This window comes from Microvirga arsenatis, from assembly GCF_009910705.1.
Lineage (GTDB): Bacteria > Pseudomonadota > Alphaproteobacteria > Rhizobiales > Beijerinckiaceae > Microvirga > Microvirga arsenatis.
In genome coordinates this window covers 113,129-224,508 of record NZ_JAAAXJ010000001.1, presented here as the reverse complement: position 1 = coordinate 224,508, position 111,380 = coordinate 113,129, and the positions used below count along the sequence as shown (strand labels likewise).

The following is a 111,380-nucleotide window of genomic DNA, read 5'->3' as shown; positions in this document are numbered from 1 at the left end:
GGAGTGCCATGGGCGAGCAGCTGCGGCGGCTCGACGGCTTGGGCATCCCCTACACGATCACGCCCGGCGTCCCCGCTTTCGCAGCGGCGGCGGCGGCCCTCGGGCGCGAGCTGACGGTCCCCGAGATCGGGCAGTCGGTGGTTCTCACCCGCACGTCGGGACGCGCCTCCGCGATGCCCGAGACGGAGCGGCTGTCCACCTTCGCGCAGACGAAGGCGACGCTCGCGATCCATCTCTCGATTCACGTGATCGAGCAGGTGGTCGAGGAGCTGCTGCCGGCCTACGGCGCGGATTGCCCCACAGCCGTGGTCTGGCGTGCCTCCTGGCCGGACGAGCGGGTGATCAAGGGAACGCTCTCCACCATCGCCGCGATGGTGCGCGCGGAGAAGCTGGAGCGCACGGCGCTGATCCTGGTGGGGCGCACCCTCGACGCGCGGGGCTTCCGCGACAGCGCGCTCTACTCGACCGGCTACGACCGGCGCTTTCGCCCGGGCACCCGCGGGGAGAGCCCATGAGGCGCGCGCCTTCAGACAACCGGATGGAACGGCACGCGGCCCACGAGTTGGCCGTTGCGGTCGAACACCGCGACCTCGAGTGCGATGCTCGCGCCGCGCAGGGCCTTGGCGGCTGTGCCCCACGCGTGCTGCGCCACGACGTCGCCGAGCGGCAGGCCGAGGCTCCTGGCAGTCTCAAGCACCTCGAGCGCGGTATTGGCGCTGCGTGCCTGCATCACGACGGACGCATCCGCGCCGGTCTCTCCAAGACGCTCGGCGAGCCAGTCGAGATCGACCGCACCGGAGCGCGAATGCAGGTCGAGCAGCCCCTGCCCGAGCTTGGTCATCTTGGCGAAGCCGCCCGCGATGGTGACCTTCGGCACGGGATTGCGGCGCAGGTACTTCAGCATGCCGCCGACGAAGTCGCCCATGTCGATGAGAGCCTGCTCCGGCAGATCATGGAGCGCCTGCACGGCCTTCTCGGAGGTGGAGCCGGTGGCGCCCGCCACATGGTCGAGCCCACCGGCGCGCGCCACGTCGATGCCGCGGTAAATGCTGTGGATCCAGGCCGCGCAGGAATAGGGCACCACCACGCCGGTGGTGCCGAGGATCGACAGCCCGCCCAGGATGCCGAGGCGCGGGTTGAGCGTCCTCTGCGCGATGGCCTCGCCGCCCGGAATGGCGATCTCGACCTCGATGTCGGTAGCCCCGCCGAGGCTGCGCGCCGCCTCCTCCAGGTTGTCGCGGATCATCTGGCGCGGCACCGGATTGATGGCGGGTTCGCCCGGCGGCAAGGGAAGACCGGCCCGGGTGACCGTGCCGACGCCCTCCCCGGCACGGAACGTCACGCCCGAGCCCGGCGCTCCGGCACGGATGGTCGCGATCACCAGGGCGCCATGGGTCACATCGGGATCGTCGCCCGCATCCTTGACGACACCCGCCCGCGCCCCGCCTGCGATGATTTCCGCAAGCGCCAGGGAAAAGGCCGGCCGCGCCCCGCCCGGCAGCACGATCTCGACGGGATCCGGGCACTCGCCCGCCTGCCAGCCGATATAGGCCGCCTTGGCCGCCGCCGTGGCGCAGGCGCCCGTGGTCCAGCCACGGCGCAGCGATCCGGCGGGTTTGCTCTCGTCCATGCGCCCTCTTACAACGTCGCCATGAATTTCAACACCCACATCGCGGCTCCCAGGCACAGCCGGAGGGTCTCATGACCGCCCTCTCCCGCCTCACGCCGCCCTTCGCCCCCGGCACGGTCTGGCTCGTCGGCGCCGGCCCGGGCGATCCGGGCCTGCTCACGATCCACGCCCTGAACGCCCTCGAAAAGGCCGATGTCATCGTCTACGACGCGCTGGTCGACCCGGCCGTGCTCTCCTTCGCCCGCGAAGGCGCCGCCCTGGAATTTGCCGGCAAGCGCGGCGGGCGGCCCTCGGCGTCCCAGCGCGACATCTGCGAGCGTCTGATCCAGCTTGCGCGCGAGGGCAAGCGGGTGCTGCGGTTGAAAGGCGGCGATCCCTTCATCTTCGGGCGCGGCGGCGAGGAGGCCCTGGCCCTGTCGGAGGCGGGCATCCCGTTCCGCATCATTCCCGGCGTATCGAGCGGCCTCGCCGCGCTTGCCATTCATGGGGTGCCGGCGACCATGCGCAAGGCGAACCACGCGGTGATCCTCGCCACCGGCCACCCTGCGCCCGACGCGCAGCTCGAATGGACCTCGCTGGCCCGCACCGGCGCGCCCATCGTGCTCTACATGGCCGTGTCTAGCCTCCCCTCCATCGTGCAGGGCCTCATGGAGGGCGGGCTTCCCGGCGACACGCCCGCCATCGCCGTCCACGGCGCCACGACCTCCAAGGAGAGCGTGGTGGAGGCAACGCTCGAAAGCCTGCCGAAGCTTGCGGAGGACGGTCACATCCGCTCGCCGGCCATCGTCGCCGTCGGAGCGATCGCCGCCTTCCGCGCGGCCATCGCCAACCACCTTCTCGAGTTCGGCAGCGAGGCCGCCCAGTGAGCCTCGGCCCCGGCCTTCTCGTCGCCGCCCCGCGCTCCGGTTCGGGCAAGACCACCGTGGTGCTCGGCCTCCAGCGGGCGCTCGCCCGCCGGGGCCTACGTGTGCGCGGGGTGAAATGCGGGCCGGACTATATCGACCCGGCCTTCCACGCCGCCGCCACGGGCGCACCCAGCTTCAACCTCGACAGCTTCGCCATGAGCGGTGCTCTGCTCGGAGCCGTTGCGTCCCGGGCCGCCGGGAACGCCGACATCGTCATCGCCGAAGGCTCCATGGGCCTCTTCGACGGGATCCGCCAGGAAACCGGCCGCACAGGTGCGAGCGCCGATATCGCCGCCCTGTTCGGCTGGCCGGTGATCCTCGTGCTCGACGTCTCCGGCCATGCGCAATCGGCGGCCGCCGTCGCGCTCGGCTGCGCCCGCTTCGATCCGCGCATCGAAGTGGCCGGCGTGGTGCTGAACAAGGTCGCCAGCGAGCGCCACCGCCGGCTGGTGGAGGACGGCATGGCGCGCATCGGCCTGCCCGTGCTGGGCGCGCTCATGCGCAACCCCGACCTCGCCCTGCCCGAGCGCCATCTCGGCCTCGTCCAGGCCGGCGAGACTGAGGAACTCGACGCCCGGCTGGAACGCCTCGCCGATGCGGTGGAGTCCGCTCTCGACCTCGGCCGCCTGGTGGCCCTCGCCCGCCCGACGCGGCTCGAAACGGCGGGGCGCGCAATCCCCGTGCCGCCCCCCGGGCAGCGGATCGCGCTGGCCTCCGACAGGGCCTTCTCCTTCGTCTATCCGCACGTGCTTGCGGCCTGGCGCAGCGCAGGGGCGGAGGTCGTGACCTTCTCGCCGCTGGCGGACGAGACGCCCCCGTCGGACTGCGATGTCTGCTGGCTGCCCGGAGGGTACCCGGAGCTTCACGCCGGGCGCATCGCGGGTGCGCGGCGCTTCCTCGAAGGCCTGCGCCGCTTCGCCGAAAGCCGGCCCGTTCACGGCGAATGCGGCGGCTACATGGTGCTGGGCCGGTCCCTCGAGGACGGCGACGGGAACGTCCATGCCATGGCGGATCTGCTGCCCGTGGAGACGAGCTACGCCAAGCGGCGGATGCATCTCGGCTACCGGGTGGCGCATCTGCTGCATGACGGCGTGCTGGGAGCGGCGGGCCGACGCCTCGTCGGGCATGAGTTCCACTACGCCTCGGTGACGGGGAGCGACCCGTCGCGGGAGGCGGCCTTCGCCTCCATCGCCGATGCGGAGGGCAACGATCTCGGCACCGCCGGCCATCGCCGGGGCCTCGTGACCGGCAGCTTCTTTCACGCCATCGCGTGGGAATGATGGCCCAGGCTCAGGCGGCGCTCACGGCGCGGCGGGCACGCTGGATCTCGCCGACGATGCGCCCGGGCTGTACGGGCTTCTGAAGCACGACGATGTCGGGATGGCGCTCGCCCACGCCGGCCGGCAGCCCGCTGGCGCCCGTATAGACCACCACGCCCACGTGCCGCGCCCGCAGGGTTTCCAGCACCGGCGTGATGTCGCCATCCCCCAGGTTGACGTCGAGAACGGCGGCGTCGATCGCCTGATCGCTTTTGACCGTCTGCCGGGCCTCGCGCAGGGACCCGACGGGCCCGACCACCTCCCCTTCAGCGCGCTCGATGAGGTCGCTGATGTCCGTGGCGATGGCCGGATCGTCCTCGACGACGAGAACACGCATGCCGTTCAACATCCCAGCCTCCTGGATCGCAGGGCGAGGTTTCCAGTCCGAGTCAATTCGCCATCCCTTTGGCTGTTCCAGATGTCGAAGGGTCCGACCCATGCATGCTGGGAATGTCGCCTGAGGAACGGAGCGGCGGGCAGGGGCGTTTGGAATAGTCGCTATCCCCGTCTCCATCGCGTCGGGTCCGGTTCGTGAGCATCAGCCCATCGCATCCCAAGGGTCCCGAACTCCTGCCCCTGTCGCAGAGATCCGAGGAGCTGGCCTACAGGCTCCGCCAGCAGGAGGCTCTCGCCGGCTTCGCTCTCTTTGCGCTCCAGGCCACCGAGCTCGACCTTCTGCTGCAGGAGGCCTGTCGCGTCAGCGCGAACGGTCTCGGCAGCGAGCTGTCCAAGGTGCTCGAATACCGCCCCGAGGACGACAAGTTCCTCCTGCGTGCGGGCGTCGGGTGGCGGCCGGGCTTGGTCGGGCATGCGCTCGTCGGCTCGGACATCGCATCGGCAGCAGGCTATGCCTTTCGTACCGGCGAGGCCGTGATCTCCAGCCATCTCGGAGCCGCTGCCGCCGAGGGCGAGGACCGCTTCCGCGCCTCCCAGATCATGGTCGAGCATGGCGTCCGGCGTGCCATCAACGTGCCGATCCGCGGACGCGAGTGGTCGTACGGGGTGCTGGAGGTCGACAGCCCGCAGGAGAACAAGTTCACGCAGGCCGACATCACCTTCCTCGGAGGCGTGGCCAACATCCTGGGCGTGGCGATGGAGCGCATCAGGATGGAGAGAGCCGTGCAGGAAAGCGAGGAGGGCTTCCGCACCCTGGCCAATTCAATCCCGCAGCTCGCCTGGATGGCGGACCCTTCCGGGGCGGTCTATTGGTACAACGACCGCTGGTTCGAGTACACGGGATCCACCCTGGACGAGATGCGCGGCTGGGGCTGGCGCGCTGTGCACCACCCGGACCACGTGGAGGGCGTGGTCGAGCGGATCCGTCACGCCTTCGAAACCGGGGAAAACTGGGAGGACACCTTCCCCCTGCGCGGCCGCGACGGCGAGTACCGCTGGTTCCTCTCCCGCGCCCTTCCCGTCAGGGATGCGGACGGCAGGATCCTCCGCTGGTTCGGCACCGGCACGGACGTGACCCGGCAGCGCGAGGCCGAGGAGCGCAGCCAGCTCATGACCCAGGAGGTCAGCCACCGGGTGAAGAACTCCCTCGCCCTCGTGGCGAGCCTGCTCGGCCTCCAGTCCCGCTCGACCGCGAGCGCCGAAGCCCGGCAGGCGCTGGAGGATGCCTATGCCCGAGTCCAGACGATCGCGCAGATCCATGACAGGCTCTGGCGGCAATACGATGCGGAGAGCGTCGATCTCTGCGGCTTCCTGAACGACCTGTGCCGCAAGCTGCAGGAAACCGCAGTGGAGCACCGCCTGGAATTTCACGGCCACCCGGTCATGATCTCGATCGACCGGGCGATCTCCCTCGGCCTCCTGCTGAACGAGATCGTCACCAACGCTTTCAAGTACGCCTACCCGGAAGGCGGCGGCGGGCCGGTCCAGGTGCGCCTCTCGGCAAAAGGCGGGCAGCTCCGGCTCAAAGTGACGGATCTGGGCGTGGGACTTCCGGCGGATTTCGACCTCTCCAAGAACCGGCGAAGCCTCGGATCCCGCCTCATCGTGAACACGGCCCGTCAGCTCCAGGCCCAGGTGGAGGCCGGCCCCAACACCCCTTCCGGCGCCCGCTTCACGGTGACGATGCCGATCCAGCCCGCCTGAACCTCCCGGGCGGGCTGGAGTTGAACAGGTCCATGAGAGGAGACCAACATGAGCTTGAAGCTGATCCTGCCCTTGGCCGCCCTGCTCGCCCTCGCCGCCTGCGGCGAGGACGGACCGGACCAGACCGGCAGCACGGACAACGCGAACCAGCCCGCCAACAACTCGGCCCCCGCCAATCCGCGCGCCAACCCGGCCCCGCCGGCTCAGTAGCCGCCATTCCCCTCCCGTGCAGAGAGCCCCGGGCGCGATGGCGCCCGGGGTCCTTTTCGCGCATCGGGAGCGGCACGACATCATGCCCCTGGATGACCGGAAAGGACGCTCCGCCATCGTTTCGCCCCAGCCATCGTTCTTGATCCCGGCCGAAGCCCGAGAAGGCACATGAACGGCGCCGAAGCTTGACGGGAGGCTCGAGAAAGCGAGACCCGGCCTACCCGATCTTCCAAGCTCCGGCAGCGGGCCTCAGGAAATGGAGACGTCGATGAAAGAGGCATTTCACATCGGCCAGCTCGTTCGGGTCACGAGGCCCGCCTCGGGCGCCTCGGACCGCCGCACCTACTGCATCGTCTGCCTCGTCTCCCATCCCGGCGAAACGCCGGTCTACCGCATCAAGAACACGGTCGGCATCGAGCGCCTGGTGCGAGCCGACGAGATCGAGCCCGCCGCCATGACAGCCGTGCCGTGAGCGCTGCAGGCGGAGCCGGAACAAGCAGGCTCCCGCAACAGCCCGGCATTATCCCATGGTAGCGGTGGCTGGCACCTTGCCGTCCCTGCCCCGGCACGACAGAATGCCTCCCAACCAAGCCCGTAACGGGCACGGCCGGCGCCGACCGGTCAGGCGCAAGGGTTCAACCCTGCGCGAGAGGGAACGGAACCATCCCGCGCGATATCATTGCGCGGATGCCAGGGAGGTTGACGTCTTTGACGACGGCAGCAGATGCGCGCGCAGACACATTCCCGAAACTGCTTGTGCGCAACGCGGGCATACGCCCGAACCGCACCGCGTTCAGGCACAAGGACCTCGGGATATGGCAATCATGGACCTGGGGCGAGGTACACGAGATCGTGCGGGCCTATGCCAGCGGCTTGCAGGCGCTCGGCCTGAAGCGCGGCGGCAAGATCGCCATCATCGGCTATAACCGTCCCTATCTCTACTGGACCATCGCCGCCGCCCAGTGGCTCGGGGCGATCCCGATCCCGGTCTATGCGGATTCGGTCGCGGAGGAGATGGCCTATGTGCTCAGCCACGCCGAAGTGACCCATGCGGCCGTGCAGGACCAGGAGCAGGTCGACAAGATTCTCTCCGTGTCGGACCAGTTGCCGCAGCTTCAGCACGTGCTCTACGACGAGCAGAAGGGCCTGCGGGACTACGACCACAGCCGCCTGCATTCCATCGCATCCGTCGTCGAGGAGGGACGTGCGCGCCTGGCCGATCCGAAGGAGGCGGAGGGGATCGAGCGCGTCCTGCAGGAGGGCAAGGGCTCGGACCTCGCCATCATCCTCTACACCTCCGGCACGACGGGCCGCCCCAAGGGGGTGATGCTCACCTCCGACGCGGTGATTGCCGCCGCCCGGATCGGCTGCGAATTCGACAAGCTGGACGAGACCGACGAGATCATGGCCTATCTGCCGATCGCATGGGTCGGCGACCACATCTTCTCCTATGCGCAGGCGTTCCTGGCGGGCCTGTGCGTGAACTGTCCCGAGAGCCCGGAGACGGTGGCAGACGACCGGCGCGAGATCGGCGCCACTTACGTCTTCGCCCCGCCGCGCATCTTCGAGAGCATGCTCACGCTCACCATGGTGCGCATCGAGGATGCCAGCGCGCTCAAGCGGCGCATGTTCCACTTCTTCATCGACCACGCCAACAAGGTGGGCGAGAGGATCTTGAACCGGGAGCCCGGCGTCGGCCTGTGGGACCGCTTCCTCTGGAAGCTCGGCGACGTACTCGTCTATGCCCCCTTGCGCAACCGCTTCGGCATGACGCGGGTGAAGGTGGGCTACACGGCCGGCGAGGCCATCGGGCCGGAGATCTTCCGCTTCTACCGCTCCATCGGCGTGAACCTGAAGCAGCTCTACGGCCAGACCGAGGCATCCGTCTACATCACCATGCAGCCGGACGGAGAGATCCGCGCCGACACGGTGGGCCGCCCGGCCCCGCAGGTGGAGATCCGCATCGCCGACAACGGCGAGGTGCTCTACCGCTCGCCGGGCGTGTTCGTGGGTTACTACAAGGACGAGGAGAAGACGGCGGAGACGAAGACGCCCGACGGATTCGTGCATTCGGGCGATGCCGGCTTCTTCGACCAGAACGGCCATCTCAAGATCATCGACCGCGCCAAGGACGTGGGCAAGATGCGGGACGGTTCGCTCTTCCCGCCGAAATATGTCGAGAACAAGCTGAAGTTCTATCCCAACATCAAGGAGGCGGTCTGCTTCGGCGACGGCCGGGATTACGTGGCGGCCTTCATCAACATCGATCTCGTGGCGGTGAGCAACTGGGCCGAGCGCAACGGCGTCACCTATGCCTCCTACCAGGAGCTCGCAGGTCACCGCCTGGTCTACGACATGATCGAGAAGCATGTGGACGAGGTGAACCGCTCGCTCGCCGCCGAGCCGCGCATGGGCGGCGCCCAGATCAAGCGCTTCCTCATCCTGCACAAGGAACTCGACGCCGACGACGGCGAACTGACGCGTACCCAGAAGGTTCGCCGCGGCTTCATCGCCGACCGCTACGCTCCCCTCATCCATGCGCTCTACGACGGCTCGACCGAGGCCGACATCTCGACCGAGGTGACGTTCGAGGACGGCCGCAAGGGCGTCATCTCCGCACGGGTCAAGATCAGGGACATGAAGCTGTATCCGGCCGAACACACGACGCCCCTACCGGAGGCTGCAGAATGAGAGCGCCCGACAATCCCGTCTTCGCCAAGGGCGACGTGCTGCTCGCGGTCGAGAACGTGTCGCTAAGCTTCGGCGGCGTGAAGGCGCTCACCGATGTGTCCTTCGACATCCGCAAGAGCGAGATCCGCGCGATCATCGGCCCCAACGGCGCGGGCAAGACCTCGATGCTCAACTGCATCAACGGCTTCTACTACCCGACCGAGGGGCGCATCACCTTCAAGGGCGTGAAGCGCCCGAAGATGCGCCCCTACGAGGCGGCGCGCGGCGGCATCGCCCGCACCTTCCAGAACGTGGCCCTGTTCAAGAGCATGTCGACGCTCGACAACATCATGGCCGGGCGTTCCATCAAGATGAACTCCAACTTCTTCTGGCAGCTCTTCCGGCACGGTCCGGCCATGAGGGAGGAGGTCGAGCACCGCCGCGTCGTGGAGGAGATCATCGACTTCCTCGAGATCCAGCACATCCGGAAAACCCCGGTAGGACGCCTGCCCTACGGGCTGCAGAAGCGGGTCGAACTCGGGCGGGCGCTCGCCATGGAGCCGGAGCTGCTGCTCCTCGACGAGCCCATGGCCGGCATGAACCTGGAAGAGAAGGAGGACATGTCCCGCTTCATCCTCGAAGTGAACCAGCAATACGGCACCACCATCGCCCTCATCGAGCACGACATGGGCGTGGTGATGGATCTCTCCGACCGGGTCGTGGTGCTGGAATACGGGCGCAAGATCGCCGACGGCACGCCCGCCGAGGTCAAGGGCGACCAGCGGGTGATCGATGCCTATCTCGGCGTGGCGCATTGAGGGCGGGCGATGGACATTCTCTATAAGATTCTCATCGAGCCGTTCGTCTTCATGGGTGAGGCGCCGGATCTCCTGATCCAGACCCTCTGGGAGGGGCTCGTCTCCGGCGTGCTCTATGCGCTCATCGCGCTGGGCTTCGTGCTCATCTTCAAGGCCTCCGGCGTGTTCAACTTCGCCCAAGGCATCATGGTCGTGTTTGCGGCCCTGACCCTGGTGGGTCTCTACGAGAAGGGCGTGCCGGCCTTCCTGGCCCTGATCCTTGCGGCCGTGACGATGCTCGTGCTGGCCGTGCTGGTGGAGCGGATCGTGCTGCGACCGCTGGTCAACCAGCCCGACATCATCCTCTTCATGGCGACTTTCGGGCTCACCTACTTCCTCATCGGCTTCGGCGAACTCATCTTCGGCGGCAATCCGAAGGAGATGATCACCGACGCGCTGTTCCTGCCGCAGGGAACGACTGAACTGGACATGCTGGGTGGAAGGGTGCGCCTCCAGCACCTCGACATCGCCGCGGCGGTCATCGCCTCGATCATGATCGGCCTCTTGGCGGTGTTCTTCTCCAAGACCCGCATCGGCCGGGCCCTGCGCGCGGTCGCCGACAGCCACAAGGCGGCGCTATCGGTCGGCATCTCCCTCAACCAGATCTGGGTGATCGTCTGGTTTGCCGCCGGCATCGTGGCGCTGGTGGCCGGCATCATGTGGGGCGCGCGCTCCGGCGTCTCCTTCTCGCTCCAGATCATCGCCCTGAAGGCCCTGCCCGTGCTCATCCTCGGCGGCTTCACCTCCATTCCCGGCGCCATCATCGGCGGGCTCATCATCGGGGTCGGCGAGAAGATCGGGGAGTTCTACTGGGGGCCGCTGGTGGGCGGCGGGGTCGAGACATGGCTCGCCTACGTGATCGCCCTCATCTTCCTGCTCTACAGGCCGCAGGGCCTGTTCGGCGAAAAGATCATCGAACGCATTTAAAAGGGGTTTGCCAGTGCTCTACCGCGAGGCCGGCCAGTTCAAGACCAGCTACGTCGCCGACAGCGCGATCTTTCCCCTGCGCCAGGACCGGATCGGGATCGGGCTCATCATCCTCGCCGCCTATGCTCTTGCCTTCATCGGCAACAGCTTCCTGCTTCAGGCGGTGATGATCCCCTTCCTGGTGTTCTCCCTCGCCTCCATCGGGCTCAACATCCTCACGGGCTATACGGGCCTGCTGTCGCTGGGCACCGGTGCCTTCATGGGCGTGGGCGCCTATGCCTGCTACAAGCTGATGACCGCCTTTCCGGAGGTGAACGTCATCGTCTGGATCTTCGTCTCCGGCTTCTTCTCTGCCGCCATCGGCGCCCTGTTCGGCCTGCCTTCCCTGCGCATCAAGGGCTTCTATCTGGCCGTCGCGACTCTCGCGGCGCAGTTCTTCCTGCAATGGTGCTTCATCCGGATCCCGTGGCTGGTGAACTACAACGTCTCGGGCGCGCTCGATGCGCCGCTGCGCACCCTGTTCGGCATCCCGATCGTCGGCGCGACCGCCACTCCCCAGACGCGCTACCTCGTGGTGCTCACCATCGTGATCCTGCTCACCTGGCTCGCCTCGAATCTCGTCCACGGCCGCATCGGGCGCATGTGGATCGCCATCCGCGACATGGATCTGGCGGCTGAGCTCATGGGCATCCGCCCCCTGCAGACGAAGCTCCTGGCCTTTGCCGTCTCGTCCTATTACTGCGGCGTCGCCGGCGCGCTCCTCGTCTTTCTCTGGTATGGCGGCGCGGAATACGACGTCTTCAACATCAACCAGTCCTTCTTCATCCTCTTCATGGTGATCATCGGCGGACTGGGCAGCCTCATCGGCTCGTTCTTCGGCGCAGCGCTCATCTTCATCCTGCCCATCGTGCTGGGCATCGTGCTGCCGGCGATCCTGTCGCCCTTCGGCATCTCGGTGGGCGCCGACGTGATCGAGCACCTGCGCTTCATGATCGTGGGTGCGCTCATCATCTTTTTCCTGATCGTCGAACCGCACGGCCTCGCGCGGCTCTGGCAGATCGGCAAGCAGAAGCTCCTGGTCTGGCCGTTCCCCTACTGAACGGCGGATCGAAGGAGACGACGGAACAAGAATTCGGCCCTCCGGCCGATGCAACGGGAGGAAACGAAACATGTCGTTTCGCAAGTTTGGTCTAGGACTAGCCGTGGCGACCCTGCTCGCCGGCACTGCCCTGCCTGCCCTCGCGCAGGACTCGGTCTACGTTCCCCTCTTCACCTACCGCACCGGCCCCTTCGCCGGATCCGGAACGCCCATCGCCGACGGCATGCACGACTATCTTCGCATGCTGAACGAGCGCGACGGCGGCATCGGCGGCGTGAAGCTCGTGCTCGAGGAGTGCGAGACCGGCTACGACACCAAGAAGGGCGTCGAATGCTATGAGTCCGTGAAGGGCAAGAACCCGGTCATCGTGAACCCGTGGTCCACGGGCATCACCCTGCCGCTCATCCCGCGCGCCTCCGTGGACAAGATCCCGATCCTCTCCATGGCCTACGGCCTCTCGGCCTCGGCCCGCGGCGACATCTTCCCCTGGGTGTTCAACCCGCCGGCCACCTACTGGGACGGCATGTCGATGATCGTGAAGTACATCGGCGAGAAGGAAGGCGGCCTCGAGAAGCTGAAGGGCAAGAAGATCGGCTTCCTGCATCTGGACGCCGCCTTCGGCAAGGAGCCGATTCCGCTGCTCCAGGAAATGGCGAAGGATATCGGCTTCGAGGTGGCGCTCTACCCCGTGGCCGCCCAGGACATGCAGAACCAGTCCTCGCAATGGCTCAGCGTGCGCCGCGACCGGCCCGACTACATGATCATGTGGGGCTGGGGCTCCATGAACGGCGCCGCGGTGAAGGAAGCGGTGCGTTCGGGCTACCCGATGGACAAGTTCTACTCCATCTGGTGGCCGGGTGAGGACGACGCCCGCGCCGGCGGCGCCGGAGCCAAGGGCTTCAAGATGCTCAACTGGCATGCGGTGGGCGCCAACTTCCCCGCGATTCAGGACATCCAGAAGCATGTGGTCGACAAGGGCCTCTCCAAGGCTCCGAAGGACAAGGTCGGCGAGCTTCTCTACAACCGCGGCATCTACAACTCGCTGCTGATCGCCGAGGGCATCGCCACGGCGCAGAAGATCACCGGCAAGAAGGTGGTCACCGGCGAGGACGTGCGCCGCGGCATGGAGAACATCAAGCTCGATCCGGCCCGCCTGAAGGCGCTCGGCCTCGAGGGCTTCACCGACCAGCTCGTTCTCTCCTGCTCGGACCACAACGGCCACCGCGCCGCCTTCATGCAGGAATGGGACGGCACGAAGTGGGTGAAGATCTCCAACCCCATCGAGCCGATGACCGATCGCGTCCGCGGCCAGCTCGAGGCCGCCGCGAAGGACTATGCCGAGAAGAACGCCGGCTGGCCCAAGCGCACGGAAGCCTGCGACAAGGCGAGCTAGTGCAACCCTGCCCTCTCCCTTCGCGGGAGAGGGTGGCGAACGAAGTGAGCCGGGAGAGGGGCAGTTAATCACAAGCACAGCCCCTCTCCCACCCTGCTTCGCAGGGCACCCTCTCCCGCAAAGGGGAGAGGGCCTGGAGATTGAAATGACCGCCGCCGCACAACCTGTTTCAGCCGTCGAAACCGTCCTCACGGTCAACAACATCGAGGTCGTCTACGACCACGTGATCCTCGTCCTGAAAGGCGTCTCGCTCACCGTGCCGAAGGGCGGCATCGTGGCGCTGCTCGGGGCCAACGGCGCGGGCAAGACCACCACCCTCAAAGCCATCTCCAACCTGCTGCGCGCCGAGCGCGGCGAGGTGACCAAGGGCTCCATCGAGTTCAACGGCGAGCGCGTCGACAAGCTCTCCCCGAACGAGCTCGTGCGCCGCGGCTGCATTCAGGTTCTGGAGGGCCGGCACTGCTTCGGCCATCTCACCATCGAGGAGAACCTGCTCACCGGCGCCTTCACCCGGCGCGACGGCAATGCCGCCATCCGGCGCGACCTGGAGGCGATCTACGAATACTTCCCCCGCCTCAAGCAGCGGCGGACCTCCATGGCGGGCTACACCTCCGGCGGCGAGCAGCAGATGTGCGCCATCGGCCGGGCGATGATGTCCCGCCCCTCCATGATCCTGCTGGACGAGCCGTCCATGGGCCTTGCGCCGCAGATCGTGGAGGAGATCTTCGAGATCGTGCGCAAGCTCAACGCAACGGAGGGCGTCTCATTCCTCCTCGCGGAGCAGAACACCAACATGGCGCTGAAATACGCCACCTACGGCTACATCCTCGAGACCGGACGCGTCGTCATGGACGGCCCGGCGCAGATGCTGCGCGAGAACGAGGACGTGAAGGAGTTTTACCTCGGCGTGTCGGAGGGCGACCGCAAGTCGTTCCGCGCCGTGAAGAGCTACAAGCGGCGCAAGCGCTGGCTGGCTTGATATGGGGATGTGCCAAACCGCACTTGACGTTACGTCATAGCTTTTCTTACGGTCCGGTCTCGTGAGCGATGAGTTGCTCACGCGATACCTTGCTGGGGGCATTCAATGGATTTCGCACAAGCAGTCAAAACCTGTCTCAACAAGTACGCCGCCTTCTCGGGACGCGCCCAGCGTTCGGAGTACTGGTACTTCTTCCTGTTCATGGTGCTCGCGAACATCGTCGCCAGCGTTCTGGACTCCGCAATCTTCGGCGACATCCCGGTCCTCTACCTGATCGCCACGCTGGCTCTCTTGGTTCCAAGCATTGCTGCGGGCGTGCGCCGCCTGCACGATACGGACAAGTCAGGCTGGTGGCTGCTTCTCGGCTTCATTCCGGTGGTCGGCGCCATCGTGCTGATCGTGTTCTTCTGCCAGCGCGGCACCGTAGGGCCGAACCAGTTCGGGCCGGACCCCCTGCAGGCGTCCATCGCAAACGCGCATATGGCCCGTGCTTAACGCTCGGCCTGCGCCGGCACGCTACGGAGAGGTCATCGGGCAGCTCCGACGACCTCTCCGAAACAGCTTTCTGTTGAATGGGAGACACGCCCTTGGCTGATCACTACGACGCTCTCGAAACCCGTGATCCCGCCGAGCGTGAGACTTCGCTCTTCGCCCAGCTGCCTGAGATTCTGAGGCAGGCCATCCGTTCGCCAGCCTATGCCGAGCGGCTGAGGGGGATCGACCCTGCCGCTGTCACGAGCCGCGAGGCTCTGGCAACCTTACCCTTGCTGCGTAAGGCCGAACTGCCGATCCTGCAGAAGGCTGCCCTCCCCTTCGGCGGCTTTGTGGCCGAGGCGCCCGGCTCGTTCGGCCGTCTCTTCACCTCGCCGGGACCGATCTTCGAGCCGGAATCCGCCACCTCCAACCCCTGGCGTTCGGCACGCGGGCTCTTCGCCGCCGGATTCCGGAAGGGCGATGTGGTGCTCAACACCTTCAGTTATCATCTGACGCCGGGCGGCTTCATCCTGGATTCCGGAGCGAGGGCCTTGGGCTGCGCCGTCATTCCGGCCGGCCCCGGCAACACGGAGCAGCAATTCGAGCTGATCGAAGCCTACCGCCCGGCGGCCTATTGCGGCACGCCCGACTTCCTCAAGATCCTGCTCGACGGCGCGGCGGCCGCGGGACGGGACGTCTCATCGATCAGGCGGGCGCTCGTCTCCGGCGCGGCCTTCCCGAAATCCTTGCAGGAGGAGTTCTCCGCGAAGGGGATCGAAGCCTATCAGGCCTATGCCACGGCGGATCTTGGCTTCGTCGCCTACGAGACATCCGCCCGCGAAGGCCTCGTCGTCAACGAGGACATCATCGTCGAGATCGTGCGGCCCGGCACGGGAGACCCGGTGCCGGAGGGCGAAGTCGGGGAGATCGTGGTGACGACCCTCGATCCGCACCATCCCATCATTCGCCTGGCGCTGGGCGATCTCACCGCCGTGCTGCCGGGCCGGAGCCCCTGCGGACGCACCAACATGCGCATCAGGGGCTGGATGGGACGGGCGGATCAGGCGACCAAGGTCAAGGGCATGTTCGTGCGCCCCGAGCAGGTGGCGGAGATCGGCCGCCGCCACCCGGAACTGAGCCGCCTGCGCCTCGTGGTGACCCGCGAGGGCGAAACCGACGTCATGACCCTGAACGCGGAAACCGCGGCGCCGAGCGACGACCTTGCGGCTGCCGTTGCGGCAACGCTGCAGGGCGTCGCGAAGCTGAAGGGTGCCGTGGCCCTCGTCCCCCCGGGCACCATCCCCAATGACGGCAAGGTCATTGCGGACGAGCGGAAGTACGACTGAGATCGACCTTTCACTGCGGCAATCGGGCTTTGCGAGAACGCATAAAAGGCCAAGCTTGAACCGCTGACTCGCAGCCCATAATCTCAAGCTTGTGGGTGATTCGAAGCACCCGGGTTTTCCAACAGCAGAAAAAGAAAGAGCACCCAAAAGGGTGCTCTAAGGTGTCCGGCCGTAGGGGCAAAAATGACCGGAGATGCCTATTAACGTCAGTGCTCCGAGTTGGTTCCGAAAAAATCTTAAAAAATTTTCAGGTCTCACCAGCGCCTCATTCAGGTCACGTTTTCTGAGTCTAAGGCAGAGCTTCCCGTGGGGGCAATCACGGGCCGGGGGCCGCGACCACAGATCCTCTCGAGGGACGGTCGCGGCCTTTCTTGTGACCTGGCTGCCAGCCCAAGGGGCTGCACCCGATGACCCAAGCCGCTAGAGATCGCCGAGCATCAGCTGGGCCGGGTTGCCCGGCTTCGCGGCCGCCGGGCGCCTCTTGTCGGACACCGCGCCCCCAGCCTCCCTGCTCATCGCCCGCTTCCGAAGCCGCGTCTCGCCCATGCGGGCCTTCGCCTTGTCCCGCGCCACGGCTTCGGGCGCCGCGGGGTTGTCGTCGAGCCACTTGCCACGCTTGATGACCTCGTTGACCCGCCCCTGATTGACGCCCAGTTCGAAGGCGATCTCCTGCTGGGTCATCTCCGTGGTGGCGTGGAGTTCCAGGATGCGCCGGGCCAGATCCGGGGTCATCTTGCGCCCGGCAATCCGGCGGGCGGGAGCGATCGAGCGCTTGCTGCGATCGCGCTCGCGAAGTTTCTGCAGGATGGCGAGGGCCATGTGCATCCCCTGCTCCCGCAGCGCTTCCTCGAATTCCTTGAGCGTGGTCAAGCTGAGCGCACTCCTTTACGAAAACAGCCCCGGCCGGATAGCAGAGCCCCTGCTGCGGCTCCGCCCCTCCCTATCAACGGCCACGCTGAATCTTGGTTTCGACAGAGGCTCGGGCGCATCACTCCTCCTCCTTGCAGGGCCAGGATTTCGGCGCGACCAGACCCGGCGGCAGCTTGGTCTCGGGGGTGCCGCAGGCGACATCGACCTGGGCTTGGGTGAGGCCCGTGGCCCCGCTCAGGTCGGCACCACCAATCTGGGTCAGGAAGAGATAGGCGCCGGTCAGGTTGACGCCCTGCAGATTGAGCCCGTCGAGGCGGGAGCGCGACAGGTTCGCGTAGCTGAAATCGACCTTTGCGGCCTTTGCGCTCTGGAAGAGCACCCGGGCCAGCTCGGCCTTCGACAGGTTGGCGCCGGTGAGGTCCGCACCGCTGAAATCCGACCGGTTCAGCTCGGCCTTGTTGAAGTTCGCCCCCGCTGCCTTCGCTCCGGCAAAGTTCGACCGGTTCATGTCGGACGAGACGAACACCGCATCGGTGAGATTGGCCTGGCCGAAATTGGCGCGCCAGCCGAGGGCCTTGGTAAAATTCGCCCGCGACAGATCGGCCCCCTCGAACCGGGTGCGGCTGATCTCCGTCTCGCTCAGGTTCGCGCCGGCCATTTTCGAAGATGCGAAGTCGCTCAGGGTGAGGAGCGAGCGCGTGAAGATCGTGCCCGTCAGGTCCTCGCCCGCCAGCACCAGGCGTGCCTTCGAACAGCCCGACCAGTCGACGCCCGGTCCGGGCGCATCCTGGCACTTGGCGGCAGCAGGCCCGGCCCAGAGGAAGGCCGTCAGCAGAACTCCGGAAACCTGCGGGCCCATCCTTGTCCGAAGCTCGGGTCGACGCATCCGCACGCGAAAACGCTCCTCATCAAGCCTTCTTCGAAGCCATGCAGGATGAATTAGGCGGTCCGGTCCCTGGGAGGAGGCCCAGCGGCGCGATTTTGTGTGGATTTCCCCGACTCGACTTCCCCAACGTATGGTCTAGCTTCAGCCGCGATTCCCATGGAGCAAGACATGCGCTTCCTTGTCGCCCTTCCCGCCGCCCTGCTGGCCGGGTCCGCCTTGAGCGGCTGCGTCGCATCGACGACCCCCGTCGGCGTTCTGCCGCGCGATCCCGTCCCGCCTCCCCCGTCCATCGCCCGGGAAACAGGGCCGCGCGGGACGAGCCAAGGGGCCGCCGGCCCCGCACAGCGCCGGGGGCTCAGCGTTCCGGGCCAGGGCGCCGCTCCCCGCCCCTGAGCTGGGCCGGACACCCCTCGAAAGAGCATCCCATCATGCGCCAATGCGTAGCTGGCGCCGCTTCCTGTGCCGGTGGTATATGACCCTGCGGCAAACCAACAACAGCGGGATGGACTTCCATGACATGGGTTGAGGCAATCGGCTGGCTCGGAGCAGCCCTTGCCATCACGGGCAGCGCGATGAAGACCATCATCCCGCTGCGCTGCATCGGGATTGCAGCGAACATCTGCTCGCTGATCTTCTCGTCGTTCACGCACAACTATCCGAGCCTGGTGGTGAACCTGATTCTGCTGCCGCTCAACAGCGTGCGGCTCTACCAAATGCTGGGCCTGATCAAGCGGGTCAAGAAGGCCTCGAAGAGCGACCTGTCCATGGACTGGCTCAAGCCCTTCATGACCCGCCGCAAGACGAAGGCTGGCGAGGTGCTCTTCGCCAAGGGCGATGTCGCCACCTGCATGTTCTACACGCTCTCGGGGCGCTATCGCCTCAAGGAGATCGGCATCGAGCTGGTCCAGGGGCAGGTCGTCGGCGAAATGGGCTTCCTCTCGCCCGACAACACCCGCACACAGACTCTCGAATGCATCGAGGGGGGCGAGGTGCTCAGCATCTCCTATGACGAGGTGCGCCAGCTCTACTTCCAGAACCCGCAATTCGGCTTCTACTTCCTGCGCCTGTCCAGTGAGCGGCTGTTCCACAACATGCAGAGAATGGAGGAGGAGATCGCCCGCCTGCGCGCCGCGCTGCCCCAGGTCGAGACGGTGCAGAAAGCGGCCTCAGCTTAGAATTCCTACAAGGAGGCCGCAGTTTAGAATTTCTATAAGTTATTGATTTGATTTGTTTTTTGATTGACCGCAAAGATCGATCATGGTTCCTGCGGCATCAACGGGTCACGGCGCTACGCCGACCTGGATCGATTTTTTTCGAAGGAACCTATGATGGCGAACATCTCGTTTGCGCGCGGCCTGCTTTTCGGTGCGGCTGCCCTGGGCACCCTGGCGGGGACGGGCCTTCCGGCTTCGGCCGAGGAAGTGCTGAACATCTACACCACCCGTGAGCCCGGCCTGATCAAGCCCGTCCTCGACGAGTTCACGAAAGAGACCGGCATCAAGGTCAACACGATATTCATCAACAACGGCCTCGAGGAGCGCATCCGCACCGAGGGCGCGAACAGCCCGGCCGACGTGATCATCACGGTCGATATCGGCCGCCTCCAGGCCGCCAAGGATTACGGCGTGACGCAGCCCGTGAAGTCGGACGCCCTCGAGAAGGTCATTCCTGCCGCCTACCGCGATCCGGAAGGCCACTGGTTCGGCATCGCCCTGCGCGGCCGCGTCGTCTACGCCTCCAAGGAGCGCGTGAAGCAGGACAAGATCTCCTATGAGGAGCTCGCCGATCCCAAGTGGAAGGGCAAGGTCTGCATCCGCTCCGGCCAGCACCTCTACAATGTCAGCCTCATCGCCGCGATGATCGCCCACAAGGGCGAGGCCAAGGCCGAGGAATGGCTGAAGGGTGTGAAGGCCAACCTCGCCAGGAAGCCCTCGGGCGGCGACCGCGAGCAGGCCAAGGACATTCTGGCCGGCGTCTGCGACATCGCCGTCGGCAACACCTACTACGTCTCGCTCATGCTCAACGGCAAGGACGAGGAGCAGAAGAAGTGGGGCCAGGCGATCAACGTGATCCTCCCCACCTTCGAGGGCGGCGGCACCCACGTGAACGTCTCCGGCCTGGCGCTGGCGAAGAACGCTCCGAACAAGGCCAATGCCGTGAAGTTCATGGAGTACATGGTCTCCGACGCGTCGCAGCAGATCCATGCCGAGCTCAACTCGGAATACCCGATCAAGGCCGGCATCAAGATCCACCCGACCATCGCCTCCTTCGGCGAGCTCAAGGCCGACAACGTGCCGATCGCCGAGATCGCGAAGCTCCGCAAGAAGGCCAGCGAGCTGGTCGACAAGGTCGGCTTCGATCAATAAGACGGTGAGCGGCATCAGCCGCCCACTTCCACTTCAGAGAGGCGCTGCCGGCAACGGCGGCGCCGTTTGCGTTCAACCGTGATCGTCCAAGCCCCGACCGCATTCCGCTCCTCGCCCCGGCGAAAGGCAAAGCGCATCCCGTGGTGGCTCTCGGCCGCCGTGGCGGCTGTCGGCATGCTCGTTCTCCTGCCGCTCGCCTCCCTGATCGGCATCGCGGCCGAGGGCGATGCGGAAATCTGGCCGCACCTCCTCGCCAATGTGCTGCCGTCCAGCATCGTCGACACGCTCGCCCTCCTGGCGGGCGTTGCCGTCGTTGCAGGCTCCATGGGCATCACCACCGCCTGGCTCGTCACCGCGCACCGGTTCCCGGGCCGCGGCATGCTGGTCTGGCTCCTGCCGCTGCCGCTCGCGGTGCCCACCTACATCACCGCCTACATCTACGTGGAAATGTTCGACTCCGCCGGCCTCGTGCAGATGGCCCTGCGCGAGTTCATGGGCTGGAGGTCGCGAGCGGATTACTGGTTTCCCGAAATCAGGTCCCTGCCCGGCTGCATCCTCGTGATGTCCGTGGTGCTCTATCCCTACATCTACATTGCGGCGCGGGCGATGTTCCTGACGCAGAGCGCCAGCATGCTGGAGGTGGCGCGCACCCTGGGCGCGAGCAGGATCAAGCTCTTCCGCATCATCGCGCTCCCCCTCGCCCGGCCCGCTCTTGCCGTCGGCGTCTCGCTCGCCCTGCTCGAGGCGCTCAACGACATCGGCGCGAGCGAGTACCTTGGCGTGCGCACGCTGACGGTGTCCGTGTACAATACCTGGCTCAACCGCGGCAGCCTGGCGGGCGCGGCCCAGATCGCCTGCGTCATGCTCGCCTTCGTGGTCGGCCTGATCCTGATCGAGCGCTACGGCCGGCGGGACCGGCGCTACGCCCCTTCGCCCAAGCGTCATCGCACGGTGCATCCCGTTCCGCTCGTCGGCGGCCGCGCCTGGCTCGCTGCCGTGCTCTGCGCGGTGCCGGCCGTGCTGGGCTTCATCCTGCCGACGGGATTCCTGCTGCGCGAGACCCTGCGCGGCAGCCTGTTCACGCAGCTGGATGCGGATTTCCTGGCTCATTTCCTGACGACCATCGGCCTGTCGCTCGTTGCGACGGCGGCAACGCTGGTCGTGGCCGTCATGATGGTCTCGGCCGCCCGGCTGTCCAAGACCCCCCTGACGAAGGGAGCGCTCTTCGCGGCAGGCCTCGGCTACGCCCTTCCCGGGACGGTGCTCGCCTTGGGCCTCATGACGCCGCTCGTCGGCTTCGACAATCTCATCGGCATGATCTGGCGCACCTTGACCGGCGAGCGCCTCGGCCTCCTTCTCATGGGAGCTGCAGGCGGCATCGTCATCGCCTACGTGATCCGCTTCCTGTCGATCGCGACCGGCTCGCTGTCGGCGGGCCTCGACCGGGTTTCGCCGAGCCTCGAGGATGCGGCGCGCACGCTCGGCGCCTCGCGGCGGGAGATGGTCTGGACGATCCAGATCCCGCTCATGCGTCCGGCCCTGGCGAGCGCCGCCCTGCTGATCTTCGTGGACTGCATCAAGGAGCTGCCGGCAACCCTGTTGCTCCGGCCCCTCAACACCGAGACGCTTTCGACCCTCGTCTACACCTATGCCTCTCGCGGCCGGTTCGAGGACGGCTCGCTCGCCGCCCTCGTCATCGTGCTGGTGGGCCTGATCCCTGTCATCCAGCTCGTCCGCAGCGCCGAGGCCCATCCGAAGAGAGCCGAGGCGGAAGCTTCGTCGGGCAGCTCCAGCCCATAAGAAAAGCGGCCCTCCCGGGCCGCTCTCCCTTCATCTGCGCTTTGACCTACGCCGCGTTGGACCGACCCCCGTTCAAGGCTACCTTGAACTCGGCTTCCGTCTTTTGCTTGATTTCATCCACCGTCACCCCTTCGGCGAGCTCGATCAGGGTCATGCCGGAGCCGCCCTTCTTGTCGATGGTGAAGACGCCGAGATCGGTGATCACCATGTCGACCACGCCCGCTCCGGTGAGCGGCAGAGTGCAACTCTTGAGCAGCTTCGGCTCCACGGAACCGTCCTTGGCCTTGGCCACGTGCTCCATGACCACGACGACGCGCTTGACGCCCGCCACGAGGTCCATGGCGCCGCCCATGCCCTTCACCATCTTGCCCGGGATCATCCAGTTGGCGAGGTCGCCGTTCTCGGCCACCTGCATGGCGCCCAGGATCGACAGGTCGATATGGCCGCCGCGGATCATCGCGAAGGAATCGGCGGAGGAGAAATAGCTCGTGGTCGGCAGCTCCGTGATCGTCTGCTTGCCGGCATTGATGAGGTCCGCATCCTCCTCGCCCTCGAAGGGGAAGGGGCCCATGCCCAGCATGCCGTTCTCCGACTGGAGCTGCACGCGCATGCCCTTCGGGATGAAATTGGAGACCAGCGTCGGGATGCCGATGCCGAGGTTCACATAGTAGCCGTCGCGCAGCTCCTTGGCGGCGCGGGCGGCCATCTGCTCACGGGTCCAGGCCATCAGACTTCCTCCCCTGCTCCGGCAGGCGCCGCAGCCTCGGCGCGCTTGCGGGTTGTGCGTTGCTCGATGTGTTTGACCGGGTTCGGCACATGGACGATGCGCTTCACGAAGATGCCCGGCGTGTGGATGCAATCCGGATCGATCTCGCCGGCCGGCACCAGGTGCTCGACCTCGGCGATGGTGAGCCGCGAGGCGGTGGCCATCATCGGATTGAAGTTGCGGGCGGTCTTCCGGTAGACGAGATTGCCTTCCGTGTCGCCCTTCCAGGCATGGACGATGGAGATGTCGGCGAAGAGACCCGTCTCCATGACGTATTTCTCGCCGTTGAACTCGCGCACCTCCTTGCCCTCGGCGATGAGGGTGCCGACCCCGGTCTTGGTGTAGAAGGCCGGGATGCCGGCGCCGCCGGCGCGGATGCGCTCGGCGAGAGTGCCCTGAGGATTGAATTCCAGCTCCAGCTCCCCGGAGAGATACTGCTGCGCGAAGAGCTTGTTCTCTCCCACATACGACGAGATCATCTTGCGGATCTGCTGGGTCTCCAGCAGGCGGCCGAGACCGATGCCGTCCACGCCCGCATTGTTCGAGATGAAGGTCAGGTCCTTCGCCCCCGAATCACGGATCGCCTCGATCAGCGTCTCCGGAATGCCGCAGAGGCCGAAGCCTCCCGCCATGATGGTCATGCCATCCTTCACCAACCCAGCCAGCGCCGATCGCGCATCGCTGTAAACCTTGTCCATCAAATCCCCTCCTTATGGGCAGCGTTCATGCCCGTTCGAAGCGTTCCGAGGCGCCTTCGGGAGGCGCGGACCCGGTTCGCTTGCCCGACGCTGCGCCCGAGAAAGCCGGACGGGTCGCCCGCGGATGGATCCGCGGGGCGATCCGGCCCGAATGGCGGCCACCCTGCAACCTGGCCTCAATTTAGACAATCCCTTCGTATGGATATATGGAAACGAGTCGTGATTTCGGTCTTGCCTGCGAATACCGCCTTCCATTGCTTGCAGAGCAGGCCCCAAGGTTTACAACATTCATCTCATGTCCCGCCGCGTCGTCTTTCTCATCGCGCTGATATCGCTTGCCGTTCTCGGGACGGCCGCATCCCCCTGGACGCTGCCCGGGGGCGGCCTGTCGGCGGAGCTCAGGGAGCATGTGAGGGACCGGTACGGGCTCGACCTGGAGGTCAGGGGGCGGAGCACCTTCGCGGTCCTGCCCATCCCCCGCGTCAAGTTCGAGAACGTGACGCTCCAGGCCCCGGGTGACGCGCTCAGAGCCGAGGGCGGCACCCTGAGGGGCGAGCTTCGCCTCCTGCCCCTGCTCTTCGGCCGTATCGAGCTCTCCGATTTCGACCTGACCCAGACGCGCATCACGGCCTCCATCGAGAAGCTCCGGGCGATCGACTGGGCAGGCCTCTTCAGGGATCGGGCCGCCGAGCCCCACGCCCGCCGGCTCATCGTCAGCAAGTCCGCCCTGCGCTGGACGGACCTCAAGAACGCCGATCTGGACAGAATCGACGCCGTCATCCGCTGGACGGACCCGTCCGAGCCCCTGATGGTGGTGGGATCGGCCCTCTGGCGCGACGAGTTGGTCACCCTCGAGCGGGCTTCGGTGTTCCCGGACCTTCTCGCCTCGAACAAGATCAGCCCCTTCTCCCTTTCCCTGTCCTCCCGCTCCGCCCGCCTCGCGGCCGAGGGGGAAGCGCAGCTCGGCGACACGCCGCGGCTGACGGGCGAGAGCAGCATCGAGGCGACGTCCGTTCGCGACTTCACCCGCTGGAGCGGCGTCGAGCTGCCCTTCGGGCCTCTACTCCACTCGGTATCGATCAGCGGCGACTTCTCCATGGACCGCCGGCGCCTGTCCTGGCCCGCCGTCGCCTTCACCCTCGGAGCGGACAAGCTCGAAGGCACCTTGGGCGTGCGCTTCGATACGGAACGCCCCGTTGTCACGGGTACGCTCGCTGCGGATTCGCTCAACCTCTCCGATCTGTTCGCTCCCTTCGCCCAAGCCCAGACCTCCAACGGCTCCTGGAGCGAGGAAGCCATCGACCTCACCCGCACCACGGGCGCCGATCTCGATCTGCGCCTGTCGGCCGCCACGGCCAACCTCGGCCGCCTGAGCCTCGACGACATGGCGGCCAGCGTTCTCGTGCAGCCGGGCCGGATCGAGGCCTCCATCGGGCGGGCGGCGTTCTATGACGGCACCCTGAAGGGCCGTCTCTCCCTTGCAGCCCAGAACGGCCTTGTCGATTTCAGGAGCCAGGGCACCTTCTCGGGCGTGAAGATCGCCCCCTTCCTGGCCGCCATGGGCGAGCCGCGCTGGATCACGGGGCGGGCCCAGGGCCAGTTCAGCTTCGAAGGCCTCGGGCGGAACCCGGCGGATGTGATCCGCCAGGCGGAGGGGCGCTCCTCCATCGAACTGAAGGACGGCGAGCTCGTCGGCATCACCCTTCAGGACGCCCTGCGCCGGGTCGAGCAGAAGCCGCTCCTGGCCTCCCTCAACTGGAAGGGCGGCCGCACCCCGTTCGACAGGGCCGAGGCCCAGATCGCCGTGAAGAACGGAATCGGCGAGATCGTCGAGGGTCAGCTCCAGGGACCCGCCGTGCAGGCGGTGCTCCGCGGCCAGATCCTGCTGATCGAGCGGGAGCTTCGTGTCACCGCGAACGTTTCGCAGGCCAGCGCGCCGGCGAGCCAGTCCCCCGCCCTCGTGTTCGACGTCACGGGCGACTGGGACAACGTGGCGGTCGCGCCCCAGGTGCGGTCCCTGATCGAGCGGTCGGGCGCCGCCAAGCCCCTTTTCCCGCCGCAGCGGGTGCCCGCGAACGAGCAGCGCCCCCAGGCCACGGCTCAATGAGCGTTTCGACGTGAGCGCAGGACCGAGCGCTTGCTCAGCAGCGTCGCCGAGATCACGCCGAGGGTCACGATCCCGATCAGGATGGTCGAAGCCGCATTGACCTCCGGCGACAGCCCGAGCCGCACCGCGCTGTAGATCCGGATCGGCAGGGTCGTCGCTCCCGGACCGGCATTGAAGCTCGCGATCACCAGGTCGTCCATGGACAGGGTGAAGGCGAGCAGGAAGCCCGCCACGATGGAGGGCGCAATCAGCGGCAGCGTCACCGAGAAGAACGTGCGCAGCGGCGGCGCGCCGAGATCCATCGCCGCCTCCTCGAGCGACCGGTCGAAGGTCATCAGCCGCGACTGCACCACCACGGTCACGAAGCACATGGTGAGCGTGGTATGGGCCAGCGTGATCGTCCAGAAGCCGCGGTCGAGGTCGACGGCCACGAAGAAGAGCAGCAGCGACAGGCCGGTGATGACCTCGGGCATGACCATGGGCGCATAGACCATGCCGGTGAAGAGGGTGCGTCCCGGAAAGCGCCCGTAGCGGGTGAGCGCAAGGGCTGCCAGCGTGCCGAGAACGGTGGCGAGGGTCGCGGACAGGAGCGCGATGCGCAGCGTCACCCAGGCCGCCTCCATGAGCGCCTGGTTGCGGAAGAGAGCCCCGTACCACTGAGTCGAGAAGCCGCCCCACACCGTCACGAGGCGCGAAGCGTTGAAGGAATAGATCACCAGCAGCAGGATCGGCAGGTAGAGGAAGGCGAAGCCGAACACGAGCGAGGTGACGTTGAAGACGCTCAGGCGCCGGTTCATGGCCGCACCTCCACCCGCCGGGCCTCGACGTCGCGATAGATCACGATGGGCACCACAAGGATGACGAGCAGCAGGATCGCCACCGCCGAGGCCAGGGGCCAGTCGCGGTTGGAGAAGAACTCGCTCCAGAGCTGACGGCCGATCATCAGCGTTTCCGAGCCGCCGAGCAGGTCCGGGATCACGAACTCGCCGACTGCCGGGATGAAGCAGAGGAGCGAGCCGGCGATGATGCCGGGCATGGCGAGCGGCACGGTGATGGTCCAGAACGAGCGCCAGGGCGTGGAGCCGAGGTCGAGCGCCGCCTCGAGCAGCGTGTCGTCCATCTTCTCGAGGGTGGCGTAGAGCGGCAGCACCATGAAGGGCAGATAGGCATAGACGATGCCGATATAGACCGCCGTCTCGGTGTTCAGGATGTCGAGCGGCTCGGCGATGAGGCCCGCGCCCATGAGCGCCTGGTTGAGCAGGCCCTCGGGCTTGAGGATCGCCACCCACGCATAGATGCGGATCAGAAAGCTGGTCCAGAACGGCAGGATGATCGCCGCGACGAGGAGCCCCCGGTAGCGCTCCGGCGCGCGCGCCATGCCGTAGGCGATGGGAAAGCCCACGAGGAGCAGCAGCGCGGTCGAGATTGCCGCGATGCGCACGGAGGAGAGCGTCGCCCTGAAATAGAGGTCATCCTCGGTGAGCAGCGCAAAGTTCTCGAGGTCGAGATCGCCGAAGAAGGCGGCCATGTCGCCCCACTCGAAGACCGGCTTGTAGGGCGGCTGCGAGACCGCCGGATCCGAGAGGCTGATCTTGAGCACGATCAGGAACGGCACGAGGAAGAGCACGCCGAGCCAGAGATAAGGCACGGCGGGCACGAGGCCTGCGGCGAGGCGCCGCGTGAAGGAGCGCTCCATCATGGCTATTCCGCCAGGATCACCGCCGCATCCGGCGCGAAGGTAACGTAGACCTGCTCGTCCCAGTCGATGGGGTTCTCGACGAAGCGGGAGGCGTTGGCGCGGGTGACGCGCAGGATCTCGCCGGTGGCGAGCCGCACGCGGTACACGGTCCAGTCGCCGAGATAGCCGATGTCCCACACCTCGCCGGTGAGCACGTTGATGGCGTCCGGCCCCGGCGGGTCGCGCTGGATCACCATCTTCTCCGGCCTCACGGCGATCGCCACCGCCTGGCCGGAATGCAGCACCTCGTCCGGGTCGTCGATGGTGAGCGGCACTTCGGCAGAGGGCGTCTTCACCCGCCAGAGGCCGTTCTCCTGCCCCTGCACATGGCCTTCGATGATGTTCACGTCGCCGACGAACTCGGCGATGAAGCGGGTCTTGGGCTGTTCGTAGATCTCGCCCGGGGTGGCGACCTGCACGATGCGGCCGTGGTCCATCACCGCGATCCGGTCGGCCATGGTCATCGCCTCCTCCTGGTCGTGGGTGACGACCACGAAGGTCATGTGCAGATCGTGCTGGATGTCCATCAGCTCGAACTGGGTTTCCTCGCGCAGCTTCTTGTCGAGGGCGCCGAGGGGCTCGTCGAGGAGGAGCACCTTGGGCCTTTTCGCGAGCGCCCGGGCCAGGGCCACGCGCTGGCGCTGGCCGCCGGAGAGCTGGCTCGGATAGCGGCGGGCGAGCTTCTCGAGCTGGACGAGGCGCAGCATCTCGCCGACCCGATCCGCGATCTGGTCCTTGGGCAGGCCGTCCTGCTTGAGCCCGAAGGCGATGTTCTTCTCCACGCTCATGTGCGGGAAGAGCGCATAGGACTGGAACATCATGTTCACCGGGCGGCGGTAGGGCGGCACGCCGGCGAGGTTCTGATCGCCCAGGGTGATCGTGCCCTCGGTGGGAGCCTCGAAGCCGGCGAGCATGCGCATGAGAGTCGTCTTGCCGCAGCCGGAGGGGCCCAGCAGGCAGAAGAACTCGCCTTCGAAGATGTCCAGGGAGAGATGATCGACCGCGACGGCCTCGCCGAAACGTTTGGTGACGTTCTCGAAGCGGATGAGCGGCTTGGCGTCGGGATTCGCCCAGGGGGCGAAGGAGCGGCGCACGGCGCCGACGGAGGAGGACTGACGGGATGGAGGAGGCAAGATGCTTGAACTTCACCTGTCTGAGAAAAACCAGCGCGCAAACTAGGATGTTTGGGCTGCAAGAACAACAGCTTAAAAGTCCTCCTCCCCTGTCCTTTGCACGGTTCCATCGACCCCGGCCGCCCGAGCCCGTGCCGCTGGGGCAGCAGGCAATCCTCACGCAGGCCGCGGCACAAAGGGAACCCGAAGTGAGGCCGGGCACGAGATCATCGAAGGGCGCTTCAGTGGCCGCCGGCCCCGGCAGGGGCCGCCCGGGGCTTCTCGATGAACGGAAGGGCGAGAACCAGCGCCAGGAACAGGATCGTCAGCAGAAGGAACACGTCGGCGAAGGACATGACCGTCGCCTCGCGACGGACCATGTCGGAGAGGGTCCTGATCGCGGCCGCTCCCGCATCGGTGCCGAGCGCATGGAACTTCAGGGTCATGGCATCGAGCGTCTCGACCGCCGTCGAACGGCCCCAGTTGACGCTCTCCCGCAGCCGCTGGAGATGGAGGTCCAGGCGGTTGTTGAGGATGGTGTTGATGAGCGCCAGGCCCACGGCGCCCCCCAGGTTGCGGGTCAGGTTGTAGAGCCCCGAGGCGTTCTTGATCCGCTCCGGCGGAAGGGTGCCCAAAGCGATGTTGTTGATCGGCACCATGCAGATCATGAGGCCCACGCCGCGGAAGATCTGGGGCACGAAGAGTTCCCAGAAATCCCAGTCCTTGGTGAGGCCGGACATCATCCAGGTGCCGAAGGCGAAGGCGGCGAAGCCGATGCCCATCATGACCCGCGGATCCATCTTCCGCGACAGGATGCCTGCGACCGGCGCCGTCAGGAACATGGTCGCACCCGACACGAACATGGTCTCGCCGATCTGCAGGGACGAATAGCCCCGCACGCTCCCCAGATAGACCGGGTACAGGTAGGTGAGGCCGTAGAGGCCGATGCCCATGACGAAGCTGAAGGACGAGCCTGCGAGGAAGTTTCGGTCCGCAAAGGCGCGCAGGTCCACGATGGGCTGCTTCGCGGTGAAGGCGCGGTAGAAGAAGCCCAGGCCGCCGACCACGCAGACGATCGTCAGGATCAGCACGATCTCGTCCTGGAACCACTCGTTGAGGGGCCCCTCCTCCAGCACGTATTCGAGACTGCCGAGAAAGGCGGCCATGAAGCCGAGTCCCGCCCAGTCGAAGGACTTGAAGAGGCTGAAATCCGGCTCGTCGAAATCGACCAGGAGATAGGTGGAGATGGTCACGAGGATGCCGGGCACGATGTTGACCAGGAACAGCCAGTGCCAGGAGAACAGGTCGGTCAGGTATCCGCCGAGGGTCGGGCCGATGGTGGGCGCGAGCGTCGCCACGAGGCCGATGATCGGCGAGATCACCGGCCGCTTCTCGGGCGGGAAGACCGTGAAGGCCGAGGCGAAGACGGTCGGGATCATGCCGCCGCCGATGAAGCCCTGCAGCGCCCGGTAGACGATCATCTGCTCGATGTTGGTGGCCGTCGCGCACAGGAAGCTCATGAAGGTGAAGCCGCCCGCCGAGATCACGAACATCCAGCGCGTGGAGAGCACGCGCGACAGCGTTCCGGAGAGCGGGATCATGATCACTTCCGCGATCAGGTAACTCGTCTGCACCCAGGAGATCTCCTCCGAGGAGGCGGACAGGCCGGCCTGGATCTCGGCGAGGGAGGCCGAGACGATCTGGATGTCCAGGATCGCCATGAACATGCCGAAGACCATGCAGAAGAATGCGAAGGTCCTGCGCGCGCCGACGGGCGCAGGCCTTGCCGGCACGGCGCCCTGCGGCTTGCCCGCGATCGCGGCTGAAGCGGCCATGGCTCCTTACTTCCTGAGGCTCGCCGTCTTTTCAGACTCGGCCGAGACGCGCGTGTCCACGTCGACGACCACCGAGAGGCCCGGACGCAGGATGCCCTGCCGGACGACGGCTGGATCGACCGAGACGCGCACGGGAACGCGCTGAACGATCTTGGTGAAATTGCCGGTGGCATTTTCCGGCGGCAGCAGGCTGAACACCGCGCCCGAGGCCGGCGACACGCTCTCCACCGTGCCGACGACCTCGGCATCGGGGAAGGCGTCCACCTCGATATGCACCTTCTGGCCCACCTTCAGGGAGGCGAGCTGCGTCTCCTTGAAATTGGCATCTACGCGCACGCTCGCGAGCGGCACGAGGGCTGCAAGGCGAGCGCCGGGCTGCACGAAGGTGCCGACCTCCATGGCCTTGTTGCCGATCACGCCGTCGACCGGCGCGCGGATCTCGGTGAAGGAGAGGTCGCGCTCGGCCCTTTCGACAGCCGTCTGCAGTTCTGCGGCCACGCGCTGGGCCTCCGTCTGCTGGGCGGCGAGAACGTCGACATTCGCCCTGGCAGCGGAAAGGGCCGCCTGCGCGCTCTGCACATTGGCTACGGCGCGGTCGCGGGCCGCCTTGGCGTTCTCCAGCGCCGCACGGCTGGTGAAATCGGAGCGGGCGAGCTGCTGCTGGCGGGCGTAGTCGCTCTCGGCGCGCTCGGCATCCGCCTGCGCGGCGGCGATCTGCGCCTGCGCCTGGGCCACCGAGGCGCGGCCTGCCTCGATCTGGCGGCCGATGCGTGCAATGGCGCTCTGCTGCGTCGACAGCTTGTCCTGGGCCGAACGGAGCGCCAGGCGATAGTCGCCGTCGTCGATCTTAGCGATCAGGTCGCCCGCCTTGACGCTCTGGTTGTTCGTGACCGCAACCGACTGGACGTAGCCGGACACCTTGGCCGAGAGGATGGTGATGTCGGCCTGCACATAGGCGTCTTCAGTCGAAACCATGAAACGCCCATCGGTCCACCAGCCATAGCCTTCGTAGGCTCCGAAGCCGAGCGCAGCCGCCACGACGGCGAGGAGCAGCGGCTTCTTGCTGCGCGCCTTCTTCCGGGCCGGAGCCGTGTCATCGGACCTCTGCTCAGGCTGGACCATCGACGCCGGGTGCCCTTCCCCGGCGGACCCGGCACCGACCTTTGCCCCCTGATCGAACTCTTCCCGGTAAGCCATGTGAACCTCTGCAAAGCCGGCTCGAAGCCCGAAGGACCAAAAGGATCAGGCTTGCCGTTACAGCCTTGATCTGCCTTGATGGCCTGAACATATATGATTTGACCGAACCGTTCGGTCAATAGTCGAAACAGGAAATGATTGCAGTTATGAGTGCCGCGCATGACAGCCCTCAGGATCGGGAACTCCCCGATGCGATGGAGGATGGGACCGAGAGCGCCAAGCGCCGCCAGATCCTGGAGGGTGCCCGCAAGGTATTCCTGGCTCGAGGCTTCGACGGCGCCAGCATGGGCGAGATCGCCAAGGCGGCCGGCGTCTCCAAGGGGACGCTCTATGTCTATTTCGACAGCAAGGAGAGCCTGTTCGCGGCCCTGACGGCCGAGGAGAAGCAGGGGCTCGCCGAGGTTCTCTTCAAGCTGGATGCGGACGATCCGGACGTGCGCTCCGTCCTGACCCAGCTCGGCCATACCTATCTCAGCCGCATGGGCACGCCGGAGCACATCTCCTCGATCCGCATGGTGATCGGCGCGGCGGAGAAGTTCCCTGCCCTCGGCCGCGCCTTCTATGAAGCCGGCCCGCGCCAGGGCACCGCCCGCCTCGCCGCCTATTTCGACCGCCAAGTCCAGGCCGGGCGCCTCTCGATCGCGGATACCAGTGTGGCGGCCCAGCATTTCCTGGACCTCTGCGTCTCCGGCCTGATGCGCCGCCAACTCTTTGCCGTCGGCGATCCGCCGACTCCGGACGAGATCAGGGCCAATGTGGAGCATGCGGTGCGCGTGTTCTTCGCGGCCTACGGCCCTGGGGCTCCACGGCCCTAGGTGGAGCCGCTTTCCCGGCGCCCTGCCCTCCACTAGGGTTAGCCGCGAGCAATGGGAGGGTGGGCGAATGCGGCGGCAGGGCAGCGAGACGAGGAGGATTGCGGCCTTCGCCCTCATGGCCCTGATCTGGGGCCTCACCTGGCTGCCCATGAAGATCGCCTCCGAGGCCGTGCCGCCGATCTTTCTCGCGGCCATGCGGTTCCTGCTCGCCGGGCTCTGCTACCTCGCCTTCATCCTCGCGCGCGGCCTGCCGCTGAAGGTGAACCAGCCCGGCCGGGTGATCGTGGCCTCCCTTCTCATCACCACCGGCTGCTACAGCCTTCTCTTCTGGGGCGTGGCGAGGGCGCCGACGGGCCTGTCCTCCATCGTCAACCTTGCGCTCATGCCGATCTTCGTGATCCTCGTCGCCGCATTCTACCGGCAGGAGCGGATCACCCTGCGCCGGGTCGGTGCCATCGGGCTCGGCGTACTCGGCCTCGTGATGCTCTTTTCAGGCCGCACCGGCAGCGGGCAGGAGGGAGCCCTTCTCGGCCTCGCCGCCGTGGCGGGGGCCACCCTGAGCTATGCCTGGGGCGCCGTGGTCAGCCGGCCGCTGATGCAGACGATGCACCCGATCTCCCTTGCCTTCTGGGAGACGAGCATCGGCGCGCTCGGCCTCATTCCCGTGTCGCTCCTGGTGGAGGGCTACGATCCCGCCTATTTCGCCGGGCTCGCGGACCCGCGCGCGGCGTTCGGCCTCGCCATCCTCGTCCTCGGCGGTTCGCTCGGCGGATTCTCGATCTATCTCTGGCTGGTGCGCGACTGGGGCGCCTTCCGGGCCGGGCTCTACTCGTTCGTCAGCCCCGTTGTTGCGGTCGCCGTCGGCGTCGCCTTTGCGAACGAGGCCTTCGGCTGGCCCGAAGCCCTCGGCATGACGGCGATGCTCTCCGCCACCGCCCTGGCCATGACCGAAGGACGGCCTTTGTCCCGGCCGAGGGAAGCAGGCTAGCCGTCCGTCCTCATGGCTTCGGCGACGCGGGCCTTCAGCACGTCCGGCTGGCGCAGGATCAGGGCGCCCCTCGTGCGCTCGATCAGCCCCTCCTGGGTCAGCATGGTGAACTCGCGGGTGATCTGCTCCCGGCGGCAGCCGATGCGGGCGGCGACGATGTGATGGAAGGGCGGCGGCGTGATCACCCGCTCGCCCGACTTGTCCTGCCGCGGCGTCGACAGGCGCAGGAGCTCCGAGTAGAGCCGGTGCCGGAGGTCGAGCACCGTCTGCTCCATGAAGCGCGCGTTCAGCTCGCGGATGCGCGAGGCCATGAGGCAGAAGAGCCGCTCCGCCACCGCCTGATGGGAGAAGAGCAATTCCTTGAACACGGAAGCCGGCATCACGCAGGCTTCGCCCCGGGTGAGTGCCGTAACGTTCGCAGAGCGCGGCACGCCGTCGAGGGCGGCGAGCTCCCCGAACAGGTCGCCGGGCTTCATCTCGTAGAGGATCACCTCCTTGCCGGAGGCGGTGCGCATGAGCACCCGCACCTCGCCGGACAGGAGAAAGTAGACATCCGTGGAGGGCTCGTCGAAATCGACCAGAACCTCGTCGGGATCGAAGCGGCGCCAATTAGCCCGCGCCTCAAAGCGCTCGAGCTCGATCTCCAGCCCCTTGAACAGCTTGATCCCTGCAAGCCGTGCCATCGATCCTCTCCCCCTGTACGCGATCCTTGGCTATAGCATAGATTCTAGGAAGCCGGTAACGGCGCGCCAGCCCTGCCTCCAAACGGCTTGCCAGCACCCCCGTCTCGCGCCAAAAGGCGGCATGCTCCACGTCAACGACCTGACCTACCGCATCGGCGACCGGCTGATCCTCGACCGCGCCTCCTTCAACCTGCCGACAGGCGCCAAGGTGGGGCTCGTCGGCCGCAACGGCGCGGGCAAGACCACCCTGTTCAGGATCATCCAGGGGGAGCTTTCCACCGAGAGCGGCACCGTCACCCTGCCCCGCGGCATGAAGGTCGGGGCCGTGGCCCAGGAGGCGCCGGGCGGGCCGGAGAGGCTCATCGACGTGGTGCTCGCCGCCGACAAGGAGCGCGCCGCCCTGCTCGCCGAGGCGGAAACCGCCGACGGCCTGCGCCGCGCCGAGATCGAGACGCGGCTGACCGACATCGGCGCCCATTCGGCCCCCGCCCGCGCGGCTGCCATCCTCCACGGCCTCGGCTTCGATGCGCAGGCGCAGAACCGCCCCTGTTCGGACTTCTCCGGCGGCTGGCGCATGCGCGTGGCGCTCGCCGCCGTGCTCTTCACCGAGCCCGACCTGCTGCTCCTCGACGAGCCGACCAACTACCTCGATCTGGAAGGCACGCTCTGGCTCTACGACTATCTCGGACGCTACCCGCACACGGTGCTGATCATCAGCCACGACCGGGAGCTGCTCGACACCTGCGTCAACCACATCCTGCACCTCGACAGGGGCAAGCTCACGATCTATCGCGGCGGCTACACCTCCTTCGCCAGGCAATATGCGGAGAGGCGCGAACTGACCGCCAAGATGGCGGCCAAGCAGGAGGCCGAGCGCAAGCACCTGCAGGCCTTCGTGGATCGCTTCAAGGCCAAGGCCTCAAAAGCCCGGCAGGCGCAGTCGCGCGTCAAGCGGCTCGCAAAGCTCGAGCCCATCGCCACCATCGTGGAAGACGACGTGCTGCCCTTCAACCTGCCGGGGCCGGAGCGCCCGGCCGCGCCGCCGCTGATCACCATCGAAGGCGGCGCCGTGGGCTATGGCGAGCGCATCGTGCTCGACCGCCTCAACCTCACGATCTCGCCGGACGACCGCATCGCGCTCTTGGGCTCCAACGGCAACGGCAAGTCCACCTTCTGCAAGCTCATCGGCGGCAGGCTCGCGCCCATGAAGGGCGAGATGCGCACGCCCACGCGCATGGACGTGGCCTATTTCGCCCAGCATCAGCTCGACGAGCTGAACCCGAAGGCGACCGCCTACGACCATGTGGCCGAGCGCATGCCCGACGCGCCGGTCGCGAAAATCCGCGCCCGCACGGCGCAGATCGGCTTTCCGGGCGCCAAGGCCGACACGCCGGTCTCGGCCCTCTCCGGCGGCGAGAAGGCGCGCCTGCTCATGGGCCTTGCCGCCTTCAACGGCCCTCACCTGCTCATCCTCGACGAGCCGACCAACCACCTCGACATCGACAGCCGCACGGCCCTGATGGAGGCGATCAACGACTACACCGGCGCCGTGATCCTGGTCAGCCACGACCGCTTCCTGATCGAAGCCTGCGCCGACCGGCTCTGGATCGTCGGCAACGGCAGCGTGAGGCCCTTCGACGGCGACATGGACGATTACCGCCAGCTCGTGCTCTCCGGCGAGCTCGATCCGGGGAAGCGCTCCGACAGGCCGCAGGCACCCGCCGGCTCGAAGGTGGACGAGCGCCGCGCCGCCGCCGAACGGCGCGCGGCCCTCGCGCCCCTCAGGAAGAAGCTGGAGGGGCTCGAGGCCCGGATGGCGAAGCTCACCGAGGTTATCGGCAAGGTGGATGCGGCGCTCGCCGACGGCACCGCCTTCCAGAAGGACCCGGCGAAGGCCGCCGAACTCTCCCGCATGCGCGCCGAGGCGGCCGCGACCCTGGCCTCGGTCGAGGAGGAATGGCTGATGGTCAGCGGCGAGATCGAAGAGGCCGGCGCCTGAAGGATGCCGGCACCTGAATGCCGCGCAACCGCAGCGTTCCGGCGGCATTCATCCTGTGGTCCGTACAGTGAGGCCCTCATCTGGGAGAACGACCATGCTTCGTGCGATCTTGGCCACTGCGGTGCTCGCCACCGGTGCTTTCCTCGGGACCCTGCCGGAAGCCCAGGCGCAGGGGCTGGTGCCCTGCGCGCGGGAGCATGGGTTCTGCCGCGTCCCCTATCCGACCCGCGTGATCTACGGCGTGCCCGGCCGCAGCGTCGAGATGTTCGTGCGCGGCGGCGGAGTTCCCTGCTCGAACCGCGTCTTCGGCGACCCGGCGCCCGGCATCGTGAAGCGCTGCGCCTTCGTGGCCCGCGGCGGCTATGACCGCGGCTTCGACCGCGGCTATGGCGGATACGACGACGGTTATCGCAGGCCGCCTCGCGCCTACGGGCAGGATTACGGCGGCTATGAGCGGGAGTACCGCAGGGATGACCGGCGCTACCGCGAGGATGACGACGGCTACCGCCGCACCTACCGGGAGTTCGAGGTCTATTGACGCGGCCGCGAGGCAGCCACTGCGCCTACGGCTTCACGATCCGGTCGAGCCGGTTGTCGACGAAGAAGTACAGCTCGCGGCCGCCCGGCTCGGAATAGAGCACCTGCACCTCGCGCTGCCCCTTGCCGCTCTCGCCCACGAGCACGTCGGTGGCGGGCTTGCCCTTGAGGCGCACGAGGTCGCATTCGGAAATGCCGGGCTCGATGGCGGTGGCCGTCCCCGCCGGCGTCCCGGTGCAGCGTCCGTCCGGGCCGAGAAGCGGCCCGTCGATGACGGGGCCTGCCGCAGCGGGAGCAGCCGGAGCCGCTGCCATCGGCATGGCTGCGGCGGGGGCCTGGCTGCTGCGCGTGCTGTTGCACGCGGACACGGCCAGCGCCACGAGCGCCACGCTCACCAGAACCTTCGCCCCCATCATCGTCGATTCCCCTACTCGCCTGCCCTTGCCTGCAGGGCCTCCTCGAAGAGCCGCTGCGCATCGGCCTTGAAGGCCTGCCGCGACGCCTGCCGCGAATAGAACATGTGGCCGCCTTCGTAAACCGTGAGCGCCACACGCTTCTGCGGGCCGAGCTCGGGCAGCTGGTTCAGGAGAAGCTGCGAGGCGTAATAGGGCGTCACCAGATCGGTGAAGCCGTGGCTGACGAGCACGCGCATCCTGCCGTCGAGGGAGAGCGCCTGCCGCAATTCGTCGAGGTTCTCCGGGCCGTTTCGGCCTCCGCCCCAGCGCCACGCGCCGTTGACGGAGCCGTTGAGCAGGCTGTAGCGCCCCTCCGCCTTGTAGTTCAGGGTATGGGTCAGGTGATGGACGATCGCGCTCGACAGGGGCGCCGTCATGCCGTCGAGCACCGGGTCCTCGAAGCGGGAGACCTGGGCGTTCGGGTTCGGATCGGCGATGGCGACGTTGGTGTCGTAAGCGCTGACGATCTCGGACGAGCCGCGCCGCAGCTCCCTCTGAGCGGCCCTCATGTCGATGCGCCCGGCAAGCCGGCGCGACACCTCGGGGCTGAGCCCGCTGAGTTCCGCCACCCGGCGGCTCACCCGCTCGACCGCCTCCCTGTCCTGAAGCCCCCGCATGAGGTCGACGAGGTACTCGCCGGAAGCATAGGCCTCGGCCTCCCTCAGCGCCTCCCGCGACACGGGCCCCTGGCGGGAGAGATTGGCCGCGGCCAGGGATGGCAGGATCGCGGCGCTGGTCCAGGGAGCGCCCGAGCCCTGGTCGAGCCAGTCGAAGTCGAAGACGGGCGAGACGAGCACGAGCCCGCTGAAGCCCACCCCCTGGTCGCTCTGAAGCTTCTGCGCCAGCAGCGGCCCGCGGAAGCCGCCATAGCTCTCGCCCGCAAAGAATTTCGGGGACACGAGCCGGCCCTTCTCCTTCAGCCAGCGCGTGACGAAGGCCGCAAGCCCGTCGATGTCGCCCTGGACCGAGTAGAACCGCTCCCGCACCTGATCGCCGCCGGTCACCCGGCTGTAGCCGGTCCCCGGCGGGTCGATGAAGACAAGATCCGTGAAGTCGAGCCAGGTCTCCGCGTTCGGCACAAGCGCCGGCGGGGCCGAGGGGCTGATTGCGGGCCCGTCGAGGGGCAGCAGCCAGGGCCCGATGGCGAGAAGGTGCAGGTAGGCCGAGGAGGCCCCCGGCCCGCCGTTGACCACAAAGGTCACGGGCCGCGAAGCCGGATCGGAGCCGTCCTTCGCGTAAGCCACGAACCCGATCTCCGCCTGGGGGGCGCCCCCCTGGTCGGTCAGGGTCAGGTGCCCGGCGGTGGCGGTGAAGGACAGGGTGCGCCCGGGAAGCTGCAGGCTGTGCCGCGTCACCGATTCCGGCGGCAGCGCCTGCGAATCCCTCGCCTCCGGCCGCGGGCGCCGCTGCTCCTGCTGCTGCCCTTGAGGCTGCTGCTCCTGAGCGCCGGCGCCGAAGGGCATCGCAAGGGAGAGGGCAAGGGCAGCATGGAGGGCAAGGCGAAGGCTTCGGATCATCGATCTATCCTTGTGGCCTGCCTGAAACTGGAGGTCATGCCCTCTAGGGCAAGGATTTGGGCGATGAAGTCTTCGTGTTCCCATCTTGCAGATCAGCCTCAACCCTCATCCTGAGAGGCTGGCTCATAAAAGAGGCACTGCCTGTTTCCCTTCCCCTTGTGGGGAGGGATCAAGGTTGGGGGTGCCGGCGCCAGACCTTGATAGGCACTCGCTCACATCCCCACCTCCCACTCCTCCCCACAAGGGGGAGGAGAGTTCACGCGCCTTATGAACCGGTCTCTCAGGATGAGGGCTCCAGGGTTTGCACTGTCGGAACTTCACGCCTTTCTCTGCCAGCGCCCGCGTTCGTCCTGCTGCCAATAGGTGGCGTCGTGGCCGCCCTCCTTCACGGCGCGCCACTGGTCGCGGGTCAAGGCGAGGGCCTGGATGTCGTTGCCGTCGAAGAGGATCGCCAGGCGCTGGTAGGCGGCGATGTCCTCCGGCAGGTCGGCGCCTTCCACCAGGAAGCGGATCGACGCCCCGTTGGGATTGGCGCCCGAGAGCGTGATGAGGATCGGCTGGTCCGCCGCGTGGGCCTCGCGGTCCGTGCCGTGCGGCAGGAAGCTCTCGTCGGTGAAGGTCCACAGGTGATCGTCCAGGGCGGACATGCGCTCCTCGGTCGTCACCTGCACCACCGCGCGCCAGCCCCGCTCCAGCGTCTTCTGCAGGAGCGTCGGCAGCACGGCCTCGAGCGGCTGATGCTGGAGATGGTAGAAAAGGACCTCGGTCATAATACCCCTGTCATCCCGGACGGAGCGAAGCGAAGATCCGGGATCGTTGTCAGGATCAAGCGCCATTCTCGTCAAGCGATCCCGGGTTCTGCTGCGCAGCCCCGGAATGACGTTATGTAGGATTACCGGGCCTCGTAATGCTCGCGCACGAGCCGGTCGAGAAGGCGCACGCCCCAGCCCGAGCTCCAGCCCTTGTTGATCTCGTTATGCGGCGAGCCCATGGCGGTGCCGGCGATGTCGAGGTGGGCCCAGGGCACGTCGTTGACGAAGCGCTGGAGCAGGGCCGCCGCCGTGCTCGAGCCGCCGAAGCGGCCGGCCGAGTTCTTCATGTCGGCGAACTTCGACTCGATCATCTTGTCGAACTCGGGACCCAGCGGCATGCGCCACACGCGCTCGCCGGTGGCCTTGCCGACCGCGATCAGGCGCTCGGCGAGTTCGTCGTTGTTGGAGAACAGGCCGGCATATTCCTGCGCGAGCGCCACCATGATCGCGCCGGTCAGGGTCGCCAGATCGATCATGAACTTGGGCTTGAAGCGGTCCTGCACGTACCAGAGCACGTCGGCCAGAACCAGTCGGCCCTCGGCGTCCGTGTTGATGATCTCGATGGTCTGGCCGGACATGGTGGTGACGATGTCGCCGGGGCGCTGGGCGTTGCCGTCGGGCATGTTCTCCACGAGGCCGATGGCACCGACCACGTTGGCCTTGGCCTTGCGGCTCGCCAGGGCATGCATGAGGCCGACCACGCAGGCGGCGCCCGCCATGTCGCCCTTCATGTCCTCCATGCCGGCGCCCGGCTTGATCGAGATGCCGCCGGTGTCGAAAACGACGCCCTTGCCGACGAACGCGATGGGCTTGTCGTTCGCCCTGCCGCCGTTCCAGCGCATGATGGCCACCCGGCCGGGACGCACGGAACCCTGGGCCACGCCGAGCAACGCCCCCATGCCGAGCTTCTTCATGGCCTTGTCATCCAGAATCTCGACCTCGACGCCGAGCTTGGTCAGCGACTGGGCGCGGGCGGCGAATTCCTCCGGTCCGAGCACGTTCGGCGGCTCGTTCACGAGGTCGCGGGCGAGGATCACGCCCTGCTGGACGCCTTCGCGGGCCTTGTAGGCCTTCTTGGCCGCCGCAGGATCCGCCACCCTGAAGACCAGCCGTCCGCCGCTCTTGTCATCCTCGTCCTTCTTCTTGGTCTTGTAGCGGTCGAAGCTGTAGCGGCGCAGCTGGGCACCGAGGGCCATGTCGGCCACCGCATCCGGCGTGACCTCGACCCCAGGCAGATCGAGGATTGCCGTCGCGAGCTTGCCGTTCACCTTGCCGGCGATGAGACCGCCCAGCTGGACGAAGTCCATGTCCTTGCCGTCCTTCTCGCCGCCCGTTCCGACAACGATGAGCCTGTCCACGGGCAGGCCCTCGGGAACGACGATGGACATGGCCGACTTCGCCTTGCCCTTGAAGCTCTCGGCTGCCGCGGCCCTTGCGATCAGGTCGACCGCCTTCCGGCCGAGCTGCTTTCCGACGGCATCGGCGGGCTTGAGATTTTCGCCAACGAACACAATGAGATCGCCGGATTCGACTTTGCCGTGGGCCTGGAAGTCGATTTTGAAGCTGTCGGCCATGAAATCCTCTTTGTTGTGACGCACAGGTCCGGTCTTCGGGCCGGCTGCGGCGCTGACGGCTGGGGACATATAGCATATTGCACGCCCGGGAACGGGAAAGCTGCCGCGAAAACGACGCAATCTCGGGCTGTTGAAAACGGCTGTCTTGCTTGAGATCATGTGACAGGGTACCTGGGGAGCCGGCGCCCCAGGGGCGAAGGGCCTTATGACACTTCTCGAACGCTACATCCTCAAGAACACCTTCAATGCCTTCGCCGCGTGCCTGGTCGCCCTCACGGGCGTGATCTGGATCACGCAGGCCCTGCGGGAACTCGATCTCCTGACCGGCAAGGGCCAGACCCTGGTGATCTTCCTGACCGTGACGGGCCTGTCCCTTCCAGCCCTGATCAACGTCATCGCCCCGGTGGCCCTGTTCCTGGCCACCCTCTACACCCTGAACAAGCTGAACGGCGATTCCGAGCTGATCGTCATGAGCGCGGGCGGCATGGCGCCGCAACGGATGCTGCGGCCGTTCCTGGCGCTGTCCGCCTTCGTCTGCATCGTCGTGGGCATCATCTCGATCTACCTCATGCCGGCGAGCTTCCAGGAGATGCGCCAGCTCTTCACCAAGATCCGCGCCGATTTCGTGGGAACCATGGCCAAGGAGGGCCAGTTCGTCAGCCTGGACAACGGCATCACCTTCCACTACCGCGAGCGCCAGGGGGATGCTCTCCTCGGCATCTTCATGGAAGACCTGCGCGAAAAGGACAAGGCCGTCGTCTATCTCGCCGAGCGCGGCCAGACGGTCGAGCAGGACGGCACGGCCTATCTTGTCCTCCAGAAGGGCAGCGTCCAGCGCAAGGAGCCGAGCAGCCGGGACTCCTCCATCGTCGCCTTCGAGCGCTATGCAGTCGACCTCTCGGCCTTCAACAAGGAGGGGGGCGAGGTGGTCTACAAGCCGCGGGAGCGGAGCACCATGCAGCTCATGTTCCCCAATAAGAACGAGGTCATCTATCAGGAACAGCGCGGGCGCTTCCGGGCGGAGCTGCACGAGCGCCTCTCCTCCTGGCTCTACCCGCTCGCCATGATGATGATCGCCTTCGCCGCCCTCGGCGAGCCCCGCACGACCCGTCAGGGGCGCGGCTTGGCCATTGCCGGCGCCGTGGTGGCCATCGTGGTCCTGCGCATCCTCGGCTTTGCCGCCTCGAGCGCTGTCGCCCGAACCCCGGTGGCGGTCGTCATGATGTACGGCATCCCGCTCGCCGGCATCGTCGTCAGCCTTCTGCTCATCCTGAATGGCCCTGCCATGCGCTCCCTCTGGGCAAAGGTCGCGGCCTCGTTCCGCAATGCGGTCCCATCCCGGTCCCCGGCGGCCCAGAAGGCGTGAGCATGCTGATCGGCCGAACCCTGGGCTTCTATTTCTCGCGACAGTTCGTGAAAACCATTTTCCTGGTCTTCGCGACCGTCTTCGCCCTCGTCTATACCCTGGACTTCGTGGAGCTCATGCGCCGCGCGGGCGATGCGCCCAGCGCGACGACGGGGGTGATCGCCCGGCTTGCCCTGTTCCGGACCCCGGCCATCGCCGAGCAGGTGATGCCCTTTGCGGTGCTCTTCGGCAGCATGGCGGCCCTCCTGCAGCTCAGCCGCAAGCTCGAGCTGGTGGTGGCGCGGGCCGCCGGCATCTCCGCATGGCAGTTCCTGCAGCCGGGCCTCCTGATCGCTCTCCTGATCGGCATCCTGTCGGTGGCGGTCTACAATCCGGTTTCCGCCGTCCTGAAGCAGCGGGCCTCCGCCCTGGAGAGCAGCATCTTCTCCTCCCGGGCCGTCCAGACCCGGGAGAAGCCGATCTGGATCCGCCAGAAGAGCCTGGACGGGCAGGCGATTCTCCGGGGCACCGGCTCGGCCACGGATTCGCCGACCCTCTATGGCGTGACGGTCTATTCCTTCGACCTTTCGGGCACCTTCAGCCACCGGGTGGAGGCCAGGGAAGCGGTCCTGCACGAAGGCTTCTGGGAACTGAAGGACGCCAGGGTCCTCTCCGCCACCGAGGAGCCGCAATCCCACGACCGCTACCTGATCGCTTCGAGCCTCCAGCCCTCGCAGGTTCGACAGAGCTTCGTCGATCCCGATGCGGTTCCGTTCTGGGACCTCAAGGAAACCATCGAGCGCATGGAGCAGGCGGAGATCAACACGACCACCTATCGCCTTCACTACGACCTTCTGTTGGCCCGTCCCCTTCTCTTCATCGCCATGGTTTTCGTGGCTGCATCCGTATCGTTAAGATTCTTTCGATTTGGTGGTGTAGCCATGATGGTTCTGGGTGGCGTCGCGGCCGGGTTCGTGCTTTATGTCGCCACTGAGCTAATGGCGGAGCTTGGAGCCTCCGGAATCATCAGCTCCCTTGTTGCGGCCTGGTTCCCGGCTGTAGTAGGCAGCCTTCTGGGGACCTTGGCCTTATTGCACCAGGAGGACGGCTGACCGTCCTCGCCAGGATGTATTGCGAAGGAGTGCGAATGCGGCGTCTCAAGACAACGATCGCAACGTCTGCGGTCGCAGCGGCTATGCTTTCTGCCGCTGGGTCGATGCCTGCTCTCGCCCAGGCCACCCTGAACGACGCCATCAGCGCCCGCGCCCAGAGGGGCTCGGGCCAGGACCGGCTCCTGGTCGACGCCAAGGAGATCATCTACGACAACGACCGGAACACGATCTCGGCCGCCGGCGACGTCCAGATGAACTACCAGGGGCGCACCCTCCAGGCGGACCGGGTCACCTACGACCGCAACACCGGCCGCGTCTTCGCGGAGGGCAATGCGCGCCTGACCGAGGCGAACGGCACCGTCGCCACCGGCGACCGGTTCGAGCTCACCGACGACTTCCGCAACGGGTTCATCGATTCCCTGCGGGTGGTGCAGACGACCGTCGAGCAGGGCCGGCCGCTCACCACCCGGTTCACGGCACCCCGCGCCGAGCGGGCGGAAGGCGAGACCACCACCTTCGAGCGCGGCACCTACACCGCCTGCGAGCCCTGCAAGGACAATCCGGAGCGCCCGCCCCTCTGGCAGGTGAAGGCCGCCAAGATCATCCACAACAACAGCGAGCGGACGATCTACTACGAGGATGCCTCCCTTGAGCTCTTCGGCATCCCGGTGGCCTACCTCCCCTATTTCTGGACGCCGGACCCCACCGTGAAGCGCAAGACGGGCTTCCTGTCTCCGCGATACATCTATTCCAACACGCTGGGCTATGGCGGCTCGATCCCGTTCTTCTGGGCGATCGCTCCGAACTACGACCTGACGATCACGCCGACCTTCCTGAGCCGGCAGGGCCTGCTCGGGCAGGTGGAATGGCGCCACCGGCTCGAAACCGGCTCCTACAACATCCGCGCCGCCGGAATCGACCAGGCGGAACCCGAGGCGTTCCTGCCCTCGCCCTTCGGGCCGGGCGATCGCGATTTCCGCGGATCCCTGGAAACGGCCGGCGAGTTCCACATCAACAACCATTGGCGCTGGGGCTGGGACATCGCCCTTGTCTCCGACAAGTGGTTCCTCACCAACTATCGCATCCGCAGCGAGAGCCTGAGCAACTACTACGTCAAGGAATCAGTCTCGACGGTCTACCTCCAGGGTCAGGGGGACCGGTCCTTCTTCGACGCGCGCGGCTATTACTTCCAGACGCTCTCAACCTTCGACTGGCAGAAGCAGCAGCCGGTCGTGGCTCCGGTGGTCGATTACAACAAGCGTTTCACGCCCTCGACCATCGGCGGCGAGTTCGCCCTCGACGTGAACGTGACAAGCCTCTCCCGAGAGGCTGCCCAGTTCGATCCGCTGTCCCGGTTCAACACGACGTCCTTCGGCATTGCCAGGACCTGCATCGTTTTCGATCCGTCCGCCTGCCTCGTGCGCGGCATCAGCGGCTCGACCTCGCGAGCGTCGGTGACCGCCTCGTGGCGCCGGGAATTCATCGATCCCATCGGCCAGGTCTGGACGCCCTTCGCCTATCTGCGGGCCGACAGCTTCTGGATCGATCCCGATCGGAAGGGTTACCAGAACCCGAATCTCGCCAACTTCATCGATACGGATGACGATTACCTCTTCCGCGCCACACCGGCCATCGGCCTGGAGTACCGCTATCCCTTCATCGCCAGCCTCGGCACCTCGGGCCAGCAGATCCTCGAGCCCATTGCCCAGGTGATCGCCCGCCCGAACGAGACCCGCATCGGCAGCCTGCCGAACGAGGACGCCCAGAGCCTCGTCTTCGACGATACGTCGCTGTTCGACTGGGACAAGTTCTCCGGCTACGACCGGGCCGAGGGCGGCGTGCGCGCCAATCTTGGCCTGCAGTACACGGTCACGGGCGCCGACAACTTCTATGCCAACGTGCTGTTCGGACAATCCTATCAGCTCGCTGGCCGCAACTCGTTCCGCCAAGGCGATCTGGCCAATGTTGGCTTGGATTCGGGACTCGAGTCCCGCGCCTCGGATTATGTCGGCCGGTTCCAGATCTCGCCGAACGCCAACTTCGCCTTCGTGACTCGAGGCCGTTTCGATCAGGAGGATTTCAGCCTGAACCGGTTTGAGGCGGGAATCCGGGCGAACTTCAACCCCTACCTGCCGGTCTCGACCTCGCTGACCTATGCCCGCTACGAGGCTCAGCCCGCCATCGGCTTCCCGACCCGCCGCGAGGGCCTGCTCGGCACCGCCCGCTGGGACATCACGCCGAACTGGTACGTGTCGGGCTCTATCCTGCTCGATCTGGACCGCTACCTCGTCGCCCGCGAGACCTTCCTGGCAGCCTATGCGGCCAATCCGGCCACCGCGGTCTACGACCGTGAGAAGGTTGCTTATGTGGCCGGCATGTCCCTGGGCCTCGGCTACATGGACGAATGCACCACCTTCTCGGTCAGCTACAGCATCACGCCGCGCGATATCACCCTGACTTCGGGCGAGAAGGAGCAGAACCACACCGTCGCCTTCAGCCTCGAGCTGCGCTCGCTCGGCGAGGTCGGCTACAGCCAGAGGCTCAGCGGCTCCAGCGATGAGTGATGGTGAAGCGCTCCTGTGTCAGGCTTGAATCGGCGCCCTCTCCTGCTGACGCAAGGTGATCCCTCAGGGATCGGACCGGAACTGACCCTCAAAGCTTGGCTTCAACGAGAGCGGGCCTCTCTCCCGCCCTTTGCGGTCGTTGCGGACCCCGACCATCTCGGCCGGGTCGCAACGGCCCTCGGTTGGAATGTTCCGATCCAGGTTGCCCAGCCCTCGCAGGTCCACGCCATCTTCTCACGGGCGCTCCCCGTCCTTCCGTTGAGCGCCGCAGTCTCGGCCCGGGCGGGCCAGCCGGATCCAGCCTCCGCGCCGTCCGTGATCGAATCCATCGAGACTGCGGTGCGGCTGGTGCGAGCGGGTGAGGCCTCCGCCGTCGTCACCAATCCCATCGCCAAGCACGTGCTCTACGAGGCCGGGTTCCGGCACCCGGGCCATACGGAATTCCTGGCGGCGCTTGCCTCGGACGGGGGGTCGGAGAGCTGGCATCCGGTGATGATGCTCTGGAGCGAGCAGCTCGCCGTCGTGCCCGTCACGGTTCATATTCCGCTTTCGGATGTGCCCTCCGCGCTCACCACGGACCTGATCGTGACAACCGGGCGGATCGTGGCCCGGGAATTGAGGGAGCGCTTCGGCATCGCCGCGCCGCGGCTTGCCCTTGCCGGCCTCAACCCGCATGCGGGCGAGAGCGGGTCGATGGGAACGGAAGACATGCGCGTCATCGCCCCGGCCGTCGAGATCCTGCGCCAGGACGGCATCGACGCAGCCGGTCCCCTGCCCGCCGATACCATGTTCCATGCCCGCGCCCGCAGCCGCTACGATGCGGCGCTGGCCATGTATCACGATCAGGCTCTCATCCCGATCAAGACCATTGCCTTCGACGAGGCGGTCAACGTCACCCTCGGGCTTCCCTTCGTGCGCACCTCCCCGGATCACGGCACCGCCTTCGACATCGCAGGCAAGGGCATCGCGCGGCCCGACAGCCTCATCGCCGCCATCAGGCTCGCCGCCCGTCTGGGGGCCCCATGAGCCAGATCGACGACCTTCCCCCCTTGCGCGAGGTGGTCCGCACCCATGGCCTCATGGCCAAGAAGTCGCTCGGCCAGAACTTCCTGTTCGACCTCAACCTCACCAGCCGCATCGCCCGCTCGGCGGGGCCGCTGGAGGAGGCCACAATCATCGAGGTCGGCCCCGGCCCCGGCGGCCTGACCCGGGCGATCCTGGCGGCAGGCGCCCGGAAGGTGATCGCCATCGAGCGCGACACCCGCTGCATGCCGGCGCTCGCCGAGATCGCCGAGCGCTATCCGGGCCGCCTGGAGGTGGTCGAGGCGGACGCCCTGGAGTTCGATCCGCGCCCTATGGTCGGCGGCGGTCTCGTCCGGATCATTGCCAACCTCCCCTACAATGTCGGCACGGCCCTGCTCACCGGCTGGCTCACGGTCGAGGCATGGCCGCCGTGGTGGGCTTCGCTGACCCTGATGTTCCAGCGCGAGGTCGCCGAGCGCATCGTCGCCGACGAGAGCGAACCTAAGAACTACGGGCGCCTGGGCGTTCTCTGCGGCTGGCGGACGCAATCGCGCATCCTCTTCGACGTGCCGCCCTCCGCCTTCGTTCCGCCGCCGAAAATCACCTCCAGCGTCGTCCACCTGACCCCACGGGCGAACCCTCTGCCCTGTCGCCTCGAAGCGCTGGAGGCGGTCACCCGGGCAGCCTTCGGCCAGCGCCGCAAGATGCTGCGCCAGAGCCTGAAATCCCTCGCGCCGGATCCAGCGGCGATCATTCGGGCGGCCGGGCTCGAAGAGACGATCCGGGCCGAGAACATTCCGGTGGAAGGGTATGTGGCCCTCGCCAATGCCTTGGATGCCGCCCGCGGATCGCGGACCTGAAGCGATCCGAAACTCGCCTCTTCCCCGATACGGCCTATATGCAGCCGCTCGACGGGATTGGCGGAGACCCTTCATGGGACCTTAACCGCGCCTCCCCCATGATCGGGTTCGTATGACCGGCCCTGGGCGGCCACGAGAGGAGAAGCGGGCATGATGCAGCCGCGCAAGACGATCGGGCTCCTGTTCGGGGGCCGTTCCGCGGAGCACGAGGTCTCCAAGCTCTCGGCCGCCAACGTGCTGCGCGCCCTCGATCCTGATCGGTACGACATCGTCCCCATCGGCATCGGGCGGGACGGGCGCTGGCTCCTCTGCGACAGCGGCAATGGCGGCGGCCGGGGCGCCAAGTCCCTGGAAATCCCCGAGGGGGCGCCCCAGGTGGCCCTGCTCCCGGGCGGCGCCGGCGAGATGATCGTGCTTGGCGATGAATCCGGCCCGAGAACGCTTCGCCTCGACGCGGTGGTGCCGGTGCTCCATGGCCCCAACGGCGAGGACGGGACGATCCAGGGCTGCCTCGAGCTCGCCAACGTGCCCTATGTCGGCTCCGGGGTCCTGGGCTCGGCTGCCGGCATGGACAAGGATGTGGCCAAGCGCCTCCTGCGCGACAGCGGCCTTCCCGTCGTTCCCTTCCTCACCCTAACGCCCCGAACCGGCGTCGATTACCGGATGGCGGTTCAGGCCCTCGGCACGCCCGACCTGTTCGTGAAGCCGGCCAATATGGGCTCCTCCGTGGGCGTCTCCCGCGCCAGATCCGCGCAAGAGTTCGGCGACGCGTGCGAGCGTGCCTTCCGCTACGACAGCAAGGTGCTGGTGGAGCGCAGCGTTGCGGGCGCGCGGGAGATCGAGTGCTCCGTGCTGGAGGACGCCGCCGGCGAGATCAAGGCCTCTCCGCTCGGCGAGATCGTTCCCGCGGACAGCCACGGCTTCTACAGCTACGACGCCAAGTACATCGATACCGACGGAGCCCTCCTGCGCGTTCCGGCCGAACTCCCCGCCGAGCGGGCGCGGCGCATCCAGGAGCTTGCCGTCGAGACCTTCAAGGTTCTGGCCTGCGAAGGGCTGGCCCGCGTCGACTTCTTCCTCGATCCGAAGGATGAGGGCAGCCTCTTCGTCAACGAGGTGAACACCCTGCCGGGCTTCACGGCCATCAGCATGTATCCGAAGCTCTGGGAGGCCGGCGGTCTGCCCCAGGGCGAGCTGATGGAGGTGCTGATCGGGCATGCCATCGCCCGGCACGAGCGCCGGAACCGGCTGGCGCTCGTCTGAGCGGGCTGTCTAATCGATCTTTTCCGCGAGCAGGCCTTCCACGAAGTCCGAGAGGCCGACGAGGCGGTCGCGCTTGAGCCGCTCGGCGGCCTGGATCGCCTTGAGGCTCTCGAAAGACCTGCCGAGATCCTCGTTGACGATCACATAATCGTACTCGACCCAGCGCTCCATTTCGACGCGGGCATTGGCAAGGCGCTTGGCGATGACCTCGGGCGCATCCTCCGCCCGCCGCTCCAGGCGCGCCTTCAGCTCCTTGAAGCTCGGGGGCAGCACGAAGACGGTCACCACATCGTCGGGCAGCTTCTGCCGCACCTGACGGGTGCCCTGATAGTCGATGTCGAAGATCATGTCCTGGCCGGCCGCGAGCGTCTTCTCCACGGGCTTGCGCGGCGTGCCGTAGAAGTTGCCGTGCACCTCGGCCCATTCCAGGAGTTCATCGCGATCGCGCATCGCCTTGAACTCCTCCACGTCGATGAAGTGGTAGTGCTTGCCTTCGATCTCCGACGGCCGCTTGGGGCGCGTGGTGACGGACACGGAGAGAACGCCCGCCCGCTCCTCCACGAGGCTGCGCGTGAGCGTCGTTTTGCCTGCGCCGGAGGGCGAGGACAGGATGAGGATGAGGCCGCGCCGGCCGACCAGGGGCTTGGAATCTTGGCTCACCGCATCACTCCACGTTCTGAACCTGCTCGCGGAATTGCTCGATGACGGCTTTCAGTTCAAGGCCGATCCGCGACAGGGACACGTCGTTGGCTTTCGCGCACAGGGTATTCGCCTCGCGACCGAATTCCTGCGCCAGGAAATCGAGCCTCCGGCCGACCGGGCCGCCCTCCTGCAGCAGGCCCCGCGCGGCCTCCACATGGGCGCGAAGACGGTCGAGCTCCTCGCGGATATCGGCACGGGCCGCGATCAGCACCGCCTCCTGGTGCAGGCGCGCCGGGTCGAAGGCGGCCTTGCCGTCGAGCAGTTCGGCGATCTGCGCCTCGAGCCGGGCGCGGATCGCCTCCGGCCGGCGCGCGGGCGCCGCCTCCGCCTCGTCCACCAGGCGCCCGATAGCGTCGAGCTGCTGCCCGAGGACCGTGGAGAGCGCCTGCCCTTCCTTCAGCCGCGCGGCCCGGAGGGCATCGATCAAGGCGCCGACACCGGACCTGAGCGCCGCCACCAGGGCCTCGTCCTGCATGGGGTCGGCCGCATCGTCATCGAGCTCGACCACGCCGCGCACGGAGAGAAGTCCGTCGAGGGAGGCGGGCTTAACGGTCTCCGGAAGGGCAAGGCCGCCGATGGCGGACAGGAGCGACTGCAGCACCTCCTGATTGACCCGCAGCTTCGGCTCGGAGGAGGCCTTGCTCAGCGACAGGTTCAGCTGTCCCTGGCCGCGGGTGAGCGCCTTGAGGATCTGCCCGCGCGCCTCCTCGCCCAGGGAATCGAGGCCGGAGGGAGTCCTCACCCGCACCTCCAACCCGCGCCCGTTCACCGTCTTGAGCTCCCAGGCCCATTGATAACTGCCGGTGACGCCGGCCTCACGGGCAAAGCCGGTCATGCTCGCAATGGACATGCGTTCAACCTCGGAGGGAATGAAAAATCGGCGCGACCATAATGCGCGCCGACGGAAGAGTCGATTGCAAGGATGTCCGGCTCAGGGCTGGCGCAGGGGCGGCACGTTCTTGGGATTGCTGAGGTCGAAAGTCTTGTTCCTGAGCGGGTCCTTGTCGGTGCCCTCGCTCGCGTCGAAGCCCCGGCCCGGTCGGCCCGTGGGGCGCGCACCCGAGCCCGGCGCCGCGTTGGCGGTCCCCCGCAGTTCCGGCGCGGAGCCCGCCGGCACGCTGGTCTGATCGGCCTCCGGCACCGCCCGATCCACGTTGGCGTCGGGCGCCGGCCGGCTTTTCTCGATCTGCCGCCAGCGGGTCACGTTGCGCTGGTGCTGCTCGTAGGTTTCCGCAAAGGCATGGCCTCCCGTCCCGTCCGCCACGAAGTAGAGGTCCTTCGTGCGGGAGGGATTGGCGACCGCCTCGAGCGCCGCCCGGCCCGGATTGGCGATGGGGCCCGGCGGCAGGCCTTCGATGACGTAGGTGTTGTAGGGCGTGGCGGCCTCGATCTCGCTGCGCAGGATGCCGCGGCCGAGGGTGCCCTTCCCGCCGACCAGCCCGTAGACGATGGTGGGGTCGGACTGGAGCTTCATGCGCTTCATGAGGCGGTTGATGAAGACCCCGGCCACCCGCGTGCGCTCGTCCGCGCGCCCGGTCTCCTTCTCGACGATGGAGGCCAGGATCACCAGTTCCTGGGGCGACTTGATCGGAAGGTCGGGCGACCGGCGCTGCCAGATCTGCTCGATGGCCTGGCGCTGGGCGGCCTGCATGGTGTTGATGATCTGCTGACGGGTCGTGCCGCGCTCGAACTTGTAGGTATCGGGCAGAAGCGATCCCTCCCGCGGCGTCTCGGTGACGTCGCCGGTCAGGATGTCATGCTCGTAGAGGCGCGCCACGATCTGCTCGCTGGTCAGCCCCTCCGGGATCGTCACCGCGTGCAGGATGGCCTTGCCCTGGATGAGGGTGTCGATGGCCTCCTCGACGCTCGTGCCGGCCTTGAACTGGAACTCGCCGGCCTTCAGCTGGCCGCGCTGCCGGTTCATGTAGGCATAGGCCTGGAACAGGAGCGGCTGCTCGATGACGCCTTCCTGCTTGAGGATCTGGGCGATCTCGCCCGTCCCCGTGTTGCGGGGGATCACCACGACCTTGTCGCTCTGCAGGGGCCCTCGCGCCGTCACTTCCTGCTGGACCATGGAGAAGCCGATGACGCCGGCGATCGCCACGGCCACGAGCAGGGTCAGCAATCCGCTGAAGAGGGACAGCATGCCGCCGCGGCGGCGGCGCAGCTTCGGCGGCGGCGGCGGCGCAACGGCCGGCTTGATCGCCTCGCTCGGGGACCGGGGAGCCAGTCGGGGCTGCGACGAACCGGCATCGGATTCGTCGACAGGAGGGAGGAGGATCTTTTTCTTTCGTCCGAACATTACGCCGCTTTTCTGGTCTCAGGCCGGCGGTCCTGCCGGTCCGCCGACACCCTAGCAGGGATTATGGCGAAAAGCCGTAACGGACGGCCGCCATCCTCAAGATACGCGACGGAAGATCAGCGACGCGTTGGTGCCGCCGAAGCCGAAGGAGTTCGACAGGGCGACGTTGATGTCCTTGCGCTTGGCCTGCTTGGGCACGAGATCGATAGCCGTCTCCACCGACGGATTGTCGAGATTGATGGTCGGCGGGATGATGCCGTCGCGCATGGCGAGGATCGAGAAGATCGCCTCGACGGCGCCCGCGGCGCCCAGCAGGTGGCCGATGGCCGACTTGGTGGAGGACATGGAGAGCTTGCCCGCGGCATTGCCCATGATCCGCTCCACCGCCTTCAGCTCCAGCTCGTCGCCGAGAGGCGTCGAGGTGCCGTGGGCGTTGACGTAGTCGATGTCGGAGACCGGGATGCCGGCGCGCTTCAGGGCCGCGGCCATGCAGCGATAGGCGCCGTCGCCGTCCTCGGAGGGCGAGGTGATGTGGTAGGCGTCGCCCGACAGGCCGTAGCCGATGACCTCGGCATAGATCTTGGCGCCGCGGGCCTTGGCGTGCTCGTACTCCTCCAGCACCACGACGCCGGCACCCTCGCCCATAACGAAGCCGTCGCGGTCCTTGTCGTAGGGACGCGAGGCGCGGGTCGGGTCGTCGTTGAAGTTCGTGGAGAGCGCGCGGCAGGCGGCGAAGCCCGCGATCGAGAGCCGGTTGATCGGCGATTCCGTGCCGCCGGCCACCATCACGTCCGCATCGCCGAGCGCGATGAGCCGCGCTGCGTCGCCGATGGCGTGGGAGCCGGTGGAGCAGGCCGTCACCACCGCGTGGTTCGGCCCCTTCAGGCCATGCTCGATGGACACGTAGCCGCCGGCCAGGTTGATCAGGCGGCCGGGGATGAAGAAGGGGGAGATGCGGCGCGGGCCGCGCTCGATGAGGGTGGCGGAGGCCTCGTAGATGCCGCCGATGCCGCCGATGCCCGAGCCGATCAGCACGCCGGTGGCGCACTGCTCCTCATAGGTCTTGGGTTCCCAGCCGGAGTCGCGAAGGGCCATGGTGGAGGCGGCCATGGCATAGACGATGAAGGGATCGACCTTGCGCTGTTCCTTGGGCTCCATCCACTCGTCGGCGTTGAAGGTGCCGTCGGTGCCGTCCCCGCGCGGGATCTGGCAGGCGATCTGGCAGGCCAGGTCGTCGACCTGGAAATCGGTGATCTTTCCGGCGCCGCTCTGCCCCTCGATGAGGCGCGACCACGTAGCATCGACCCCGCTGCCCAGCGGAGTGACCATGCCAAGACCTGTAACAACTACCCGGCGCATGAATTCCTGCCCTATCGATCGATAAAATTCGGGCGTCGGATGAGTCACCCGACGCCCTTTTGCAAGCTCTTTAAGCTGCGTTCTTCTCGAGGAAGCGGATGGCGTCGCCGACCGTGACGATGGTCTCGGCCGCGTCGTCAGGGATCTCGACGTTGAACTCCTCCTCGAACGCCATCACCAGCTCGACCGTGTCCAGGCTGTCGGCGCCCAGGTCGTCGATGAAGTTGGCATTGTCGGTCACCTTGTCGGCCTCGACGCCCAGGTGCTCGACAACAATCTTCTTCACGCGATCAGCGACGTCACTCATCGTTCTTTCCTCAGTGGCTGCCGCCTCAGGATTGGGCGGATTCAAGAAATCAATTTTAGATCAGCTGCTCAGCTGACAACGCTGAAACGGCTACCCTGCGCCGTGCAAAGCCGCATTTTTAAGCGCCGGTCAACCCCTTTGACCTGATCGGGATCATGCTTAACACAAGCTTATCCCGTCTGGCGAGAGGGTGCCGGCGCCTTCAAACAGATTCCGGAAAAGGCCTTAAGTCCCTTTAGAACATGGCCATTCCGCCGTTGACGTGCAGGGTCTGGCCCGTCACGTAGGCGGCTTCCTGGGAGGCGAGATAAACCACGGAAGAGGCGATCTCGTCCCCCTGGCCAAGGCGGCCCATGGGGATGGTGGCCAGGATGCCTTCCCGCTGCTTCTCGTTGAGCACGTCCGTCATCGGCGACTCGATGAAGCCGGGAGCGACGAGGTTCACCGTGATGTTGCGGCTCGCCACCTCGGCGGCCAGCGCCTTGGTCATGCCGATCAGGCCGGCCTTGGAGGCGGCGTAGTTGCCCTGGCCGGGGTTGCCTGTGGAGCCCACCACGGAGCCGATATTGACGATGCGGCCGTAGCGGCGGCGCATCATGCCCTTCACGGCGGCCCGCGAGAGGCGGAAGGCGGCGGTCAGGTTCACGGCGATCACCGTGTCCCACTCCTCGTCCTTCATGCGCATGAACAGGTTGTCCTTGGTCACGCCCGCGTTGTTGACCAGGATGTCGAGCCCCTCCATGGCCGCCTCGGCGGCCGGCACGAGGGCCTCGACCGAATCCTTGTCGGACAGATTCGCCTCGACCACATGGACGCGCTCGCCGAGGGCGCTCGCCAGCTCGTCGAGGGCGGCCCGGCGGGTGCCGGAGAGGGTCACGGTCGCGCCCTGGGCATGGAGCGCGCGGGCAATGGCGCCGCCGATGCCGCCCGTGGCGCCGGTGACGAGGGCCTTACGGCCGGTGAGATCGAACATGCGGGGCTCCTCTTATCCGTTCAGGGACGCCTTGAAGGCGGCGACATCCTCGGGGGTACCGATGGCGGCGCCCGAGGCGCCCGCCGCGATCCGTTTCACGAGGCCGGTCAGCACCTTGCCCGCCCCCACCTCGTAGAAAGAATCAACCCCCTGCGCGGCCATGAAGGCCACGCTCTCGCGCCAGCGGACGGTGCCGGTGACCTGGCGCACCAGGGCGTCGCGGATCGCCGCCGGGTCGGTGACCGGGCCGGCCTCCACATTGGCGACCACCGGCACGACGGGAGCGTTCACGGTCACGCCGGCCAGAGCCTCGCGCATGGCGTCCGCCGCCGGACGCATGAGGGCGCAATGGAAGGGGGCGGAGACGGCGAGCATCACGGCGCGCTTGGCCCCCTTGGTCTGGGCGATGGCCACCGCCCGCTCGACTGCCGACTTGTGGCCGGACACCACCACCTGGGCGCCGCCGTTGTCGTTGGCCGCGTCACAGACCTCGCCCTGGGCTGCCTCGCGGGCAACCTCGAGGGCGGCATCGTATTCCAGGCCGAGAAGCGCCGCCATGGCGCCCTGCCCGACGGGAACCGCATTCTGCATGGCGTTGCCGCGGATGCGCAGGAGGCGCGCTGTGTCGGAGACTGACAGACTGCCGGCAGCGGCAAGGGCCGAATATTCGCCGAGCGAATGGCCGGCCACGTAGGCGGCATGTTTCCTGAGATCGAGACCCGCCTCGGCCTCGAGGACCCGCATCGCCGCAAGGCTCACCGCCATGAGGGCCGGCTGGGTGTTGGCCGTGAGGGTCAGCTCCTCGGCGGGGCCTTCCCACATGAGGGTGGAGAGCTTCTGGGAGAGAGCCTCGTCCACCTCGTCGAATACCGCCCTGGCCTGCGGAAAGGCGTCGGCAAGGGCCTTGCCCATCCCGACCGTCTGGCTGCCCTGGCCGGGGAAAACGAATGCGCGCTTCATCGGGAACGGAACCTTCAGTTCAACGAATCCGCGCGGGACTCGCACCCGCAGCACAGAGAGTCAAGGCTGGGAGCGCCCAGCCTCGAACTTGAGCTGTTACAAGATGAGACGGCGCCAGCCGCGCAGCATCTGCCGGTTGACGGGGGGCCGGTACAGGCTCAGGTGCCTCAGCGCCCCGTACAAGGCATGAGCGAGGCTTTGCAGGACTGCACTCAAGGTTCTCAAGATCAACCCTCCCAGGCTTGACCGTAAGGAACCCTAGCCAGGAGGGGGTACCGCCGCCGTGCGCGGCCGCACCCAACGTTAAGTCCCTGCCGGAGAACGCATCCTCTTGTTTTCTCAGGCCAACCGGTGTATCCGGTCCCCCTTCCGATATTCTCATGACTGAAGAAGGAGCCCCGCATGGCTCGCGTGACCGTCGAAGACTGCATCGACAAGGTCGACAACCGGTTTGAGCTCGTGCTGCTGGCCAGCCACCGGGCCCGCCTCATCTCGTCGGGCTCGCCCCTCACCATCGACCGCGACCGCGACAAGAACCCGGTGGTGGCTCTCCGCGAGATCGCGGACGAGACCATCGCTCCGGACGACCTGAAGGAGCAGCTCATCCACTCCATGCAGAAGTATGTCGAGGTGGACGAGCCGGAGGCCGAGGCCGTGCCGATGCTCAGCAACACCGCCGCGGCCCCCTCCACGGGCGGCGACAACGACGCGGACGTCCAGTTCGACCGCATGAGCGAGGAAGACCTCCTCCGCGGCCTCGAAGGCCTCGTGCCCCCGAGCAGCAGCGCGGACGACGACGACCGGGAGTAGGCGTCTTCAAGACTCTTTCGAAAAGCCCGGCCCGGTGCCGGGCTTTTTTGTTGCACACCTTAACCACGAGCCGCATGCCTGCCCTGCGTCACGCTATTCAGCTTGCGGTCAGAAGACGTTGTACAATATCTTCAATATCTTCCCGACTTTTCGTCAGATCGACCGGGCCCAAAGGAGATGTCGGCCGAATGATGCGCCAGTATGAACTCGTCGAGCGGGTCAAGCGCTACAACCCCTCGGCCGACGAGGCGCTTCTCAACCGTGCCTACGTGTATGCCATGATGGCCCACGGCAACCAGAAGCGCGCCTCCGGCGACCTGTTCTTCGGCCATCCGCTCGAAGTGGCGGCCATCCTCACCGACCTGAAGCTCGACGATGCCACCATCGCGGCCGCGGTTCTCCACGACACGGTGGAGGATACCCAGGCGACGCTGGAGGAGATCAACAAGACCTTCGGGCCTCAGATCGGTGCCCTCGTCGACGGACTGACGAAGATCAAGCGCCTCGACTTGGTCTCCAAGCGCGCGGCGCAGGGCGAGAATTTCCGCAAGCTGCTGCTCGCCGTCGCCGACGACGTGCGCGTGCTCCTGGTCAAGCTCGCCGACCGCCTGCACAACATGCGCACCCTGCAGTTCATGCCGCCGGAGAAGCGCAAGCGCATCGCCGAGGAAACCCTCGACATCTATGCGCCGCTCGCCGGCCGCATGGGCATCCAGGAGATGCGCGAGGAACTGGAGGAGCTCTCCTTCCAGAACCTCGACCCGGAGGCCTACGAGGCGATCCGGCGCCACCTGAACGAACTCTCCACCAAGAGCGAGAAGCTGGTCGAGGAGATCGAGCAGACCCTGACCACCAAGCTGCGGGCGCAGGGGATCGAGGCGACGGTCACCGGGCGGCAGAAGCGGCCCTATTCGATCTGGCGCAAGATGGAGCGCAAATCCGTCTCCTTCGAGCAGCTCTCCGATATCTTCGCCTTCCGCATCATCGTCGGCACCGTCGATGAGTGCTACCGGGCGCTCGGCATCGTCCATACCAGCTGGCCCATGGTGCCGGGCCGGTACAAGGACTACATCTCGACCCCGAAGCAGAACGACTACCGCTCCATCCACACCACCGTGATCGGCCCCGGCAGCCAGCGCGTGGAGCTGCAGATCCGCACCTGGGACATGGACGAGGTGGCGGAATACGGCATCGCCGCGCACGCGCTCTACAAGGAGGGCGTCAACGACAATTCCCGGCTTGCCACCGAAAGCCGGGCCTATCAGTGGCTGCGGCGCACCATTGACCTCCTGGCGGAGGGCGACAATCCGGAGGAGTTCCTCGAGCACACGAAGCTCGAGCTCTTCCACGACCAGGTGTTCTGCTTCACCCCCAAGGGCCGCCTCATCGCCCTTCCGCGCGGCGCGACGCCCATCGACTTCGCCTATGCGGTCCACACGGATGTCGGCAACACGGCGGTGGGCTGCAAGATCAACGGCCGCATGTCGCCGCTCCTGACCGAGTTGCAGAACGGCGACGAGGTGGAGATCATCCGCGCCGAGGGGCAGACCCCTCCGGCCGCGTGGGAATCGCTCGTGGTCACGGGCAAGGCGCGCGCCTCGATCCGGCGCGCCACCCGCGCCGCCGTGCGCCGGCAATATACGGGCCTGGGCCGCCAGATCCTGGAGCGCGCCTTCGAGCGCGCCGGGCGGCCCTTCTCCGACGAGAAGCTCAAGGGCGCCCTGCCCCGCCTGGCGCGGGCCTCCGTGGAGGACGTGCTCGCGGCGGTGGGCCGGGGCGAAATGTTCTCCGGCGACGTGGTGCGGGCGGTCTATCCCGACTACCTGGACGAGCGGCGCGCCGGCAGCGACGGCAGGGGCGCGGGACAGCCCGACGGCGCGGCCCGCAAGGGCGCGGGCGAGAATACGGGCGGGATCCCGATCCGCGGCCTCAACACGGACGTGCCGATCCGCTTCGCCCCCGAGGGCGGTGCCGTGCCGGGCGACCGCATCGTCGGCATCATGACCCCCGGCGAGGGCGTCACCATCTACCCGATCCAGTCGCCCTCGCTGGCCGCTTTCGACAACGAGCCGGACCGCTGGGTCGACGTGCGCTGGGATCTGGAATCGGGTTCCGCCCAGCGGTTCCCGGCGCGGATCAAGCTGCAGTCGATCAACGAGCCCGGTTCGCTCGCCCAGATCACCCAGGTGATCGCCGATCACGACGGCAACATCGACAACGTGTCGATGAAGCGGCGCACCCACGACTTCACCGACATCACCATCGACCTCACGGTCTGGGACCTGAAGCACCTGAACGCGATCATCGGGGAGCTGCGCGCCAAGCGCGTGGTGAGCCGCGTGGACCGCGTCACCGGATAAAACCCATGTCGCGAAAACCCCGCATCGCCGTCATCATGGACGAGAACACCAGCGTCGACGGCACCCGCTACGACATGGCGAAAGCCTATTTCACGGCCGTTCATCGCGCGGGCGGTCTTCCCTTCGGCATTCCCTATCTGCCGGAGATGGTCGCTCCCGTCGTCGAGGAGTTCGACGGCTTCATGAGCGTCGGCGGGCGCATCCGGTTTCCCCGCGACTGGTACGTGCCCGGCGACGAATCCCGCTACCCGGCATCGGAGCGGCTCGAGGTCGAGCAGGCGCTCATGCGCGGCTTTCTCGACCGCGACAAGCCGGTGCTCGGCATCTGCAACGGCATGCAGATGCTCGCCTGCCTCCACGGCGGGCGCATGGTGCACGAAGTGCGGAAGGCCGGCGCGCACATCCTCGACCACAACAACCGCAGCACCATCCATGCCGTCGAGGTCGTGCCCGGCACGAGGCTTGCCCAGATCCTGGACACGACGCGCCTCGATGTGAACAGCCGCCATCAGGAGGCGGTGGTCGAGACGCCTGGCCCGGCCATCGCCGCAGCCAGGGCGGAGGACGGCGTGATCGAGGCCGTCGAGATTCCCTCACGGCGCTTCGCCATCGGCGTGCAATGGCACCCGGAGGCCTTCGCAACCCAGGATCATCCGGGCAACAGGCTCTTCGAGGCTTTCGTGCAGGCCTGCAGGCAGGATAGATAGGGCTGGATCCAAGCCCCAGGAGCGAGCCGCGCCATGCCCATCACCGTTCTCGGCCTCGATGCCGACGACACGCTCTGGCACAACGAGACCTTCTACCAGCTGACGCGCCGGCGCTTCAACGAACTGCTCGCCGACTTCGTGGATGCGGGCACTCTCGAGAAGGAGATCGAGGCCACGGAGAAGCGCAACCTCGGGCTCTACGGCTATGGGGCCAAGGGCTTCACGCTCTCGATGCTGGAGACGGCGCTCGAGGTCAGCAAGGGGCAGGTGCCGACCCAAGTGCTGCAGGAGATCCTGGCGGCCGGCCGCGAGATGATGAACCACCCGGTGGAGCCCTTGCCGGGCGTTCACGAGGCGCTCGAGGTTCTCTCTGCCGAGTACAAGCTGGTGATGATCACGAAGGGCGACCTCTTCCACCAGGAATCGAAGCTCGCCGCCTCCGGCCTCGGCCACTTCTTCTCGGGCGTCGAAATCGTGAGCGAGAAGAAGGCGGAGATTTATGCCCGCATCTTCACCCGCCACGGCGCCGGCCCGGAGCACGCGGCCATGGCCGGCAACTCGGTACGCTCGGACGTTCTGCCCGCCCTCGAAGCCGGCAGCTATGCCGCGCTCATCCCCTTCCACCTCGTCTGGGCCCACGAGGACGCGCCGCTCCCCACCGACCATCCGCGGTTTGCAGAGTTGTCGTCCTTGGCGGAACTGCCGCGGTGGCTCAGCCAGGTGACCTGAGTTCCGGCAGCACTGACGGGCCTCAGGCTGGGGACCTCCGATCTGTGCCGCGAAGGCCGTTGAAGGTGCTGGCGATCGGAGGCTAAATCCCCTTGCCTCCCGCCCGGCCCCCTGCCAAACAGCCATAAAGCAGGAGGCGCTCCATGACCCCGAACGACGTTCTCGATGAATTCCGCTCCGCAGGCGCGCTGCTGGAGGGGCACTTCATTCTCTCGTCGGGACTGCACAGCCCGGTCTTTCTGCAGAAGATGTTCGTGTTTCAGGATCCGGCGCGGACCGAGCGGGTCTGCCGGGCGCTGGCGGAGAAGATCCGGGGCACGTTCGGGCCGGTCGATTACGTGGTCTCGCCGGCCGTCGGCGGCATCGTGCCGGGCTACGAGACGGCGCGGCATCTCGGCTGCAAGGCGATCTTCGTCGAACGCGAGAACGGCGTCTTCGTCCTGCGGCGCGGCTTCACGATTCCCGAGGGCGCGCGCGTCGTCATGGTGGAAGACATCGTGACGACTGGACTTTCCTCTAGGGAATGTCTGGCAGCCCTGCGCGAGCATCCGGGAACGATTCTCGGCGCCGCCTGTCTCATCGACCGCTCGGGCGGCAAGGCGGATCTCGGCGTGCCGCTGGTGTCCCTCGTCCAGCTCGACATTCCGGCCTATGCGCCGGACCAGCTGCCGCCCGAACTGGCCGCTCTTCCGGCCGTCAAACCGGGCAGCCGCAGCCTCAAATCATAAATAGCTGTTTATTTGTCACACACTGGCTTGACTGCCTTGGTTCCGACAACTTGACTCTTGGAATTTACACGCCATTAAGTATTTTCCATTGTCAGGGTTACTGGTCCGAAGGGTTAATAGCAGCCTGTTGCAAGGCACGTCATACATTTTTCGCGCAATTCAATTGCTTGCGTAAATAATAGATGTCGCTTGAATAATATAGGTTGTTATACCGCTCCGGCAGACGCAAACAGAGAATACTTATGTCAGGCCAGCAGCGGATCGCTCTCTTCATTGACGGCGCCAACCTCTACGCTACCACGAAAACTCTCGGCTTCGATATCGATTACAAGCGCCTCCTGAAGGAGTTTCAGAGCCGCGGTACGCTGGTCCGAGCGTTCTACTACACCGCGCTTGTAGAAGATCAGGAATATTCGTCCATCCGCCCGCTGATCGACTGGCTCGACTACAATGGCTACCGCGTGGTCACGAAACCGACCAAGGAGTTCGTGGACTCGGCCGGCCGCCGCAAGGTCAAGGGCAACATGGACATCGAGCTTGCCATCGATGCGCTGGAGCTCTCCCCCTACATCGATCACATGGTGCTGTTCTCCGGCGACGGCGACTTCCGCTCCCTGGTCGAGGCGATGCAGCGCCGCGGCGTTCGTGTATCGGTGGTGTCCACGGTCACCACGCAGCCGCCGATGGTGGCCGACGAGTTGCGCCGCCAGGCCGACGAGTTCCTCGACCTTGCCCAGCTCGCCGCCCGCATCGGCCGCGATCCGTCCGACCGGCCGCAGCGCACCCTGAACGAGAACGGCGAGCGGCAGGAGCGCATGCGCCAGCAGCCCCCGCGCAGCGGCGCCCTCGAGAGCCGCTATGGCATTCGCCAGCCGCAGGACGACGATTACGACGTCTGAGACGCAACGGACCGGAATGCGATCATGGCCGGGCCTCTCCCGGCCATTTTCTTTTGCCTACAGCGAGCTCTCCTCGACCTCGCAGCTCAGGCCCAGGGCGCCGGCCGTATTGCCGACGGTCGCGAGGCAGAGATCCGTCCGGTCCGCCGGGATCGAGACGGCAAACCGCGTCACGTAGAGCCCGCCCTCCGCGTCGGAGAGCTTGCGGGCCTCGAGACGCACGATATTGGCCTCGTACTGCCGGAACACCTCCGCGAGGCGGGCGACGAGGCCGAGCTGGTCGCCGCCGCTGATGGCGATGCGATGCGTGACGCTTCCTGCCGGGCCGGGACTCGGGTCGAAGGCATAGGGAACGGCGCGGATCTCGGCACCGTCCAGTTCCGGAAGGCGTTTCAGCCCCGCCTCCACCTCGTCGGCCCGCAAGCCGGAGGGCAGCTCGCACAGCGCAACGAACTCCGCACCGGTGCCCAGCGCGGCGAAGGTCGTGTCGCGCAGGTTCACGCCGATGTCGAACAGGTGTTCCGCAATCGCAGCAACGAGCCCGACCCGATCGGGGCCGAGAACCGAGACCAGGGCAACCGACGCCATGCCTTCCTCCTGAGAATGCGCCGGAGGGGATCTAGCGCGTTATGCCGCAGCGTCAGCCCTTTTCGCGCATGAGCCGCGCCCGCTCCCGGTTCCAGGAGCGTTCCTTCTCCGTCTCGCGCTTGTCGTGGAGCTTCTTGCCCCGGCCGAGGCCCAGCTCCACCTTCGCGCGTCCGCGGTCGTTGAAATAGATCTTGAGCGGGATCACCGTGAAACCCTCCCGCTGCGTGGCGCCGATCAGCTTGTTGATCTGGTGCTTGTGCAGCAGCAGGCGCCGCGGGCGCTTGGTCTCATGGTTGAAGCGGTTGGCCTGCAGGTATTCGGGGATGTAGGCGTTGAAGAGGTAGAACTCCTCGCCCGACGGCCCGGCATAGGCTTCGCCGATGGTTGCCTTGCCCTGGCGCAGGGATTTCACCTCGGTGCCGGTCAAGGCGATGCCTGCCTCGTAGGTGTCGAGAATCTCGTAGTTGAACCGCGCCTTCCTGTTGTCGGCGACGACGCGGTTGGGGCTCTTCGGATCTTTTGCCATGAGCTGTTTTTATGCGTTGATCAGGCCCGCATGGACCATGGCCGAGCGCACGGCCTCCTTCGCCTTGTCGGAGGCGGGCACCAGCGGCAGGCGCACAGTATCCTCCATGAGGCCGAGGAGCGAAGCGGCATACTTCACGGGCGTCGGATTGGTCTCGATGAACAGGTTGGTGTGCAGGGGCATGAGCCGGTCCTGCACCTTCAGGGCCGAGGCGTAGTCGCCCTTGAGGCAGGCGTTCTGCATCTCGGCGCAGAGGCGCGGCGCCACGTTCGAGGTCACGGAGATGCAGCCATGCCCGCCATGGGCCATGAAGCCGAGCGCCGTGGCATCCTCGCCGGAAAGCTGGATGAAGTCGGGACCCATCATCTGCCGCTGCAGGCTGACGCGGGCCATGTTGGCGGTGGCGTCCTTCACCCCGGCGATGTTCTTGAGTTCGTAAAGGCGCGCCATCGTCTCCACCGACATGTCGATCACCGAGCGGCCGGGGATGTTGTAGATGATGATCGGGATGCCGATGGCGTCGTTGATCGCCTTGTAGTGCTGGTAGAGCCCCTCCTGCGTCGGCTTGTTGTAGTAGGGCGTGACGATCAGCACCGCATCGGCGCCCACCTTCTCCGCATGCCTGGCGAAGGCCACCGCCTCGGCCGTGCTGTTGGAGCCGGCGCCGGCGATCACGGGCACCCTGCCCTTCGCCTCCTCGACGCAGATCTCGACGACCCGCTCGTGCTCCTTGTGGCTCAGCGTGGGGCTCTCGCCGGTGGTGCCCACCGGGACGAGCCCGTTCGTGCCCTCCTGGATCTGCCAGCTGACGAAGGACCGGAACGCCGCCTCATCCACGGCTCCATCCTTGAAGGGGGTCACCAGTGCCGTGATGGAGCCTTTGAACTGGGTCATGATCGTCCTCGATAAAATGCCCGGGCCGGGTCAGGAGGCCACGAGGGCTTAACACATAGGGGGTGCGGCGCATGGGCGCAAACGTTCGTTCGGGGAGTTGTCCTAGCTCGGCACTTAGTGTTTCCTCAAGAGAAACGTCGTCACAATAAGGGATAGGCGGCAGCAAAGGGGTTGCGGGTGAGTCTCAACATGCGTCCTTTCATGGGTCTTCTGACATCGGTCGCGCTTGTCCAACTCTCCACCTTCGCCGTTCATGCCAGCGACACGCCGGGCGCCAGGGTCGAGCCCCCTCCGCCGGCCAGCCTCGAAAGCTTCGTACCTGCCAATCCGGCTCCGGGAGACCTGGAACACCTGACCGGAATCTTCAAGGCTTACAGGGACAACGATCTGACCGAGGCTCAGATCCTCAAGACCAAGCTCGCCCAGCCGGCGGCGCACGCCCTCGCGGAATGGTTCGCCATCCGCAGCGGCCTCCCCATGGGCTTCGACCGGATCATGGCCTTCCAGAGGGACTATCCGGACTGGCCGGTCACGAACCAGATCCGCAGGCGCAGCGAGGATGCGCTGCTGGCAGACCGCAGGCCGCCCTCCGAGGTGCTCGCCTTCTTCGCCAAGCAGCCGCCGGCCACCGTCAGCGGGCGCCTGGCTCTGGCCTTCGCCCTGAAGGCGGAGGGCCGCGACACGGAGGCCGACGACAAGATCCGGCACGTCTGGCGCGAGGATACGTTCGGACCCGATATCGAGCGACGCATCCTCGACCGCTTCCCCGGAGTGCTCGCCCGGGCCGACCACCGCTTCCGCATGGAACGGCTCCTCCTGAAGGAGAACTGGGGTGGGGCCCAGCGGGCGGCTGGCCGTGCGGGCAAGGAGTACGAGCTCCTCGTGAAGGCGCGCATGGCTGTCTTCCAGGGCAAGAAGAAAGCCGAGAAGGCTTTTGCCGCCGTTCCGGCCTCCCTCCGGAGCGACCCTTCCTATCTGTTCTCGCGCGCCCTGCTCCAGCGCCGCAGCAACAACCTGGTGGAGGCCGCCGCCATCATCAAGCAGGCGCCGCGGGATCCGGAACTCCGGGTCGACGGCGACGAATGGTGGGCCGAGCAGCGCCTGATCACGCGCGAGCTCCTCGACAAGGGCGATGCCAGAACCGCCTATGAGGTGGCGAGCCACCACGCCGCCGAATCGCCGGTGCAGCAGATCGAGGCGGAGTTCCATGCCGGCTGGATCGCCCTGCGCTTCCTGAACGAACCGGCCGTGGCGGCCCGGCATTTCGCCACGGTCGCCAGGACCGCTTCGACTCCCATTTCGCAATCGCGGGTTGCCTATTGGCAGGGACGGGCTGCGGAAGCGGCCGGGCAGGAGCAGGACGCCCGGCTGTTCTACCAGCGCGCCGCCGAGAACCCGACGACCTATTACGGCCAGCTGGCGCGGGAGAAGCTCGGCCTCGGCATCACGCTCAGAAAGGTCGATCCCCTCACCGAGGACGAGCGCAGGGCCTTCGACGCGCAGGTTCCGGTCCAAGCCGTCCGGCTGCTGCAGCAGATCGGCGAGCAGGACCTCGCCATGAGCCTCTACTCCGATCTGGCCCAGACCCTGAGCGACCCGGGCAAGCTCGACGCCCTGGCGAGCCTCGCCGCCTCGCAGCAGAACCCGCGCGCGGTTCTTGCCATCGGCAAGATCGCCCTGCAGCGGGGCTTTCCCCTTGACCAGCACGCCTATCCCCTGGCGGCCATTCCCGATTTCCAGCCGGTGGGCGACGAGGTCGAGACCGCGATGATCTATGCCATCGCCCGGCAGGAAAGCGCCTTCAACCCGCGCGCCATCTCGAGCGCCGGCGCCCGCGGGCTCATGCAGCTCATGCCGGCGACCGCGAAGAGAACCGCTCAGCGTTTCGGCGTCGGGTTCGACCTCAAGCGGCTGATCGAGGATCCGTCGTACAACGCCAAGATCGGCTCGGCGCATCTGGGCGAGCTCATGGAGGACTGGAAAGGCTCCCACATCCTCGCCTTCGCCTCCTACAATGCGGGCGGAGGCAACGTGATCAAGTGGGTCCGGTCCTATGGCGATCCTCGCAAGCCCGACGTGGACGAGGTGGATTGGGTGGAGCGCATTCCGTTCTACGAGACTCGGAACTACGTTCAGCGCGTGCTGGAAAATCTCCGTGTCTACCGGGAGCGCCTGAACCAGAAGCCTGCTCCGGCCGCTCCTGCGACCGCGGATGCGACAGGCACCCAGTGATGGTGTTAAATCCCGTTCTGCGAGATCATGAACGTGGATTGAGATGAGCGAACCCTACCGCGACCTCTTCGTGTCCGCAGCCGATGGCCTGCGCCTCTATGCCCGCGACTACGGGCCCGAGACGGGCGACGCCCTGCCGGTGGTGTGCCTCTCCGGCCTCGCGCGCTCATCGGAGGATTTCCACGACCTGGCCCTGGCCCTGAGCAGCGACGTCATGCGGCCGCGGCGGGTCCTGTCGCTGGATTATCGCGGCCGCGGGCGCTCCGACTGGGACCCGGACTGGCGGCACTACGACGTCAAGGTGGAGTTGAACGACACCCTGCAGGTGCTCGCCGCCGCAGGCATCGATAAGGCCGTCTTCGTCGGCACCTCGCGCGGCGGCTTGATTACCATGGGCTTGAGCGCCGCTCGTCCGACCCTCATCGCAGGCGCAGTCCTCAACGATGTCGGCCCCGTCCTTGAAGCGGAGGGGCTGAAGAGGATTCGCGGCTATGTGGGCAAGCTGCCCATCCCTCGCACCCTGGACGAAGGCGTGCAGCTTCTGCGCCGGATTTCGGGATCGCAGTTCCCGGGATTTTCGGACGAGCAATGGGTGGCGATGGCGCGAGGCACCTGGCGCGAGAGCGAGGGCAAACTGTCCCTCAACTACGACGCCAGCCTGATGAAGACCCTTGAGGGCCTCGACCTCGAGGCGCCGCTCCCGGACCTCTGGCCGCTCTTCGAGGGTTTGAAGCCCTTTCCGGTCCTGGTCATCCGCGGCAGCCTCTCCGATCTCCTGTCGGCCGAGACGGTGCAGGCGATGCAGGAGCGCCATCCGCGCCTCGACGCCGTGACCGTGCCCGGCCAGGGCCATGCCCCTGCTCTCGACGGCGCTCTGATCGAGACCATCCGCAGCTTCATCCTCCGAACGGAAGCCTCGGCTTAAGCGACACAGACATTCAAGCGCGAAAATGCCGCCTCTTCGGCAAAGGCGGCATTTTTCATCGCGCCGTGCGCGATGCGTCCCAAAAGAAAAACCCCGGTGTTGCCACCGGGGTCTTCCTGTCCAATCAGACGAGCCGATTAGAAGTCGCGCTGGATGCGCAGACGGCCTTCCCAGCGATCGTCGTCGTTGCCGAGAACGAGCAGGGTCGGGTCGCGGTCGATGTTGTGGTAGAGAACTTCCACACCGATATCGAGGCCCGAAACCGGCGACCAGATCAGGTTGCCGCCGACCGTCCAAGCGTGGAAGTCGGGGAGACCGACGAGCGTGCCGGACGCATCGTACTCGACGTTCACGTACGAACCGAAGATGTTCGAACGCAGTTGGGGAGTCCAGTAGTGGCGCAGGCCAGCATACACGCCCCAGCCGGAGCCGGTCTCGATCTCGCCGTTAGCCGGGTTGTAGTAGGCTTCAGCGACGGGCGCGGAAACCGTGCCGACGCTGGCGCTGGTGCCGAGGCCGAGGTAGCTGAGAGCGCCGTCGGCGTAGGTCGCAGCGATGAACAGAGCGTCACCGGCAGCGAGCATCGGCAGGTTCACGCCGACCTGACCGGAGATGGCCCAGCCATACTCGGTGTCAGGAATGACGCCAACGCCGCCCGAGGTGATCGCAACGCTGCGGAGCTGGTGCACCACACCGGAGAGCTGAGCCGAACCCCAGGTGCCGGCATACTTCAGGTTAGCCACCACGTCGGGGAAGCGCTCGCCAGCCGGCGAGAAGTACGGAGCGTCGGCAACGTTCGTGCCTTCGCCGTCTTCAAGCGAGATCGAGGCCGAGAAGCCGTTGCCGAAGGTGAAGGTGTAGGCGAGCAGGTTCACGTCGGGGAAGTCGTAGAAGCCCACGACGCCACCCCAGTTACCCGTCGGCAGGTCCTGGTTCACGAAGAACGAGGGAGCGCGACCGGCGGTGAGGCCGCCGAACTGGATGAAGGCCTGAGCAGCCTGGGCGTCCGAAGCAACGCCGCCGCCAGCGTAAACGCCGGTGTTACGGGTGATCTCGAGACGCACGAAGGTGCGCAGGAGGCCGTAAGCGGTCGCCGTGCGGGCATCGAGCTGAACGCGGCCACGGGCGCGGAAGCCGATGGAGTCTTCAGCGCGGGAGAGCGGCTCGACGTAGCGATACTCGGCGCGGACGCGGCCGCCGACGCGCAGGCAGGTTTCCGTGCCCGGGATGTAGAAGAAGCCGGCTCCGTAGGTGGAGCAGACGCGAACGTACTCAACAGCAGCGGCCTTCTTCGCGGGAAGATCGGCAGCTTGAGCCCCGGCAACAGCCGCGAGACCCGCGACCGATCCGAGGAAGAGGCTCTTAACGAGCTTCATGGTTAAACCTCCAAAGTTTCGAGACCCTGGGGGGCCGGGTTTTTGTGCTTCGACAGCTTCTACGAAGCTCCCGACACGTCCCTTTTCCCCTAGTACCCGGCGGCTCGTCTTCTCGATCGAACCCACCAGGATCACGACTGGGGTGCCCCCGTCGCTGCAGCCACATTATCCAGGACGGCCCCGCAAGCAACCGAATGAAGGCGCAAAATGGGCGGCGGACGGGGCTTTTCAGGGGCATGTTGCACAAAGGCAACGCTCCTGACGACGGGCTTTACCCTTTGTTAGGTTTCGGGGCTCTTTTTTTACAAAGCGTTAAGAAATAAGGGCTTTCTCACTCTGCTCTGCCGGACGTCCCCGTCCGGACCAGGCTCGGCGCCAGCCACATTCAGCGCGGCCCTGTGCATAACGCGCTTCACATTTTCGGCAGATTCGCGCGTTCCGAACAGAAAAGAGGCCGGGACGGACCCGGCCTCCTCGCGAATCGTGGATTCTGCGGCCTCAGGCCACCTTCGGCTTCAGGACGCCGCGACGGATCTGATCCTCCTCGATGGATTCGAAGAGCGCCTTGAAGTTGCCCTCGCCGAATCCCTCGTCGCCCTTGCGCTGGATGTACTCGAAGAAGATCGGCCCGATGGCGGTCTTGCCGAAGCGCTGGAGCAGCACCTTCGTGAAGCCGCCCTCGACCACCCCCTCCCCGTCGATGAGGATGCCGTTCCTCTGGAGTCGGTCCAGGGGCTCGCCATGGTTCGGCAGGCGCTTGTCCACCCGCGAATAATAGATGTCGTTGGGGGCCGGCATGAAATCGAGGCCCGCGGCAATGAGCGTCTCGATGGATTCGTAGAGGTCGTGGGAGCCCAGGGCGACATGCTGGATGCCCTCGCCCTTGTATTCCTGCAGGTACTCCTCGATCTGCCCGGTCTCGCCCGCATCCTCGTTGATCGGGATGCGGATCTTGCCGTCCGGGCTCGTCATGGCGCGGGAATGCAGGCCCGTCAGCTTGCCCTCGATATCGAAGTAGCGGATCTGGCGGAAGTTGAAGAGCCGCTCGTAAAAGCCTGCCCACTCGTTCAGCCGTCCGCGATAGACGTTATGGGTCAGGTGATCGATGTAGTAGAGGCCGACGCCCTTCGGCTTCGGATCGGGCTCGCCCAGCCACTCGAAATCCACGTCGTAGATCGAGCCCTTCGCGCCGTAGCGGTCCACGAAATAGATCTGCAGCCCGCCGATGCCTTCGATCGCCGGGATCTCGAGCTCGTTGGGGCCGACCTGCGTCTGCGTGGGCTTGGCCCCCATGGAGAGGGCCCGGTCATAGGCATATTTCGCGTCCGCGACCCGGAAGGCCATGGCGGGGGCGGAAGGTCCGTGCTGCGCCGCAAAGCGCTCCGCGAAGGAGCCCGGCTGTGCATTGACGATGAAGTTGATGTCACCCTGGCGGTAGAGCGTCACGTTCTTCGAGCGGTGCCTGGCCACCGCGCTGAAGCCCATCTGCGTGAAGAGACGGTCCAGGGCCTGCGGGTCGGGATGGCAGAACTCCACGAATTCGAAACCGTCCGTCCCCATGGGGTTTTCTTCGGAAATGGCGGCCGGCGGCGCATCGTGCGGGAACGGTCCCATGGTCTTCCTCCTGTCATGCCTCCCGTCAGGGAGGTCTTTGCATGTGAAACCAACGCATTCGCCATTCGGCGGATGCAATCTTTCGTCACGCGGCGTCGGGCTGGCGATCCGGCGCGGCGCCCCGGAAAGCCTTGAGCTCGGCGCAGGCCGCATCGACCGCGACGATCTTCGGGTAGGCGTCGAGCGGGATGTTGAAGCGGCGTGCGTTGAAGACCTGCGGCACGAGGTAGATGTCGGCCAGCGTGATCCGGGTCCCGAAGGCATAGGGGCCGGCCCCGAGCATCGCCTCGATGGCGGCAAAACCCTCGCGCACCCAATGGGCATACCATGCGTCGGCAGCCGCCTGATCGTGCCCCAGCCGGTTCTTGAGGTAGGCCAGCGTGCCGGAATTGTTTAGCGGGTGGATATCGCAGGCGATCAGGCTCGCAATGGCCCTCACCTTGGCGCGGTTCACCGCACCGACGGGCAGGAGGGGCGGCTCGGGATAGGTCTCGTCGAGATATTCCAGGATGGCCGGGGACTGGATGAGGATTGCTGAGCCGATGTCCAGGGACGGCACGCGATGCTGCGGATTGACCGCCCCGTATCGCGGCTCGCGCTGCTCCCCCTTGAGAAGGTTGATCGGGACGGATTCGTATGAGACGCCCTTGAGGTTGAGGGCGATCCGCACCCGGTACGCCGCCGACGAACGGAAATAGGTGTAGAGCTTCACGCCTCGTCCTCCTCGCTGCCGTGGGGCGCGAGCTGCCGCGCCTGCCGGGTGAGCCTGTCGATCAAGGACGAGAGCGTCCTCTGCTCCTGGGGGCTGAGAACCGAGAGCAGGCGCTCCTCGACGGCCAGGGCCTGCGGCGCCACCGCCTCGTAGATCGCGCGCCCGGCCGGCGTGAGGGCCAGAAGCTCCTCCCGGCGGTCGTCGAGATTCGGGCGGCGGACCACGAGCCCCCGCTTTTCGAGCGCCGAGACCGCCCGCGATACGGTGGATTTGTGCATGACGCCGTCGGGCGCCATGTCTCGCGCCGTGCGATGCTCATATTGTCCGAGGGTGACGATGACCCGCCAGGCGGGGATCGAGAGGCCGAAGCGCTCGGCATAGATCTGCGCAAGGGCGCTCGAGGTGAGCCCCGCCAGAACGTTGAGTCGATAGGGCAGGAACTCCTCCAGCACCACCAGAGGTTCGGGAACCCGCTTCTTCGCCGCCGATCCAGCTGCCATCGCTCCACCAATCGTTGACTCTGCAACCAATACCGGAATTCGTTGCAGAAGCAACTAGATTGATGTGACGCTACGTCAAGATCCGTTCGAAGCAGCTCAACCGCTCAGGGCCAGATCTGCGATGACAGGCAGATGATCGGAGCCTACATCCGACCCGACGTGACTTCGGAGCATCCGAATGCCGGTCCCCGTCAGGACATGGTCGATCATGAGCCCTGCCAGGGGAAGCCGGGACAGCCATGTGGCCGACAGGTCCCTCTCCTGCGGATTGTCCCTCACGCCCGCTTGCTCGGCGAACCGACGAAAACCCCGGGACCAGGGCGTGAGATTGAGGTCGCCCATCACCACCACATCCCCCGTCGAGGCTGCTCGTGCAGCGGCGGCGGCAATCCTCAGCTGAGCCTCCTGAAGCCGGAGATTCCGTCCCAAGGGACGCGCCGCATGAAGGCCGACGAGCGTCAGGCACAGACCTGCTCGGTGAGGATCGCAGGCCCGTACGGAAAGAACGGGGAGGAACGCGGCTGCGCTCCGATCGATCGACCGTTGTTCGATCCGCCACCGGCTCAGCAGCACGACGTCGAAGGGCGATCCGTTGCGCTCGGCGAGACGATGGGGATACCGGTTCGCCAGCGGTTCCATGAGCGGGGTTCCATCCTCCGGCAGCTCGGTGAGGAGGATCATGTCGGGCTTCCACTGCTCGACGAGCGCTTGGAACGCTTCCGGGCGAGTGCCGCGACCGTGCAAGTTCAACGTCATGACCCGGAGATGGCCCGTGCCGATGCTTCCGGCGTCGCGAACGAGCTGAATATAGGGTGCGACCGGCACTGCATTCGCACCAAGTGCGAGAATGCTCAGGACTGCGGCCGCTCGGGAGGATGTCCATAGGGCCGCGACAAGGCAGATGATGCTCGCCGCAAGCCATTGCAGCCGGAAGTGAGACAGAAGATCGAGGATCCACCACTCTGCCCCGAAGAAACTGGCAAGAGTGACGAGAGCAAGCGATGCGGCCGGTCCTGCCGGCCATATCGCTTGCTTTGGACGTAGGGCGCTCGCAATCACACCCGGCCGCGGGTGCGGATCATGAAGGTGTCGAAGGCATATTCGTTGAGCTGCCACCAGGGCAGCACGTCGTTGCGGTAGGCGACCATGGAGTCGTAGACCTTCTTGAAGTCCGCGTTCTTGGCGGAGAGTTCGGCATAGAGTTCGTTCGCCGCCCTGAGCGAGGCCTCCATGATGGCCGGCGAGAAGGTGCGCAGCTCCGCACCGGCACCGACCATGCGGCGCAGGGCCTGGCCGTTCACGGCATCGTACTTGGCCAGCATCCAGTTGTTCGCCGCCTCGGCCGCATTCTGCATGATCGCCTGGTAGTGCTTCGGCAGCTCGTTCCACTTCGCTTGGTTGACCACGAGGTGCAGCATGGCGCCGCCCTCCCACCAGCCGGGGGCGTAGTAGTACTTGGCGACCTTCAGGAAGCCGAGCTTCTCGTCGTCATAGGGACCGACGAACTCGGCCGCGTCGAGGGTGCCGCGCTCCAGGGCCGGATAGACGTCGCCGGGCGCGAGCTGCTGCGGCACGACGCCGAGCTTGGCGAGCACCATGCCGCCGAGGCCGCCGATGCGGAACTTGAGGCCGTTCAAATCCTCGACGGTGTTGATCTCCTTGCGGAAGAAGCCGCCCATCTGCGTGCCGGAATTGCCGCAGACCAGGGAGGTGCAGTTATACTTTGCCAGAACCTCGTTGATGATCTCCTTGCCGCCGGCGAAATGCCACCAGGAATGGAGCTGGCGCGCATTGAGGCTGAAGGGGAGACCGGTGCCCATGCCCAGCGCCGGCTCCTTGCCGACCCAGTAATAGGTGGGGGTGTGGGCGCATTCCACGGAGCCGTTCTGCACCGCATCCATGGCCTGCAGGCCGCCGACGATCTCGCCGGGGGCGAAGACCTGGATCTGGAACTTGTTGTCCGTGGCGTCCGCCATGTACTTGGCGAAGGTCTGGGCCGTGCCGAAGATCGTGTCGAGGGATTTCGGGAAGCTCGAGGTCAGGCGCCAGCGGATCTCGGGCTGCGTCTGCGCGATGGCGGGAGCCGCCACCGTGCCGGCCGCCGCCGCGAGGCCGGCGCCTTTCAGGAAGTTTCTTCTCTTCATCGTCGTCATTGGCGTTTCCCCGGAAAGCGTTTCGTTGCAAGCTGAGTGGACCATAACAACCCGGTCGGTGGCAATGAAGCTCTCCTCCCTCAATCAAGGCCGTGATGGCCGCCTCGTCGTCGTGTCGAAGGACCTCACCCGCGCAACGGATGCATTCTTCATCGTTCCGACGCTTCAGCAAGCCCTGGACGACTGGGACAGGGTCGAGCCGCGCCTGCGCGACCTCGCCGAGCAGCTCGAGCACGGATCGGTGCCGACCTTCCGGTTCCACGAGCACGACTGCGCCTCGCCCCTGCCCCGCGCCTATCAATGGGCCGACGGATCGGCCTATGTGAATCACGTGGAGCTGGTGCGCAAGGCCCGCGGGGCTGAGATGCCCCAATCCTTCTGGACCGACCCGCTCATGTACCAGGGCGGCTCCGATTCCTTCCTCGGCCCGCGGGACCCGATTCCCGCCCTCGACGAGGCCCACGGCATCGACTTCGAGGGCGAGGTGGCCGTCATCACCGGCGACGTGCCGATGGCCGCCACCCGCGAGGAGGCCGCGGCGGCCATCCGCCTCGTGGTGCTCGTCAACGACGTCTCCTTGCGCAACCTGATCCCGGGCGAGCTCGCCAAGGGCTTCGGCTTCTTCCAGGCGAAGCCCTCCTCCACCCTGTCGCCGGTGGCGGTCACGCCCGACGAGCTGGGCGATGCCTGGGACGGGGGGCGGCTGCACCTTCCCCTCCTGTCCACCCTCAACGGCAAGCCCTTCGGCCGGCCCAATGCCGGCGTGGACATGACCTTCGACTTCCCGACCCTGATCGCCCACGCGGCCAGAACGCGGCCTCTGGGGGCGGGCACGATCATCGGCTCGGGCACGGTCTCCAACCGGGATCCGAGCGGCGGCCCCGGCCGGCCGATCGCAGACGGGGGCCTGGGCTATTCCTGCATCGCGGAGCTGCGCACGGTGGAGGCGCTCCTCCACGGCGAGGCCAGAACCCCGTTCATGCGGTTCGGCGACACGATCCGCATCGAGATGAAGGACAAGGACGGCCACTCCATCTTCGGGGCCATCGAGCAGGAGGTCGTAGCCTATCGCAAGGAAGCGTGATGCTGCGCCTGGACCACGTCCAGCTCGCCATCCCCAAAGGGGCGGAAGACAGGTGCAGGCCGTTCTATGTCGGCCTGCTCGGCATGGCGGAAGTGCCGAAACCCCCGGCTCTGGCGGCCCGTGGCGGCCTCTGGCTGGAGAGCGGCCCGGTCAGGATCCACCTCGGGGTCGAGGAGGATTTCCGCCCGGCCCGCAAGGCGCATCCGGCCATCGCCGTCGCCGACCTGGACGCCCTGGCGCGGACCCTGTCCGAGGCGGGCCACGAGCCGGCCTGGGACGGGGCCATTCCCGAGGTGCGGCGCTTCTACGTCCAGGACCCCGTGGGCAACCGGATCGAGTTCATGGAAGCGACCGGCACCGGGGCACCATAGGCGTTCTCCAGCGATGCTCTAGGTCCATTCCCTGCAGAAGCAATGGAGCCTCCCATGGATGATCACGTCTACAAGGTCGTCGAGCTCGTCGGCTCGTCCGAAACCAGCATCGAGGATGCGATCCAGACGGCGATCCGGCGCGCCGGCCAGACCCTGAGGAACCTGCGCTGGTTCGAGGTCATCCAGACCCGCGGCCATGTGGAGAACGGCGAGGTGCGCCATTACCAGGTCGTGCTGAAGGCCGGGTTCACCCTGGAACCCGATTAGAGGAGCGAAGGGCAAGGGCCCTTCGCTCCGATGCTGCGGGGCCTCGCTTCAGATGACGAAGAAGTCGCCGGCCGTCATCTTGAGGGCTTTGGACAGGGTGGCGATGTGAACCTGCGCCTTCGATCCGGTCCCGTCCTGATCGTAGTAGAGCTTGCCGGATTTCTTGTCGTAGACGATCCGATCCTCCCGGTCCTGCGCCCGCGCAGCGCTCACGAAGGCATCCGACGCCAGCTTCTGCGGGCGGGCGAGGCTGCCCTTGCCGCCCAGCGCCCCGAACGCAGCATTGTCGAGCCAGATGCTGTCCTGCGGAACCGAGAAGTCCGAAATGGAATCCACGTTCGTGCTCCCTGGCCGGGTGTCGAACACGAACACGTCCTGACCCGCGCCGCCCGCGAGGAGGTCCCTGCCGGCGCCGCCATAAAGCGTGTCATGGCCGGCCTCCCCTTGCAGCCCATCCGCCCCGGCCCCGCCGCGCAGCACGAACGGGGTTGTTTCCACGGCATTGTTCACGGCGATGGTGAAGGTCTGGCTGGTCACCCCGCCGTAATCGTCCTGCGCCTGCACCACCACGCTGTGCTGGCGGGCGGCCTCGAAATCGAGGGGCTGGGCCACCACGAGGCTGTTGCCGACGATGGCGAAGGGGCTTCCTGCGCCCAGGCTGTAGGTGATGCGGTCGCCATCGGCATCCTGGGCCAGGAGAGTTGCCACCACGCTGCCGACCGGGGCGTTCTCCACCGTGCTCTGCGTGGAGAGACCCAGATTTGTCGGGGCTGCGTTGGTGAGCGCCATCACACCGTCGGCGAACTGGAGGAAGCGCACGCTGCGCACCACATCCGTGCCATCGGGACCGACGACCGTCGCGCCGCCAGCGCCGTCCGGCGTGATCTGGTAAGCGGCTCTCGCGCCGGAGAACACGGCCGTATCGACACCGGCGCCACCGTCCAGCGTGTCGTCGCCGGAGCCGCCCTCCAGAATGTCGTTGCCGCCGGAGCCCGACAGGAGATTGGCCACGCCGTCGCCGATGAAGCGGTCGTCGCCCGCGCCGCCCACGAGCGTCTCGATGCCGGTGAGCGTGTCGAAGCCGTAGCCGGTGTCCTGCGCGGTGCCTTGCAGCCGGAGATCCACGGTGGCGCCGGCAGTCCCGGAGAAAAGTGCCGCGTCGTTGCCCTCGCCTCCATCGAGCGTATCGTCACCCATTCCGCCATCGAGACTGTCGATGCCGGCATACGCACGCAAGACATTGGCGAGACCGTTGCCGATGAGATGGTCGTTACCGCCCCCGGTGGTCTCCACGTTTTCGATATCGATCAACGTATCGAGACCCTCGCCCGTGTTCTGCTGGCGCGTGAGCCGCAGGTCGATCACGTGGGACCCGCCCAACTCGTAGACCGCCGTGTCGACGCCGTCGCCGCCATCGATCACGTCACCACCGTCTCCGCCATCGATCGTCTCGTTGCCTGTTCCTCCTAGGACGACATCGTCGCCATGACCGAGGGATATCCGCCCGCTGATGAAGCCCAAGCGACCCTCATAGCGATCGTTGCCATCATTCAAGCTGATGTATCCGAAGATTTGGCTATGGTTGGTCACCCAATCCCGTGTATCCGAGCCTTTGATGATCGGCTCCTGGCCTCCACCAAGAATAGTTCCATCGTTATTGATTGTATTGATATTTGAACCATTTGGGCTTGAAGCCAATACGATCGAGCCCTTAATCACACCGGTCGAGGTGTTCACGATGGAGGCTCCACCGCCATATACGACGATGGCTTCGAGATTTTGGCGAGACTCAATAACTCCAGCATTGGTGATATGTTGATCACCCTCCAATCCTGCGCTTCCGAGAACAATGCCGATTTGAGCGGAAATCGTCCCATCATTGAGGATTCGGTTTACGGTTCCACCGCAGGCGATTGCTACTTCATTGAAACGGAACTCATTGAATGCCGTCACCATGCCGCTATTGGTGATCCGGTTGGATCCTTCCGAGACGGATATTCCGCACTGCCGTCCCTGAATGACCCCAGTATGGCCAATTGTAACCTCATTCAGACCCCCGGTAATTCCAACACCTGTGATGTCTGAAAAGACTGAGCCGTAAATGCTTAGATCCAATCGAGTCTGTGTGCTGGAGCAGGAGATTCCGAGGCCTGTTGGGGGCGCAATAGATACACCTTGGGCCAGCACGACCGAACTGCCCGGATTCGCGACAAAAGTGCTTGTCTGGCTGGTGGTGATAATGGTGTAGGCCATTTTCGCTGCTCCTAAGTGCTAAAACGAGCAAGTGAATCAATGAAACGTTGTTATATAACTTACGATGGGTAAGCAAGCTCAAATTGTGGAAAATTCGATAGAGTAGCGATCTAAAATGGTGGCGTTATTCTGGCCTCTGCCGTGGCTCTACGGGATGCTATCACGGCAGGTGCCACATCTGGGCCGCTCTTGCGAGCTGGTGACGGGAAAGCAGCCTAGCTGTCGGCAGGAGTCCCGTTACCCCTCCAGCTCCTCCCGCAGCATTTCCAGATCCAGCCAGCGCTCCTCCGCCGCGTGCAGGTCCGCCTGCAGCTGGGTGAGCGCGTCCATGGCCTTCTGGAAGCGGGCCGGGTCGCGGGAATAGAGGTCCGGATCGGCGAGGATCTCTTGGACCTTGGCGATCTTGGCCTCCAGCTCCTCCATGCGCTTGGGCAGGGTCTTGAGGTCGTGCTGCTCGTTGAAGGAGAGCTTGCGCTTTCCTTGAGGTGGAGCCGCAACGGCCGGCTTCTCGGCGTTCTTCGGTTTGGCTTCCTTCTCGACGATGCGCGCCTGCACGCCGCGTCCGCGCTGGGCCACCATGTCGGTGTAGCCGCCCGCATACTCGATCCAGCGCCCCTCGCCTTCCGACACGAGAACGGAGCTCACCGTGCGGTCGAGGAAGTCGCGGTCGTGGCTCACCAGGATCACGGTGCCGGAATAGTCCTGGATCATCTCCTCCAGGAGGTCGAGGGTCTCGAGGTCGAGGTCGTTGGTCGGCTCGTCGAGCACCAGGAGGTTCGAGGGCTGGGCCAGGGCGCGGGCCAGCATGAGGCGGTTGCGCTCGCCGCCCGAGAGCACGCCCACCGGGGTCCTCGCCTGTTCGGGCGAGAACAGGAAGTCCTTCATGTAGCCGATGACGTGCTTGGTCTGGCCGCCGATGGTGACGCTGTCGCCCCGCCCCCCGGTGAGGGTCTCGGCCACGGTGGCGCCCGGGTCGAGGCTCGCCCGGCGCTGGTCGAGGGTGACCATCTGCAGGTTGGAGCCCAGCCGCACGCGGCCCGCATCGGGCTCCAGAACGCCCGTGAGCATGTTGATGAGCGTGGTCTTGCCGGCGCCGTTGGGGCCGACGATGCCGAGCCGGTCCCCGCGCAGGACGCGCAGGGACAGGTTCGCGACGATGGGGCGCTCGCCGTAGGACTTGGAGATGCCCTCCGCCTCGACCACGAGGGTGCCGGACTGCTCGGCCTCCGCCATGGTCATGCTGACCGTGCCGACCGCGCGCTGGCGCTCGCGGTATTGCTGGCGCATGGCATGGAGGTTGCCGAGGCGACGCACGTTGCGCTTGCGCCGGGCGGTGACGCCGTAGCGCAGCCAGTCGGCCTCGGCCACGAGCTTGCGCCCGAGCTTGTGGTGCTCCGCCTCCTCCTGCTCCAGCACCTGATCGCGCCATTCCTCGAAATGGCCAAAACCCCGCTCCATGCGTCGGGTGCGGCCCCGGTCGAGCCAGATCGTGGCCTGGGAGAGGTTTTCGAGAAAACGGCGGTCGTGGCTGATGAGCACGAGGGCGGAGCGCAGGCTCTTCAGCTCGCCTTCGAGCCATTCGATGGCGGGCAGGTCCAGGTGGTTCGTGGGCTCGTCGAGGAGCAGGATGTCGGGTGCCGGCGCCAGCACCTGGGCGAGCGCCGCGCGGCGGGCTTCGCCGCCGGACAGGTCGGTGGTCCGTTCCGCGCCGGTGAGCCCGAGCTGCTCCAGCAGATAGCGCGCCCGGTAGGGGTCGTCGCCCGGCCCCAGGCCCGCCTCCACGTAGGCGAGCGTGGTCGGATAGGCCGTCAGATCGGGCTCCTGGGCGAGATAGCGCACGGTCGCCCCCGGCTGGACGAAGCGCTTGCCGCGATCGGCCTCGATGAGCCCTGCGGCGATCTTCAGAAGGGTGGACTTGCCCGAGCCGTTGCGGCCCACGAGGCAGGCCCGCTCGCCGGGGGAGACGGATAGGTCCGCGCTCTCGATGAGGGGCGTGCCGCCGAAGGTGAGAGCGATGTCCTGGAGGGTCAGAAGAGGAGGAGGCGCCATTCCTGCTCCCCTGACACCTCTTGGTCGCAGATGCAAGACGCCTCCGGTCTGTTACGGGGTGGACGGTCCTCGATCTTTGTGCTCCCCTGCTGAGGACAAGCTGAGCGTTTGCATGACACTGACGAAGCGTCTGCTCCTCCTGGCGTTGATCTCGGTCCTGCCGGCCATCGTCATCTGGACTTACACTGAAGTCTCCCTTCGCCGGGCCCGGGAGGCGGAGGTGAACGACCTCGCCATCCGGCAGGCTCAAGTGGTGGGTGCGGAGCTCGAGCGGATCTTCGACGGAGTCCAGGGTCTCCTGCTCGCCGTGGACGAAACGCAGTCCATCCGCACGTTCGATACGGCCGCCTGCAGTCCTTATCTGAAGGCCATCCAGGAGCGGGTGCCCTATATTCTCTCCATCGTGGCGATGGACATCAGCGGGCATATCCGCTGCCGGCCGACCGGCACCATCGACACGCAGCACTACTTCGCGGACCGCCGCTACTTCCACAATGCCCTGGGCAACAGGGGCTTCGTCATCGGCGAGTACACGCCGGTCTTCGATGAAGGCGGCCTCGCCCCTCATCCCGTTCTCCCCCTCGCTCTGCCGATCTGGAACGACAGGGGCGACGTGGTCGGTGTCCTGGCTGCGGCGCTGGACCTGAGGTGGCTGGCCGAAAAGGTGAAGGAGCGCACCGTTCCCCAAGAGGGATCCGTGACCATTGCCGACCGGAACGGCATCGTCATCGTGCAGGACCCTCATCCGGAGCGAATGCTCGGAAAGCTGCTGCCGCAGGATTATCTCGTTCAGGCGCGGGCGAAATCCGCCGGCACGGCCGAGACCTTGAGCATCGACGGGATGAAGCGGATCGTGGGCTACATCCCTCTCGATCTGCCGCCGAAGGACATCTACATCAATGTCGGCTTGTCGACAAAAGTCGCCTTCGCGTCGATCAACCAGGCGGCCCAGCGCGGCTTCATGCTGATCGCGGCGGCGCTCATCATGGCGCTGTCCTTGTCCGCCCTGCTCAGCCGAGCCTTCATCACGCGGCCTTTCGAGCAGATCACCGACGGCATCCAGGCGTGGCGGCGGGGGGACTACCGGGCGCGCATCTCGCTTCCCGGAAAATCCGGCGAGTTCGGCATTCTCGCCAGGGCGTTCAACGATCTCATGGACGATGTGGACGAACGCCAGCAGGCCCTTCAGCTCAGCGAGGAACGGGCCCGGCTCGCCCTCGAGGCGGGCCATATGGGAACCTGGTGGTACGATCCCGACAAGAATGTCGGCGCCCTGTCGGCGCGGGCGGCCGCCATGATCGGCCTGCCCGAGGCCACCTCCTCGATGAACCCCAGGGAATGGCAGGAAATTATCCATCCCGACGACATGGAGCGCGTGGTCCAGAAGTGGCGTGCCGCCATCAAGAGCCTGGGCGACTACGAGGACGAGTACCGCATCCGGCACCCGAGCGGGAGCATCCGCTGGATCAACTCCAAGGGCCGGGTGTTCCTCGATACGCACAAGCGGCCGGTCTATTTCGTCGGCATCTTCCACGACATCACCGAGCAGAAGCATGCGGAGGAGCAGCAGCGCTTCTTCCTCAACGAGCTGAACCACCGGGTGAAGAACACCCTGACCACGGTGCAGTCCATCGCCTCCCAGACCCTGCGCACCACCGAAACGCCGGAGCAGTTCAGGGAAGCCTTCGAGGGCCGCCTGCTCGCCCTGTCGAAGACGCACAACCTGCTCACACGCCAGTCCTGGCGCGAGGCGGAGCTGCGGGACGTGGCGGAGCAGGAGCTCGCCCCCTACCGCAAGCCCGGCGACGAGCGCGTCGTGCTGCAGGGGCCGGACGTGAAGCTGCCGGCGCGCTATGCCATCAATCTCGGCCTCGTCCTGCACGAACTGGTGACCAATGCCGCCAAGTACGGCGCGCTCTCCACCAATGCGGGCCGCCTCGAAATGACGTGGGCCATCGTCCATTACGAAGACCGGCCGGACCAGCTGCGCATCCACTGGACCGAGAGCGGCGGTCCTCCCGTGGCGCCGCCCAAGCGCCAGGGCTTCGGCTCGCGCCTGATCCGCCGCAGCATCGAGGGCGAGCTCGGGGGCTACATCGTGCTCAACTTCGCGGAGAGCGGCGTGGCCTACGACATCTCCGTGCCCCTCGGACAGGCGGCTAGCGCAGCAGCATAGACAGGAGGCGGTTCATGCGGCTGCCATAGGGCGGCTTCGTCATGCCGGCGCCGTTGATGCGCGCCTGGCGGAACACGGAGCGGGCATGGCTGAAGGTCCTGAAGCCCGCCTCGCCGTGATAGGCGCCCATGCCGCTCGCGCCCACGCCGCCGAAGGGCAGCTCCTCCTGCACGCAATGCAGGAGCGTCTCGTTGACCGCGACCCCGCCGGAACGGGTCCTGGCCAGCACGCGGTCCACCGTGCTCGCGTCATGGCTGAACACGTAGAGCGCCAGGGGATGCGGCCGGGCGCCGACGAAGCGGCAGGCGCCCTCGACGTCGTCGTAACCCACGACCGGAAGCACAGGCCCGAAGATCTCCTCCCGCATGGCCTGCGCATGGTCCGGCACGCCGGTGAGCACCACGGGGGCGAGCTTGCGCTGCGCGGGGTCGAGGGCCTCGCCCGCCGGATTGATCTCGTGCACGGACGCGCCGCGCTCCTCCGCATCGGCGACCAGGCGGCGGAGGCGTTCGTAGTGGCGCTCGCTGACGATGGCCGTATAGTCGGGGTTTTGCGCAAGCGTCGGGTAGAGCCTTGCGACCGCTGCTCCATAGGCCGCGGCGAAGGCCTCTTCCCGCTCGCGCGGCACGAGCACGTAGTCGGGCGCGATGCAGGTCTGGCCGGCATTGAAGAGCTTGCCGACGGCGATCCGCTCCGCCGCCTTGGCGAGGGGGAAATCCGGCGCCACGAGAGCCGGCGACTTGCCCCCCAGCTCCAGCGTCACCGGCACGAGGTTCTCGGCGGCCGCCTGCATCACCTGGCGCCCCACGGCCGTGGAGCCGGTGAAGAGCAGATGGTCGAAGGGAAGGCGCGTGAAGGCCCGCGCCACGTCGGGCCCGCCCTGCACGACGGCCGCCTCCGCGGGATCGAAGACCTCCGCCATCACCTCCTCCAGCAGCGTGGAGGTGCGCGGCGTCAGCTCCGACGGCTTGAGCATGATGCGGTTGCCGGCCGCCAGCGCTCCCGCGAGCGGCGAGAGCGCGAGCTGGACCGGGTAGTTCCAGGGGCTCACGATGCCCACCATGCCGAGAGGCTGATAGAGAACCCGCCCCGATCCGGGCTGGAACATGAGCCGGATCGGACGCCGCCGCGGCTTCATCCACCGGCGGAAGTTTTTTCGCGCGTGGCGCAGGCTGGCGACGACCGGGTAGAGATCGGCCAGCTTCGTCTCGTGCGCGGAGCGGTGCCCGAAATCCGCAGCGACGGCCTTCGCGAAGCTGTCCGCATGGCGCACGATGGCCTCGGCGAGCCGTGCGAGCGCCTCGTCCCGCCGTTCGGGCGACAGCGCCCCCTCATCCGCAAGGGCGCGCCGCTGCGCCTGGAAGCAGATCTGCAGCCTGTCCCTCACGGGATCGGGAACGGCATCGTGCACGTGCTGGGGCTCCGCCTTGGGTCAGGCCATCATATGGCGGAGCGGACACCATTCTCAACATGAGGGCGGAGGAGACGGATTGACGGAGCGTGAGAGATGGCAAGGATAACCCTTTGCCACCCGCGCAGGAGTCTGATGGTGAACGGCCCCTCCCCCGTGCTGTCGATCGAGAGCCTCTCCATCGGCCTGCCCGCCCTGGCCGATAGGCAGCACGCGATCCGGAATGTGTCGCTCTCCATCAACCCGGGCGAGACCCTTTGCGTGGTGGGCGAATCCGGCTCGGGCAAGTCCATGACCGCCATGGCCGCCATCGGCCTGCTGCCGCGGGGAGTCGAGGTTCTCGCAGGCTCGATCCGGCTCGGCGGACGCGATCTTCTCTCCCTCGACGAGGCGGGCTGGTGCGACGTGCGCGGCCGGGAGGTCGGCACCGTGTTCCAGGAGCCCATGACCTCGCTGAACCCGGTGATGCGGGTGGCGGACCAGATTGCCGAGACTTTTCGCGCCCATGGCCTGCTCACGCCTGCCGAGCGCGAGCGCCGCGTGCTCGACCTCCTCGCCGAGGTCAACCTGCCGCACCCGGAGCTGATCGCGAAGGCCTATCCGCACGAGCTCTCCGGCGGCCAGCGCCAGCGGGTGATGATCGCCATGGCCCTCGCGCTCGAGCCGAAGCTCCTGATCGCCGACGAGCCGACCACCGCGCTCGACGTGACCACCCAGGCGCAGGTGCTCAGGCTCATGGACAACCTGCGCCGCAAGAAGGGCACGGCGGTGCTGTTCATCACCCACGATTTCGGCGTGGTGGCCGAGATCGCCGATCGGGTCGCCGTGCTGCAGCACGGCGAACTCGTGGAGGAAGGAACGGCCGAGGAGGTGCTCACCCGCCCGCAGCACCCCTATACGAGGCGGCTGCTGGCAGCGGTGCCGTCCCTGACCCCGCCCGCGCCGAAGGTTCTGGCGGGCGAGCCCGTCGCGCTCAAAGTCGACGGCCTCACGAAAACCTATGGCGGGCGCGGCTTCTTCCGCAAAGGCCGCGAGGTCCAGGCGGCGGATGCGGTGAGCTTCAGCATCCGCCGCGGCGAGACGCTCGGGCTCGTGGGCGAGTCCGGATCCGGCAAGTCCACGGTCGGGCGCTGCGTCCTGCGGCTCATCGAGCCCGACGGCGGCGCCATCGCCATCGGGAATGTGTCCTTCGGAGCCCTCTCCCAGCGCAGCCTGAGGCCCCACCGGCGCAAGATCCAGATGGTGTTCCAGGACCCCTTCGCCTCCCTCAACCCGCGCCGCACCGTGGGCCGGATCATCGCCGAAGGGCCGGTCACGCAAGGCGAGAGTCCGGAGAAGGCGCTGGACGTGGCCAAAATCCTGCTGGAGAAGGTCGGCCTGCCGGCCCAGGCCGTGGACCGCTACCCGCACGAGTTCTCCGGCGGCCAGCGCCAGCGCATCGGCATCGCCCGCGCGCTTGCCATGCGGCCGGACGTGCTGGTGGCCGACGAGGCCGTCTCGGCCCTCGACGTGTCGGTCCAGGCCGAGATCCTGAAGCTGCTGAAAGGGCTTCAGGAGGAGTTCGGGCTAGCCATCCTGTTCATCACCCACGACCTGCGGGTCGCCGCCCAGATCTGCGACCGCGTGGCTGTCATGCAAAAAGGTCGGATTGTCGAAATGGCCGAAACCGCGCAACTCTTCGCGCATCCGCGGGATGCCTATACCCGCCAGCTCCTGGCCGCCGTGCCGGGCATGAACAGGATGATTGAGGGAGACGCCCCGTGAACGATCAGGTCCGCGCGCCCATCGCGCCCCACATGGTGTTCCAGAATCTCATCGGCGGGCGCGAGCGCCCCGCCTCGGACGGCATGACCCTCGACGTGTTCTCGCCCGTCGACGGCTCGCTCTTCGCCCGCATCGCAGCCGGAACGCCCCAGGATATCGACGAGGCCGTCGCGGCTGCGCGCACGGCTCTCGACGGCGCCTGGGGCAGGCTGACCGCCACCGAGCGCGGGCGCCTGCTCATGAAGCTCGCGACCCTGATCGAAGCCCGGGCCGACGAGCTTGCGCTGCTGGAAAGCCGCGACAACGGAAAGCCCCTGCGCCAGTCGCGCGCCGATGCGATCGCGCTCGCCCGCTATTTCGAGTTCTACGGCAGCGCCGCCGACAAGCTGCACGGCGACGTGATCCCCTATCTCAACACCCATTTCGTCGGCGTCGAGCGGGTGCCGCACGGGGTGACGGGGCACATCGTCCCCTGGAACTACCCGATGCAGATCTTCGGCCGCTCGGTGGGCGCCGCGCTCGCCGCCGGCAACGCCACGGTGGTGAAGCCGGCGGAGGACGCCTCGCTGACGATCCTGCGCGTCTCTGCGCTCGCCCGCGAGGCCGGCCTGCCCGACGGCGCGCTGAACGTGGTGACGGGTCTCGGCCGCACGGCGGGCGCGGCGCTCGCCGGCCACCCGGGCATCGACTTCCTGTCCTTCACCGGCAGCCCCGAGACCGGCACGGCGGTGCAGATCGCAGCAGCCAAGAACCATGTGGGCGTCACCCTCGAGCTCGGCGGCAAGTCGGCGCAGCTGGTGTTCGACGATGCGGATCTCGAGCGGGCGCTGCCCACCCTCGTCAGCGCCATCATCCAGAACGGCGGCCAGACCTGCTCGGCCGGCAGCCGCCTGCTGATCCAGCGCGGCATCTTCCAGGACGTGGTCGATGCGGTCGCCGAGCGCTTCCGCACCCTGCGCGCCGGCCATCCCGAGCGCGAGCCGGATCTCGGCCCCATGATCAACCAGGCCCAGCAGCGCCGCGTGATGGGCTACCTGGAGCGCGGCCGCAACGAGGGACTCTCCATCGTCGCGGAGGGCGTCGTGTGCCTCGATGCGCCCCCCGGCGGCTACTACGTGGCCCCCGCCCTCCTCGCCCCGGTGCCGCACGACAGCATCCTGTCGCAGGAGGAGGTCTTCGGCCCGGTGCTGGTGGCAACCCCCTTCGAGGACGAGGCGGAGGCGATCCGGCTCGCCAACGGCACGCCCTACGGGCTTGCGGCCGGGGTGTGGACCCGGGATGCCATGCGTGCGCCCCGCGTCGCCCGCGCCATGCGTGCCGGCCAGGTCTTCGTGAACTGCTACGGCGCCGGCGGCGGCATCGAGCTGCCCTTCGGCGGCTTCGGCCGTTCCGGCCATGGCCGCGAGAAGGGCTTCGAGGGCCTGATCGAGTTCACGACGACCCGCACGCTCGTCGTCGCGCACGGATAAAGCAGGTTTGGAAAACACTGCCCTCCTCCTGAGGAGGTCGCTTGAGCGACCGTCTCGAAGGAGGATCCGGAGAGCACTGGAGGCTCCTTCGAGACGCAAACTTCGTCCGCTCCTCAGGATGAGGGCGGAGTATGACAAAACGACAGTCACAAAGGTAGGGAAGAACCATGAATCGCCTTGAAGGCAAGGTGGCGCTCGTGACGGGCGCCGGGTCGGGCTTCGGTCTGGGCATCGCGCAGACCTTCGCCCGCGAGGGTGCGAAGGTCGCCATCGTCGACATCAACGAAGCCGCCGCCAGGAGCGCCGCCGGGGAGATCGGCGCCGGCGCCATCGGCCTTGCGGCCGACGTGTCGAAGGCGGCCGACGTGAACGCGGCGGTGGAGAAGACCGTCGCCGCCTTCGGCAAGCTCGACATCGTCGTCAACAATGCGGGCATCAGCCACCGCAACCGCCCGATGCTGGAGGTCGAGGAGGACGAGTTCGACCGGGTCTTCGCGGTGAACGTGAAGTCGATCTATCTCTTCGCCAAGGCCGCGGTGCCGCTGATGCAGGCCCAGGGCAGCGGCGTGTTCATCAATGTGGGCTCGACTGCGGGCCTGCGCCCGCGCCCCGGCCTCACCTGGTACAACAGCACCAAGGGCGCCGTGCACACCATGACCAAGTCCATGGCCGTGGAGCTCGCCCCCCACAGGATCCGCGTCTGCGCGCTCGCCCCCGTCGCCGGCGATACGCCGCTGCTCGCCACCTTCATGGGCGAGGACACGCCGCAGAAGCGCGAGCTCTTCGTCAGCTCGATCCCGCTCGGCCGCTTCTCCACCCCGCAGGACATCGCCAACGCCGCCCTCTACCTCGCCTCCGACGAGGCCAGCATGATCACCGGCGTGGTGCTGGAGGTGGACGGAGGCCGGTGCATCTAAGCCGAACTCATGCTATACCGTGACAGGAGTTCGGGGCCTCGCCGGCAACCCGTACGGGAAGGGTTGGCTGGATGGATCCGAAACTGTCGCTGGCATTTCATCAGGCTATCGAGGCCGGGGATCTCAAGGCCATCCGGGCTCTCCTCGGCGATCCGCCGAACTTCCCCAATGGCCAGCTTCCTTATGAAATCACGATTTTCGAGGAGTACTGCCTCGACCATGCCATCGTTCATGGCCCCCTTTCCCTGGTCAAGGAGCTTCTGGAGCTCGGAGCCGATCCGAACTATCCGGGCAACGGGTTTCCCTCGCTCTTCTCCGCCCTCGACTCGCCTCAGCCGGACAGGCATGAGCGCCTGAAGCTGCTGCTGGATTATGGGGCTGATATCCAGCAGCGCGGGGTGAACGACTACACGCCGCTCCATCAGGCGGCGTGCATGGACGATGCGGCGGCCGTCGAGATCCTGCTGCAGCGCGGGGCCGATCCGAACGCCCGCACCCGGATCGACGAATGCGCAACGCCGCTCGAGGAAGCGGAATACCTCGGCCGCGTCCGGGGGGCCGAAGCGCTGCGAAGGCTGGTGGGTCTTCGGTCGGAGTAGCGGCTTTCAGGCTGAGACGACTGCCTCAGCCTGCCTTCCATTCGAACGGAAGCGGCGCCTCCCGGAAGGCGAAGCGGTCGAGATGCGAGCCGACCACGCCCTTCATCCGTTGGAGCGTCCCGTCGTCCTCCGCTTCCACTGTCACGGTGAGGGCCTCGGGATCCGCCGTCATGGTGGCCACGGCAGCCGGGAACCGGACGATTCCTTCGGTTTCGGACAGTTCGACATCCAGCGTGTGGCTCCAGTGCTTGCAGAGCTGCTGGAGGTAGCGGGCGCCGCTCGTCGTGGGCACCCGTGCGGTTTCATGAGCCATCTCAATGCCTTTCCTTGGCCAGCATCCCTCAGCGGCATAGGCCCCTCGGCCGCCCAAGTTAAGTGAACAATCGGTAATGACGGTCTTCCATCCGGCGCGGTCCTGCGTAAGCTGAGGCGACCCGCGGCCTTTTGCGGACCAACCGGATGGAGTTCAAGCCCGATGACGAAGCGTTTTCTGACCGCCGCCCTCCTCCTCTCCGTCAGCGCTCTTCCGGCTTTGGCCGCCAAGACCTCCCTGGTGGTGGGCATGCCCATCGAGCCGCCGGGCCTCGATCCGACCATCGCCGCCCCGGTCGCCATCCGCGAGGTCACCTGGGTCAATCTCTACGAGGGCCTGGTGCGGATCGACCGGAACGGCAAGGTCCAGCCCCTGCTCGCCAAGAGCTGGGAAGTCTCTCCGGACGGGCTGACCTACACGTTCCGCCTGCAGGAGGGCGTGAAGTTCCATGACGGCACGAGCTTCGACTCCGCCGACGTGAAGTTCGCCTTCGACCGCGCCCGCGACCCGAAATCCACCAACGCACAGAAGCAGATCTTCGCGCCCATCGCCTACATCGAGACGCCCGATCCCGCCACCGTGGTGATTAAGCTGAAGGAGACCTCGGGCAACTTCCTCTACTATCTCGGCTGGGGCGATGCGGTGATCGTGGCGCCGGAGACGGCGGCCGCCAACGCCTCCAACCCGGTCGGCACCGGGCCGTTCAAGTTCAAGTCCTGGACCCGCGGCGACCGGGTGGAGCTGACCAAGAACCCCGATTACTGGCAGAAGGACAAGGTGAAGCTGGAAAGCGTCACCTTCCGCTTCATCAGCGACGCGCAGGCTCAAGTTGCCGCCCTTCGCGCAGGCGATGTGGACGCCTTCCCCAATCTCGGTGCGCCGGAGCTCTTCGCCGCGTTCCAGAAGGACACCCGCTTCAAGGCGGTGGCCGGCAACACGGAGGGCGAGACGGTCGCGGGCCTCAACAGCGCGAAAAAGCCCTTCGACGACGTGCGCGTGCGCCGCGCGCTCATGCATGCGGTCGATCGCAAGGCGCTGATCGAGGGCGCCTATTCCGGCTTCGGCAAGCCGATCGGCAGCTTCTTCTCGCCCAACCATCCGGCCTTCGTGGACACCACGAACGTCGTTCCCTACGACGTGGGGAAGGCGAAGGCGCTCCTGAAGGAGGCGGGCTTCGGCAACGGGCTCTCCATCACCATCAAGTCGCCCCAGATGGCCTATGCCAGCCGCTCGGCGGAGCTGCTCTCGGCCATGTTGGCGGAGGTGGGCGTCGAGCTGAAGATCGTCCCCACGGAGTTCCCGGCCAAGTGGATCGAAGAGGTCTTCCGCAACAAGGATTACGACGTGACCATCGTCTCCCATACGGAGCCCTTGGACATCGAGATCTTCGCCCGCGACAACTACTACTTCAACTACAAGAACGACAGGTTCAAAGCCTTGATCGCCGAGGCCTCCAAGACCACGGACGAGAAGGCGCGCTTCGCCAAATACGCCGAGGCGCAGAAGATCCTCGCCGAGGACGTGCCGGCCCTCTTCCTGTTCCAGCTGCCCAAGCTCGGGGTGTGGAACGCGAAGGTGCAGGGCCTGTGGGAGAACTCCCCGATCCCGTCCAACGACGTGACCGAGGTTTCGTGGACGGAGTGATCTGCCGGTTTAGGCAGAGCCATGACAAAGGCCTGGATCACAGACCTGTCGAAGAGGCCCTCAAAGAGGCAACGGAATCGTGCGAGTTCTTTGCGTCGGAACCTCACGGAACCTGATAGAAAACTCTGGTGGCATCTGCGGCAACGTCTGCCCCTTGAGAAAGGGCACTTTCGCCGTCAGGTTCCAATTGGGCCTTATGTAGCGGACTTTTGCTGCCTCACATCGAAACTTGTCGTCGAGGTCGATGGTCATCAGCATGGGTACGATGCCAAGGCTGTTCACGATGAGCACAGAACAAGCTATCTCAACAGCCATGGCTTCCGGGTCATCCGGTTCACGAACAGGGAAGTGATGACTGCGATCGAGAGTGTTCTGGACACGATTCTGGCCGCGTTGAACGCGGGTTCCCTCCCCCTTGCGGGGAGGGATTGAGGGTGGGGGTCGCAAAGTCAGGGCATCGCTTTCGCAGGAGAGAGCACAAGGACGATACAGTGCACATTTCCGCGCGGGGCTCACCCAGCTATACCACCCCCACCCCTACCCCTCCCCGCAAGGGGGAGGGGGCAGGCCGCGCGTAAACTCATGCTCCGCCTCATCCTCTCCCGCCTCGTCTCGCTCGTCGTGACGCTCCTGTTCGTGTCGCTGGCGATCTTCCTGATCCTGGAGGTCCTCCCCGGCGATCCGGCCGCCATCATGCTCGGCACGGCGGCGCGGGAGGATACGCTCGCGGCCCTGCGGCAGGAGCTCGGGCTCGACCGGCCGGCGCTGCTGCGCTACCTGCAGTGGATCGGCGGGATCCTGCACGGCGATCTCGGCACCTCCATCACCTACAAGATGCCGGTTTCGACGCTGGTCGCCGAGCGCATGACGGTGACGCTTCCCTTAAGCCTGCTCGCCATCCTCATCTCCACCGCCATCGCCCTGCCCCTGGGCGTGGCCGCCGCCGCGCGCCGTGACGGGGTGGTGGACCGCGCGGTGCTGGTGTTCAGCCAGATGGGCGTCGCGGTGCCGAACTTCTGGATCGGCCTGCTCTTCATCCTGTTCTTCTCCACCTGGCTCGGCTGGTTTCCCGCCGGCGGCTTTCCCGGCTGGAGCGCCGGCATCGGGCCGGCCTTCCAGGCGCTGCTGCTCCCCGCAATCGCGCTCGCCCTGCCCCAGGCGGCGGTGCTCACCCGTGTGACGCGCTCGGCCACTCTCGAGGTGATCGGCGCGGATTTCGTGCGCACCGCCCGCGCCAAGGGCGTCGACAGGGGATCGACGCTTCGCCGCCACGTGGTGCCGAACGCGCTCATTCCCGTGACGACGATCTTGGGGTTGCAGCTCTCGTTCTTCTTCGGCGGCGCGATCCTGGTGGAAAACGTGTTCAACCTGCCGGGCCTCGGGCGCCTCGCCTATCAGGCGCTCAACCAGCGGGACCTCGTGGTGATCAAGGACATCGTGCTGATCTTCTCCGGCCTCGTGATCGTGGTGAACTTCCTGGTCGACATCGGCTACGCCATCCTCGACCCGCGCCTGCGGAGCCGGGCATGACGAAGCGTGCGCGTCTTCCGCTCAATGCCGCCCTCGTGGCCGGCGGCATCCTCACGGCGCTGCTCGTCGTCACCGCCCTCGTGTCGCTCGCCTGGACGCCGGAGGTGCCGACCCGCGTGCGCGTCGCGCTGCGCCTGAAAGCGCCCGGCGAGGTGGGCTTTCTCGGCACGGATCATTTCGGCCGCGACGTCGCATCGCTCCTCATGGTCGGCGCCTGGAACTCGCTCGCCATCGCGTGGCCCGCGGTTCTTCTCGGCGCCGCCATCGGCACGGCCATCGGCTGCGCGGCCGCCGCCTGGAAGGGCCTCGCGGACGAGATCGCCATGCGCGTGTCGGACGTGGTCTTCGCCTTCCCGGCGGTGCTCTCGGCGATCATGATCGGCGCGCTCGTCGGCTCCGGGCCTCTCGCCGCCATCCTGGCGATCGCGGTGTTCAACGTGCCCGTATTCGCCCGCGTCACCCGGGGCGTCGCGCTCCAGGTCTGGACCCTCGACTACATCGCGGCGGCGCGCGCCATCGGCAAGCATCCCTTAAGGATCACCTGGGAAGACGTGATGCCCAACATCGCGGGCGCCCTGATCGTGCAGGTGACGATCCAGCTGGCGCTCGCGATCCTCACGGAAGCGGGCCTGAGCTACCTGGGCCTCGGCGTGCGCCCGCCGAACCCGAGCTGGGGCCGGATGCTGAGCGACGCGCAGACCTATCTCTCGCAGGCTCCGCACCTCGCCATCGCGCCGGGCATCGCCATCGCGCTCTCGGTGCTGGGCCTGAACCTTCTCGGCGACGGTTTGCGCGATGCCCTGGATCCGACGCTGAAGGGGCGAGGTGCAGGGGCTTGAGAGTATGAAAAGACTGAACTCAACCTCATCCTGAGGAGGTCGCTTGAGCGACCGTCTCGAAGGAGCCTCCAGTGCTCTCTGGAAACTCCTTCGAGACGCAGGCTTCGTCTGCTCCTCAGGATGAGGGAGGAGAGTTGTCGAGCGTTCTAAGCCGCCTTGCTCATCGCCTTCCACACATCCGCGAGGATCTCGTAGGAGCGCAGGCGCTTGCCGTGGTCGTAGATCGCGGCGGCGACGATCAGCTCGTCCGCGCCGGTCTGGGCGATGAATCCTTCCAGCCCCGCGCGCACGGTCTGCGCGGAGCCGACGAAGGAGCAGGAGAGCATGGACATGGCCTGCGCCTTCTCCTGCGGCGTCCAGTAGCTCTCGATGTCGTCGATGGGCGGCTGGAGCTTGCCGCGGGCGCCGCGGAACAGGTTGGTGAAGGATTGCTGCGCCGATGTGAAGAGACGGCGCGCCTCCTCGTCCGTGTCGGCCGCGATCACGTTGACCCCGACCATCGCATAGGGCTGGTCGAGCTGGGCCGAGGGCTGGAAGCGCTCCCGATAGACCTGCAGCGCCTGCATCAGGGCACCCGGCGCGAAGTGAGAGGCGAAGGCATAGGGCAGGCCCAGCATGGCCGCAAGCTGCGCCCCGAAGAGGCTGGAGCCCAGGATCCAGAGGGGCACGTCGGAGCCTGCCCCCGGCACGGCCTGGATCGCCTGATCCGGCTGAACGGGCCCCAAAAGCGCCTGCAGCTCCAGCACGTCCTGCGGGAAGGTATCGGCGGCGGTGGGATCGCGGCGCAGGGCCCGCAGCGTCCGCTGGTCGGTGCCGGGCGCCCGGCCGAGACCGAGATCGATGCGCCCCGGATGCAGGGCCTCCAGGGTGCCGAACTGCTCGGCGATCACCAGCGGCGAATGGTTCGGCAGCATGATCCCGCCCGCGCCCACCCGGATCGTCCGGGTGCCCGCGGCCACATGGCCGATCACCACGCTCGTCGCCGCGCTGGCGATGCCCACCATGTTGTGGTGCTCGGCGAGCCAGAAGCGGTTGTAGCCCCAGGCTTCGGCGTGCTGCGCCAGATCGAGCGTATTGCGCAGGGCATCGGCCGGGGTGAAGCCCTCGGGCACGGGCGCGAGGTCGAGAACGGAGAAGGGCGGCATGGGCTTCCTTGGAAAGCGTCTGGCAGGAGCGCCGATCCAACAGATCAGGTCTGCGCCTCCGCTGCGCAAGTCAAAGAGCTGCCCGTTCCCGCAATCGAGCCATGCATGGGATGCAGCCAAAGCAAGACCCGGCATCGAGCCTCTCGACGCCGGGTCCCTGGGACAAAGCCGGATATGATCAGCCGCGGGTGCGCGCGCGGATCATGTAGGTGTCGAAGGCGTACTCGGCCACCTGGAACCAGAGATACTCTTCGTTGCGGAAGGCGCGGATCGAGTCGATGATCTTCTTGAAGTCCGCATTCTGGGCCGAGATCTCCGCATAGACCTCGTTCGTCGCCTTATAGGCGGCGTCGAGGATTTCGACCGGGAACGGACGCAGCTGGGCGCCGGCACCCACGAGGCTGCGCAGCGCGGCCGGGTTCTTGGCGTCGTACTTGGACAGCATGTCCATGTTGGCGGCCATGCAGGCGGATTCGAGGATCGCCTGATAATGCTTCGGCAGCGATTCCCACTTCTGCTTGTTGAACAGGAAGTGGATGGTCAGGCCGCCTTCCCAGAAGCCCGGATAGTAGTAGTACGGGGCCACTTTCTGGAAGCCGAGCTTCTCGTCGTCGTAGGGGCCGATCCACTCGGCGGCGTCGATGGTGCCGCGCTCGAGCGAGGGATAGATGTCGCCGCCCGCCACCTGCTGCGGCACGACGCCGAGCTTCTGCATCACCTGCCCGGCAATGCCGGCGATGCGCATCTTCAGGCCCTGCAGGTCCTGCAGCGTCTTGATCTCCTTGCGGAACCAGCCGCCCATCTGGGTGCCGGTGTTGCCGCCGGGCAGCGCATACAGGTTGTGCTTGGCCATGAACTCATTGACCATGCCGATGCCGCCGCCGTGATAGTGCCAGGCATTGAGCTGGCGCGCATTGAGGGTGAAGGGCAGCGCCGCGGCGGCTGCGAAGGTCGGATCCTTGCCGACGTAGTAATAGGCTGCCGTGTGCGCCATCTCGACGGTGCCGCCGCCGACCGCATCGGCCGCCTGGAAGGTGCCGACGATCTCACCGGCCGCAAAGGGCTGGATCTGGAAGCGGCCCTCGGTGGCTGCCGCGACGTATTTCGAGAGGAACTCGGCCCCGCCATAGATGGTGTCGAGGGATTTCGGGAAGCCCGAGGTCAGGCGCCAGCGGATCTCCGGATTGGACTGGGCGATGGCGGGCTTGGCGATGGTGCCGGCGGCAAGGCCTGCACCGGCCGCGGCGAGAAAGTTGCGGCGTTTCATGATTGCCTCCTCCTGGTTCGAGGGCATGTCGCGCTGTGAGGAAGGCCCGGTAACAGGGGATCGGTGACGCTCAGTAAAGTTAGACTAAAGTTTCAGCCGACATCCCTCATGCGCGGCGGCTCACGTCGAGCCAATCACCCGTCTCCGGGATGGTTCCAGGCCAACCTATTGATGCGCTTGATACACTTCCGGCGGCCGGATCGCGCCCATGCATTCCAACCGCCCGGCGTCCGAAACGAGCCATGAGATCAATGCAGAAGATCCAGGCAAAGCTTGCATGTGAAGCATGGGTTCGGGCATCGGCCCAGCACCATGCTTCACCGAGGCGCAACACCGGATTCGAGGATCGACAGCCGCGAGCGTGAGCAATCGATCTCGGCTAAGACGCCATAGGGCAGCGTCGCGGTCGGATCGGGTGTCCAAGGTCCAGTTCAGCGAGGAGAGATTTCTGCCACTCGGGATCGGATTGGCGCTATCACTTGACGGTGACCCGTGCATCGATCCGGCCCGTGTTTCCGCCCGGATAGGTGAGCTGATAGCTGAAGGAATCGGTGCCTCTCGTCGATCCAGCGGTATAGCGGACTTCGACAACGGTCATGGGTTTGCCAGCGCATTCCGTGTGGGAGACGGGCCGAGGCTTGCCTGATGCATCCAGAGGCGTGGTCTCGACGGTTGTCTGCACGACGGCCTGGCTGATGGTTCCAAGACCTGGGTTCTGAAGAACGATCACCTGGGGAACACCGGTGAAGGCGCAGTTCTGAGACGAATAGTGCTGCCCGAGCGGGATGGTGCGCTCCCGTGCAACCGTGTACACGCGAGACCCGCTGCTGCCCTGCAGCCCCTGCGCGCCGACATGGACAGGCATGCAGACGAGCAGGCTCACGATTCCCGCATGCCTCCAAATTCTCACCGGACTCTCCCCCTGATGCATCCGATCCCAGGATCGTTTTCCGGAGAACGAGTTGTCGCGTCAAGGTACCAATGATGCAAAAACGGCGCCGCTGGTGCGGCGCCGTCCTGTTCGCCTGATGGGAGCGAGAATTAGAAGTCCATGCCGCCGGCGGGCATGGCGGGAGCCGCTTCCTTCTTCGGCTTCTCGGCGATCATCGCCTCGGTGGTGATGAGCAGGCCAGCAACGGAGGCGGCGTCCTCGAGCGCGACACGCACGACCTTCGCCGGGTCGATGATGCCGAACTTGTAGAGGTCGCCGTACTCGCCGGTCTGGGCGTTCCAGCCGGCCGAGTAGTCCTTGGCCTCGGCCACCTTGCCGACGATGACGGAGCCGTCCTCGCCCGCGTTGATGGCGATCTGCCGGGCGGGAGCCTGGAGCGCGCGACGCACGATCTCGACGCCGGTCTTCTGATCGTCGTTGACGGGCTTCACGCTATCGAGGGCCTTCAAGGCGCGCAGCAGGGCGACGCCGCCGCCGGGCAGGATGCCCTCCTCGACCGCGGCCTTCGTGGCGTGCATGGCATCGTCCACGCGGTCCTTCTTCTCCTTCACCTCGACCTCGGTGGCGCCGCCGACGCGGATCACCGCGACGCCGCCGGCGAGCTTGGCGAGGCGTTCTTGGAGCTTCTCACGATCGTAGTCCGAGGTGGTCTCCTCGATCTGCGCCTTGATCTGGCCAACGCGAGCCTCGATGTCGCGCTTGTCGCCAGCACCGTCCACGATGGTGGTGTTCTCCTTCTCGATCACCACCTTCTTGGCGCGGCCGAGCATCGGCAGGGAGACGTTCTCGAGCTTGATGCCGAGGTCTTCGGAGATGACCTGGCCCTTGGTGAGAACGGCGATGTCCTCAAGCATGGCCTTGCGGCGGTCGCCGAAGCCAGGCGCCTTCACCGCGGCGATCTTCAGGCCGCCGCGCAGCTTGTTGACCACGAGGGTGGCCAGAGCCTCGCCCTCCACGTCCTCGGCGATGATGAGCAGCGGCTTGCCGGTCTGAACGACAGCCTCGAGCACGGGCAGCATGGCCTGCAGGCCCGACAGCTTCTTCTCGTGGATGAGGATGTAGGGATCCTCCAGCTCCACGCGCATCTTCTCGGCGTTGGTGATGAAGTACGGCGAGAGGTAGCCGCGGTCGAACTGCATGCCCTCGACGACCTCGAGTTCCGTCTCGAGCGACTTCGCTTCCTCGACGGTGATCACGCCCTCGTTGCCGACCTTCTGCATGGCCTCCGCCAGCATGCGGCCGACATCGGCATCGCCGTTGGCCGAGATGGTGCCGACCTGGGCGATCTCGTCGTTGGAGGTGACCTTCTTGGCGTTCTTCTTGAGATCCGCGACCACGGCCTCGACGGCCATGTCGATGCCGCGCTTGAGGTCCATCGGGTTCATGCCGGCGGCAACCGCCTTGGCGCCCTCCTTCACGATGGCCTGGGCGAGCACGGTCGCGGTGGTGGTGCCGTCACCGGCGCGGTCGTTCTGCTTCGAGGCGACCTCGCGCACCATCTGGGCGCCCATGTTCTCGAACTTGTCGGCGAGCTCGATTTCTTTCGCGACGGTGACGCCGTCCTTGGTGATGCGGGGAGCGCCGAAGGACTTCTCGATCACCACGTTGCGGCCCTTCGGGCCCAGCGTGACCTTCACCGCATCGGCGAGGATGTCGACGCCGCGCAGCATCTTCTCGCGGGCGTCCAGTGCGAATTTGACTTCCTTAGCAGCCATTGTTCGTCACTCCTGATGAGACGTAACGATATGTGACTCTGATGGGAGATTCTTGCCTCAGGCGGCCTTCTTCTGGGCGGCGGTCTGCTCCAGCACGCCCATGATGTCGCTCTCCTTCATGATGAGGAGATCCTGACCGTCGATCTTCACCTCCGTGCCCGACCACTTGCCGAACAGGACGGTGTCGCCGACCTTCACGTCGAGGGGGACGAGCTGACCCTGCTCGTTGCGGGCGCCGGGGCCGACGGCGATGACCTCGCCCTGCTGGGGCTTTTCCTTGGCGGTGTCGGGGATGATGATCCCGCCGGCCGTCTTCTCCTCGGCATCGATGCGGCGGACGACGATCCGATCATGCAAAGGACGGAACTTCATGAAGCTTCCTCCAATGAATTCAGCATGTTAATCGTTTCAACGGAGCCTCCCATGGCCTCCGCGATCGATGATTTGGTCGAATAAGCTTCACCGTTCAAGAGGGGGCGGAAAAAATTTTTGGCACTCTCGGGAACCGGGTGCCAGCTTGGCTTTTTTGGATGACTTCAGGCTCCAGTCATTCCCTAACGGCATAACGCAAATCCGGGATTGGACGCAGGACGAGCACGGGCTCACCGCCCCTCCTGGGGAGGACCGGTCGCGCCAGAAGCATGGCGCGACCCGGGATCGGCTGTGCAGCCCGGGTGACCGGGTTCAGTCCTAGTAATGCGGCGGCGGGGGCTCGGGCGCGGCCGGGCTGCCGGCGCTGTCCTCGACCTCCTGGACGCGATCCAGCACCTCGGCGAGGTGGCGCCTGAGGGCGTCGATCTTCTTCCACTGGTCGATGACGGCCTGGTTCAGCTCGTCGATCACCTTGTCCTGGTAGGCGACGCGCACCTCCAGGGCTTCGATGCGGCTGCTGAGGGAATCAGGATCGGTCATCAGCGGGCTCCCCTGCCTCGCCGGAACGCTCGGCGAGCCCATGGCCTAAGGCGACGCGCTCGTCGAACACGAAGCACTCGCCCCTCCACCGGCTCTCGGCCTCCGGCACATCCTCCAGGTATTTGAGGATGCCTCCCTTCAGGTGGAAGACCTCCTCGAAGCCCTGGTTCAGCATGTAGGCGCTCGCCTTCTCGCAGCGGATGCCGCCGGTGCAGAACATGGCGACCTTCCGGTGCCGCTTGGGATCGAGCTCGTTCCTGACGAAGTCCTTGAACTCGCTGAAGCGCTTGATCCGGGGATCGACCGCACCCTCGAAGGTTCCCATCGCGACCTCGAAGTCGTTGCGGGTATCGAGGAGCACGATCCCGGGCTCGTCCAGGAGCCTGTTCCACTCTGCGGGCGAGACATAGGTGCCGACCCGGCGCAGAGGATCGGTCTGGGGGTCGCCGAGCGTCACGATTTCCTTCTTGAGCCGCACCTTCATGCGCCTGAACGGCATCACGGATGCGGCGGAGTACTTCAGCTCCAGATTGTCGAGGCGGCCCCTGAAGAGCGCACCCTCCCGCAATTCGTTCATGAGAGCGTCGATGCCCTCCTCCGTTCCGGCCACGGTGCCGTTGATGCCCTCATGGGCGAGCAGCAGCGTGCCCTTGATCCCGAGGTCGAGGCAGATCCGGTGCAGCGGGTCCTTGATCTCGCGGAAGTCGGGCAGCGGAACGAATTGATAGAGGGCGGCAACCTTGTACGTCATGGCGGCTGTTTAGCAGCAGGCACACGGCCGGGAAACCCGGCGGCGCGGTCCGCGATGTCGCCCTTGTCAGGAGAGCCTCGGCCAGGGCCGCTTCTCCGGGCACATCTCCTCCCAGGCCTGGGAGAGCCGCAGCACGCCCACGTCGTCGAAGCGGCGGCCGACGATCTGGAGGCCGATGGGCAGGCCCGCCTTCGTGAAGCCGGCATTCACCGAAGCGGCCGGCTGATCCGACATGTTGAAGGCCACCGTGTAGCCGATATGCTCGAAGGGCCGCTCCGGATCATGGATCGGGGACGCGAGCTCCGCCGCATAGGCGACGCAAGGCGCCACGGGCGAGAGCACGAAATCGAAACGGTGCGTGGCGGCGACCGCCGCGTGGCGCATCGCCATCATCTGGTTCATGCCGTGATAGACCTGGGCTCCCGTCAGGTTCCGGCCCCCTTCGGCCCATTGGCGGATATAGGGCAGGACCTTGGCGCGCTCCTCCTCGCCCAGGGCGCCGATATCCGCCCAGGCGCGCTGGCGCCAGAAATCGTCGAGCCCATCGAGCATCTCGCGGGTGACGAAGGGAGGCACCTCCTCGATGACGGCGCCGGCAGCGGCGAAGAGCTGTGCGGCCCGCTCGACGGCGGTGCGGATCTCGGGATCGAGGGTGAGGCCGATTCCGGCCTCCATCATCACGCCGATCCTCAGGCCTCTGACGTCGATGGCGAGATCGAGCCACGGCAGATCCTGGTACGGGAGGCTCATGGGATCGCGGGGATCGGGCCGCGTGAGGCTCGCCATCATCAGCGCGGCGTCGCGCACGGTTCGCGTCATCGGCCCTGCCACGCGGCCGTAATAGGTCGGGTCGATGGGAATGCGCCCGAAGCTCGGTTTGAGGCCGAAGACCCCGCACCAGGAGGCCGGGAGGCGGATCGAGCCGCCGATATCGGTGCCGACATGAAACGGTCCGTATCCGGCCGCGGCCGCGGCGCCCGCGCCCGCCGAGCTGCCGCCCGGATTCCTCGACAGATCCCACGGATTGCGCGTGAGCGGGTGGAAGCTGGAGAGACCGGAGGAAAGCATGCCGTAATCGGGCATGGTGGTCTTGGCGAGGAGGACGGCGCCGTCCTCGCGCAGGCGCGCGGCGGAAGGGGCATCGGCCGCGGCCGGAACGAGCGGGCGCGCGGCCGTGCCGAGCGGCACGGGGGTGCCCCTGGTGGCGATGTTCTCCTTGATCGTCGCGGGGATGCCGTCGAGAGCCCTCGCCTCGCCTTTCAACCAGCGCTGCTCCGATGCCTTCGCATCCCGGAGCGCGGCCTCGGGATCGAAGGCATAGAGCGCCTGAAGCCTCGGCTCGTACGCCTCGATGCGCGCGATGACGGCCTTCGCCACCTCGACGGGCGACACGCTGCGGTTCGCAAAGGATTCCAGAAGCGCAAATCCGGACCAATCGGCAAGATCGGGCGAGGAATCCTGAGCGGATCGGTGCGGCGACGGTGGCATGCTCAAGGGGGCGCTCTCTCGCTGGCGGATTCGATGGGGAACCATGCTGAGGCTATCCGGACCGCTGGTAAACCCGTTTCGCGCATGCCGGGCGCCGGACCTATGACATGGGTGCAGGGGCGCCCCGAGAAGCCTCCAGGCAAGCCGTTCCGGCTCTTTGGAGGCAGGTCAGCTTTCCGATGGCACAAACGAGGCCGTAAACGGTTTGTCTGCTAACGATCGCTAACGGTGCAGATCGAGGATCGTTGTCCGAAAGGAGGCCAAGGCAGGCTCGCAACCTGTTCGATACACATAATTTCGTTACCCGCCTCGAAGCTGTGCTATCATGCTAGGATCGAGATGCCCGATTTCCTGCGCGGACGATCTGCGCGACGCGGTGACACCCTGCCATGAGTAACGGTGCGAAGGCCGCAATTCATCGGAGCAACCGGCTCCTCGCCGCTCTGGAGCCCGAGGATTTCCTTTGGCTCGAACCTCACCTCGAAGTCATCGATCTGCCCCGTGGAAAGGTTCTCTACGAGATCGGGGAAACCATCCGGCACACATACTTCCCTCATGATGCCATCGTCTCCCTCGTCACGGTTCTCCGGAGCGGCGGATCGGTCGAGATGGCCGTGTTCGGCCGGGAGGGCGCCTTCGGCTTCATCAGCGCCTTCATCACCCGCCAGTCCTTCGGCCGCTACATCACACAGGTGCCCGGAACCGCTTCACGCGTTGCGCTGGACCGCCTCAACGAGGCAATCGCGAACAGGCCGAAGCTGCGCAATGTTCTGTTCCGTTTCACGGAGGCCCTCCTGGCACAGACCCTTCAGACGGTTGCCTGCAATGCCGTGCATAGCGTGGAGGCTCGCTGCTGCCGCGCCATCCTGTGCACCCGCGACCGGACCGACAACGACGACATTCCCCTCACCCACGAAGCCCTGGCCGAAATGCTCGGAGTCCAGCGCTCGACGGTAAGCAGCGTTACCAGTGCTCTGCAGAAGGCAGGGCTGATCAGCCAAGGCCGCGGCACGATCCGAATCACCGACCGCTCAGGTCTCGAGGAGACGGCCTGCGAGTGCTACCACACCGTGTATAGAAGCTTCGAGAAGCTCCTGCCGGGATCGTTCAAACGTCGTTCCCTTTGAACGGCAGCCCTTGGAGTGCGGAAAAGCACATGGATGTGATCTGCGGGCAGGTTTTCTCCCGGCACTGTCGGCTTCCCAACAGACGGAGTAACTCTACGTTAGTATCCTCAAGCTCGTTTAACGCAAAGTTAATGCGAGGAATAGCATGGGCGATACTAAGTTTCATAAAGAAGAAAGCGACAAAGGGGCCTTCCTTCCCAGGATCTACTCACCCACCTACCAGCCCTTGCTCCAGTCCCTTCTTGCAACCCTCGCAGACATCGATTTCGACTACGAGAAAGAGCGCGAGAAGCTGAGGACGGCGGTGCCCGACTCCACGCTCGAGCTCCGTGCTCTCGAAAGGCTCAAGGCCCGCCATCGCGAGAGACGGGAGCCCTACATCCAGCAGCTCGCCGTGCTGCAAGAACGCATGATGCAGCTGCGGGCCTGATCAACTGTCCTCTCACCGGAACTAACACAAACGACGACACCGAAACGCCAAGCGTCCGAGAAAAGGAAAGAATCATAGGGGCTAAAGCACGCGATGGAGCAGGTCACATCGGTGCATTCACAAGACCTGAGCACATCACGACTGCTCATGAGGGATTGTAGCCAATGACTGAGGAAGAGATCGAAGTCGTAGCGGAAGAGCTGGCTAAGATCGGAGGGGTGACTTGGTATCCAGGGCGCGAGAAGGGAACGCTGATGCGGGTCGTCTGCGACCGCTACCGCGACCGGGCGCGGGTGGCCATCGAGGCGCTCGAACGCTACCGGGCGGGGCGGCAGGCCTCCCTCACGCAGGATAATGTGCGGATCGGGACCGAAACCAGGGACTGCCCGCCGCCTGCTCCCGACGAGACCATCAGGCCGGGCGCCACCGTGATCTACCGCCCTCCGGGCGATCGCAGGGCCTATTCCTGCCGCGTGGTGGAGATCGAAGGCAACCGCGCCTATCTCGCCCCTATCCTGCGAGCCTGCACCGAATGGGTTTCCATCGAGCACCTCGTTCCGGCGCAGAAGGCAGACGCCGCCACCGCCCGCGATTGAGCCCTCGCCGGCTCAGGCAGGCTGCGCCGCCAGACGGTCGATCCGGAAACGGGAAATGTCGCTCGCCGGCGTCGCTCCAAGGGCGAGGTCGGCGAGCACCTCCCCGATGACGCTGGCAAACTTGAAGCCGTGCCCTGAGCAGGGAGAAGCCAGGACGATCCTCGGATCGGCGGGCGAGTAATCGATTACAAAATCCTCGTCCGGCGTGCGGGTGTACATGCAGGTGCGCATCTGCCGGAGCGGCCCATTGGCGCCGGGCATGGCGAGGGCGAGCATGCGTCGGATCTGCGCCTCGTCGTCCGCATCCCCATCCTGATTCAGATCGCCCGCCGCCGTCAGGCGCGCGCCCTCTCGATGAGATGCTGTCTTGACGCCGGTCCCCGCGAAGTCGGGAAAGCCGTAGCAGGCGTCTTCCTCGGACTCGAGCAGGAAGACAGGGCAGCGTTCCGGCGCGAAGAGCGCCGGCTCGAGCGGCGAGAACCAGCCGAGCACCTGCCGCGTCAGCTTGAGATGCGGCTTGAGCCCGGGCGCGAAATCGCCGATCCATGCGCCGGCGGCGACGATCACGGTGCCGGCTTCGATCACCTCGCCTGCCGTCCGCACGCGCACGCCTGCGCCGAACGGCTCGATGGCCGTCACGGGAGTCCGGACGCGAACCTCCGCCCCATGCCCTTCCGCCAGCCGCACGAACTGCCGGATGGCAAGCTCCGGCCGCAGAAAACCGCCCTCAGGCTGAAACAGGCCGCTCCAATGCGACGGAACCTGGAAGGCCGGAAAGCGGCGGCGGATGTCGGAGGCGCCGAGCTCCTCGTGGACCAGTCCGTGCTGCCGGGCGGCTGCGAGCGAGCCGCTGACGATGGTGGAGCCGGGATGGCCTGCTTCGAGCACGCCGGTCACCGTCAGGATCGTCTCGCCGGAGGCCCGCTCCAGCTCGCGCCACTTCTCCAGGGCGCGGCGCGCCAGGGGAACGTAGGAGGGATGCTCGAAATAGGAGAGCCGGATGATCCGGCTCTCGCCATGGGAGGAGCCCTTGTCGTGCCCCGGCTCGAACTGCTCGATGCCGATCACGCGCTGCCCCCGGCGGGCGAGATTGTAGAGGGCGGCGCTGCCCATGGCCCCCAGGCCGATCACCGCCACGTCGAACGCTGCCATTGGACCTTTCACCCTCCGCCCGTCCGAATCGCTGGCATCATGTTTCGGACGACGCCAGGTAACGTAGAGGCTTCAGCACATCTGCCAACCGGTACTTCGCTCCCGTCAGAAGCGGCAGGCAGCAAAAGGCGCCCCGGTTGTCCGGGGCGCTCGGAGGCAGGTGGCTCAGGAAGATCTTGCCCTGAGCAGCGTCAAACGATGTTGAAGTCGGTCGACAGAAGCGACGACAGGGCCGTGTCCACGAAGGTGATCGTGTTCGCGCCGTAGGTGAGGGTCACGTCACCGTCCGCGACGACGGCGGTCCCGATCAGCAGATCGAACGTCAGCCCGGCAGATGCGATGTTGATCTTGTCGATGCCGCTCTGGAAGCCGTAGATCGTGTCGTCGCCTTCATTGGGCATATCGAACACGAAGGTGTCGCTGCCGGGCCCGCCGCGCAGGTGGTCGTCCCCCGCACGACCACGGATCCAGTCGTTTCCGCTGCCTCCGTCGATCGTGTCGCTGCCGGAATCGCCATCGATGTTGTCGTCGCCGCTATTGCCATAGATCAGGTCGGACCCGCTCTGGCCGCCCAGGAAATCGTTGCCGCTTCCGCCTCTCACCGTGTCGTTGCCGACGCCGCCTCCGACGACGTCGTCGCCCTCCTCGCCCCGCAGATCGTCGGCATTGCCGCCGCCTTCGATGACGTCGCCACCGCGCGCACCGTAGATCTTGTCGGATCCCGCTCCGCCATAGAGGTGGTCGCCGCCGAACAGGTTGGCGCTGCCCTCCTCGGATCCCTTGATCGTGTCGTTGCCGTTGCCGCCCCAGGCCCAGCCGATGCCGTTCCTGATGGAAAGCGTGTCGTTGCCCGACAGGCCGGCGAGGAAGTTGTACTCGGCATCGCCTCGCAGGCTGTTGTTCCCGGACGTGCCGGACTTGAAGTCCGGAACGATGCTTTCGGGAAGCCAGATGCCGTCCACGGCAGCCTGGGCACCGCCGTTGCTGGAGAAGGTGCCGCCGAATTGGCCGATGAACCCGCCGACACCTAGCCCGTCATCCCTGAAGCGCATGGCAAGGGATTCGATCGGATCGGTCGGGGAGCCGGTCAGCCTGATATCGACGGAATTGCGGATCGGATCGTCGATGCCGGCAAGATCGGCCTCCGTGTAATCTCCGACCAGGGGCTGCTGGAAGAAGACGTCGAGGCCTGCGGTGCCGATGGGGATCTCGGTGACTGTGAGGGGATCCGGCGGCAGGCCCGCCTTCACCAGATCGAGGGCCGCTCCCGTGAAGCTGATATACCCCGTCACGAGCTGGCCTTCCGTGTAGCCGAAGGCCGCTGCACCGAACGGAGCGGCGAGCAGCGAGAGATCAGCGAGATCGGTCCGCTGAAACGAACCTTCGACGCCACCGTAAAAAATGTACCGGAGTTCCTCTTCCATGGCCTTTTCCTTCCATGCACGATTTGTCAGGGGCAATTGTCCCGCGAGCGACTCGGAGCGTTCTCAGCGGGTTTACGCATCGGCATCGGCGGCAGGCTCAGCCCTACTGGACGCATTGTCAGCGCAGCCATTGCAGCTCGCATATCGTATGCGAGCGGGCCTCCGATGGGCGGCGTCAAGCATAGGTTGCAGCTGACACGGAATGGAGCGCCCTTATGGACTGCTCCACCTTTGAGCGGCGGTGCTCGCCGGAGGTGCCCCGTCCTGGCGCATCGCCGGACAAGAGATCGATTGCGCCGGCCGGACCTGTTTGCGGAACCCTTTTGGCGCCGCAGGGATTCCCGTGCATCCATTGAGGAGGATCGATATGAGCCGTGGCTTCCCATCCATGACCGCCCTTCTGGGGCTTCTCGCCATCGCCGGGTACCAGAATCGCGACAAGATCGCCGAGATGCTCCGCGGCGCATCGGGGCAAGGCGGGGCCCTGCCCGGCGGACAAGGCCAGGCGCAGCAGGGCGGCCTGGGAGGCCTGGGCGGCCTCCTGGGTGGCCTGGGCAGCTCCAGCCCCGGCGGCCTGCTCAGCGGCGGCCTGGGCGAACTGGTCGAGAGCTTCCGCCGGAACGGCCATGGCGACGTGGCCGAGTCCTGGGTCGGCACCGGGCCGAACAAGGAAGTCCAGCCGCAGCAGCTCGAACGGGCCATCGACCCCGACGTGCTCGCGACCCTCACCCAGCAGACAGGGCTGTCGCGCGAGGAGCTTCTTGCCCGCCTCTCGCGGGAGCTGCCACAGGCGGTCGACCGATACACGCCGGAGGGGCGCATCCCCTCCGAAAGCGATTTCGGCCGCTCCTGACGGCGGCCGCAAACCCGCCCCTCGAGCGCAGGACCTCCCGTCCACGTCGAATAGGCCGCCGCAGCGCTCCTCCGGGCCGCTGCGGCGGCTCGGAGGAGCACGTGCGGCGCGGCTCCGACGGGCTGGGAATTTTTATCCTTTTGCGCTGCGTCCTACCCCCATCGTTTCGTCCGCGAACGGCCATGATCGGCTAGCCTTTCTGCACCCTGTCGTTCGACCGGGTGAAGGAGGAGCCGATGCATACGGACCGTTTCGTCGTCTTCAAGTTTCAGGATGAGTGGCTGGTCACCTATTCCGACCGGAAGCAGAGCGCCTTCGCAACGCGCCAGGATGCGGAGCGCTCCGCCTTCGATGCGGCGGACTCGCTGGCCTCGACGGGCCATGCGGTCTCCGTGCTCATCATTCCCGACGAAACGGAGATGCTCTCGGATATCCGCGCACCGCTCTGCGACCAAGGCAGAAAGACGAGCCTCAACTAGGAGCCCTGTCCCGCCTGACCGGCGGGGCGGCTCGCCCCGAAAACACAGGCAAGCTTCCGGCAAGCTTGGGCATTCGGTTGCCACAATTGGATGTCCAATTGCCCGGATTCGTTCATGCGATTCTTTGGAGACGTTAGTGACGACGGCCTACGATCTCGACGAGATAGTCGATCTTCTCGCCCTGCCCCGGCCCTTCGAGAGCTCCGCCGCTCCCGGGATCGCCGGCAGGATCGCCACCCTGCCGCTCCGGGATGCCGTCGCTCTCGTCGTGAACGACTGGGCCGACGACAAGTTCAGGCAGCTGAGCGCCGTGATCGTCAGGCAATCCGGTCCTCCCATCCGCAGCCTCGAGGAGATCAGGAACCTCTACGCGGAGGTCGAGGCGGCTCCGGCCTCCTGAAGCCGCTTGCACGCATGAGACATCCCCAGGCTCGACCGGACGCTGCTCCGTCCTTGGGGCATTTTGCACCTTGACGAAAGATCCCTGTTCGCGTCTATTGCGCCACCTGCGAAGCGGGATTTTATCCTGCGCCCTTCGCCTGGAGACGTGGCCGAGCGGCTGAAGGCACTCGTTTGCTAAATGAGCATACCCCAAAAGGGTATCGAGGGTTCGAATCCCTCCGTCTCCGCCATTTCCCGTCATCCCTACCCAGCGCTCTCGATCTCACGCTGCCGCGCCATGCACAATGTGGTAGGGGGCTGCGCAAGCCTTCGAACGAGCAGGAGTGCCCCATGACAGACATCCGGCGGATCGGCGTGGCGGCGCGCTACAGCGATCTCGTGATCCTCGGCGACCGGGCCTATTTTTCGGGCTATGTTCCCGAGACGACCCTGGACGGCTCGATTGCGGATCAGACCCGGGACGTCCTGGGGCAGATCGAGCAGTCCTTGAGCGAGATCGGGAGCGACAAGTCGAGGCTCCTGCACGCCACCATCTGGCTGTCGGACATCGCCTTCTACGACGGGATGAATGCGGTATGGGATGCCTGGGTGCTTCCGGGACAGGCGCCGGCGCGCGTCTGCGTGGAATCCAGGCTGGCCGACCCGCGCTACAAGCTCGAGATCCAGGTTATCGCCGCTCTTTGAGGCCGTCCGAGGACGGGAGCGGCGCTTCCGTTCCGGATTTCGCGCGCCTCAGGGCGCTCAGACGCTTGCGCTCGTAGTGCTTCGCCAGGCGCAGGTGGCGCCAGGTGGCATAGTTCATGGAGATCAGGAAGCCGTAGGTGCCGCGCAGGAAATGAAGGCGGCCGAAATAGACCTTGAGAAAGGCCGCGGGAAACTCGAAGAACACCCGCCAGGTCGGGATCGAGACCCCCCTCACCTCCAGATCGATGGCCTGCTGTTCGGCATAGCTGTTGAGCTTGGCGAGCTGATCCCCGATGGACCGGACGGACCTGTGGTGCACGAGGCCCTTGAGCTTGCAGACCTTCGTTCCCGGCGTCAGGTCGACCCGGTCGTGCACGAGGGAGGACGAGTAGCGGCCGACGCTCCTGTGGTACAGCCGGACGGGCGCGATCCGGTAGGCCAGCGGGTGCGGGGCGCTTTCTCCCGGATAGGTTTCGGCGATCCGGATCGCATAGGCCTTGCACGCCGGCTCGCCTTCCGCGAACAGGGCCCGGATCTCCGCCAGAAGCTCCGGGGAGACCTCCTCGTCCGCATCGAGGTTCAGGAGCCAGTCGTGGCGGCACTGGTCCTCGGCAAAGCGCTTCTGGGGGCCGTAGCCCGGCCAGGGATTGTGGATCACCCGGGCGCCGAGCTCCTCGGCCACGGCCGGGGTTCCGTCGGTCGAGCCTGAATCCACCACGACCAGATCATCCGTCAGCCCCCGGATGGCGCGGATGGTCGCGCCGATCCGGTCGGCCTCGTTCTTGGCGATGATGAAGACGGAAACGGGAAGCATGGCAACGGGTGCCTATCCGCCCCGCCGATCCATGGCAAGGGCCATCCCGCCTCAGGATGCAGGGGAGACGGTCGAAGGATCAGACCTGTGGCACCAGTCCCTCGGCCTGCAGGGCCCGCCGCACCATCGGCCTCGCGGAGACGCGCAGCATGTACTCCGCCAAGGCCGCGTGGGGCGAGAGGTCGAGCCGGTGAAAACGGGCCCAGCTCAGGACGGTGAAGCAATAGGCGTCCGCTACGGTGAAGTGCTCGCCTGCGAGGTAGGCGCGCTTCTGCAGGCACCCGTCGAGATAGGCGAAGCGGCGCTGAAGGTGGTTCACCGCCAGCTGTCGGGCCTTGGGCGGCATCGGCGCGACCCAGAGCGGCTCGAAGCCCTTGTGGAGCTCGTAGCCGGTGAAGTCGACCCATTCTCTGACGCGGTAGCGCTCCAGTGAACCCAGTCGCGGGAGCAATCGGGCAGCGGGCACCTGATCGGCCAGGTATTCGAGGATCACCGGCACCTCGGTGAGGATGTCGCCCGTGTGGAGCGCCAGGGCCGGGACATGGCCCTTTGGATTGATCTTGATGAAATTCCGCCCCGAGGCGGTGGTCTGGGTCCTCAGGTCGACCTTGTCATACTCCATCTCCAGGCCGGCCTCGCAGGCAATGATCCGGGGAGCCAGGGAGCAGGCCCCTGGTGTATAGTAAAGCTTCATTGCGATCCTTCTTCCCGCGCCCCTGCGGGAGTGCATTTTATAACATCACATAAGGCGCCATTTCTGCGTCACTCCATGGCACTTTCAAGGCGGCATACGACTAATTGATACTTTATTTCAACGGGCAGGCAGAAGGGTCACAGCAGCTCCCCTGCGCGTGCCTGCCCCGAGGGCGTCAGCCGTGAAGGCTCGCGGACCCGCAGCTCCGCCAGGAGCGGGAAGTGGTCGGACGCCACCCGCGTCAGCGGATTGCGCACCGGGCCTGCATCGATCACGTCGATGGATCGGGTGACGAAGACATGATCGAGGCGCAGCACGGGGGCGCGGGTGTGGAACGTCGGCTGCGGCTCGCCGAAGGAGTTGGAGAGCTGGGCGTCGCGCAGCCGGTTCGCGATCAGGCGGTAGGAGCGCGAATAGGGCGGCGCATTGAAGTCGCCCAGCAGCACGGCCGGGTCGGCGCAGTCCGGGTGTCCCATCCAGTCCGGCCCCACCAGGGCGGCCGCCTGGGTGCGCCGTTCCCCCGAGCGGAGCGACAGGTGCGCGTTGACGACCTGGATCGTCCGGCCCTCGACCTCGACCGCGACCCATAAGGCGCTGCGCTTCTCGAAGGAGGGGCGCGTCGACTGGGTCGGCAGGCGCTCGGATCTGATGAGCCGCGAGGCGTGGCGCGTCAGAACGGCGATTCCGTACTGCTCGCCGAGGATGCGGATCGTCGGCTGGAAGTGAAGGTCCATCCCGAGGAAGGAAGCGACGGTCGCCGCCTGATCCGCCTCCCCCGCCCGCACCCGACCGACGCGGACCTCCTGCAGGGCCACGATGTCGGGGTTGCAGGAGGCGATCACCTCGGCGATGCGCTGCGGGGAGATCTGCCGGTCCGTGCCGAGCCAGCGGTGGACGTTGTAGGTGAGGATCCGAAGGGTTCGCCCCGGGAGGTCGCTATGCTGCAAAGGTCGGTACCGGCTCAAATCAGAAGTGATCGGTGAAGGCGCCGCACACGGCGGCGCGGGAATTGCCCCGCCGGTGCAGCCCGTTCGGAAAACGTGTGGGATCAATGACACAGCTTCCGGCAGGGTTCCAAGGGTTTTCCTGGCACGGAGAGGCCGCCGAAACCCGCTTGACCTTCCCATGATTGGAAGGATTAAACCCATCCCCATATAGGGTTTCAGGAGTTCGATCATGACCGCCAATCATGTGCCTGCCGACACGCTCGACATCGCCATCGAGGGGATGAGCTGCGCCTCCTGCGTCGGGCGTGTCGAGAAGGCGATCCGCTCCGTCGAAGGGGTTTTGGCCGCAAACGTGAATCTCGCGACGGAGAAGGCTCACGTGGAGTTCGCGCCCTCCGCGGCGACGCCGGCCGCAGTGGCCGAGGCCATTCGGGCGGCCGGCTACGAGCCTTCCGACAGCGCGATGGAGCTGAAGATCACCGGAATGACCTGCGCCTCCTGCGTCAACCGGGTTGAGAGGGCGCTCAAGCGCGTCCCCGGGGTTCTGGCGGCCAACGTCAATCTCGCCACGGAGCGGGCCTCCATCCGCTATCTGGGAGGCGCCGACATGGCGGGGCGCCTCATCGCTGCCGTCGAGCAGACCGGCTACGAGGCCGAGGCCATCCGGGCAGATCGCGACCTCGCCGACCGGGAGCGGGCTGCCCGCGAGGCGGAGATCGCAGAGCTGCGGCGCTCGCTCGCCATCTCAGCCGTCCTCACCCTGCCCGTCTTCGTGCTCGAGATGGGCTCCCACTTCGTCCCCGCGATCCATGACTGGGTCATGGGCACCCTCGGGCACCGGACGAGCTGGCACCTGCAGTTCGCGCTCACCACCCTCGTCCTGTTCGGCCCGGGCCTGCGCTTCTTCCGCAAGGGCGTGCCCGCCCTCCTGCGCAGGTCGCCCGAGATGAACTCCCTCGTGGTGCTGGGGACCAGCGCGGCCTATGCCTATTCGGTGGCGGCGACCTTCCTGCCCGGCCTCCTCCCGGCAGGCATGGCCAATGTCTATTACGAGGCCGCCGCCGTCATCGTGACCCTGATCCTGCTCGGGCGCTTCCTCGAGGCCAAGGCGAAGGGCCGCACCTCGGAGGCGATCAAGCGCCTCGTGGGGCTGCAGGCCAAGACCGCCCGGGTGGTGCGCGGCGGCCAGGCCATGGAAGTCCCCCTCGATCAGGTGCTCGCCGGCGACGTCGTGCAGGTGCGCCCGGGCGAGAAGATCCCGGTGGACGGCGAGGTCGTGGAGGGCTCCTCCTTCGTGGACGAGTCGATGATCACCGGCGAGCCCGTGCCCGTACAGAAGGCCGAAGGGGCGGAGGTGGTCGGCGGCACCATCAACAGGACCGGCACCTTCGCCTTCCGCGCCACACGCATCGGCGCCGACACGGTGCTCGCCCAGATCATCCGCATGGTCGAGCAGGCCCAAGGGTCGAAGCTGCCGGTCCAGGCTCTCGTCGACCGGGTCACGGCCTGGTTCGTCCCGGCCGTGATGGGAGCGGCCGCCCTCACCTTCCTGGTGTGGCTCGTCTTCGGCCCCGACCCGGCCCTCACCTTCGCCCTCGTGAACGCCGTCGCCGTGCTGATCATCGCCTGCCCCTGCGCCATGGGTCTCGCCACCCCGACCTCGATCATGGTCGGC

General features: G+C 66.3%; 107 protein-coding genes and 1 tRNA gene (2 of these 108 running past the window's edge). 59 read left to right on the top strand and 49 right to left on the bottom strand.

The genetic code is table 11. From position 1 onward, the window contains the following. On the top strand, positions 1–515 hold the 3' portion of the coding sequence (cobM, locus tag GR303_RS01050) for a precorrin-4 C(11)-methyltransferase (RefSeq protein WP_161721550.1). 259 nt of this gene lie to the left of the window's left edge; the window shows 515 of its 774 coding nt (coding positions 260–774); the start codon falls outside the window, past its left edge; it ends in the stop codon at positions 513–515. An 11-nt stretch (positions 516–526) separates the two neighbouring features. Here cobM and GR303_RS01045 read toward each other — a convergent pair whose 3' ends face one another. Continuing rightward, on the bottom strand, positions 527–1,630 hold the full coding sequence (locus GR303_RS01045) for a cobalt-precorrin-5B (C(1))-methyltransferase (protein ID WP_161721549.1): 1,104 nt from the start codon (positions 1,628–1,630) through the stop codon (positions 527–529). Between the two features lie 71 nt (positions 1,631–1,701). Here GR303_RS01045 and cobA point away from each other — a divergent pair, with 71 nt between their 5' ends. Both cobA and GR303_RS01035 read left to right on the top strand, forming a co-directional pair. Beyond that, positions 1,702–2,496 (top strand): uroporphyrinogen-III C-methyltransferase, encoded by a 795-nt coding sequence (gene cobA, locus GR303_RS01040; RefSeq protein ID WP_161721548.1) that lies wholly within the window; start codon positions 1,702–1,704, stop codon positions 2,494–2,496. Next, positions 2,493–3,815: a cobyrinate a,c-diamide synthase gene (locus GR303_RS01035; protein WP_161721547.1), complete on the top strand. Its 1,323-nt coding sequence runs from the start codon at positions 2,493–2,495 to the stop codon at positions 3,813–3,815. Before cobA ends, GR303_RS01035 begins: the two co-directional genes overlap by 4 nt. Positions 3,816–3,825: 10 nt before the next feature. Here the strand turns inward: GR303_RS01035 and GR303_RS01030 are convergent, their stop codons facing one another. Beyond that, positions 3,826–4,203, bottom strand: a complete 378-nt coding sequence (locus tag GR303_RS01030) for a response regulator (protein WP_161721546.1) — start codon at positions 4,201–4,203, stop codon at positions 3,826–3,828. A gap of 182 nt (positions 4,204–4,385) precedes the next feature. On the opposite strand from GR303_RS01030, the gene GR303_RS01025 reads away from it, so the two are divergent. The 11 genes from GR303_RS01025 (at position 4,386) to GR303_RS00975 (ending at position 15,909) form a co-directional block, all read left to right on the top strand. After that, positions 4,386–5,954 carry a histidine kinase dimerization/phosphoacceptor domain -containing protein gene (locus GR303_RS01025; protein ID WP_161721545.1) on the top strand — a complete coding sequence of 523 codons (1,569 nt, stop codon included), beginning with the start codon at positions 4,386–4,388 and terminating at the stop codon, positions 5,952–5,954. Between the two features lie 48 nt (positions 5,955–6,002). After that, on the top strand, positions 6,003–6,164 hold the full coding sequence (locus tag GR303_RS01020; protein WP_161721544.1) for a hypothetical protein: 162 nt from the start codon (positions 6,003–6,005) through the stop codon (positions 6,162–6,164). A 268-nt stretch (positions 6,165–6,432) separates the two neighbouring features. Further along, entirely contained in the window at positions 6,433–6,636 is a 204-nt protein-coding gene (locus tag GR303_RS01015) for a hypothetical protein (protein ID WP_161721543.1), read from the top strand. Positions 6,637–6,851: 215 nt separating this feature from the next. Then, the gene (locus tag GR303_RS01010) at positions 6,852–8,855 is read left to right on the top strand and encodes an AMP-dependent synthetase/ligase (protein ID WP_161721542.1); all 2,004 of its coding nucleotides are present in this window, start codon (positions 6,852–6,854) and stop codon (positions 8,853–8,855) included. Then, positions 8,852–9,652, top strand: coding sequence for an ABC transporter ATP-binding protein (locus tag GR303_RS01005; RefSeq protein WP_161721541.1), 801 nt, complete (start codon positions 8,852–8,854; stop codon positions 9,650–9,652). Before GR303_RS01010 ends, GR303_RS01005 begins: the two co-directional genes overlap by 4 nt. 9 nt (positions 9,653–9,661) lie before the next feature. Beyond that, positions 9,662–10,618: a branched-chain amino acid ABC transporter permease gene (locus GR303_RS01000; protein ID WP_201751844.1), complete on the top strand. Its 957-nt coding sequence runs from the start codon at positions 9,662–9,664 to the stop codon at positions 10,616–10,618. Between the two features lie 13 nt (positions 10,619–10,631). Next, positions 10,632–11,717, top strand: a complete 1,086-nt coding sequence (locus tag GR303_RS00995; protein ID WP_161721540.1) for an ABC transporter permease subunit — start codon at positions 10,632–10,634, stop codon at positions 11,715–11,717. A gap of 70 nt (positions 11,718–11,787) precedes the next feature. Beyond that, positions 11,788–13,110 (top strand): ABC transporter substrate-binding protein, encoded by a 1,323-nt coding sequence (locus GR303_RS00990; RefSeq protein WP_161721539.1) that lies wholly within the window; start codon positions 11,788–11,790, stop codon positions 13,108–13,110. A 145-nt stretch (positions 13,111–13,255) separates the two neighbouring features. After that, positions 13,256–14,089 carry an ABC transporter ATP-binding protein gene (locus tag GR303_RS00985; protein ID WP_161721538.1) on the top strand — a complete coding sequence of 278 codons (834 nt, stop codon included), beginning with the start codon at positions 13,256–13,258 and terminating at the stop codon, positions 14,087–14,089. Between the two features lie 105 nt (positions 14,090–14,194). Next, the gene (locus tag GR303_RS00980; RefSeq protein ID WP_161721537.1) at positions 14,195–14,584 is read left to right on the top strand and encodes a DUF805 domain-containing protein; all 390 of its coding nucleotides are present in this window, start codon (positions 14,195–14,197) and stop codon (positions 14,582–14,584) included. Positions 14,585–14,676: 92 nt separating this feature from the next. Continuing rightward, entirely contained in the window at positions 14,677–15,909 is a 1,233-nt protein-coding gene (locus GR303_RS00975) for a phenylacetate--CoA ligase family protein (protein ID WP_161721536.1), read from the top strand. Between the two features lie 420 nt (positions 15,910–16,329). Here the strand turns inward: GR303_RS00975 and GR303_RS00970 are convergent, their stop codons facing one another. Both GR303_RS00970 and GR303_RS00965 read right to left on the bottom strand, forming a co-directional pair. Next, entirely contained in the window at positions 16,330–16,779 is a 450-nt protein-coding gene (locus tag GR303_RS00970) for a sigma factor-like helix-turn-helix DNA-binding protein (protein ID WP_161721535.1), read from the bottom strand. A 118-nt stretch (positions 16,780–16,897) separates the two neighbouring features. Further along, positions 16,898–17,638, bottom strand: a complete 741-nt coding sequence (locus tag GR303_RS00965; RefSeq protein WP_161721534.1) for a pentapeptide repeat-containing protein — start codon at positions 17,636–17,638, stop codon at positions 16,898–16,900. Between the two features lie 195 nt (positions 17,639–17,833). Between GR303_RS00965 and GR303_RS00960 the strand changes: the two genes are divergently transcribed. From GR303_RS00960 to GR303_RS00945, 4 genes are all read left to right on the top strand, one after another. Continuing rightward, complete coding sequence (locus GR303_RS00960; RefSeq protein WP_161721533.1) at positions 17,834–18,058, top strand: hypothetical protein; 225 nt, start codon at positions 17,834–17,836, stop codon at positions 18,056–18,058. A 119-nt stretch (positions 18,059–18,177) separates the two neighbouring features. Then, positions 18,178–18,840 (top strand): Crp/Fnr family transcriptional regulator, encoded by a 663-nt coding sequence (locus tag GR303_RS00955; protein ID WP_161721532.1) that lies wholly within the window; start codon positions 18,178–18,180, stop codon positions 18,838–18,840. 150 nt (positions 18,841–18,990) lie between these two features. After that, on the top strand, positions 18,991–20,031 hold the full coding sequence (locus GR303_RS00950; protein WP_161721531.1) for a Fe(3+) ABC transporter substrate-binding protein: 1,041 nt from the start codon (positions 18,991–18,993) through the stop codon (positions 20,029–20,031). A 66-nt stretch (positions 20,032–20,097) separates the two neighbouring features. Beyond that, on the top strand, positions 20,098–21,831 hold the full coding sequence (locus GR303_RS00945) for an ABC transporter permease (RefSeq protein WP_246726411.1): 1,734 nt from the start codon (positions 20,098–20,100) through the stop codon (positions 21,829–21,831). A 46-nt stretch (positions 21,832–21,877) separates the two neighbouring features. On the opposite strand, the gene GR303_RS00940 is transcribed toward GR303_RS00945, so the two are convergent. Further along, positions 21,878–22,558, bottom strand: coding sequence for a 3-oxoacid CoA-transferase subunit B (locus GR303_RS00940; RefSeq protein WP_161721530.1), 681 nt, complete (start codon positions 22,556–22,558; stop codon positions 21,878–21,880). After that, a complete protein-coding gene (locus GR303_RS00935; protein ID WP_161721529.1) occupies positions 22,558–23,295 on the bottom strand; it encodes a CoA transferase subunit A in 738 nt (245 codons plus the stop codon). Before GR303_RS00935 ends, GR303_RS00940 begins: the two co-directional genes overlap by 1 nt. Before the next feature lie 295 nt (positions 23,296–23,590). Between GR303_RS00935 and GR303_RS00930 the strand changes: the two genes are divergently transcribed. Next, positions 23,591–25,402 carry an AsmA family protein gene (locus tag GR303_RS00930; protein ID WP_161721528.1) on the top strand — a complete coding sequence of 604 codons (1,812 nt, stop codon included), beginning with the start codon at positions 23,591–23,593 and terminating at the stop codon, positions 25,400–25,402. Here the strand turns inward: GR303_RS00930 and GR303_RS00925 are convergent. The 5 genes from GR303_RS00925 to GR303_RS00905 all read right to left on the bottom strand — a co-directional run bounded on the left by GR303_RS00925 (position 25,396) and on the right by GR303_RS00905 (position 31,284). Beyond that, positions 25,396–26,199: an ABC transporter permease gene (locus GR303_RS00925; RefSeq protein WP_161721527.1), complete on the bottom strand. Its 804-nt coding sequence runs from the start codon at positions 26,197–26,199 to the stop codon at positions 25,396–25,398. The two genes, GR303_RS00930 and GR303_RS00925, sit on opposite strands and share 7 nt — an antisense overlap. Beyond that, positions 26,196–27,101, bottom strand: coding sequence for an ABC transporter permease (locus tag GR303_RS00920; protein WP_161721526.1), 906 nt, complete (start codon positions 27,099–27,101; stop codon positions 26,196–26,198). Before GR303_RS00920 ends, GR303_RS00925 begins: the two co-directional genes overlap by 4 nt. Before the next feature lie 2 nt (positions 27,102–27,103). After that, the gene (locus GR303_RS00915) at positions 27,104–28,273 is read right to left on the bottom strand and encodes an ABC transporter ATP-binding protein (RefSeq protein WP_201751842.1); all 1,170 of its coding nucleotides are present in this window, start codon (positions 28,271–28,273) and stop codon (positions 27,104–27,106) included. Between the two features lie 221 nt (positions 28,274–28,494). Then, complete coding sequence (locus GR303_RS00910; protein WP_161721525.1) at positions 28,495–30,087, bottom strand: DHA2 family efflux MFS transporter permease subunit; 1,593 nt, start codon at positions 30,085–30,087, stop codon at positions 28,495–28,497. A 6-nt stretch (positions 30,088–30,093) separates the two neighbouring features. Continuing rightward, complete coding sequence (locus GR303_RS00905) at positions 30,094–31,284, bottom strand: HlyD family secretion protein (protein WP_161721524.1); 1,191 nt, start codon at positions 31,282–31,284, stop codon at positions 30,094–30,096. Positions 31,285–31,478: 194 nt separating this feature from the next. Between GR303_RS00905 and GR303_RS00900 the strand changes: the two genes are divergently transcribed. Continuing rightward, entirely contained in the window at positions 31,479–32,099 is a 621-nt protein-coding gene (locus tag GR303_RS00900; RefSeq protein ID WP_161721860.1) for a TetR/AcrR family transcriptional regulator, read from the top strand. A 67-nt stretch (positions 32,100–32,166) separates the two neighbouring features. Then, positions 32,167–33,087 carry a DMT family transporter gene (locus tag GR303_RS00895; protein ID WP_246205303.1) on the top strand — a complete coding sequence of 307 codons (921 nt, stop codon included), beginning with the start codon at positions 32,167–32,169 and terminating at the stop codon, positions 33,085–33,087. Here the strand turns inward: GR303_RS00895 and GR303_RS00890 are convergent. After that, the gene (locus GR303_RS00890) at positions 33,084–33,770 is read right to left on the bottom strand and encodes a Crp/Fnr family transcriptional regulator (RefSeq protein ID WP_161721523.1); all 687 of its coding nucleotides are present in this window, start codon (positions 33,768–33,770) and stop codon (positions 33,084–33,086) included. The genes GR303_RS00895 and GR303_RS00890 overlap by 4 nt on opposite strands. A gap of 121 nt (positions 33,771–33,891) precedes the next feature. Here GR303_RS00890 and GR303_RS00885 point away from each other — a divergent pair, with 121 nt between their 5' ends. Then, positions 33,892–35,769 (top strand): ABC-F family ATP-binding cassette domain-containing protein, encoded by a 1,878-nt coding sequence (locus GR303_RS00885; RefSeq protein WP_161721522.1) that lies wholly within the window; start codon positions 33,892–33,894, stop codon positions 35,767–35,769. Positions 35,770–35,863: 94 nt separating this feature from the next. After that, positions 35,864–36,307: a hypothetical protein gene (locus GR303_RS00880; protein ID WP_161721521.1), complete on the top strand. Its 444-nt coding sequence runs from the start codon at positions 35,864–35,866 to the stop codon at positions 36,305–36,307. 25 nt (positions 36,308–36,332) lie between these two features. Here GR303_RS00880 and GR303_RS00875 read toward each other — a convergent pair whose 3' ends face one another. From GR303_RS00875 to GR303_RS00860, 4 genes are all read right to left on the bottom strand, one after another. Then, positions 36,333–36,722: a hypothetical protein gene (locus tag GR303_RS00875; protein ID WP_161721520.1), complete on the bottom strand. Its 390-nt coding sequence runs from the start codon at positions 36,720–36,722 to the stop codon at positions 36,333–36,335. An 11-nt stretch (positions 36,723–36,733) separates the two neighbouring features. Continuing rightward, positions 36,734–38,278, bottom strand: a complete 1,545-nt coding sequence (locus GR303_RS00870) for a S10 family peptidase (protein ID WP_161721519.1) — start codon at positions 38,276–38,278, stop codon at positions 36,734–36,736. A gap of 317 nt (positions 38,279–38,595) precedes the next feature. Beyond that, positions 38,596–39,048: a DNA polymerase III subunit chi gene (locus GR303_RS00865; protein WP_161721518.1), complete on the bottom strand. Its 453-nt coding sequence runs from the start codon at positions 39,046–39,048 to the stop codon at positions 38,596–38,598. Between the two features lie 122 nt (positions 39,049–39,170). After that, a complete protein-coding gene (locus GR303_RS00860) occupies positions 39,171–40,664 on the bottom strand; it encodes a leucyl aminopeptidase (protein ID WP_161721517.1) in 1,494 nt (497 codons plus the stop codon). Between the two features lie 205 nt (positions 40,665–40,869). Between GR303_RS00860 and lptF the strand changes: the two genes are divergently transcribed. From lptF to GR303_RS00830, 6 genes are all read left to right on the top strand, one after another. Then, positions 40,870–42,030: an LPS export ABC transporter permease LptF gene (gene lptF, locus GR303_RS00855; protein WP_161721516.1), complete on the top strand. Its 1,161-nt coding sequence runs from the start codon at positions 40,870–40,872 to the stop codon at positions 42,028–42,030. A gap of 2 nt (positions 42,031–42,032) precedes the next feature. Next, positions 42,033–43,121 carry an LPS export ABC transporter permease LptG gene (gene lptG, locus GR303_RS00850; RefSeq protein ID WP_161721515.1) on the top strand — a complete coding sequence of 363 codons (1,089 nt, stop codon included), beginning with the start codon at positions 42,033–42,035 and terminating at the stop codon, positions 43,119–43,121. 35 nt (positions 43,122–43,156) lie between these two features. Further along, positions 43,157–45,685, top strand: coding sequence for an LPS-assembly protein LptD (locus tag GR303_RS00845; protein WP_161721514.1), 2,529 nt, complete (start codon positions 43,157–43,159; stop codon positions 45,683–45,685). Between the two features lie 24 nt (positions 45,686–45,709). Then, positions 45,710–46,711: a 4-hydroxythreonine-4-phosphate dehydrogenase PdxA gene (gene pdxA, locus GR303_RS00840; RefSeq protein WP_161721513.1), complete on the top strand. Its 1,002-nt coding sequence runs from the start codon at positions 45,710–45,712 to the stop codon at positions 46,709–46,711. Continuing rightward, positions 46,708–47,568: a 16S rRNA (adenine(1518)-N(6)/adenine(1519)-N(6))-dimethyltransferase RsmA gene (gene rsmA / locus GR303_RS00835; RefSeq protein ID WP_161721512.1), complete on the top strand. Its 861-nt coding sequence runs from the start codon at positions 46,708–46,710 to the stop codon at positions 47,566–47,568. The genes pdxA and rsmA overlap by 4 nt, the downstream gene beginning before the upstream one ends. A 150-nt stretch (positions 47,569–47,718) precedes the next feature. Next, the gene (locus GR303_RS00830; RefSeq protein ID WP_161721511.1) at positions 47,719–48,831 is read left to right on the top strand and encodes a D-alanine--D-alanine ligase family protein; all 1,113 of its coding nucleotides are present in this window, start codon (positions 47,719–47,721) and stop codon (positions 48,829–48,831) included. Between the two features lie 9 nt (positions 48,832–48,840). Here GR303_RS00830 and gmk read toward each other — a convergent pair whose 3' ends face one another. From gmk to fabD, 7 genes are all read right to left on the bottom strand, one after another. After that, entirely contained in the window at positions 48,841–49,491 is a 651-nt protein-coding gene (gene gmk, locus GR303_RS00825) for a guanylate kinase (protein ID WP_161721510.1), read from the bottom strand. A 4-nt stretch (positions 49,492–49,495) separates the two neighbouring features. Then, positions 49,496–50,383, bottom strand: coding sequence for a YicC/YloC family endoribonuclease (locus GR303_RS00820; protein ID WP_161721509.1), 888 nt, complete (start codon positions 50,381–50,383; stop codon positions 49,496–49,498). An 81-nt stretch (positions 50,384–50,464) separates the two neighbouring features. Then, positions 50,465–51,835: an endolytic transglycosylase MltG gene (gene mltG / locus GR303_RS00815; protein WP_161721508.1), complete on the bottom strand. Its 1,371-nt coding sequence runs from the start codon at positions 51,833–51,835 to the stop codon at positions 50,465–50,467. Between the two features lie 96 nt (positions 51,836–51,931). After that, positions 51,932–53,194 carry a beta-ketoacyl-ACP synthase II gene (gene fabF / locus GR303_RS00810; RefSeq protein ID WP_161721507.1) on the bottom strand — a complete coding sequence of 421 codons (1,263 nt, stop codon included), beginning with the start codon at positions 53,192–53,194 and terminating at the stop codon, positions 51,932–51,934. Positions 53,195–53,264: 70 nt separating this feature from the next. Next, positions 53,265–53,501: an acyl carrier protein gene (locus tag GR303_RS00805; RefSeq protein WP_009764365.1), complete on the bottom strand. Its 237-nt coding sequence runs from the start codon at positions 53,499–53,501 to the stop codon at positions 53,265–53,267. A 235-nt stretch (positions 53,502–53,736) separates the two neighbouring features. Continuing rightward, positions 53,737–54,474, bottom strand: a complete 738-nt coding sequence (gene fabG / locus GR303_RS00800) for a 3-oxoacyl-[acyl-carrier-protein] reductase (protein WP_161721506.1) — start codon at positions 54,472–54,474, stop codon at positions 53,737–53,739. Positions 54,475–54,486: 12 nt separating this feature from the next. Further along, positions 54,487–55,434, bottom strand: coding sequence for an ACP S-malonyltransferase (gene fabD / locus GR303_RS00795; protein WP_161721505.1), 948 nt, complete (start codon positions 55,432–55,434; stop codon positions 54,487–54,489). Between the two features lie 402 nt (positions 55,435–55,836). Between fabD and rpoZ the strand changes: the two genes are divergently transcribed. From rpoZ to GR303_RS00765, 6 genes are all read left to right on the top strand, one after another. Then, on the top strand, positions 55,837–56,244 hold the full coding sequence (gene rpoZ, locus GR303_RS00790; protein WP_009764362.1) for a DNA-directed RNA polymerase subunit omega: 408 nt from the start codon (positions 55,837–55,839) through the stop codon (positions 56,242–56,244). Positions 56,245–56,432: 188 nt separating this feature from the next. After that, positions 56,433–58,604 (top strand): RelA/SpoT family protein, encoded by a 2,172-nt coding sequence (locus tag GR303_RS00785; protein ID WP_161721504.1) that lies wholly within the window; start codon positions 56,433–56,435, stop codon positions 58,602–58,604. A gap of 5 nt (positions 58,605–58,609) precedes the next feature. After that, the gene (locus tag GR303_RS00780; protein ID WP_161721503.1) at positions 58,610–59,311 is read left to right on the top strand and encodes a gamma-glutamyl-gamma-aminobutyrate hydrolase family protein; all 702 of its coding nucleotides are present in this window, start codon (positions 58,610–58,612) and stop codon (positions 59,309–59,311) included. A gap of 33 nt (positions 59,312–59,344) precedes the next feature. Further along, positions 59,345–60,040 (top strand): HAD family hydrolase, encoded by a 696-nt coding sequence (locus GR303_RS00775; RefSeq protein ID WP_161721502.1) that lies wholly within the window; start codon positions 59,345–59,347, stop codon positions 60,038–60,040. Positions 60,041–60,183: 143 nt separating this feature from the next. After that, on the top strand, positions 60,184–60,768 hold the full coding sequence (gene pyrE / locus GR303_RS00770; RefSeq protein ID WP_161721501.1) for an orotate phosphoribosyltransferase: 585 nt from the start codon (positions 60,184–60,186) through the stop codon (positions 60,766–60,768). A 242-nt stretch (positions 60,769–61,010) separates the two neighbouring features. Continuing rightward, entirely contained in the window at positions 61,011–61,667 is a 657-nt protein-coding gene (locus GR303_RS00765) for a LabA-like NYN domain-containing protein (RefSeq protein WP_161721500.1), read from the top strand. 57 nt (positions 61,668–61,724) lie between these two features. On the opposite strand, the gene GR303_RS00760 is transcribed toward GR303_RS00765, so the two are convergent. From GR303_RS00760 to dapA, 3 genes are read right to left on the bottom strand one after another with little or no spacing between them, the layout of a single operon-like run. Beyond that, positions 61,725–62,255, bottom strand: coding sequence for a glycine cleavage system transcriptional repressor (locus GR303_RS00760; RefSeq protein WP_161721499.1), 531 nt, complete (start codon positions 62,253–62,255; stop codon positions 61,725–61,727). Between the two features lie 52 nt (positions 62,256–62,307). After that, complete coding sequence (gene smpB / locus GR303_RS00755; protein WP_161721498.1) at positions 62,308–62,781, bottom strand: SsrA-binding protein SmpB; 474 nt, start codon at positions 62,779–62,781, stop codon at positions 62,308–62,310. Between the two features lie 9 nt (positions 62,782–62,790). Next, the gene (gene dapA / locus GR303_RS00750; RefSeq protein WP_161721497.1) at positions 62,791–63,675 is read right to left on the bottom strand and encodes a 4-hydroxy-tetrahydrodipicolinate synthase; all 885 of its coding nucleotides are present in this window, start codon (positions 63,673–63,675) and stop codon (positions 62,791–62,793) included. A 201-nt stretch (positions 63,676–63,876) separates the two neighbouring features. Between dapA and GR303_RS00745 the strand changes: the two genes are divergently transcribed. Together GR303_RS00745 and GR303_RS00740 are read left to right on the top strand one after the other, a co-directional pair. Beyond that, positions 63,877–65,907: a lytic transglycosylase domain-containing protein gene (locus tag GR303_RS00745; protein ID WP_246726409.1), complete on the top strand. Its 2,031-nt coding sequence runs from the start codon at positions 63,877–63,879 to the stop codon at positions 65,905–65,907. A gap of 43 nt (positions 65,908–65,950) precedes the next feature. After that, the gene (locus GR303_RS00740; RefSeq protein ID WP_161721495.1) at positions 65,951–66,832 is read left to right on the top strand and encodes an alpha/beta fold hydrolase; all 882 of its coding nucleotides are present in this window, start codon (positions 65,951–65,953) and stop codon (positions 66,830–66,832) included. 137 nt (positions 66,833–66,969) lie between these two features. Here GR303_RS00740 and GR303_RS00735 read toward each other — a convergent pair whose 3' ends face one another. The 6 genes from GR303_RS00735 to GR303_RS00710 all read right to left on the bottom strand — a co-directional run bounded on the left by GR303_RS00735 (position 66,970) and on the right by GR303_RS00710 (position 73,178). Next, the gene (locus GR303_RS00735) at positions 66,970–68,208 is read right to left on the bottom strand and encodes a porin (protein WP_161721494.1); all 1,239 of its coding nucleotides are present in this window, start codon (positions 68,206–68,208) and stop codon (positions 66,970–66,972) included. Positions 68,209–68,706: 498 nt separating this feature from the next. Further along, positions 68,707–69,822, bottom strand: a complete 1,116-nt coding sequence (gene hppD / locus GR303_RS00730) for a 4-hydroxyphenylpyruvate dioxygenase (protein WP_161721493.1) — start codon at positions 69,820–69,822, stop codon at positions 68,707–68,709. Positions 69,823–69,907: 85 nt separating this feature from the next. Then, on the bottom strand, positions 69,908–70,534 hold the full coding sequence (gene maiA, locus GR303_RS00725; RefSeq protein ID WP_161721492.1) for a maleylacetoacetate isomerase: 627 nt from the start codon (positions 70,532–70,534) through the stop codon (positions 69,908–69,910). After that, complete coding sequence (locus GR303_RS00720; RefSeq protein WP_161721491.1) at positions 70,531–71,034, bottom strand: MarR family winged helix-turn-helix transcriptional regulator; 504 nt, start codon at positions 71,032–71,034, stop codon at positions 70,531–70,533. Before GR303_RS00720 ends, maiA begins: the two co-directional genes overlap by 4 nt. A 96-nt stretch (positions 71,035–71,130) precedes the next feature. Then, complete coding sequence (locus GR303_RS00715) at positions 71,131–71,790, bottom strand: endonuclease/exonuclease/phosphatase family protein (RefSeq protein ID WP_161721490.1); 660 nt, start codon at positions 71,788–71,790, stop codon at positions 71,131–71,133. 299 nt (positions 71,791–72,089) lie between these two features. Next, positions 72,090–73,178, bottom strand: a complete 1,089-nt coding sequence (locus GR303_RS00710) for a TRAP transporter substrate-binding protein (RefSeq protein ID WP_201751860.1) — start codon at positions 73,176–73,178, stop codon at positions 72,090–72,092. Between the two features lie 73 nt (positions 73,179–73,251). On the opposite strand from GR303_RS00710, the gene GR303_RS00705 reads away from it, so the two are divergent. The 3 genes from GR303_RS00705 to GR303_RS00695 are packed head-to-tail and all read left to right on the top strand — an operon-like array spanning position 73,252 to position 74,909. Beyond that, the gene (locus GR303_RS00705) at positions 73,252–74,271 is read left to right on the top strand and encodes a fumarylacetoacetate hydrolase family protein (protein WP_161721488.1); all 1,020 of its coding nucleotides are present in this window, start codon (positions 73,252–73,254) and stop codon (positions 74,269–74,271) included. Further along, positions 74,271–74,642, top strand: a complete 372-nt coding sequence (locus tag GR303_RS00700) for a VOC family protein (RefSeq protein ID WP_201751841.1) — start codon at positions 74,271–74,273, stop codon at positions 74,640–74,642. Before GR303_RS00705 ends, GR303_RS00700 begins: the two co-directional genes overlap by 1 nt. A gap of 54 nt (positions 74,643–74,696) precedes the next feature. Continuing rightward, complete coding sequence (locus tag GR303_RS00695; RefSeq protein WP_161721486.1) at positions 74,697–74,909, top strand: dodecin; 213 nt, start codon at positions 74,697–74,699, stop codon at positions 74,907–74,909. Between the two features lie 48 nt (positions 74,910–74,957). Here the strand turns inward: GR303_RS00695 and GR303_RS00690 are convergent, their stop codons facing one another. Then, positions 74,958–76,430, bottom strand: a complete 1,473-nt coding sequence (locus GR303_RS00690; protein WP_210254014.1) for a cadherin domain-containing protein — start codon at positions 76,428–76,430, stop codon at positions 74,958–74,960. Between the two features lie 291 nt (positions 76,431–76,721). Between GR303_RS00690 and GR303_RS24465 the strand changes: the two genes are divergently transcribed. Continuing rightward, positions 76,722–76,994: a hypothetical protein gene (locus tag GR303_RS24465; protein ID WP_210254013.1), complete on the top strand. Its 273-nt coding sequence runs from the start codon at positions 76,722–76,724 to the stop codon at positions 76,992–76,994. A 405-nt stretch (positions 76,995–77,399) separates the two neighbouring features. Here the strand turns inward: GR303_RS24465 and GR303_RS00685 are convergent, their stop codons facing one another. Beyond that, entirely contained in the window at positions 77,400–79,211 is a 1,812-nt protein-coding gene (locus tag GR303_RS00685; RefSeq protein ID WP_161721484.1) for an ABC-F family ATP-binding cassette domain-containing protein, read from the bottom strand. A 112-nt stretch (positions 79,212–79,323) separates the two neighbouring features. Here GR303_RS00685 and GR303_RS00680 point away from each other — a divergent pair, with 112 nt between their 5' ends. Further along, on the top strand, positions 79,324–81,387 hold the full coding sequence (locus GR303_RS00680) for a sensor histidine kinase (RefSeq protein WP_161721483.1): 2,064 nt from the start codon (positions 79,324–79,326) through the stop codon (positions 81,385–81,387). Here GR303_RS00680 and GR303_RS00675 read toward each other — a convergent pair. Then, entirely contained in the window at positions 81,371–82,798 is a 1,428-nt protein-coding gene (locus tag GR303_RS00675) for an aldehyde dehydrogenase family protein (RefSeq protein ID WP_161721482.1), read from the bottom strand. The two genes, GR303_RS00680 and GR303_RS00675, sit on opposite strands and share 17 nt — an antisense overlap. A 135-nt stretch (positions 82,799–82,933) precedes the next feature. Between GR303_RS00675 and GR303_RS00670 the strand changes: the two genes are divergently transcribed. From GR303_RS00670 to GR303_RS00655, 4 genes are all read left to right on the top strand, one after another. Beyond that, positions 82,934–84,562, top strand: coding sequence for an ABC transporter ATP-binding protein (locus tag GR303_RS00670; protein ID WP_161721481.1), 1,629 nt, complete (start codon positions 82,934–82,936; stop codon positions 84,560–84,562). After that, complete coding sequence (locus tag GR303_RS00665) at positions 84,559–86,031, top strand: aldehyde dehydrogenase family protein (RefSeq protein WP_425487087.1); 1,473 nt, start codon at positions 84,559–84,561, stop codon at positions 86,029–86,031. Before GR303_RS00670 ends, GR303_RS00665 begins: the two co-directional genes overlap by 4 nt. Before the next feature lie 167 nt (positions 86,032–86,198). After that, a complete protein-coding gene (locus GR303_RS00660; protein WP_161721480.1) occupies positions 86,199–86,948 on the top strand; it encodes an SDR family oxidoreductase in 750 nt (249 codons plus the stop codon). Between the two features lie 71 nt (positions 86,949–87,019). After that, a complete protein-coding gene (locus GR303_RS00655; protein WP_161721479.1) occupies positions 87,020–87,547 on the top strand; it encodes an ankyrin repeat domain-containing protein in 528 nt (175 codons plus the stop codon). Positions 87,548–87,572: 25 nt separating this feature from the next. Here the strand turns inward: GR303_RS00655 and GR303_RS00650 are convergent, their stop codons facing one another. Next, positions 87,573–87,860: a DUF2218 domain-containing protein gene (locus GR303_RS00650; RefSeq protein ID WP_161721478.1), complete on the bottom strand. Its 288-nt coding sequence runs from the start codon at positions 87,858–87,860 to the stop codon at positions 87,573–87,575. A gap of 162 nt (positions 87,861–88,022) precedes the next feature. Here GR303_RS00650 and GR303_RS00645 point away from each other — a divergent pair, with 162 nt between their 5' ends. The 4 genes from GR303_RS00645 to GR303_RS00630 all read left to right on the top strand — a co-directional run bounded on the left by GR303_RS00645 (position 88,023) and on the right by GR303_RS00630 (position 91,873). Then, on the top strand, positions 88,023–89,504 hold the full coding sequence (locus tag GR303_RS00645) for an ABC transporter substrate-binding protein (protein WP_161721477.1): 1,482 nt from the start codon (positions 88,023–88,025) through the stop codon (positions 89,502–89,504). A gap of 21 nt (positions 89,505–89,525) precedes the next feature. Then, positions 89,526–89,936 carry an endonuclease domain-containing protein gene (locus GR303_RS00640; RefSeq protein ID WP_161721476.1) on the top strand — a complete coding sequence of 137 codons (411 nt, stop codon included), beginning with the start codon at positions 89,526–89,528 and terminating at the stop codon, positions 89,934–89,936. Positions 89,937–90,086: 150 nt separating this feature from the next. Continuing rightward, positions 90,087–91,034 carry an ABC transporter permease gene (locus GR303_RS00635; RefSeq protein WP_161721475.1) on the top strand — a complete coding sequence of 316 codons (948 nt, stop codon included), beginning with the start codon at positions 90,087–90,089 and terminating at the stop codon, positions 91,032–91,034. Further along, positions 91,031–91,873 carry an ABC transporter permease gene (locus tag GR303_RS00630; protein WP_161721474.1) on the top strand — a complete coding sequence of 281 codons (843 nt, stop codon included), beginning with the start codon at positions 91,031–91,033 and terminating at the stop codon, positions 91,871–91,873. The genes GR303_RS00635 and GR303_RS00630 overlap by 4 nt, the downstream gene beginning before the upstream one ends. A 146-nt stretch (positions 91,874–92,019) precedes the next feature. On the opposite strand, the gene GR303_RS00625 is transcribed toward GR303_RS00630, so the two are convergent. From GR303_RS00625 to GR303_RS00590, 8 genes are all read right to left on the bottom strand, one after another. Further along, the gene (locus GR303_RS00625) at positions 92,020–93,018 is read right to left on the bottom strand and encodes an LLM class flavin-dependent oxidoreductase (protein ID WP_161721473.1); all 999 of its coding nucleotides are present in this window, start codon (positions 93,016–93,018) and stop codon (positions 92,020–92,022) included. 178 nt (positions 93,019–93,196) lie between these two features. Next, positions 93,197–94,285 carry a TRAP transporter substrate-binding protein gene (locus GR303_RS00620; protein WP_161721472.1) on the bottom strand — a complete coding sequence of 363 codons (1,089 nt, stop codon included), beginning with the start codon at positions 94,283–94,285 and terminating at the stop codon, positions 93,197–93,199. Positions 94,286–94,760: 475 nt separating this feature from the next. Continuing rightward, positions 94,761–95,195 (bottom strand): hypothetical protein, encoded by a 435-nt coding sequence (locus GR303_RS00615; RefSeq protein ID WP_161721471.1) that lies wholly within the window; start codon positions 95,193–95,195, stop codon positions 94,761–94,763. Between the two features lie 131 nt (positions 95,196–95,326). After that, positions 95,327–96,952 (bottom strand): chaperonin GroEL, encoded by a 1,626-nt coding sequence (gene groL, locus GR303_RS00610; protein ID WP_161721470.1) that lies wholly within the window; start codon positions 96,950–96,952, stop codon positions 95,327–95,329. 57 nt (positions 96,953–97,009) lie between these two features. Further along, complete coding sequence (groES, locus tag GR303_RS00605; protein WP_161721469.1) at positions 97,010–97,324, bottom strand: co-chaperone GroES; 315 nt, start codon at positions 97,322–97,324, stop codon at positions 97,010–97,012. Between the two features lie 318 nt (positions 97,325–97,642). Continuing rightward, the gene (locus tag GR303_RS00600; RefSeq protein WP_161721468.1) at positions 97,643–97,864 is read right to left on the bottom strand and encodes a SlyX family protein; all 222 of its coding nucleotides are present in this window, start codon (positions 97,862–97,864) and stop codon (positions 97,643–97,645) included. Next, positions 97,851–98,615, bottom strand: a complete 765-nt coding sequence (gene trhO, locus GR303_RS00595; protein WP_161721467.1) for an oxygen-dependent tRNA uridine(34) hydroxylase TrhO — start codon at positions 98,613–98,615, stop codon at positions 97,851–97,853. Before trhO ends, GR303_RS00600 begins: the two co-directional genes overlap by 14 nt. Before the next feature lie 66 nt (positions 98,616–98,681). Continuing rightward, positions 98,682–100,103: an amidase gene (locus tag GR303_RS00590; protein WP_161721857.1), complete on the bottom strand. Its 1,422-nt coding sequence runs from the start codon at positions 100,101–100,103 to the stop codon at positions 98,682–98,684. A 389-nt stretch (positions 100,104–100,492) separates the two neighbouring features. On the opposite strand from GR303_RS00590, the gene GR303_RS00585 reads away from it, so the two are divergent. The 3 genes from GR303_RS00585 (at position 100,493) to GR303_RS00575 (ending at position 102,256) form a co-directional block, all read left to right on the top strand. Next, positions 100,493–101,230 (top strand): Crp/Fnr family transcriptional regulator, encoded by a 738-nt coding sequence (locus tag GR303_RS00585; protein WP_161721466.1) that lies wholly within the window; start codon positions 100,493–100,495, stop codon positions 101,228–101,230. Between the two features lie 145 nt (positions 101,231–101,375). Further along, positions 101,376–101,660 carry a hypothetical protein gene (locus tag GR303_RS00580; protein ID WP_161721465.1) on the top strand — a complete coding sequence of 95 codons (285 nt, stop codon included), beginning with the start codon at positions 101,376–101,378 and terminating at the stop codon, positions 101,658–101,660. Between the two features lie 164 nt (positions 101,661–101,824). Further along, positions 101,825–102,256 (top strand): hypothetical protein, encoded by a 432-nt coding sequence (locus GR303_RS00575; RefSeq protein WP_161721464.1) that lies wholly within the window; start codon positions 101,825–101,827, stop codon positions 102,254–102,256. 12 nt (positions 102,257–102,268) lie between these two features. Here the strand turns inward: GR303_RS00575 and solA are convergent, their stop codons facing one another. After that, complete coding sequence (gene solA / locus GR303_RS00570) at positions 102,269–103,408, bottom strand: N-methyl-L-tryptophan oxidase (protein ID WP_161721463.1); 1,140 nt, start codon at positions 103,406–103,408, stop codon at positions 102,269–102,271. Positions 103,409–103,599: 191 nt separating this feature from the next. Then, positions 103,600–104,832, bottom strand: a complete 1,233-nt coding sequence (locus GR303_RS00565; RefSeq protein ID WP_161721462.1) for a calcium-binding protein — start codon at positions 104,830–104,832, stop codon at positions 103,600–103,602. Between the two features lie 367 nt (positions 104,833–105,199). Between GR303_RS00565 and GR303_RS00560 the strand changes: the two genes are divergently transcribed. The 5 genes from GR303_RS00560 to GR303_RS00540 all read left to right on the top strand — a co-directional run bounded on the left by GR303_RS00560 (position 105,200) and on the right by GR303_RS00540 (position 107,250). After that, complete coding sequence (locus GR303_RS00560; RefSeq protein WP_161721461.1) at positions 105,200–105,685, top strand: YidB family protein; 486 nt, start codon at positions 105,200–105,202, stop codon at positions 105,683–105,685. Between the two features lie 236 nt (positions 105,686–105,921). Continuing rightward, entirely contained in the window at positions 105,922–106,164 is a 243-nt protein-coding gene (locus GR303_RS00555) for a hypothetical protein (protein ID WP_161721460.1), read from the top strand. Between the two features lie 136 nt (positions 106,165–106,300). Continuing rightward, positions 106,301–106,564: a hypothetical protein gene (locus GR303_RS00550; protein WP_343038386.1), complete on the top strand. Its 264-nt coding sequence runs from the start codon at positions 106,301–106,303 to the stop codon at positions 106,562–106,564. A gap of 141 nt (positions 106,565–106,705) precedes the next feature. Continuing rightward, positions 106,706–106,796 (top strand) — tRNA-Ser (locus GR303_RS00545). Positions 106,797–106,896: 100 nt separating this feature from the next. Next, positions 106,897–107,250, top strand: coding sequence for a RidA family protein (locus tag GR303_RS00540; protein WP_161721459.1), 354 nt, complete (start codon positions 106,897–106,899; stop codon positions 107,248–107,250). Here the strand turns inward: GR303_RS00540 and GR303_RS00535 are convergent. The 3 genes from GR303_RS00535 to GR303_RS00525 all read right to left on the bottom strand — a co-directional run bounded on the left by GR303_RS00535 (position 107,234) and on the right by GR303_RS00525 (position 109,705). Next, complete coding sequence (locus GR303_RS00535; RefSeq protein ID WP_161721458.1) at positions 107,234–108,064, bottom strand: glycosyltransferase family 2 protein; 831 nt, start codon at positions 108,062–108,064, stop codon at positions 107,234–107,236. The genes GR303_RS00540 and GR303_RS00535 overlap by 17 nt on opposite strands. 79 nt (positions 108,065–108,143) lie before the next feature. Then, a complete protein-coding gene (gstA, locus tag GR303_RS00530) occupies positions 108,144–108,758 on the bottom strand; it encodes a glutathione transferase GstA (protein WP_161721457.1) in 615 nt (204 codons plus the stop codon). Between the two features lie 137 nt (positions 108,759–108,895). After that, positions 108,896–109,705 carry an endonuclease/exonuclease/phosphatase family protein gene (locus tag GR303_RS00525; protein WP_161721456.1) on the bottom strand — a complete coding sequence of 270 codons (810 nt, stop codon included), beginning with the start codon at positions 109,703–109,705 and terminating at the stop codon, positions 108,896–108,898. A gap of 229 nt (positions 109,706–109,934) precedes the next feature. Between GR303_RS00525 and GR303_RS00520 the strand changes: the two genes are divergently transcribed. Further along, a protein-coding gene (locus GR303_RS00520) for a heavy metal translocating P-type ATPase (protein WP_161721455.1) crosses the window boundary here: on the top strand, positions 109,935–111,380 show its 5' portion. 1,080 nt of this gene lie beyond the right edge of the window; the window shows 1,446 of its 2,526 coding nt (coding positions 1–1,446); it begins with the start codon at positions 109,935–109,937; the stop codon falls past the right edge of the window.

What these genes read in the sequence shown, in the direction of transcription:
- GR303_RS00645 (WP_161721477.1), top strand. Translation starts at nt 88,023, where the DNA reads ATGACGAAGCGTTTTCTGACCGCCGCCCTCCTCCTCTCCGTCAGCGCT.
- rpoZ (WP_009764362.1), top strand. Translation starts at nt 55,837, where the DNA reads ATGGCTCGCGTGACCGTCGAAGACTGCATCGACAAGGTCGACAACCGG.
- GR303_RS00765 (WP_161721500.1), top strand. Translation starts at nt 61,011, where the DNA reads ATGTCAGGCCAGCAGCGGATCGCTCTCTTCATTGACGGCGCCAACCTC.
- GR303_RS00785 (WP_161721504.1), top strand. Translation starts at nt 56,433, where the DNA reads ATGATGCGCCAGTATGAACTCGTCGAGCGGGTCAAGCGCTACAACCCC.
- GR303_RS00775 (WP_161721502.1), top strand. Translation starts at nt 59,345, where the DNA reads ATGCCCATCACCGTTCTCGGCCTCGATGCCGACGACACGCTCTGGCAC.
- GR303_RS00590 (WP_161721857.1), bottom strand. Translation starts at nt 100,103, where the DNA reads ATGCCACCGTCGCCGCACCGATCCGCTCAGGATTCCTCGCCCGATCTT.
- GR303_RS00895 (WP_246205303.1), top strand. Translation starts at nt 32,167, where the DNA reads ATGCGGCGGCAGGGCAGCGAGACGAGGAGGATTGCGGCCTTCGCCCTC.
- GR303_RS00585 (WP_161721466.1), top strand. Translation starts at nt 100,493, where the DNA reads ATGAGTAACGGTGCGAAGGCCGCAATTCATCGGAGCAACCGGCTCCTC.
- GR303_RS00930 (WP_161721528.1), top strand. Translation starts at nt 23,591, where the DNA reads ATGTCCCGCCGCGTCGTCTTTCTCATCGCGCTGATATCGCTTGCCGTT.
- GR303_RS00760 (WP_161721499.1), bottom strand. Translation starts at nt 62,255, where the DNA reads ATGGCGTCGGTTGCCCTGGTCTCGGTTCTCGGCCCCGATCGGGTCGGG.
- GR303_RS00680 (WP_161721483.1), top strand. Translation starts at nt 79,324, where the DNA reads ATGACACTGACGAAGCGTCTGCTCCTCCTGGCGTTGATCTCGGTCCTG.
- GR303_RS00940 (WP_161721530.1), bottom strand. Translation starts at nt 22,558, where the DNA reads ATGGCCTGGACCCGTGAGCAGATGGCCGCCCGCGCCGCCAAGGAGCTG.
- GR303_RS01020 (WP_161721544.1), top strand. Translation starts at nt 6,003, where the DNA reads ATGAGCTTGAAGCTGATCCTGCCCTTGGCCGCCCTGCTCGCCCTCGCC.
- GR303_RS00935 (WP_161721529.1), bottom strand. Translation starts at nt 23,295, where the DNA reads ATGGACAAGGTTTACAGCGATGCGCGATCGGCGCTGGCTGGGTTGGTG.
- GR303_RS00670 (WP_161721481.1), top strand. Translation starts at nt 82,934, where the DNA reads ATGGTGAACGGCCCCTCCCCCGTGCTGTCGATCGAGAGCCTCTCCATC.
- GR303_RS00710 (WP_201751860.1), bottom strand. Translation starts at nt 73,178, where the DNA reads ATGAAGAGAAGAAACTTCCTGAAAGGCGCCGGCCTCGCGGCGGCGGCC.
- GR303_RS00535 (WP_161721458.1), bottom strand. Translation starts at nt 108,064, where the DNA reads ATGCTTCCCGTTTCCGTCTTCATCATCGCCAAGAACGAGGCCGACCGG.
- GR303_RS01045 (WP_161721549.1), bottom strand. Translation starts at nt 1,630, where the DNA reads ATGGACGAGAGCAAACCCGCCGGATCGCTGCGCCGTGGCTGGACCACG.
- GR303_RS00540 (WP_161721459.1), top strand. Translation starts at nt 106,897, where the DNA reads ATGACAGACATCCGGCGGATCGGCGTGGCGGCGCGCTACAGCGATCTC.
- GR303_RS00685 (WP_161721484.1), bottom strand. Translation starts at nt 79,211, where the DNA reads ATGGCGCCTCCTCCTCTTCTGACCCTCCAGGACATCGCTCTCACCTTC.
- GR303_RS00900 (WP_161721860.1), top strand. Translation starts at nt 31,479, where the DNA reads ATGGAGGATGGGACCGAGAGCGCCAAGCGCCGCCAGATCCTGGAGGGT.
- GR303_RS00920 (WP_161721526.1), bottom strand. Translation starts at nt 27,101, where the DNA reads ATGATGGAGCGCTCCTTCACGCGGCGCCTCGCCGCAGGCCTCGTGCCC.
- GR303_RS00990 (WP_161721539.1), top strand. Translation starts at nt 11,788, where the DNA reads ATGTCGTTTCGCAAGTTTGGTCTAGGACTAGCCGTGGCGACCCTGCTC.
- mltG (WP_161721508.1), bottom strand. Translation starts at nt 51,835, where the DNA reads ATGTTCGGACGAAAGAAAAAGATCCTCCTCCCTCCTGTCGACGAATCC.
- groL (WP_161721470.1), bottom strand. Translation starts at nt 96,952, where the DNA reads ATGGCTGCTAAGGAAGTCAAATTCGCACTGGACGCCCGCGAGAAGATG.
- GR303_RS00890 (WP_161721523.1), bottom strand. Translation starts at nt 33,770, where the DNA reads ATGGCACGGCTTGCAGGGATCAAGCTGTTCAAGGGGCTGGAGATCGAG.
- GR303_RS00870 (WP_161721519.1), bottom strand. Translation starts at nt 38,278, where the DNA reads ATGATCCGAAGCCTTCGCCTTGCCCTCCATGCTGCCCTTGCCCTCTCC.
- lptG (WP_161721515.1), top strand. Translation starts at nt 42,033, where the DNA reads ATGCTGATCGGCCGAACCCTGGGCTTCTATTTCTCGCGACAGTTCGTG.
- GR303_RS00580 (WP_161721465.1), top strand. Translation starts at nt 101,376, where the DNA reads ATGGGCGATACTAAGTTTCATAAAGAAGAAAGCGACAAAGGGGCCTTC.
- hppD (WP_161721493.1), bottom strand. Translation starts at nt 69,822, where the DNA reads ATGGGACCGTTCCCGCACGATGCGCCGCCGGCCGCCATTTCCGAAGAA.
- GR303_RS00955 (WP_161721532.1), top strand. Translation starts at nt 18,178, where the DNA reads ATGACATGGGTTGAGGCAATCGGCTGGCTCGGAGCAGCCCTTGCCATC.
- GR303_RS00880 (WP_161721521.1), top strand. Translation starts at nt 35,864, where the DNA reads ATGCTTCGTGCGATCTTGGCCACTGCGGTGCTCGCCACCGGTGCTTTC.
- trhO (WP_161721467.1), bottom strand. Translation starts at nt 98,615, where the DNA reads ATGACGTACAAGGTTGCCGCCCTCTATCAATTCGTTCCGCTGCCCGAC.
- GR303_RS00830 (WP_161721511.1), top strand. Translation starts at nt 47,719, where the DNA reads ATGATGCAGCCGCGCAAGACGATCGGGCTCCTGTTCGGGGGCCGTTCC.
- fabG (WP_161721506.1), bottom strand. Translation starts at nt 54,474, where the DNA reads ATGTTCGATCTCACCGGCCGTAAGGCCCTCGTCACCGGCGCCACGGGC.
- GR303_RS00805 (WP_009764365.1), bottom strand. Translation starts at nt 53,501, where the DNA reads ATGAGTGACGTCGCTGATCGCGTGAAGAAGATTGTTGTCGAGCACCTG.
- GR303_RS00640 (WP_161721476.1), top strand. Translation starts at nt 89,526, where the DNA reads ATGACAAAGGCCTGGATCACAGACCTGTCGAAGAGGCCCTCAAAGAGG.
- GR303_RS00860 (WP_161721517.1), bottom strand. Translation starts at nt 40,664, where the DNA reads ATGGCCGACAGCTTCAAAATCGACTTCCAGGCCCACGGCAAAGTCGAA.
- GR303_RS01010 (WP_161721542.1), top strand. Translation starts at nt 6,852, where the DNA reads ATGCCAGGGAGGTTGACGTCTTTGACGACGGCAGCAGATGCGCGCGCA.
- GR303_RS00740 (WP_161721495.1), top strand. Translation starts at nt 65,951, where the DNA reads ATGAGCGAACCCTACCGCGACCTCTTCGTGTCCGCAGCCGATGGCCTG.
- groES (WP_161721469.1), bottom strand. Translation starts at nt 97,324, where the DNA reads ATGAAGTTCCGTCCTTTGCATGATCGGATCGTCGTCCGCCGCATCGAT.
- GR303_RS01000 (WP_201751844.1), top strand. Translation starts at nt 9,662, where the DNA reads ATGGACATTCTCTATAAGATTCTCATCGAGCCGTTCGTCTTCATGGGT.
- GR303_RS00660 (WP_161721480.1), top strand. Translation starts at nt 86,199, where the DNA reads ATGAATCGCCTTGAAGGCAAGGTGGCGCTCGTGACGGGCGCCGGGTCG.
- GR303_RS00910 (WP_161721525.1), bottom strand. Translation starts at nt 30,087, where the DNA reads ATGGCCGCTTCAGCCGCGATCGCGGGCAAGCCGCAGGGCGCCGTGCCG.
- fabD (WP_161721505.1), bottom strand. Translation starts at nt 55,434, where the DNA reads ATGAAGCGCGCATTCGTTTTCCCCGGCCAGGGCAGCCAGACGGTCGGG.
- cobA (WP_161721548.1), top strand. Translation starts at nt 1,702, where the DNA reads ATGACCGCCCTCTCCCGCCTCACGCCGCCCTTCGCCCCCGGCACGGTC.
- GR303_RS00980 (WP_161721537.1), top strand. Translation starts at nt 14,195, where the DNA reads ATGGATTTCGCACAAGCAGTCAAAACCTGTCTCAACAAGTACGCCGCC.
- lptF (WP_161721516.1), top strand. Translation starts at nt 40,870, where the DNA reads ATGACACTTCTCGAACGCTACATCCTCAAGAACACCTTCAATGCCTTC.
- GR303_RS24465 (WP_210254013.1), top strand. Translation starts at nt 76,722, where the DNA reads ATGTTGATCACCCTCCAATCCTGCGCTTCCGAGAACAATGCCGATTTG.
- dapA (WP_161721497.1), bottom strand. Translation starts at nt 63,675, where the DNA reads ATGACCCAGTTCAAAGGCTCCATCACGGCACTGGTGACCCCCTTCAAG.
- GR303_RS00965 (WP_161721534.1), bottom strand. Translation starts at nt 17,638, where the DNA reads ATGGGCCCGCAGGTTTCCGGAGTTCTGCTGACGGCCTTCCTCTGGGCC.
- solA (WP_161721463.1), bottom strand. Translation starts at nt 103,408, where the DNA reads ATGGCAGCGTTCGACGTGGCGGTGATCGGCCTGGGGGCCATGGGCAGC.
- GR303_RS00925 (WP_161721527.1), bottom strand. Translation starts at nt 26,199, where the DNA reads ATGAACCGGCGCCTGAGCGTCTTCAACGTCACCTCGCTCGTGTTCGGC.
- GR303_RS00845 (WP_161721514.1), top strand. Translation starts at nt 43,157, where the DNA reads ATGCGGCGTCTCAAGACAACGATCGCAACGTCTGCGGTCGCAGCGGCT.
- GR303_RS01030 (WP_161721546.1), bottom strand. Translation starts at nt 4,203, where the DNA reads ATGTTGAACGGCATGCGTGTTCTCGTCGTCGAGGACGATCCGGCCATC.
- smpB (WP_161721498.1), bottom strand. Translation starts at nt 62,781, where the DNA reads ATGGCAAAAGATCCGAAGAGCCCCAACCGCGTCGTCGCCGACAACAGG.
- pyrE (WP_161721501.1), top strand. Translation starts at nt 60,184, where the DNA reads ATGACCCCGAACGACGTTCTCGATGAATTCCGCTCCGCAGGCGCGCTG.
- GR303_RS00720 (WP_161721491.1), bottom strand. Translation starts at nt 71,034, where the DNA reads ATGGCAGCTGGATCGGCGGCGAAGAAGCGGGTTCCCGAACCTCTGGTG.
- GR303_RS00695 (WP_161721486.1), top strand. Translation starts at nt 74,697, where the DNA reads ATGGATGATCACGTCTACAAGGTCGTCGAGCTCGTCGGCTCGTCCGAA.
- GR303_RS00780 (WP_161721503.1), top strand. Translation starts at nt 58,610, where the DNA reads ATGTCGCGAAAACCCCGCATCGCCGTCATCATGGACGAGAACACCAGC.
- GR303_RS00905 (WP_161721524.1), bottom strand. Translation starts at nt 31,284, where the DNA reads ATGGCTTACCGGGAAGAGTTCGATCAGGGGGCAAAGGTCGGTGCCGGG.
- GR303_RS00960 (WP_161721533.1), top strand. Translation starts at nt 17,834, where the DNA reads ATGCGCTTCCTTGTCGCCCTTCCCGCCGCCCTGCTGGCCGGGTCCGCC.
- GR303_RS00745 (WP_246726409.1), top strand. Translation starts at nt 63,877, where the DNA reads ATGGGTCTTCTGACATCGGTCGCGCTTGTCCAACTCTCCACCTTCGCC.
- GR303_RS00875 (WP_161721520.1), bottom strand. Translation starts at nt 36,722, where the DNA reads ATGATGGGGGCGAAGGTTCTGGTGAGCGTGGCGCTCGTGGCGCTGGCC.
- GR303_RS00700 (WP_201751841.1), top strand. Translation starts at nt 74,271, where the DNA reads ATGCTGCGCCTGGACCACGTCCAGCTCGCCATCCCCAAAGGGGCGGAA.
- fabF (WP_161721507.1), bottom strand. Translation starts at nt 53,194, where the DNA reads ATGCGCCGGGTAGTTGTTACAGGTCTTGGCATGGTCACTCCGCTGGGC.
- rsmA (WP_161721512.1), top strand. Translation starts at nt 46,708, where the DNA reads ATGAGCCAGATCGACGACCTTCCCCCCTTGCGCGAGGTGGTCCGCACC.
- GR303_RS00865 (WP_161721518.1), bottom strand. Translation starts at nt 39,048, where the DNA reads ATGACCGAGGTCCTTTTCTACCATCTCCAGCATCAGCCGCTCGAGGCC.
- GR303_RS00600 (WP_161721468.1), bottom strand. Translation starts at nt 97,864, where the DNA reads ATGACCGATCCTGATTCCCTCAGCAGCCGCATCGAAGCCCTGGAGGTG.
- GR303_RS00560 (WP_161721461.1), top strand. Translation starts at nt 105,200, where the DNA reads ATGAGCCGTGGCTTCCCATCCATGACCGCCCTTCTGGGGCTTCTCGCC.
- GR303_RS00715 (WP_161721490.1), bottom strand. Translation starts at nt 71,790, where the DNA reads ATGACGTTGAACTTGCACGGTCGCGGCACTCGCCCGGAAGCGTTCCAA.
- GR303_RS01015 (WP_161721543.1), top strand. Translation starts at nt 6,433, where the DNA reads ATGAAAGAGGCATTTCACATCGGCCAGCTCGTTCGGGTCACGAGGCCC.
- GR303_RS00555 (WP_161721460.1), top strand. Translation starts at nt 105,922, where the DNA reads ATGCATACGGACCGTTTCGTCGTCTTCAAGTTTCAGGATGAGTGGCTG.
- GR303_RS00950 (WP_161721531.1), top strand. Translation starts at nt 18,991, where the DNA reads ATGATGGCGAACATCTCGTTTGCGCGCGGCCTGCTTTTCGGTGCGGCT.
- GR303_RS00650 (WP_161721478.1), bottom strand. Translation starts at nt 87,860, where the DNA reads ATGGCTCATGAAACCGCACGGGTGCCCACGACGAGCGGCGCCCGCTAC.
- GR303_RS01005 (WP_161721541.1), top strand. Translation starts at nt 8,852, where the DNA reads ATGAGAGCGCCCGACAATCCCGTCTTCGCCAAGGGCGACGTGCTGCTC.
- GR303_RS00985 (WP_161721538.1), top strand. Translation starts at nt 13,256, where the DNA reads ATGACCGCCGCCGCACAACCTGTTTCAGCCGTCGAAACCGTCCTCACG.
- gstA (WP_161721457.1), bottom strand. Translation starts at nt 108,758, where the DNA reads ATGAAGCTTTACTATACACCAGGGGCCTGCTCCCTGGCTCCCCGGATC.
- GR303_RS00735 (WP_161721494.1), bottom strand. Translation starts at nt 68,208, where the DNA reads ATGAAGCTCGTTAAGAGCCTCTTCCTCGGATCGGTCGCGGGTCTCGCG.
- GR303_RS00635 (WP_161721475.1), top strand. Translation starts at nt 90,087, where the DNA reads ATGCTCCGCCTCATCCTCTCCCGCCTCGTCTCGCTCGTCGTGACGCTC.
- GR303_RS00820 (WP_161721509.1), bottom strand. Translation starts at nt 50,383, where the DNA reads ATGTCCATTGCGAGCATGACCGGCTTTGCCCGTGAGGCCGGCGTCACC.
- GR303_RS00575 (WP_161721464.1), top strand. Translation starts at nt 101,825, where the DNA reads ATGACTGAGGAAGAGATCGAAGTCGTAGCGGAAGAGCTGGCTAAGATC.
- GR303_RS00630 (WP_161721474.1), top strand. Translation starts at nt 91,031, where the DNA reads ATGACGAAGCGTGCGCGTCTTCCGCTCAATGCCGCCCTCGTGGCCGGC.
- GR303_RS00565 (WP_161721462.1), bottom strand. Translation starts at nt 104,832, where the DNA reads ATGGAAGAGGAACTCCGGTACATTTTTTACGGTGGCGTCGAAGGTTCG.
- GR303_RS00705 (WP_161721488.1), top strand. Translation starts at nt 73,252, where the DNA reads ATGAAGCTCTCCTCCCTCAATCAAGGCCGTGATGGCCGCCTCGTCGTC.
- GR303_RS00655 (WP_161721479.1), top strand. Translation starts at nt 87,020, where the DNA reads ATGGATCCGAAACTGTCGCTGGCATTTCATCAGGCTATCGAGGCCGGG.
- GR303_RS00620 (WP_161721472.1), bottom strand. Translation starts at nt 94,285, where the DNA reads ATGAAACGCCGCAACTTTCTCGCCGCGGCCGGTGCAGGCCTTGCCGCC.
- GR303_RS00885 (WP_161721522.1), top strand. Translation starts at nt 33,892, where the DNA reads ATGCTCCACGTCAACGACCTGACCTACCGCATCGGCGACCGGCTGATC.
- GR303_RS00625 (WP_161721473.1), bottom strand. Translation starts at nt 93,018, where the DNA reads ATGCCGCCCTTCTCCGTTCTCGACCTCGCGCCCGTGCCCGAGGGCTTC.